At 45.1% G+C, this 115343-nt stretch carries 103 protein-coding genes, 1 tRNA gene and 4 pseudogenes (2 of these 108 running past the window's edge); 57 read left to right on the top strand and 51 right to left on the bottom strand.

Features of this window, described 5'->3' with window-relative positions; translation table 11 throughout:
* From M5J74_RS10805 to M5J74_RS10795, 3 genes are all read right to left on the bottom strand, one after another.
* Window positions 1–408, bottom strand: the 5' portion of a protein-coding gene (locus M5J74_RS10805; protein ID WP_192154507.1) for an HdeD family acid-resistance protein. The gene continues 162 nt to the left of window position 1, outside the view; only the first 408 of its 570 coding nucleotides appear in the window; the start codon lies at window positions 406–408; the stop codon falls past the left edge of the window.
* Window positions 409–567: 159 nt separating this feature from the next.
* The gene (locus M5J74_RS10800; RefSeq protein WP_181246275.1) at window positions 568–1752 is read right to left on the bottom strand and encodes a tetratricopeptide repeat protein; all 1185 of its coding nucleotides are present in this window, start codon (window positions 1750–1752) and stop codon (window positions 568–570) included.
* A 264-nt stretch (window positions 1753–2016) separates the two neighbouring features.
* Window positions 2017–2691, bottom strand: a complete 675-nt coding sequence (locus tag M5J74_RS10795) for a fasciclin domain-containing protein (RefSeq protein ID WP_106166005.1) — start codon at window positions 2689–2691, stop codon at window positions 2017–2019.
* A 710-nt stretch (window positions 2692–3401) separates the two neighbouring features.
* Here M5J74_RS10795 and M5J74_RS10790 point away from each other — a divergent pair.
* The 6 genes and pseudogenes from M5J74_RS10790 (at window position 3402) to M5J74_RS10760 (ending at window position 9361) form a co-directional block, all read left to right on the top strand.
* Entirely contained in the window at window positions 3402–3683 is a 282-nt protein-coding gene (locus M5J74_RS10790) for a GlsB/YeaQ/YmgE family stress response membrane protein (protein ID WP_015154110.1), read from the top strand.
* 239 nt (window positions 3684–3922) lie between these two features.
* Entirely contained in the window at window positions 3923–4714 is a 792-nt protein-coding gene (locus tag M5J74_RS10785) for a glutathione S-transferase family protein (protein WP_106166006.1), read from the top strand.
* Window positions 4715–4832: 118 nt separating this feature from the next.
* A pseudogene (locus tag M5J74_RS10775) lies at window positions 4833–6568 on the top strand (helicase HerA domain-containing protein).
* 531 nt (window positions 6569–7099) lie between these two features.
* Window positions 7100–8092, top strand: a complete 993-nt coding sequence (locus tag M5J74_RS10770; RefSeq protein WP_015154107.1) for an RNA polymerase sigma factor, RpoD/SigA family — start codon at window positions 7100–7102, stop codon at window positions 8090–8092.
* Window positions 8093–8602: 510 nt separating this feature from the next.
* Window positions 8603–9181, top strand: a complete 579-nt coding sequence (locus M5J74_RS10765; protein ID WP_106166007.1) for a hypothetical protein — start codon at window positions 8603–8605, stop codon at window positions 9179–9181.
* A 36-nt stretch (window positions 9182–9217) separates the two neighbouring features.
* Window positions 9218–9361, top strand: a complete 144-nt coding sequence (locus M5J74_RS10760) for a hypothetical protein (RefSeq protein ID WP_250016592.1) — start codon at window positions 9218–9220, stop codon at window positions 9359–9361.
* 12 nt (window positions 9362–9373) lie between these two features.
* Here M5J74_RS10760 and M5J74_RS10755 read toward each other — a convergent pair whose 3' ends face one another.
* From M5J74_RS10755 to M5J74_RS10735, 5 genes are all read right to left on the bottom strand, one after another.
* Entirely contained in the window at window positions 9374–9865 is a 492-nt protein-coding gene (locus tag M5J74_RS10755) for a DUF192 domain-containing protein (protein WP_015154105.1), read from the bottom strand.
* 92 nt (window positions 9866–9957) lie between these two features.
* Window positions 9958–10641 carry a response regulator transcription factor NblR gene (nblR, locus tag M5J74_RS10750; protein WP_015154104.1) on the bottom strand — a complete coding sequence of 228 codons (684 nt, stop codon included), beginning with the start codon at window positions 10639–10641 and terminating at the stop codon, window positions 9958–9960.
* A gap of 73 nt (window positions 10642–10714) precedes the next feature.
* A complete protein-coding gene (locus M5J74_RS10745; RefSeq protein WP_015154103.1) occupies window positions 10715–11632 on the bottom strand; it encodes an NAD(+) kinase in 918 nt (305 codons plus the stop codon).
* Window positions 11633–11817: 185 nt separating this feature from the next.
* Window positions 11818–12798, bottom strand: coding sequence for an SDR family oxidoreductase (locus tag M5J74_RS10740; RefSeq protein WP_015154102.1), 981 nt, complete (start codon window positions 12796–12798; stop codon window positions 11818–11820).
* A 185-nt stretch (window positions 12799–12983) separates the two neighbouring features.
* Window positions 12984–13094 carry a PetM family cytochrome b6-f complex subunit 7 gene (locus M5J74_RS10735; RefSeq protein WP_015154101.1) on the bottom strand — a complete coding sequence of 37 codons (111 nt, stop codon included), beginning with the start codon at window positions 13092–13094 and terminating at the stop codon, window positions 12984–12986.
* A 217-nt stretch (window positions 13095–13311) separates the two neighbouring features.
* Between M5J74_RS10735 and pdxA the strand changes: the two genes are divergently transcribed.
* Window positions 13312–14535: a 4-hydroxythreonine-4-phosphate dehydrogenase PdxA gene (gene pdxA, locus M5J74_RS10730; RefSeq protein ID WP_250016590.1), complete on the top strand. Its 1224-nt coding sequence runs from the start codon at window positions 13312–13314 to the stop codon at window positions 14533–14535.
* 93 nt (window positions 14536–14628) lie between these two features.
* The gene (locus M5J74_RS10725) at window positions 14629–15141 is read left to right on the top strand and encodes a hypothetical protein (RefSeq protein ID WP_015154099.1); all 513 of its coding nucleotides are present in this window, start codon (window positions 14629–14631) and stop codon (window positions 15139–15141) included.
* Window positions 15142–15176: 35 nt separating this feature from the next.
* On the opposite strand, the gene M5J74_RS10720 is transcribed toward M5J74_RS10725, so the two are convergent.
* Together M5J74_RS10720 and M5J74_RS10715 are read right to left on the bottom strand one after the other, a co-directional pair.
* Window positions 15177–16376, bottom strand: a complete 1200-nt coding sequence (locus M5J74_RS10720) for a homocysteine biosynthesis protein (RefSeq protein ID WP_015154098.1) — start codon at window positions 16374–16376, stop codon at window positions 15177–15179.
* Window positions 16377–16668: 292 nt separating this feature from the next.
* Window positions 16669–16923: a hypothetical protein gene (locus M5J74_RS10715; RefSeq protein ID WP_015154097.1), complete on the bottom strand. Its 255-nt coding sequence runs from the start codon at window positions 16921–16923 to the stop codon at window positions 16669–16671.
* A gap of 241 nt (window positions 16924–17164) precedes the next feature.
* Here M5J74_RS10715 and thrC point away from each other — a divergent pair, with 241 nt between their 5' ends.
* Together thrC and M5J74_RS10705 are read left to right on the top strand one after the other, a co-directional pair.
* Window positions 17165–18259: a threonine synthase gene (gene thrC / locus M5J74_RS10710; protein WP_106166012.1), complete on the top strand. Its 1095-nt coding sequence runs from the start codon at window positions 17165–17167 to the stop codon at window positions 18257–18259.
* Between the two features lie 159 nt (window positions 18260–18418).
* Window positions 18419–19327: a YihY/virulence factor BrkB family protein gene (locus M5J74_RS10705; protein ID WP_250016588.1), complete on the top strand. Its 909-nt coding sequence runs from the start codon at window positions 18419–18421 to the stop codon at window positions 19325–19327.
* A gap of 97 nt (window positions 19328–19424) precedes the next feature.
* Here M5J74_RS10705 and M5J74_RS10700 read toward each other — a convergent pair whose 3' ends face one another.
* Both M5J74_RS10700 and M5J74_RS10695 read right to left on the bottom strand, forming a co-directional pair.
* Window positions 19425–19940: a PPC domain-containing protein gene (locus M5J74_RS10700; RefSeq protein WP_015154094.1), complete on the bottom strand. Its 516-nt coding sequence runs from the start codon at window positions 19938–19940 to the stop codon at window positions 19425–19427.
* A 143-nt stretch (window positions 19941–20083) separates the two neighbouring features.
* Entirely contained in the window at window positions 20084–20392 is a 309-nt protein-coding gene (locus M5J74_RS10695) for a DUF3067 family protein (RefSeq protein ID WP_015154093.1), read from the bottom strand.
* Window positions 20393–20767: 375 nt separating this feature from the next.
* Between M5J74_RS10695 and petC the strand changes: the two are divergent.
* From petC to M5J74_RS10675, 4 genes and pseudogenes are all read left to right on the top strand, one after another.
* Window positions 20768–21306, top strand: a pseudogene (petC, locus tag M5J74_RS10690) (cytochrome b6-f complex iron-sulfur subunit).
* 145 nt (window positions 21307–21451) lie between these two features.
* Window positions 21452–22453, top strand: coding sequence for a cytochrome f (gene petA / locus M5J74_RS10685; RefSeq protein WP_015154091.1), 1002 nt, complete (start codon window positions 21452–21454; stop codon window positions 22451–22453).
* A gap of 421 nt (window positions 22454–22874) precedes the next feature.
* The gene (locus tag M5J74_RS10680; protein ID WP_039714266.1) at window positions 22875–23126 is read left to right on the top strand and encodes a hypothetical protein; all 252 of its coding nucleotides are present in this window, start codon (window positions 22875–22877) and stop codon (window positions 23124–23126) included.
* 8 nt (window positions 23127–23134) lie between these two features.
* Window positions 23135–24316: a murein transglycosylase A gene (locus M5J74_RS10675; RefSeq protein WP_015154089.1), complete on the top strand. Its 1182-nt coding sequence runs from the start codon at window positions 23135–23137 to the stop codon at window positions 24314–24316.
* 52 nt (window positions 24317–24368) lie between these two features.
* Here M5J74_RS10675 and M5J74_RS10670 read toward each other — a convergent pair whose 3' ends face one another.
* Window positions 24369–28739, bottom strand: coding sequence for a caspase family protein (locus M5J74_RS10670; protein WP_250016585.1), 4371 nt, complete (start codon window positions 28737–28739; stop codon window positions 24369–24371).
* Window positions 28740–29273: 534 nt separating this feature from the next.
* Between M5J74_RS10670 and M5J74_RS10665 the strand changes: the two genes are divergently transcribed.
* The 12 genes and pseudogenes from M5J74_RS10665 to M5J74_RS10620 all read left to right on the top strand — a co-directional run bounded on the left by M5J74_RS10665 (window position 29274) and on the right by M5J74_RS10620 (window position 43737).
* A complete protein-coding gene (locus M5J74_RS10665) occupies window positions 29274–29723 on the top strand; it encodes a hypothetical protein (RefSeq protein ID WP_106216042.1) in 450 nt (149 codons plus the stop codon).
* A 37-nt stretch (window positions 29724–29760) separates the two neighbouring features.
* The gene (locus tag M5J74_RS10660) at window positions 29761–31047 is read left to right on the top strand and encodes a hypothetical protein (protein WP_250016584.1); all 1287 of its coding nucleotides are present in this window, start codon (window positions 29761–29763) and stop codon (window positions 31045–31047) included.
* A gap of 93 nt (window positions 31048–31140) precedes the next feature.
* On the top strand, window positions 31141–31470 hold the full coding sequence (locus tag M5J74_RS10655; RefSeq protein WP_041462424.1) for a hypothetical protein: 330 nt from the start codon (window positions 31141–31143) through the stop codon (window positions 31468–31470).
* 130 nt (window positions 31471–31600) lie between these two features.
* Complete coding sequence (locus M5J74_RS10650) at window positions 31601–32689, top strand: response regulator (protein WP_015154085.1); 1089 nt, start codon at window positions 31601–31603, stop codon at window positions 32687–32689.
* A 35-nt stretch (window positions 32690–32724) separates the two neighbouring features.
* Window positions 32725–33495 (top strand): hypothetical protein, encoded by a 771-nt coding sequence (locus M5J74_RS10645; protein ID WP_250016582.1) that lies wholly within the window; start codon window positions 32725–32727, stop codon window positions 33493–33495.
* Window positions 33496–33538: 43 nt separating this feature from the next.
* Window positions 33539–35710: an ATP-binding protein gene (locus M5J74_RS10640; protein ID WP_250016580.1), complete on the top strand. Its 2172-nt coding sequence runs from the start codon at window positions 33539–33541 to the stop codon at window positions 35708–35710.
* A gap of 13 nt (window positions 35711–35723) precedes the next feature.
* Window positions 35724–35861: pseudogene (locus tag M5J74_RS33395) on the top strand (element excision factor XisH family protein); the annotation flags it as partial.
* The gene (locus M5J74_RS32630; RefSeq protein WP_256498755.1) at window positions 35812–35934 is read left to right on the top strand and encodes a hypothetical protein; all 123 of its coding nucleotides are present in this window, start codon (window positions 35812–35814) and stop codon (window positions 35932–35934) included. The pseudogene M5J74_RS33395 and the gene M5J74_RS32630, both read left to right, overlap by 50 nt.
* The gene (locus M5J74_RS10635; RefSeq protein WP_250016578.1) at window positions 35922–36098 is read left to right on the top strand and encodes a hypothetical protein; all 177 of its coding nucleotides are present in this window, start codon (window positions 35922–35924) and stop codon (window positions 36096–36098) included. Before M5J74_RS32630 ends, M5J74_RS10635 begins: the two co-directional genes overlap by 13 nt.
* A complete protein-coding gene (locus M5J74_RS10630) occupies window positions 36079–36258 on the top strand; it encodes an element excision factor XisI family protein (protein WP_250016575.1) in 180 nt (59 codons plus the stop codon). The genes M5J74_RS10635 and M5J74_RS10630 overlap by 20 nt, the downstream gene beginning before the upstream one ends.
* 376 nt (window positions 36259–36634) lie before the next feature.
* On the top strand, window positions 36635–42433 hold the full coding sequence (locus M5J74_RS10625; protein WP_250016573.1) for an ATP-binding protein: 5799 nt from the start codon (window positions 36635–36637) through the stop codon (window positions 42431–42433).
* Window positions 42434–42483: 50 nt separating this feature from the next.
* Window positions 42484–43737, top strand: coding sequence for a protein-glutamate O-methyltransferase CheR (locus M5J74_RS10620; RefSeq protein ID WP_015154080.1), 1254 nt, complete (start codon window positions 42484–42486; stop codon window positions 43735–43737).
* 383 nt (window positions 43738–44120) lie between these two features.
* Here M5J74_RS10620 and M5J74_RS10615 read toward each other — a convergent pair whose 3' ends face one another.
* Both M5J74_RS10615 and M5J74_RS10610 read right to left on the bottom strand, forming a co-directional pair.
* Window positions 44121–44612 (bottom strand): hypothetical protein, encoded by a 492-nt coding sequence (locus M5J74_RS10615; protein ID WP_051033204.1) that lies wholly within the window; start codon window positions 44610–44612, stop codon window positions 44121–44123.
* A 217-nt stretch (window positions 44613–44829) separates the two neighbouring features.
* Window positions 44830–44900: transfer RNA gene (locus M5J74_RS10610), tRNA-Gly, on the bottom strand.
* A 212-nt stretch (window positions 44901–45112) separates the two neighbouring features.
* Here M5J74_RS10610 and M5J74_RS10605 point away from each other — a divergent pair.
* Both M5J74_RS10605 and M5J74_RS10600 read left to right on the top strand, forming a co-directional pair.
* Complete coding sequence (locus tag M5J74_RS10605; protein WP_015154079.1) at window positions 45113–45799, top strand: GNAT family N-acetyltransferase; 687 nt, start codon at window positions 45113–45115, stop codon at window positions 45797–45799.
* Between the two features lie 467 nt (window positions 45800–46266).
* Complete coding sequence (locus tag M5J74_RS10600) at window positions 46267–46830, top strand: hypothetical protein (RefSeq protein ID WP_250016570.1); 564 nt, start codon at window positions 46267–46269, stop codon at window positions 46828–46830.
* Window positions 46831–46925: 95 nt separating this feature from the next.
* On the opposite strand, the gene M5J74_RS10595 is transcribed toward M5J74_RS10600, so the two are convergent.
* The 5 genes from M5J74_RS10595 to gorA form a co-directional block, all read right to left on the bottom strand.
* On the bottom strand, window positions 46926–48071 hold the full coding sequence (locus tag M5J74_RS10595) for a histidinol-phosphate transaminase (RefSeq protein WP_250016569.1): 1146 nt from the start codon (window positions 48069–48071) through the stop codon (window positions 46926–46928).
* Complete coding sequence (locus M5J74_RS10590) at window positions 48071–48718, bottom strand: YqiA/YcfP family alpha/beta fold hydrolase (protein WP_250016567.1); 648 nt, start codon at window positions 48716–48718, stop codon at window positions 48071–48073. The genes M5J74_RS10595 and M5J74_RS10590 overlap by 1 nt, the downstream gene beginning before the upstream one ends.
* Window positions 48719–48862: 144 nt before the next feature.
* Window positions 48863–49711, bottom strand: a complete 849-nt coding sequence (locus M5J74_RS10585; protein ID WP_015154075.1) for a DUF4388 domain-containing protein — start codon at window positions 49709–49711, stop codon at window positions 48863–48865.
* Between the two features lie 303 nt (window positions 49712–50014).
* Window positions 50015–51394, bottom strand: coding sequence for a glutathione-disulfide reductase (gene gor, locus M5J74_RS10580; protein WP_015154074.1), 1380 nt, complete (start codon window positions 51392–51394; stop codon window positions 50015–50017).
* A 158-nt stretch (window positions 51395–51552) separates the two neighbouring features.
* Window positions 51553–52902 (bottom strand): glutathione-disulfide reductase, encoded by a 1350-nt coding sequence (gene gorA / locus M5J74_RS10575; protein ID WP_015154073.1) that lies wholly within the window; start codon window positions 52900–52902, stop codon window positions 51553–51555.
* A 414-nt stretch (window positions 52903–53316) separates the two neighbouring features.
* On the opposite strand from gorA, the gene M5J74_RS10570 reads away from it, so the two are divergent.
* Together M5J74_RS10570 and M5J74_RS10565 are read left to right on the top strand one after the other, a co-directional pair.
* Window positions 53317–55119, top strand: coding sequence for an ABC transporter ATP-binding protein (locus M5J74_RS10570; protein WP_015154072.1), 1803 nt, complete (start codon window positions 53317–53319; stop codon window positions 55117–55119).
* 92 nt (window positions 55120–55211) lie between these two features.
* Window positions 55212–55592, top strand: coding sequence for a DUF2237 family protein (locus M5J74_RS10565; protein ID WP_041462987.1), 381 nt, complete (start codon window positions 55212–55214; stop codon window positions 55590–55592).
* Between the two features lie 16 nt (window positions 55593–55608).
* On the opposite strand, the gene M5J74_RS10560 is transcribed toward M5J74_RS10565, so the two are convergent.
* From M5J74_RS10560 to M5J74_RS10545, 4 genes are all read right to left on the bottom strand, one after another.
* On the bottom strand, window positions 55609–56349 hold the full coding sequence (locus M5J74_RS10560) for a DUF4079 domain-containing protein (protein WP_015154070.1): 741 nt from the start codon (window positions 56347–56349) through the stop codon (window positions 55609–55611).
* Between the two features lie 206 nt (window positions 56350–56555).
* The gene (locus M5J74_RS10555) at window positions 56556–57608 is read right to left on the bottom strand and encodes a DMT family transporter (RefSeq protein ID WP_250016564.1); all 1053 of its coding nucleotides are present in this window, start codon (window positions 57606–57608) and stop codon (window positions 56556–56558) included.
* Between the two features lie 40 nt (window positions 57609–57648).
* Entirely contained in the window at window positions 57649–58032 is a 384-nt protein-coding gene (locus M5J74_RS10550; protein WP_015154068.1) for a hypothetical protein, read from the bottom strand.
* A gap of 154 nt (window positions 58033–58186) precedes the next feature.
* The gene (locus M5J74_RS10545) at window positions 58187–58936 is read right to left on the bottom strand and encodes a hypothetical protein (RefSeq protein ID WP_250016562.1); all 750 of its coding nucleotides are present in this window, start codon (window positions 58934–58936) and stop codon (window positions 58187–58189) included.
* A gap of 289 nt (window positions 58937–59225) precedes the next feature.
* Between M5J74_RS10545 and M5J74_RS10540 the strand changes: the two genes are divergently transcribed.
* Window positions 59226–61499, top strand: a complete 2274-nt coding sequence (locus tag M5J74_RS10540) for a glycosyltransferase family 2 protein (protein WP_250016561.1) — start codon at window positions 59226–59228, stop codon at window positions 61497–61499.
* A gap of 79 nt (window positions 61500–61578) precedes the next feature.
* On the opposite strand, the gene M5J74_RS10535 is transcribed toward M5J74_RS10540, so the two are convergent.
* Together M5J74_RS10535 and sufR are read right to left on the bottom strand one after the other, a co-directional pair.
* Window positions 61579–61836: a hypothetical protein gene (locus M5J74_RS10535; protein WP_015154065.1), complete on the bottom strand. Its 258-nt coding sequence runs from the start codon at window positions 61834–61836 to the stop codon at window positions 61579–61581.
* A 140-nt stretch (window positions 61837–61976) separates the two neighbouring features.
* Window positions 61977–62663 carry an iron-sulfur cluster biosynthesis transcriptional regulator SufR gene (gene sufR, locus M5J74_RS10530; RefSeq protein ID WP_015154064.1) on the bottom strand — a complete coding sequence of 229 codons (687 nt, stop codon included), beginning with the start codon at window positions 62661–62663 and terminating at the stop codon, window positions 61977–61979.
* A gap of 207 nt (window positions 62664–62870) precedes the next feature.
* Between sufR and sufB the strand changes: the two genes are divergently transcribed.
* The 6 genes from sufB to M5J74_RS10500 all read left to right on the top strand — a co-directional run bounded on the left by sufB (window position 62871) and on the right by M5J74_RS10500 (window position 69087).
* Complete coding sequence (sufB, locus tag M5J74_RS10525; protein WP_015154063.1) at window positions 62871–64310, top strand: Fe-S cluster assembly protein SufB; 1440 nt, start codon at window positions 62871–62873, stop codon at window positions 64308–64310.
* A 79-nt stretch (window positions 64311–64389) separates the two neighbouring features.
* On the top strand, window positions 64390–65178 hold the full coding sequence (gene sufC / locus M5J74_RS10520) for a Fe-S cluster assembly ATPase SufC (protein ID WP_015154062.1): 789 nt from the start codon (window positions 64390–64392) through the stop codon (window positions 65176–65178).
* On the top strand, window positions 65178–66581 hold the full coding sequence (sufD, locus tag M5J74_RS10515) for a Fe-S cluster assembly protein SufD (RefSeq protein WP_250016560.1): 1404 nt from the start codon (window positions 65178–65180) through the stop codon (window positions 66579–66581). The genes sufC and sufD overlap by 1 nt, the downstream gene beginning before the upstream one ends.
* A 105-nt stretch (window positions 66582–66686) precedes the next feature.
* Entirely contained in the window at window positions 66687–67949 is a 1263-nt protein-coding gene (locus tag M5J74_RS10510) for a SufS family cysteine desulfurase (RefSeq protein ID WP_250016558.1), read from the top strand.
* A gap of 49 nt (window positions 67950–67998) precedes the next feature.
* Window positions 67999–68646 (top strand): Uma2 family endonuclease, encoded by a 648-nt coding sequence (locus tag M5J74_RS10505; protein WP_250017126.1) that lies wholly within the window; start codon window positions 67999–68001, stop codon window positions 68644–68646.
* A gap of 177 nt (window positions 68647–68823) precedes the next feature.
* Window positions 68824–69087: a hypothetical protein gene (locus M5J74_RS10500; RefSeq protein ID WP_015154058.1), complete on the top strand. Its 264-nt coding sequence runs from the start codon at window positions 68824–68826 to the stop codon at window positions 69085–69087.
* A gap of 143 nt (window positions 69088–69230) precedes the next feature.
* Here M5J74_RS10500 and M5J74_RS10495 read toward each other — a convergent pair whose 3' ends face one another.
* Window positions 69231–70700 (bottom strand): response regulator, encoded by a 1470-nt coding sequence (locus M5J74_RS10495; RefSeq protein ID WP_015154057.1) that lies wholly within the window; start codon window positions 70698–70700, stop codon window positions 69231–69233.
* 599 nt (window positions 70701–71299) lie between these two features.
* Between M5J74_RS10495 and M5J74_RS10490 the strand changes: the two genes are divergently transcribed.
* The 3 genes from M5J74_RS10490 (at window position 71300) to M5J74_RS10480 (ending at window position 75152) form a co-directional block, all read left to right on the top strand.
* Entirely contained in the window at window positions 71300–71974 is a 675-nt protein-coding gene (locus M5J74_RS10490; RefSeq protein WP_015154056.1) for a VWA domain-containing protein, read from the top strand.
* A gap of 231 nt (window positions 71975–72205) precedes the next feature.
* Window positions 72206–73027: a PP2C family serine/threonine-protein phosphatase gene (locus M5J74_RS10485; RefSeq protein ID WP_015154055.1), complete on the top strand. Its 822-nt coding sequence runs from the start codon at window positions 72206–72208 to the stop codon at window positions 73025–73027.
* 7 nt (window positions 73028–73034) lie between these two features.
* Window positions 73035–75152, top strand: coding sequence for a tetratricopeptide repeat protein (locus M5J74_RS10480; protein WP_015154054.1), 2118 nt, complete (start codon window positions 73035–73037; stop codon window positions 75150–75152).
* 158 nt (window positions 75153–75310) lie between these two features.
* On the opposite strand, the gene M5J74_RS10475 is transcribed toward M5J74_RS10480, so the two are convergent.
* On the bottom strand, window positions 75311–77122 hold the full coding sequence (locus M5J74_RS10475; RefSeq protein WP_250016556.1) for a TolC family protein: 1812 nt from the start codon (window positions 77120–77122) through the stop codon (window positions 75311–75313).
* Between the two features lie 752 nt (window positions 77123–77874).
* Here M5J74_RS10475 and M5J74_RS10470 point away from each other — a divergent pair.
* From M5J74_RS10470 to M5J74_RS10460, 3 genes are read left to right on the top strand one after another with little or no spacing between them, the layout of a single operon-like run.
* Entirely contained in the window at window positions 77875–78117 is a 243-nt protein-coding gene (locus M5J74_RS10470; RefSeq protein WP_015154052.1) for a hypothetical protein, read from the top strand.
* Window positions 78118–78255: a hypothetical protein gene (locus tag M5J74_RS10465; protein WP_250016553.1), complete on the top strand. Its 138-nt coding sequence runs from the start codon at window positions 78118–78120 to the stop codon at window positions 78253–78255.
* Window positions 78255–78470: a hypothetical protein gene (locus M5J74_RS10460; RefSeq protein ID WP_250016551.1), complete on the top strand. Its 216-nt coding sequence runs from the start codon at window positions 78255–78257 to the stop codon at window positions 78468–78470. Before M5J74_RS10465 ends, M5J74_RS10460 begins: the two co-directional genes overlap by 1 nt.
* A 107-nt stretch (window positions 78471–78577) precedes the next feature.
* On the opposite strand, the gene M5J74_RS10455 is transcribed toward M5J74_RS10460, so the two are convergent.
* From M5J74_RS10455 to M5J74_RS10430, 6 genes are all read right to left on the bottom strand, one after another.
* Window positions 78578–78946 carry a hypothetical protein gene (locus M5J74_RS10455; protein ID WP_015154051.1) on the bottom strand — a complete coding sequence of 123 codons (369 nt, stop codon included), beginning with the start codon at window positions 78944–78946 and terminating at the stop codon, window positions 78578–78580.
* A gap of 152 nt (window positions 78947–79098) precedes the next feature.
* Window positions 79099–79392: a hypothetical protein gene (locus M5J74_RS10450; protein ID WP_015154050.1), complete on the bottom strand. Its 294-nt coding sequence runs from the start codon at window positions 79390–79392 to the stop codon at window positions 79099–79101.
* Window positions 79393–79451: 59 nt separating this feature from the next.
* Window positions 79452–80495 carry an ABC transporter permease gene (locus M5J74_RS10445; protein WP_015154049.1) on the bottom strand — a complete coding sequence of 348 codons (1044 nt, stop codon included), beginning with the start codon at window positions 80493–80495 and terminating at the stop codon, window positions 79452–79454.
* A gap of 186 nt (window positions 80496–80681) precedes the next feature.
* On the bottom strand, window positions 80682–81359 hold the full coding sequence (locus M5J74_RS10440; protein ID WP_250016549.1) for a retron system putative HNH endonuclease: 678 nt from the start codon (window positions 81357–81359) through the stop codon (window positions 80682–80684).
* Window positions 81356–82885, bottom strand: a complete 1530-nt coding sequence (locus tag M5J74_RS10435) for an AAA family ATPase (RefSeq protein WP_250016547.1) — start codon at window positions 82883–82885, stop codon at window positions 81356–81358. Before M5J74_RS10435 ends, M5J74_RS10440 begins: the two co-directional genes overlap by 4 nt.
* Before the next feature lie 10 nt (window positions 82886–82895).
* The gene (locus M5J74_RS10430; protein ID WP_250016545.1) at window positions 82896–83816 is read right to left on the bottom strand and encodes a metallophosphoesterase; all 921 of its coding nucleotides are present in this window, start codon (window positions 83814–83816) and stop codon (window positions 82896–82898) included.
* 194 nt (window positions 83817–84010) lie between these two features.
* Between M5J74_RS10430 and M5J74_RS10425 the strand changes: the two genes are divergently transcribed.
* On the top strand, window positions 84011–85033 hold the full coding sequence (locus tag M5J74_RS10425; protein WP_015154045.1) for a hypothetical protein: 1023 nt from the start codon (window positions 84011–84013) through the stop codon (window positions 85031–85033).
* 497 nt (window positions 85034–85530) lie between these two features.
* Window positions 85531–86169, top strand: coding sequence for an NYN domain-containing protein (locus M5J74_RS10420; RefSeq protein ID WP_015154044.1), 639 nt, complete (start codon window positions 85531–85533; stop codon window positions 86167–86169).
* Window positions 86170–86187: 18 nt separating this feature from the next.
* Here M5J74_RS10420 and M5J74_RS10415 read toward each other — a convergent pair whose 3' ends face one another.
* The 12 genes from M5J74_RS10415 to M5J74_RS10360 form a co-directional block, all read right to left on the bottom strand.
* A complete protein-coding gene (locus tag M5J74_RS10415; protein ID WP_181245401.1) occupies window positions 86188–86349 on the bottom strand; it encodes a hypothetical protein in 162 nt (53 codons plus the stop codon).
* Between the two features lie 128 nt (window positions 86350–86477).
* Window positions 86478–86825 carry a hypothetical protein gene (locus M5J74_RS10410; RefSeq protein WP_015154042.1) on the bottom strand — a complete coding sequence of 116 codons (348 nt, stop codon included), beginning with the start codon at window positions 86823–86825 and terminating at the stop codon, window positions 86478–86480.
* A 590-nt stretch (window positions 86826–87415) separates the two neighbouring features.
* Complete coding sequence (locus M5J74_RS10405; RefSeq protein ID WP_250016544.1) at window positions 87416–87601, bottom strand: hypothetical protein; 186 nt, start codon at window positions 87599–87601, stop codon at window positions 87416–87418.
* 38 nt (window positions 87602–87639) lie between these two features.
* On the bottom strand, window positions 87640–87894 hold the full coding sequence (locus M5J74_RS10400) for a hypothetical protein (protein WP_250016542.1): 255 nt from the start codon (window positions 87892–87894) through the stop codon (window positions 87640–87642).
* Between the two features lie 347 nt (window positions 87895–88241).
* The gene (locus tag M5J74_RS10395) at window positions 88242–88619 is read right to left on the bottom strand and encodes a response regulator (protein WP_015154039.1); all 378 of its coding nucleotides are present in this window, start codon (window positions 88617–88619) and stop codon (window positions 88242–88244) included.
* 123 nt (window positions 88620–88742) lie between these two features.
* The gene (locus tag M5J74_RS10390) at window positions 88743–91079 is read right to left on the bottom strand and encodes a response regulator (RefSeq protein WP_250016541.1); all 2337 of its coding nucleotides are present in this window, start codon (window positions 91077–91079) and stop codon (window positions 88743–88745) included.
* A 272-nt stretch (window positions 91080–91351) separates the two neighbouring features.
* Entirely contained in the window at window positions 91352–92662 is a 1311-nt protein-coding gene (locus M5J74_RS10385; protein WP_250016540.1) for a D-alanyl-D-alanine carboxypeptidase, read from the bottom strand.
* Between the two features lie 395 nt (window positions 92663–93057).
* Window positions 93058–94386: a dihydrolipoamide acetyltransferase family protein gene (locus tag M5J74_RS10380; protein ID WP_015154036.1), complete on the bottom strand. Its 1329-nt coding sequence runs from the start codon at window positions 94384–94386 to the stop codon at window positions 93058–93060.
* Window positions 94387–94584: 198 nt separating this feature from the next.
* Window positions 94585–95037 (bottom strand): YlqD family protein, encoded by a 453-nt coding sequence (locus tag M5J74_RS10375; RefSeq protein ID WP_015154035.1) that lies wholly within the window; start codon window positions 95035–95037, stop codon window positions 94585–94587.
* A gap of 45 nt (window positions 95038–95082) precedes the next feature.
* The gene (locus tag M5J74_RS10370; protein WP_250016538.1) at window positions 95083–97107 is read right to left on the bottom strand and encodes a long-chain fatty acid--CoA ligase; all 2025 of its coding nucleotides are present in this window, start codon (window positions 97105–97107) and stop codon (window positions 95083–95085) included.
* A 185-nt stretch (window positions 97108–97292) separates the two neighbouring features.
* Entirely contained in the window at window positions 97293–97871 is a 579-nt protein-coding gene (gene lepB, locus M5J74_RS10365; protein WP_015154033.1) for a signal peptidase I, read from the bottom strand.
* Between the two features lie 24 nt (window positions 97872–97895).
* Window positions 97896–98339 (bottom strand): hypothetical protein, encoded by a 444-nt coding sequence (locus tag M5J74_RS10360; protein ID WP_250016537.1) that lies wholly within the window; start codon window positions 98337–98339, stop codon window positions 97896–97898.
* Between M5J74_RS10360 and M5J74_RS10355 the strand changes: the two genes are divergently transcribed.
* Window positions 98250–99641, top strand: coding sequence for a malic enzyme-like NAD(P)-binding protein (locus tag M5J74_RS10355; RefSeq protein WP_106218988.1), 1392 nt, complete (start codon window positions 98250–98252; stop codon window positions 99639–99641). The two genes, M5J74_RS10360 and M5J74_RS10355, sit on opposite strands and share 90 nt — an antisense overlap.
* A gap of 161 nt (window positions 99642–99802) precedes the next feature.
* On the opposite strand, the gene M5J74_RS10350 is transcribed toward M5J74_RS10355, so the two are convergent.
* On the bottom strand, window positions 99803–101314 hold the full coding sequence (locus M5J74_RS10350) for an IS66 family transposase (protein WP_250013550.1): 1512 nt from the start codon (window positions 101312–101314) through the stop codon (window positions 99803–99805).
* 154 nt (window positions 101315–101468) lie between these two features.
* Here M5J74_RS10350 and M5J74_RS10345 point away from each other — a divergent pair, with 154 nt between their 5' ends.
* Window positions 101469–102488: a hypothetical protein gene (locus M5J74_RS10345; RefSeq protein WP_250016534.1), complete on the top strand. Its 1020-nt coding sequence runs from the start codon at window positions 101469–101471 to the stop codon at window positions 102486–102488.
* Window positions 102489–102536: 48 nt separating this feature from the next.
* Here the strand turns inward: M5J74_RS10345 and M5J74_RS10340 are convergent, their stop codons facing one another.
* Both M5J74_RS10340 and M5J74_RS10335 read right to left on the bottom strand, forming a co-directional pair.
* Complete coding sequence (locus tag M5J74_RS10340; protein WP_015154030.1) at window positions 102537–104543, bottom strand: DUF1565 domain-containing protein; 2007 nt, start codon at window positions 104541–104543, stop codon at window positions 102537–102539.
* 116 nt (window positions 104544–104659) lie between these two features.
* Window positions 104660–104800, bottom strand: coding sequence for a hypothetical protein (locus M5J74_RS10335; protein WP_250017203.1), 141 nt, complete (start codon window positions 104798–104800; stop codon window positions 104660–104662).
* A 177-nt stretch (window positions 104801–104977) separates the two neighbouring features.
* Here M5J74_RS10335 and M5J74_RS10330 point away from each other — a divergent pair, with 177 nt between their 5' ends.
* The 8 genes and pseudogenes from M5J74_RS10330 (at window position 104978) to M5J74_RS10290 (ending at window position 112016) form a co-directional block, all read left to right on the top strand.
* Window positions 104978–106009: a thiamine phosphate synthase gene (locus tag M5J74_RS10330; protein ID WP_015154029.1), complete on the top strand. Its 1032-nt coding sequence runs from the start codon at window positions 104978–104980 to the stop codon at window positions 106007–106009.
* A 35-nt stretch (window positions 106010–106044) separates the two neighbouring features.
* A complete protein-coding gene (gene thiS / locus M5J74_RS10325; RefSeq protein WP_015154028.1) occupies window positions 106045–106278 on the top strand; it encodes a sulfur carrier protein ThiS in 234 nt (77 codons plus the stop codon).
* A gap of 204 nt (window positions 106279–106482) precedes the next feature.
* Window positions 106483–107292, top strand: a complete 810-nt coding sequence (locus tag M5J74_RS10320; RefSeq protein ID WP_250016532.1) for an ABC transporter permease — start codon at window positions 106483–106485, stop codon at window positions 107290–107292.
* A 104-nt stretch (window positions 107293–107396) separates the two neighbouring features.
* On the top strand, window positions 107397–108185 hold the full coding sequence (locus tag M5J74_RS10315) for an ABC transporter permease (protein ID WP_250016531.1): 789 nt from the start codon (window positions 107397–107399) through the stop codon (window positions 108183–108185).
* 95 nt (window positions 108186–108280) lie between these two features.
* Window positions 108281–109759, top strand: coding sequence for a gamma-aminobutyraldehyde dehydrogenase (locus M5J74_RS10310; RefSeq protein ID WP_250016528.1), 1479 nt, complete (start codon window positions 108281–108283; stop codon window positions 109757–109759).
* Between the two features lie 108 nt (window positions 109760–109867).
* Window positions 109868–111192, top strand: a pseudogene (locus tag M5J74_RS33390) (ABC transporter ATP-binding protein).
* A 193-nt stretch (window positions 111193–111385) separates the two neighbouring features.
* Entirely contained in the window at window positions 111386–111526 is a 141-nt protein-coding gene (locus M5J74_RS10295; RefSeq protein ID WP_015154023.1) for a chlorophyll a/b-binding protein, read from the top strand.
* 310 nt (window positions 111527–111836) lie between these two features.
* Window positions 111837–112016, top strand: coding sequence for a chlorophyll a/b-binding protein (locus M5J74_RS10290; protein WP_015154022.1), 180 nt, complete (start codon window positions 111837–111839; stop codon window positions 112014–112016).
* Between the two features lie 185 nt (window positions 112017–112201).
* Here the strand turns inward: M5J74_RS10290 and rpoD are convergent, their stop codons facing one another.
* Window positions 112202–113380: an RNA polymerase sigma factor RpoD gene (gene rpoD, locus M5J74_RS10285; RefSeq protein ID WP_015154021.1), complete on the bottom strand. Its 1179-nt coding sequence runs from the start codon at window positions 113378–113380 to the stop codon at window positions 112202–112204.
* On the opposite strand from rpoD, the gene M5J74_RS10280 reads away from it, so the two are divergent.
* Complete coding sequence (locus tag M5J74_RS10280; protein WP_158266008.1) at window positions 113379–113531, top strand: hypothetical protein; 153 nt, start codon at window positions 113379–113381, stop codon at window positions 113529–113531. The genes rpoD and M5J74_RS10280 overlap by 2 nt on opposite strands.
* A 701-nt stretch (window positions 113532–114232) precedes the next feature.
* Here M5J74_RS10280 and M5J74_RS10275 read toward each other — a convergent pair.
* Window positions 114233–114958 (bottom strand): polysaccharide deacetylase family protein, encoded by a 726-nt coding sequence (locus M5J74_RS10275; protein WP_015154020.1) that lies wholly within the window; start codon window positions 114956–114958, stop codon window positions 114233–114235.
* 104 nt (window positions 114959–115062) lie between these two features.
* On the opposite strand from M5J74_RS10275, the gene M5J74_RS10270 reads away from it, so the two are divergent.
* A protein-coding gene (locus M5J74_RS10270; RefSeq protein WP_106168633.1) for a hypothetical protein crosses the window boundary here: on the top strand, window positions 115063–115343 show its 5' portion. Its footprint extends 232 nt past the window's final position; only the first 281 of its 513 coding nucleotides appear in the window; the start codon lies at window positions 115063–115065; its stop codon lies off the right edge, out of view.

The following is a 115343-nucleotide window of genomic DNA, read 5'->3' as shown; positions in this document are numbered from 1 at the left end:
TAAGGTGATAATACCGTCACCGAGTACCCAAGTCCAATTCTGTTGCGGACGCAAACGAAAAGCCAGAATTGTTTCAAAAACACCTTCCGCAAGCAGGAAACTACCTAGCAGCAAAGTCAGCGTTAATACACCTGTTAAGGGATAAACAAACAGCATGATGCCTGTAGCAATGTACAGAATGCTCAATACGAGTTTCCAAGCAAAACCCCCATCATTGCGAGTCTGAAACGCATAAAATAGCTTAGCAGCTCCAGAGCTAATTAAAATCAGTGCTACCCAAGTCTCAAAAAATATGGTCGAGACAGCAGGTAAAGCGATCGCAATAACTCCGAATATAGTGAGTAGTATGCCGACGAGCAGAGAGCGATCGATACCTTTGTTACTGTTAGAAGAAATATCTGTTGTCATTTCAATTTTCCCGTACTGGAAACAATACCATCACGCTAGATAATTTCTCTAGTACTTGGGTAGGATCTTAGGGTAGAGTTATCAGGTATCAGTTGTCAGGGAGCAGTTAATCTCGACTTACAACTTACGACTTCTTCTCTTACCATTACTCACTGTTGACTAAAATCCCATTTCCTGTAATTTTTGGGACAATTGCCTTGCTACAGTAGGATTGCTCGATTCGTAAAGTGCGATCGCTTGTTGAAATGCTGCTAAACTTTCTCTTACCTGCCCTAGTTTCAGTAATGCGACTCCTAAATTCTGATAAGCTTGGGCATATTCAGGATTGAGTTGAATGGCGCGTTCGTAAGCTGCTATCGCTTCTACAAATTGTCCCATCGCCTTTAAAGTAATACCTAAATTGTAGTAACCTAAAGCAAAATTAGGGTCGATTTGTAGGACTTTCAAATAGTTAGACTTGGCTTGAGGTAAGTTTCCTATTTTTTGCCATAAGTTCCCTAAATTGTTATAAGCACCAATTTTTAAAAAGGAGGATACATTTAACTGAGCTGCTGTTTGATACGATGCAATTGCCAGCGATATTTGGCGCTCGTAACTATAAGCAAGTCCTAAATGATAGTGGAGTTCGTACAAAATTTCCTCATTGTTTGCCGCAGATTTCAGTCCTCGTTCTAATAATTCAATTCCTGGCACAACTTTTCCTGTTTGTACGTATAAAGCTCCCAACTTACTACAAACATAAGGATCGTCAGGATGACTAGCCAAAAAGCCTGACATAATCTTCTCAGCTTGGACGAACTTATCTTTTTGTGCAATTTGCTGTTGTTGATATCCATAGTGTAAGATAGCAACCCGATCTAAGTTAGCAATTTGCCAGTGGGTTTCGCGACGAAGAATTTCCGTAACGCTATCATCAATCATGGCGTGATAGGGACGAGCAAAATAGATATCTTGATGGCGGCGAAACAAACGAGAGACTAAAGAGTAAGGTGATTGTACTGCACCAACTTCTTGCCTTAGTAAATTAATTACCAAGAAGCGATCGCCGTCCATTGCCTGTTGTAAGTTCGGGATAATTTCTGGTACTAAAATCTCATCTGCGTCTAGCACTAAAACCCAGTCACCAGTCACGTACTTAAGTGCCTCATTTCGAGCTGCACTAAAATCGTTACACCAGTTAAAGTGATATATTTTTGCCCCAAATTGCCGAGCTACTTCTACCGTGCGATCGCTAGATCCAGTATCTAAAACAACTATTTCTTCTACAACATCTTTAACACTATTGAGACACTGAGGTAGTGCTATTTCTTCATTTTTAACAATAATACAAAGGCTAGTTGTCATTTGTCACTTGTCATTTGTTATTTGTCATTTTTATCGATCGCGTCCATCTACGGTCGTAATTTTCTGAACGAGAGATTGCTTAAAAATTAAGTGCGATCGCCATAAATAATAAATGGTAATAAAAATCCGTTCAATTTCAAATTGAACGGAATTACAAGATTATCCTATCAGTTGTTGCTCGTTTGACTCAAAAGCAAAAAGCAACCAAAAGCCATCAGTTTAATGCTTTCCCATTTTGACCTTTAACTTTTGACTTTTGACTTCTTACAAGTCAGGAGGTAGCATCACTTTATCAATCGCGTGGATGACACCATTACTCGCTTTAATATCGGGTTGCACTACACTAGCATCGTTCACAGACACACCCTTGCTGGGATCGGCTTGTACGTTTACAGCACCCCCTTCTACTGTCTTGACTTCCCCAGATTTTAAGTCGCTAGATGTGACATTACCTGGTACTACGTGGTAGGTCAAGATTTTGACCAGAATATCTTTATTTTCAGGTTTCAACAGCTCTTGCAAGGCATCTTGAGGTAATTGAGCAAAAGCTGCATCTGTCGGCGCAAACACAGTGAATGGTCCCTGTCCAGAAAGAGTTTCTGTCAAACCTGCTGCTTTGAGAGCAGCTGTCAAGGTTTTAAAGGAGTCATTAGCGGCGGCTAGAGCCACTACGTTCTCCGTTGAAGGCTCAGTTGCTCCTGGTGCAGGAGTCACAGGACTAGGCGCTGTTTCTGGTGGCTGAGTTTCTGATGGGGGTGTAGTCGGTGTTGTGGGTGGCGTACCAGTACGACGGTTGTAAGGGGGTTCGTTGAAAATACTAGGTCTAGGATTAGTTGCTCCTCCACTCGACTGTTGCGCTTCCACAGGAAGTCCGATGAGGATACTAGCTCCTACAACTCCTATCAGGCTTGCTAGTAGCTTGAGCGTCTTATTGCACATTAAGCTATTGTGACTAATAGTGTGACTTGGAATTTTTCTCACTGTTGCGTTCCTCTATTGCTCCAAGAATTGTTAGACTATCGTTTCTTTGTCGTGTTCCGAGAATCTTAAGTTTTATAACATTCTCCGATCTTTTTGACAAACCGCACAAACATCCACTCTGCGAAAGGCTTTGGGTCAGCGGGGATTTTTAAGAATGGCTCGTTATAGAGACTTTGCTATTAACAGGCATTTTGAGTCAGCTCGCTAGTGTACCTCTAATAAAAAGTGGAAAAAAGATATTCGAGCTTGCATTGCGTTCGTTCAATTGCGTTCGTGCATGAGTGTCACTTCTATCAAGCTAGATTGACTTGATTTATTGCATTTAAAAAATATCGATCCCATCTGCTTGCTACTCGCGATCGCTACCCCTTTCTAAAAAATCGCTGGAATAATTGGGACTATATCAAAAGATATACTATTATCCCAAAGGAATAATTTCAAAATATTAAAATCTAATGTGTTTCGTTTCATTTTTAATCGCTCCACTTGACAGATTGCATTTAGATTTCTTAAAAGTGAATATATCAGCAGACTCAAAAGTTTATATAGTTTAATTGTTGCGTTCATATTTCTTTAGGTTATTACCTGAGGTAGAGGGAATTACAAGTTTGAAAGTGATAGATTGCACTTGAATAAATGATGGATGAGTAGAAACAGGAGTTAATGATATGTGGAACATCATTGCTTGGATTGTTTTAGGACTAATAGCTGGAGCGATCGCTAAAGCCATCTACCCCGGTCATCAAGGTGGTGGTATCCTAGCAACAATTATTCTCGGAATTTTAGGCGCATTAGTAGGGGGCTGGCTAGGGTCTGTCATCTTCCCGGGTAGCGCAGGTGCAGCGGCGGCTGGAGTAGGCGCACTAACCATACCCAGCATTATTTTTGCCGTTCTTGGTGCAATCATCTTACTGTTCATCTGGGGCTTGGTAACTCGTCGAACTGCGTAAAAACTCGATAAGAAGTTGTGAGTTTTGAAATACCTAAACTTTCCTTCCCCAAAATCTCTGCTGGGGAAGGATTATTTTGTTATTAAGTAGTGAGTGGCTGGTGGCTGGTGACTGGGGACTAGATTCTTAGTTTTGGTCTAGCCACAAGTCACGAGTCACCGATAACTGGTAGCAGGGGACTAGATTCTTAGTTTTGGTCTAGCCACGAGTCACTGATAACTGTTTCAAGGAGCAGGCAAATGATAGAACTGTATCAATTCGAGCTATCGCAGTACTCAGAAAAGGTGCGTTTAATTCTAGATTACAAAGGATTAGAGTACCGTAAAATAGAAGTCACACCAGGTATAGGACAGGTAGAACTATTCCGCATGTCGGGACAGCGACAAGTCCCAGTACTGAAAGATGGCAGTACATTTGTAGCAGATTCTACCGAAATTGCTAAGTATCTCGATCGCCAATATCCAGATAGACCTTTATTTCCCAGCGATCCAGTTCAGCGAGCATTATGCTTGATGATGGAGGAATGGGCAGACTCATCCATTGGGATCAAAAGTCGTCAAGCGCTATTTGGTGCAATTAGCCAAGACCAAGGTTTTCGTAAATCTCTCCTTCCAGAAACGACTCCCGATATTGTCAAAAGTTTAGTTGAGTTCATCCCCAGCGAAGTGCTGAAAGTTTTAGGAATTGGCGTGGGTTCTGGTCCTGATAGCGTTAAATCTGCCACGACGGACTTAAAACAAGACCTAGAAGCACTATGTTTGTTGTTAGTAGAACGTCCCTACTTGCTGGGTGACGAACCTTGCTTAGCCGATTTAGCTGTTGCAGGCTTGTCCATGCTGATTAAATTCCCTGATGGACCTTACCTCGACTTGCCGCCAGCCGTAAAAGGAAAAGGTATCCCAGGATTAGCTGACAGCATTGTATACGAACCATTTTTCATTTGGCGCGATCGCCTCTACGCTCAATACCGCAAATCTACCTTCAGCTACAGTACTGCACCCTCAGCACCCACTTCGATTAGTATTGATTAGCTTTGTTGATAGTTTTTTGCTAGGCAAAAAACTATCAATCAATCTTTTTGTAGCCACGATCGAAAATTCGACATAAGATAAGCCAAGGGAAATTGCAAATTTTGCCGTCATTAATACTATGAATTCGGCGCAACCACCCTTGGGTTCTGTTATCCAAGGTTCTCTCAGTCAAGGCTTAGAAGTAAGACTCCATCCAGATGTCTCGGTGGAAGATATGCGGGTGGGTAAATTTCTAGTTGTTGAAGGGGCGCGATCGCGTTTTTTCTGTATGCTGACAGATGTATCCCTTGGTACTTCTAGCAACAGAATTGTTGCCAACCCCCCCATCCAGACGATGATTTTTTACGGGAAGTGTTAGCTGGTAGCGGCACGTATGGGACGATCGAACTTGCTCCCATGCTGATGTTTACTCCCGAAGAATTTGTAGAGACAACCAACGGTGTATCTTTACAAGGCAAAAAAAACGACTCGAACGGGCAAAATGGATTGGCATCCTATCAGCCGCAAAGTAGCAGCAATATCGAACTGATGCCAGTTAAAACAATTCCTCGCCACTTCAGCCAGGTGTATGATGCTAGCGAACGAGATTTCCGCGCTGTCTTTGGCTGGGAAGATGACCCCCACCGCCGCAATTTTGCCATCGGTCAACCGTTGGATATGGATGTTCCCATTTGCATCGATTTAGACCGCTTTGTAGAGCGCAGCAACGGTGTATTCGGTAAGTCTGGGACGGGGAAATCATTTCTCACCCGTTTGCTGTTGTGCGGCATCATTCGCAAGCAAGCAGCAGTCAACTTGATCTTCGATATGCACTCGGAATATGGCTGGGAAGCAGTGCGCGAAGGCAAGCAATTTAGCACCGTTAAAGGCTTAAGACAGCTATTCCCCGGACAAGTCCAAATCTATACCCTCGACCCCGCATCCACTAGGCGGCGAGGCGTGCGGGATGCGCAGGAACTTTACCTCAGCTATGACCAAATTGAAGTTGAAGATTTGATGCTGGTGCGAGATGAATTAAATCTGTCTGAAGCCAGTTTAGAAAATGCAATTATTTTACGTAACGAGTTTGGTAATGCTTGGATTAGCCAACTCTTAAGCATGACAAACGAGGAAATTCAATTTTTCTGCGAAGAAAAGCGGGGTAACAAATCGTCAATTATGGCGTTACAGCGTAAGCTGAACCGCCTAGAAGACATGAAATATATGCGCCCCGTCTGCCCGCAAAATTATATTAAACAAATATTGGAGTCTCTAACAGCTGGTAAGCACGTTGTGATCGAGTTTGGTGCGCAATCGAATATGCTGTCTTATATGCTGGCAACAAATTTGATCTCGCGCCGGATTCACCAGCATTACGTCCACCAAGCCGAGAAATTTTTGCAGACCAAAAATCCTTGCGATCGCCCCCGGCAATTAGTGATTACAATCGAAGAGGCACACCGCTTTCTCGATTCTGCCACCGTCCGCCAAACTATTTTTGGGATCATCGCCAGAGAGATGCGTAAGTACTTCGTGACGCTGTTAGTGGTTGACCAGCGCCCCTCTGGAATTGATAATGAGGTGATGTCTCAGATCGGTACGCGGATCACAGCTTTACTCAACGACGAAAAAGACATCGATGCCATCTTCACGGGGGTTTCTGGAGGGCAAAGCTTGCGATCGGTTTTGGCTAAACTTGATTCTAAGCAACAAGCTCTCATTATCGGTCATGCCGTACCCATGCCAGTCGTGGTTCGCACCCGTCCCTATGACGAGAAATTTTATACGGAAATCGGCGATGTTGCTTGGGAAGAAAAGCCTGATGACGAAGTTTTCGCCGCCGCCGAACTAGCGAAAGCCGATCTAGGTTTTTAATTTGTAAAGACGTTACCTGCAACGTCTCTACGAAAAAAAATGTATTCGGAATCTACACCAAAACTTCATCTGTTGCAGTTCGGATATCCGGAACCTGCGGCAGGGGGAGTGATGTCATCATATATAACATACCCAATAAAAATGCTTTTGGTCGAAGTGGATAAGCGAAACACTGCGCGAGATTGCCGGAATGGTTCTAGTGTAAGCCCCAAATAAGGCTTTACGTAACCTGGAATCTATTCTAAGATGAGAGTAAGAGTAAACTCATACTGACTTTAAGTTATTGGCAGAGATAGGCAAACGGAGCCAAGCCCAGATAGAGACTAAGGGTTTGCTAACCACTTATCAATTCTGAACCGATCGATCTCGGCGGTAGGAGAAACTTTCTAAAATCAATCCACGTCTCTACATCTTCCGTCAGATGTTAATCCCAATTTACTCGGATAACCTCCAAGTAGGGATAACTGATTACTTCTTGCAGCCGTCCAGCCATTAAGCATTCGTTTTGTTTACGGAGTAGACAACGCACAAATGCCCACCGAAAACACCACCACAACCACCACCGAAAATAACAATACCAGATTCACGGCTGATATGGTACGTACCTATCTGCGCGAGATCGGGCGCGTGCCATTGCTGACTAGGGAACAAGAAATTGTCTACGGCAAACAGGTACAGCAAATGATGGCGCTGCTGGATGCTAAGGAAGCTTTAGTCAAGAAGCTACGCCGCGAACCAACTATGGAAGAATGGACGGCTAAAGTCAACACGTCAGAAGCCGAACTCAACGACCTCATCCGTAAGGGACAGCGGGCTAAGCAAAAGATGATTGAAGCTAACCTGCGGTTAGTTGTCGCGATCGCCAAAAAGTACCAGAAGCGTAACATGGAATTCTTGGACTTGATCCAAGAAGGAACAATGGGTCTGGAACGCGGAGTCGAAAAATTCGATCCCATTCGCGGTTATAAGTTCTCCACTTACGCCTACTGGTGGATTCGTCAAGCGATTACTCGTGCCATTGCCCAACAAGCACGGACGATTCGTTTGCCCATCCATATCACCGAAAAACTTAACAAGATTAAGAAAGTGCAGCGCGAACTAGCACAAACCTTAGGACGCAGCCCGAATGCGGTTGAGATTGCCGAAGCGCTAGAGTTAGAACCAGCCCAGATTCGGGAGTATCTTAACCTTGCCCGTCAACCAGTTTCATTAGATGTCCGCGTCGGCGACAACCAAGATACAGAGTTGCAAGACTTACTGGAAGATGACGGCATATCGCCGGAAAACTACATGACTCAGGAATCTTTGCGTCAAGACTTGGATACCCTACTGTCAGAGTTAACTCCACAGCAGCGAGAAGTCTTGAATCTACGCTTTGGCTTGCAGGATGGCAATGAACTTTCTTTAGCTAAAGTTGGAGAAAGACTCAATCTCTCCCGCGAAAGAGTTAGACAACTCGAACATCAAGCTTTAGCGCACCTACGTCGTCGTCGTGCCAACGTGCAAGAATACATCGCCAGCTAAATTTAGTAGAGGCGCAGTGTATCGCGCCTCTGTAGATTTTTAGCCTGCTGACTTTTGACTTCTGTACGGGTGGGTTTTGAGCAAAAATTGACGGCTTTGGTGGTCGATTGATTGACTAAACCCGCCCCTATCTCTGTTTCCACATGCTAGTGCTTTTGTTTGTAATTTAGATTACAATCTATTTAGGTGGCGCTAGTATAGTTAACAGTATTCATCCCATGTAAAGGTTGTACGTGCTTGTAAAATCTTTACTCTACAAACAAATATTCGCTCTATAGCAAGAACGCCTCCCGGATTCAGGAGGCATTTTTGTCTGTATGAAGAAAGTAGAAACGTAAGTCAAACTCATACTGGTAAAGGTTTTGAATTGAATTCCCTTGTTTGCTAGTTATACCTAGCAGGAAAGAAATTTCAGACCTTTGAAAGAACCAGTGACGGTTAGTAATTATCTATATTTTCTTTAATAGCTGCTGCCAATATTATATATAGAAGCCCCTCAAAGGAGGCACAGTGAAAAATTCTATTTGTTATATTTGCGATCGCTTCAATCATAAACTCGGGCAGCTAAAATTTGTGCTATCTGCTTTAGTAACATTTATAGCGCTCGATCCTACAGCAGCTACCAGTAGCGATCGCCAGCTCGATTCTCTCGCTTCAAGAGTGACATCCACTCCGGTTAAAATTGCCAAAAGAGATAGCGTTCTCAATTCCAAAGGAAAGCTACCAACAGCAGACGGAATATATTTATACGGTCAATCACCCCAAACAAATCAGCTCGGACAAGAGTATATGATCTTTGAAATGCAACAGGGTAAAGTGACTGGAGCATTGTATTTACCACAATCAGAGTTTAGCTGTTTTGAAGGTTCTCTAAAATCAGATCGACTATCTGTAACAGTTGCCGCAGATGCTAATTCTGAAGCTGATGCGGCACAAGTAGCTGCGGTAGGTAATTCACAAATAGAAGATGATTACAGTCAAATATCATCTCCCTATGCAGTGGGGTTGCAAAACTATTATCAATTGCAAAATATTACTGACAACGATCGCCGCATTCTTACTGCTTGCCAACACAATAATCGACAATGATTCGCTACTGAATTGAATTTATATTTAAGCTCGAATGTGTTAAAACAACTAGATTTTGCCATGCGATCGCATAACACAAAAATAGCTGCAAAACTGCTTTTGCGCATAGTTAGTGGAATTCTTATTTTAGTTCTAGCTTGTCTGTGGTTGCTCTTAACAGCAAAGCCAGCGTTGGCATAGTTTGAGTTATGCTCAATTAAGATACTGAATTTCGACGCGATCGCCGACTTTCAAGCCAATTTGAGCCGTCATTCCACTACGGAGTTCGAGAACTTTGTCGATTTCGGTATCAGTGCCGTAGGTTGGACAAGTCGTCGTTTTACACGGAGGAACATCAGCCGCGATCTCTATGACTCGTCCTTCCCGTAAAAAAATCATATCGAGGGGAATTAGCGTATTCTTCATCCAAAATCGAGTTGGTTGCGGCGACTCAAAGACAAACAACATACCTCGGTTGTCTGCCAAACTAGTACGATACATTAGTCCGATCTGCTGCTGTTGTGGCGTTTTAGCAACTTCTAACTCAAACTTTCGCCCCGCGATCGTCGCATATGCTGAGATTGGTAAGTTTTGTCCTCTCACCTCTTTTGCTGGCGCTTGAACTACGTGAGTGGTTTCTGTGGCGATTATCGGCGTACATCCTAGCAACAGAAAACTTACTACTATTCCCAGCCATTGATTCATAGATCGGTCATTGGTTATCAGTTATCAGTTATCAGTGTAGAGACGTTACATGTAACGTCTCTACATAATTATCAGTCACTTACGACTTCTCACTAAGCTTCTCGCAACACGTATCCAACACCGCGCACGGTTTGAATTAATCGCTTTTGTCCTTCATCTTCGAGCTTGAGACGCAAGTAGCGAATGTAAACTTCAATCACGTTAGATTCGCCCATAAAATCATAACCCCAAACATTTTCCAGAATTTGCTCGCGCGTTAAGATTTCTCTAGGATGTTCGATCAGATACTTAAGCAGTTCAAATTCTTTCATTGTTAAATCAATAGCACGTCCGTGGCGCAAAGCTCGACGAGTTGCCAGATCTAAAACTAAGTCTCCAAATCTTAACTGTTCTGTACCAGCAGGATCGGGATGCAAATAGAGCCGAACCAGGCGTAAAAAATCTTCCGTGCGGTAGGGTTTGAGAAAGTAATCATCTGCTCCTGCTTCCAGACAAGCAACGCGATCGTCAACTGTATCGCGCGCCATCAAGACTAATATTGGTACGTGCGTACCCATCCGTCTCAAACTAGTACAGACCGTCAATCCCGATTCTACCCCCAACATTCGATCGATCGCGATTAAATCTGGTTGGCGATCGCGACTGCGATCGATTCCCGTTGCAGCGTCGTGAACTACAATCGGTTCGTAGCCAGATTCTCGCAGATCTAAATTTAACTGCGCCGCCAAGCTTTCATCTGGCACGATCGCTAATACACAAGGGCGATGTTCGTTCATAGTTTGTCATTGGTTAATAGTTAATGGTTAATTGCCGTTGGCAATTAACCATTAACTATTAACAATTAACCATTTAAGGTAATTCTACCGAAGTTGGTTTTGCAATGTGAGGTAAACCCCAGCCCAATTTCTCTCGTAAAATGCGGAAAAACTCTGGCGGTTGCAGGCGAACGAACTTAGCCGAGTAGGGCGATCGTTCCAAGTATACTTTGTCTTCTGGAAAGACATAGCAGCCGCCATTACCATCTACCACCATAACTAACCGCGTCGCGCCAGCGGGATAGACTGTCACAGGTTCGCTATCGGGAAACACTAATGCTCGCGAAGCCAGAGAATGAGGACAAATGGGTACGAGTTGCAGTACTGGTACTCCTGGGGTGACAACGGGACCTCCGGCACTCAGCGAATAAGCGGTCGAACCAGTTGGCGTAGAGACGATGACTCCGTCAGCTGCGATATCGACTGGCGCATGACGACCTACAGCGATTTCAAAATGGCACATACACGTCAATGGTTCTCGGTGTAGCACCATTTCGTTTAAGCATAGAGCTTCCCATAGTACGCCTTCGCCACGCAAAACTTTTACGACTAGCATGGCTCGTTCTTCAACTTCGTACTCGCCTGCTAAAACTTTTTCCAATGCTTGGGGCAATTGATTCAAGTAAGCTTCGGTTAAAAAGCCCATGTGACCCGTATTGAGAGATAGCATGGGAATGCCACTCGGAGCGACCAAGCGCGCTGCCGCAAGCACCGTACCATCTCCACCCAGCACGAACGCCAACTTCATCTCAGAATCAAAACCAGGTGGTGTCAGTCCTTCAATAGGGGTGTGACAGACAGGACTTTCGGGATTAGAATACCCTAACATTCCTCCCACGCCAGTTGTCATACAAACATCCCAGCCAGCAGCGGTGAGTTTGTCACTCAACTCAATAGCAACCCGCTGTGCTATGGGTTTAACGTCGTTATAAATAATGCCTGCTTTCGGCACGTTTGTAGTCAAGGTTGCAGCACTTTAGCTAGATCGTTGCACATTTTTTCGTTACTTGTCATACCCTTCGGGAAGGGCTATTCTTCGAGAAGCCACCCTTCGGGTGTCTACGCCCTACGTCATTTGTCATTCGTCAATTGCTGAACACTCATGAGCTATGACAGATGAGTGATGACCAAATGGTACTAGTTACTCTTTTTAACGGGGATTTTGGCTGTTTTTTTCTTAGTTTTGTTTTTTTCGTATTCCAATTCCTTGAGTTTTTTCAGCATCCGTCCGAAGTATTCTTGCAAGTAGCTTTCTAAAGTCGTCGTCTCCTGAGGGTCTAACCCAAAGGTCTGATAGACTTCATCCATAGGAGCTGTTAGAGGTACGCCAGTTGCGAGTACTTCAGCAAATGCTAAACGATCTGCAACATTCCATCCCCATTGGAAGAACCGCGTGACGTGCCGCATCGTGCGCAAAAAGTTGACTGGCAAACGAGACACTTTTGCTGGTTTTCCAGTCAATCGCTCGCACAAACTCGTTATCTCTTCTGCACTCCAGGCGCGGGAACCAACTACAGGAAAAGTTTGTTTTTCCGTTGCTGGTACGGAGAGAGCGCGAACGGCAAATTTGGCAATGTCTTGGGTGTCCATGTAGGCAACGGGAGAAGATTCACCCGTCACCCAAATTGCTTGTCCCTCTAAAATCGGAATTGCGTACTGACCGATCAAGCCTTGCATGAAGCCACAAAGCCGCAGGATAGTATAATTCATCCCCGCTTCACTCAAAAATAGCTCCGTACAGCGCTTGATTTCCATCAGAGGCACTTGGGGATATTTCTCTGCTTCTAAAATAGAGAAGAAAATGTAGCGATCGACACCAGCAGCTTTTGCTGCCTGAATCAGCGCTACCTTACCATCCCAGTCTACCTGCTTGATACTCAAGCTATCTGTTGCTCTTGCTGTAGCAGCGTCAATCACCACATCCATCCCTTCCAGAGCAGCTGGTAGAGTGTCCGGTTGACTGAGGCTGCCAGAGACAAGTTCAGCGCCCCATTCTTTTAAAAAGGTAGCTTTTTTTTGACTGCGGACGAGACAGCGCACCTTATACCCCTCATCGAGAGCACGACGAGCTACCTGTCTTCCCAAGGTGCCAGTAGCACCGACAATCAAGATATTCATGAGGGATTAGTAACGATTCTTAAGCTTTATTAAAAGAATGGTAACAAAAATCGGTTTATTAAGAAAGGTTACGAAAATTAGTGAGTCGTGAAAAGAAGTGGCGAGAGGCGAGAGTTGGTAAGTTGTCACTTGTCTACTTGTCTTTCTTGTCCCCCGACTCCCGACTCCCGACTCCCAACTCCCGACTACAGAGCTTCTTCTTCATCTCCTTGGATCTTGAGTAGGAGATAACCTAGAGCTATACCGACGAAGATTAAGCTGAAGGATAAGATAGCAGCAGTAAACATTTCGCTCATGGCGACAATTCTCCTAACGTGTTGCTTGCTCAAGTTTACAGTGAGCCTAGTGTAAAGTATTTTAAAACAATTCGCGCTTGGCTTGGACACTCACCAGTTATCAGCTCTCAGTGGCTAGTGACTAGTGACTAGTAACTAGATGAAGAATTTAGATGCTAGCCTACTAGCTGCTAACCACTAGCCACTACCCACTCACAAATGACAATGCACCGCTAGTATGGATATCTCAACGACAACCTACAAAACAAGCGATCGCCCCCGTATTGCAATTGCTATGGGAGATCCGGCGGGAATTGGTGCGGAGGTAATTTTGAAAGCCTTGGCAGACCGACAATTATGGGCAGCTTGTCAAATTACGGTAGTTGGTAACAAGCAAGTCTTGCTGGATACATACGATCGATTGCGTCAAAGCCCCTATTGCCCGCTAGATAGTTATATCCACCCAGATGAGTTGAACATTCTTGAGGTGGAAGCTGTGAGGAAAATGGTAGGCGCAGTCAAGCAGGGTACGGGTAATGCGGCTAGCGGAGCAATGAGTTTTGCTTATTTAGAGACTGCGATCGCCCGAACTCTGGTAGGAGATTTTCACGGGATCGTGACAGCACCGATTGCCAAATCAGCATGGAAAGCCGCAGGATACGATTATCCAGGGCAAACAGAATTACTTGCCGAAAAAGCTGGAGTCGAACGATTTGGGATGCTATTCGTCGCGCGATCGCCTCATACTGGCTGGATGCTACGCGCTCTTCTGGCAACCACCCACATTCCCTTGCACCAAGTTCCAGAAGCACTCACACCACAATTATTGACTCGCAAGCTAGATCTGCTAGTGGAATGCTTACAACGGGATTTTGGCGTAGAACAACCAAGAATTGCGATCGCGGGTTTAAACCCCCACAGTGGCGAGCAGGGACAACTGGGACGAGAAGAAGTTGACTGGCTAAATTCTTGGCTGGAAGCAGAACGTCAAAATCGCCCCAATCTTCAATTAGAAGGCTTGCTACCACCCGATACTATGTGGGTTAAGCCAGGGATGGCGTGGTATGGGAAGGGACTAGGGAGCAGGGAGCAGGGAGCAGGGGAGACTAGGAGACTAGGAGCAGAGGAGACTAGGGGCAAAGGGGCAGAGGAGCAACTACCAATTACCAATTACCAATTACCAATTACCAATTACCATCCTGCTGATGCGTATTTGGCACTTTATCACGACCAAGGACTCATTCCAGTTAAGCTAATGGCGTTCGATCGCGCTGTTAATACTTCCATCGGTCTTCCCTTCATCCGCACTTCTCCCGATCACGGCACGGCTTTTGATATTGCTGGTAAAGGTATTGCTGATGCAACTAGCATGAAAGCCGCAATTCAACTCGCTACGGAATTAGTCCACACCAGAAACAGCGCCACACCGACTACTAACTACCAATTACCAATTACCAATTAGTTAAGATACATCCTAAGATAGATGCCACGGTTTTGTAATCTACCAACAGTCTGATAGTATTTATCGCGATCGCAGTAGATTATCAAAGAAATCATGAGCAATCAACTTCGTAACCTACTAATCGGCGCTGGAGTCGCTGCTGTTGGCGCAATTGGCACTAAAGTAGCGGTTGACTATTTCAAGAATCGCGGTCAAGAAGAAGTCGTAGATGCCAACCAAGGCGATGCTGAGGCAACCTCGGCTGAGGAAGTGGCTTACGCAACTGTAGAACCCAGTTCCGTTCAAGCATTTCTCGATAAAAGTTTTGGTACTCCTGGTCGTTACACGCCTAATCGCCCGCCAAAAGTATTTGATTATCAGGGTAAGCAATACATGGTGATTTGGGCTTACGATAACAAACAGCAAAAAAATCAAATGCTGGCTTTTATCTACACGGGTCAAGGTCGTGACATGATTGCCAGTGTGGGATACACTGCTCAGAAAACTGACTACAATCTCGAATTAGCGAACACGCCTTTTGTGATTGAAGTCAATGGCAAACAAATTAAATCGGGACAGTCGGAAACCAGCGGTACAAATGATGTCGATTTTGTACTAGCGGCATAGCACTTTGACATTTGGCGATTTGCTAAATACCCCTACTAAAACTCCGTCCACCGATCTTGAGGGAGGAAGGAACGTTCTTGAGGAATCGGTGCAACTGGTTCGGTGAGGGTAAATGTTCCAGCCTCAATCCATTGTTTCAGCTCCCTGGCAACTTGCCGCGATAAGGCTATGCTTGCCAAGGGAGCAACTCTGACAGACTTACCATCGATCGCCATCCGTCCAGATTTGAGTTGAGCGTAGCTAACTAGCCCAAAAGTCGGACGCACGCGGCGGGGGATGGAAAAGTCTACAATCGGTGCAACCAGATCTCTATCTTGCACGGCACAGTTAGCGACGACTGCTTCAGTTAAAACTGGTAAGGGTACGCCCACACCCAACATCAAAGAAGGACCGTAGCTTTTGAAATAACAACCGCGCACCCACTGAGGATTCATTTGCTTGGCATCGCCGATCAGAGCTAAAGTGGCGGCGGGACCGATGGGGGTTTGATTCGGTAAGCGTTTTTGGAGGGGAAAATGCTGCGTCCCTTCCCATGCGATGTAACCAACACCGCCACCTAAAAATATGCGCGTACCGATGCCAATCAGTTGCAAGTCTGGGTCGTTGAATAAAGGGGAAATAGCGCCAGGGTTGGAATAAACCGCATTGCCTAAGCGAGGTTGCAAAGGACCGAGATAGGTAAACAAGGGGCGATCGCCACCATTGACGCCAACAATAAAATTTTGATAGAGATTGCGGGGATTAAATAAATAAAACTGATTGATCGTCTCGCGGCTAATTGTTGTTTCAAAGTTAGCTCTGGGGTAGCAATCCGTTACCTGTCCTACAGCACGCAACTGGACTGTTTTACCAGCAATTAAGTCAGCAATAACGTGTCCGCCACCTTTAACTATCTGCGTTTTAGGTTCGCTGACACTCAGGCGAGATTCTTCCCCGTCTGCGGCTTCAGCTGCCTGCGTTGCGCCTAAATATAAATCCACCGCCCCGAAACCAGAGTAAGCGGGTACGCCATCTAACCAGCAGCGTCGAATTTTAATTGGTGGATCGGTATGCCCCAGGTTAATTATCGCTCCCGAAGACTCCATTGGCTCAAATGTGCCAGTGGTGACGACATCAACTTCTTTGGCTGTTTGGGTAATGCCTACCTCTACCACCCGTGCTTTTAATTCTTCTACCGTTAAGACAACAGCATGTTTGCGGCTAATTTTATCGTTAATTTCAGCAAGCGATCGCATTTGACAGTGACCAGTGACCAGTGACCAGTAACCAGTTATCTAACAATTAACAACTAACAACTCTTAAATCTTTGATTTATCAAGACTACGCTAGAAAAAACGATCGCGCTACCTAGCAACGATATGAGCGTAGGTACTTCGTTCAACCACATCCACCTTTTCTATGAATCTAACGCAAATTACCCTAACAGCATACTGAACAAGCACGTATATGACGAAGGAACGAGAAATATTGATTCCTCGCCCGTTTGCCAAATGGCAAATACGCAATCTTGAAACTACAGGTTTGAAACTACAGGCGTTCTGTAACTGCTAACTCTTCTGACAATTCCGAGTTCTGCTGCTTCATACTTTGTAAATGTTCCAACAGCGACTCGATTTCTGCTTTGAGCTGGAAAAACTCGACCAGCCGCTCTTGCTGGTAAGGTGGTTTTTTTATCTCTCTTGCTGGAGTGCTGTGAGTCGATGCATCCGAGCTTTCGATCGCAGCCTGATAAGAGCCAATTGTTACTTGAGCGCGGGTTACACTTGATGAACTGGTTGACATCTGAAACTCAGTAGTTATATTTGCCTACTCACACCGATTCCAATATTCTATATCGATCTGGGGGCGACCACAAAATTAAACTGTGGCGGTTTTAGAACTGGCAATTGGAAGTTGATGATGTGAAGCAGCTACCATCAGGTTAGACTAGAGATAAGAAGCTTTACCTCTGCCTCGTGCAGGATAGCTTTTTGGTTATAAAAACTACCCTTTTTGCATTCCAAATCTGTTGCATTCCGAACCCGTGACTCTAAGCCTGTCTGCTAATACATCATCAAATTGCCAAAATTGGTCTGGACTGATAGAAACATATCGGCACTATTTGCCTGTTACCGACCAAACTCCAGTTGTAACTTTATTAGAGGGGAACACACCCCTAATTCCCGCCCCTGCGATCGCGGCTCAAATTGGCAGACAGGTGCGCGTACTCGTTAAGTATGATGGATTGAACCCCACGGGTAGCTTCAAAGACCGAGGCATGACGATGGCAATCTCCAAGGCAAAAGAAGCCGGAGCCAAAGCTGTCATTTGTGCCAGTACGGGCAATACCTCAGCATCAGCAGCAGCTTACGCGCGACGCGGCGGAATGCGAGCTTTCGTCTTAATTCCCGATGGCTACGTCGCTCTAGGAAAACTAGCACAAGCTTTGCTGTATGGAGCAGAAATACTAGCAATCAAAGGCAACTTCGATCGCGCCCTAGAAATTGTGCGCCAGATGGCAGAGACTTATCCAGTGAATTTGGTGAATTCGGTCAATCCCTATCGTTTAGAAGGGCAGAAAACCGCAGCATTTGAGATTGTTGACAATTTAGGCAACGCCCCCGACTGGTTGTGCATTCCCGTAGGCAATGCAGGAAACATCACTGCATATTGGATGGGATTTTGTCAATATCATAGTCTAGGGAAGTGCGATCGCTTACCTAAAATGATGGGATTTCAAGCAATTGGCGCTGCTCCTTTAGTCACGGGACAAGCCGTAACTCACCCTGAGACAATTGCTACAGCTATCCGCATTGGCAACCCCGCCAGCTGGCAAAAAGCGATCGCGGTACAAACAGCTAGTGCGGGAGAATTCAATGCTGTCAGCGATGCCGAAATTTTGGACGCATACCGTTTTCTCGCTGCCGAAGAAGGCATTTTCTGCGAACCTGCCAGCGCTGCTTCTGTGGCTGGATTATTCAAGGTGAAAGATCGAGTTCCTAGTGGTGCAACCGTTGTTTGCGTTTTAACCGGAAACGGCTTGAAAGACCCAGACACAGCCATCAACCACAGCCAAAATACGTTTAAGCAAGGCATTGAGCCGACATTGGACTCGGTAGCAAAAGTCATGGGATTTTAACAGTTATCAGTGACTAGTGGCTGGTGGCTAGTGGCTAGAATTGAGTCGAGGCACTAGCCACCAATCACGAGCAACTCGCAAATCTATCTTCCGTCGCTAGACGAATCTATCAGTTTTGGCAGATGGTGGAATGAATCGTAGCTGCCACGACTACATTAAATGCTATCAACTCGTTTTTTCCGCTTCTTCCGCTATCTCAACTGGAAGACTTTGACAAAAACAGTGGCTCGCGTTGGGCAACGTCGTCTGTTTGGACTTTCATCAGAAATTGCTTATAATGCGATGCTGTCTTTATTTCCAGCGATTCTTGCTGTCATTACCGCGATCGGTTTATTTGAAGAATCTCTGCAATCTACCTTTAAGGAATTAGCAAGTCAATTGAGTCAAGTCGCACCAGATGAGGCGATGGTACTAATTCGAGATTTCTCCAAACAAATTACTCAAACGAGAAATACAGGTTTGTTTTCGATTAGTTTTATCGTAGCAATTTGGGCTGCTTCTGGGGCTTTAAGCGCAGCAATGACAGCACTCGATCGCATTCATGAAATTCCTCTAGAACAAATGCGTCCTTTTTGGAAAGCAAAACTCATCTCTTTAGGATTGACAATTGGGACAATTTTACTATTAGTTGTCGCTTCCTTTTTAGTATTTATTAGCGACTGGCTGTTAGATTTTTTTGTATTGAAAAGTCAAAATCGGTTATGGTTCTTATTAGTTATTTGGCAACTTTTAAGCTGGCCCATTGCCCTGGCGATCGTAGCGGCTGCTTTTGGTTTTGTCTACCGTTATGGACCGAGCATTTGGAACCCTGGAATGCCACTAATGCCAGGAGCTGTATTAGCTGCTGTTTCTTGGGCGTTGGTTTCTGCTGGTTTCCGACTTTACGTAGCTAATTTTGGTAATTACAATCAAGCTTACGGCGCAATTGGAGCAGTCATTGTTTTAATGCTCTGGCTCTACATGAGCGGGCTAGTATTATTAGTAGGAGATCAACTCAACGTAACGGTAGGAGAACAAATGCGACCGCGTTCCCAGGTTGCTAAACGATCGGCTTCAGTTCAGAATTAGATCGGAATTACATTTTAACAGTACTACCAATTTCTTATAACTGACTACTTTGTAGAGACATTACACGTAACGTCTCTACACTGATAACTGATAACTGTTACTTCAGAAATTGACGTAACTTTGGTATAAGTGGATTGCTCCGATCGGACGATACCGGTTGCAGCCGCGTCACTTTGAGACGAAAGTTACCGACCCCAGTTTCCCCAAACGCTCGCACGCGAACGATATATCTTCCCGTTTTAGCAATTCGCGTAAACAATAGAGCATTGTTACTGCCATCAGGACCATCATCATTTTCTGCTACTGTAGAACCGTCTTCGGCAAGTAGCGTCAAGATTGCGTCAAAACTCTCAGAGGCAAGATCGATCGCCACACTTTCACCCTCTTTAAATTCCATCACGTAATCGCGGGCAAATCCTCCCTGACCCGTGGGAATATCTTTTTCTGATAAAGTATCGTCGATCTGGTTACTGGTAGGCAAGGCAATAGGATTATAAAGCTTGCACTGGCTGCATTGGGCAGCAACAACGGCGCTCATTCCCATGGCGATCGCCACACAGGTAGCAGGGATGAGTACTTGGCTTACTCTAACTACAACAGCCTTTAGGATCATGCAGCGCCAGATTCCAGCAGAACAGCTAAACCCGACTATTATAGTTGCCCTCTAGAATCTTGTGAAGAGTCAGTTATCAGTGACTAGTGGCTAGTGGCTGGTGGCTAGTCATTGTGACTTGTGACTTGTCCCCACACTATTAGTTACAACAGCCACTCTGAAGCCCGTTCGCCCAAATCGAGCGGAATGCTGACAGCTTTACCCAATCGAGGACGATCGCGAGTTTGAGTAATATATGTCCGTACCTGTCCCACCCCGCCAAACTCGTTTAAGTAACTCGCGATCGAATCTAAATGGGCTTTGTACTCTGCCTCCGACAACGGAAACGAGGCTTGTTCGAGATATTTCCACATCACCTGTAGAAAAATCTTGCCCTGAGTGCGCCGCAATTGCACGTCATAAGAGCGCCCCCACTTGTTCAGCAACAGCTGGCGTAAATCTTCTCCAGTCATAAGTCTTAAAATGTATTGCCTATATTGCTGTCGCCTTCACATTTCGTTACAGGGTAAAGCTACGCTACTCAGGTATGATACCAATATAAAGAAATGTAATGTTTGCTCTCATCAAGGCTGGCAACATCCTTGGCAGAGGAATTCTATCATGTTTGTGGATGACAGGGCAGTCTTCGGAACAGTTACTAGTTTTATAGCGATCGATCGCCAAAAGTTTCAGAGGGGAATTTAGAATTTGCCTCAAACGTACTACGCTTAGGATTGTGGAAAAATCTGACTCCCACTGAGAAAAACCTAAAAACTGATAACTGGTCGCTGGTCGCTGGTCACTGTGAAGAGGGTTGTAAACAAAGGTAAAAGCGCAAAAGAAAAGTTATGGCTCAGATTTCTGAATCAATGGATGTCCCAGGAATGGGGCGACGGCAATTCATGAACTTATTGACTTTTGGGACAATCACAGGTACAGCGCTAGGAGCATTGTACCCAGTAGTCAAATACTTTATTCCGCCTGCTGCTGGTGGTGCAGGTGGAGGTGTAACGGCAAAAGACGAACTCGGTAATGACGTGAGCGTGAGTCAGTTTACTGCCAACCGTAATCCAGGCGATCGCTCGTTGGTTCAAGGACTGAAGGGCGACCCCACCTACTTGATTGTAGAAAGCAAAGGCGCGGTCGGCGAATATGGCTTAAATGCCGTGTGTACCCACTTGGGCTGTGTCGTGCCTTGGAACGCAGCAGAAAACAAGTTTAAGTGTCCTTGTCACGGCTCCCAATACGATAATACGGGTAAAGTCGTGCGCGGTCCCGCCCCCTATCGCTGGCACTGGTTCACACCGCAGTCCAAGATGACAAAGTCGTGTTAACGCCTTGGACGGAAACCGATTTTCGCACTGGGGAAGATCCTTGGTGGGCTTAGAGCTGCCGCAATTTGTAGCGTATGAGTCTTGATGATTAGGGAGTCGGGAGTCGGGAGTCGGGAGTCGGGAAATTTTGACTTTTGACTTTTGACTTTTGACTTTTCCCTTTACCCCTTACTCCTAGTTTTAATTAGTTGTCTGCCGATGAAAAGAGTTTCGATCCGAGCAAGATGGTCTTGCAGTGCTAGAGCGATCGCCAAGATGGTGCTGGTGGCGATCGCTACAGTAGCCTTTTTCTTCTCTAGCGATTTTGCCCTGCCACAAGCGGCTGCTGCCTATCCTTTCTGGGCGCAGCAATCTTATCCTGAAAGCCCTAGAGAAGCAACCGGACGTATTGTCTGTGCTAACTGCCACCTAGCGGCAAAACCAACAGAAGTAGAAATACCGCAATCGGTATTGCCCGATAGCGTGTTTGAGGCAGTCGTAAAAATTCCCTACGACACTAACGTTCAACAAGTTGTTGCCGATGGCTCTAAAGGTGGGCTTCAGGTTGGTGCGGTTTTGATGTTACCAGAAGGCTTCAAAATTGCTCCTCCCGAACGCATCTCTGAGGAAATGAAGGAGAAAGTTGGCGATCTTTATTTCCAACCCTACAGCGAAGACCAGGAAAATGTGGTCATCGTCGGACCCCTTCCTGGCGAACAATATCAAGAAATTGTCTTCCCAGTCCTTTCGCCCGACCCAGCTAAAGACAAGAGCGTTCATTTTGGTAAATACCCCGTTCACGTCGGTGGTAACAGAGGACGCGGTCAAGTCTACCCCACTGGTGAAAAGAGCAATAACGCTGCTTATACTGCTTCTGCTGCTGGCACAATTTCCAAAATTGCCAAAGTGGAAGATGAATTTGGTAATGCTAAATACGAAGTTAGCATCCAGACTGAATCTGGAGAGACAAAAGTTGACACCGTTCCGGCTGGACCTGCTTTTATCGTCTCTGAAGGACAAACAGTTGCAGCTGGTGATGCTTTGACCGATAACCCCAATGTAGGTGGCTTCGGTCAAGATGACGGAGAAATCGTGCTACAAAGTTCTACCAGAGTACAGTGGTTGTTGGCATTCTTGGCAGCAATTATGTTGTGTCAAGTTCTACTAGTACTGAAGAAAAAGCAGGTAGAAAAAGTCCAAGCAGCTGAAATGAATTTCTAAGTGAAGGTATCATCCGGCAGAGCCGGAATTACTTTTGTGTAGGACAGGCATTTTGCTTGTTTTCTATAACTGAAACTGATAAGACAGGCATCATGTCTGTCTTTTTTTTGTGACCACAGATATACAGATTGCGATCGCAACATTAGGTAAGCTCGAAAACTGTAATTTTTTGCAAAATAGCTCACAAAAAAGAGAACACTTAGATTTAGTAGCACCAGAAATTAAACTTTAATACCGTCAGAACAAAATCAGTGAATTAAATTAATCGAACGATTAAAGTTTTTAAATCACTTTAATAAAAGTTAAATATTTGTCACATAAATATTTTCACTACACTCAAAACTTATAATGCTCTACTATTCTCATTTTGGTGAAAAGTAGTTGACAATTGACTGAACGAGTTTGAGAATTTTGAGACATTATGCCTAGAAATCCAAGCGAATATGCGGTACACATTTTAATGGAAGGCGGACACCGAGAAGAAATTCGGTTTACCGACGTGCAAGATTTCCAGAAGTGGTTTGGTAACGAGCTGTCACCGAAAGCCTCTTCTAATGACTTTATCAGCGTCCCGATTAAAAACATTCAGGGTGAGTACATGGTAGTGCGTCCATCGCGCATCTTGGCAATTCGAGTAGAACCGATGTTTAGTTCTAGTGTAGAAAGATTTTAGTCAGAGGCATGAGAAAGAAGATAGCTTCGATCGCCCTTGGTGTGGGAGTCGTCATTTTTACCGCTAGTTCGTTCCCTGTCGCCCGCGCCGTACCGCGCTTGTTGAGCGTGACACAGCAACAAAATCTTGCTTGTTGTCAGCCCGAACTCTTGGGATTAGACGAGCAAATTTGGGGTGAAAAGGGGCAAGCAGGAGACTGGCGATCGCTACTACGATCGATCGACCATAGTTTGAAGTATATTCAATCGCCAGCAGCGGCGAGGGCATATCGCAAATATCCAGTTAAAGGGATTACCCGCGATCGCGTTTGGCGCAGTTTAGTGCGCTTTCGGCAATTAGTCGTGAAATCTCGTACTCCCGCCGAACTACAAGCCGCAGTCAGGCGCGAATTTGATTTCTATCAATCCTCTGGGCGCAATGGCAGAGGAGAAGTCTTATTTACGGCATACTACGAACCGATATATTTAGCTAGTCGCGTCCCTACCGCAGAATTTCGCTACCCCCTTTATCGTTTACCTCCTAACTTTGACAAATTGCAACATTTAACTCGGTGGCAATTAGAAGGTAAAGATGGCTTGTCGGGATCGAAAAATCGGCTGCGAGGGCTAGAAATTGTCTGGCTGCGCGATCGCTTAGAAGCACTGTTAGTCCAAATTCAAGGATCTGCCCGTTTGCTGCTTCCAGATGGCAAGATGATGACTCTCGGTTACGCTGGCAAAACAGCCCATCCCTACGTCAGTCTTGGTAAGGAACTTGCAAAAGACGGCAAATTGCCTTTAAGCGGTTTAACCTTACCCGTAATGATCGATTATTTCCGCAGGCATCCAGAGGAATTGAATAACTACATTCCCCGCGTGCGAGGTTTCGTCTTCTTTCGCGAAACTCACGGCGCACCTGCAACTGGTAGTCTTGGAGTGCCAGTGACAGCAGAACGTTCGATCGCAACGGATAAATCTCTGATGCCCCCTGGTGCATTAGCATTGATGCAAACCGCACTGCCCTTTGCTAGCAATTTCGGTCAGCTAGAGTATCGAAACGTCAGCCGCTACGTATTAGATCAAGACACTGGTAGCGCCATCAAGGGAGCAGGTAGGGTAGATTATTTCATGGGTACGGGGCAACTTGCAGGCGATCGCGCTGGCGTGACGGGTAGTCGGGGACACCTCTACTATTTGTTGTTGAAACAGTAAGAGAGAAGAGGTAGGGCGATCGTAATTTTATCGATCTTCAAGCGATCGCTCGCTAAGCCGGATCTCGCCTTGCCTGAAATTCGTCTTTCTGGCGATCGTTCCAGTCACCCCATTTGAGACAAGTATCGCCAGCAACTTTATCTTTAACAAGCAGAGTATGTTCGTGCAGTTGGTTACATGCTATTTTAAGTAACTGTTCGACCTTAAGCTCTCGATCCCACAACCGCAAAGTGTTGTCCTGACTACCACTGACAATGTACCTACCATTGGAACTGAAGGCGACTGAGAATATTGTATTCTCATGTCCTTGAAGAATGCTCGTGAGTTGCCCTTGCAAATCCCATAAGCGTAAGGTGTTGTCCCGACTACCACTGACAATCGACTTGCCATCGGGACTAAAAGCAACTGAGAAAACAGAATCCGTATGTCCGACAAACGGTTTACCAATCGGTTGCCCTTGCAAATTCCACAAGCGTAGGGTGTTGTCATCACTGCCACTGACAATCAACTTGCCATCGGGACTAAAGCCGACTGACCAGACAGAATTTGTATGTCCGATAAACGGTTTGCCGATCGGTTGTCCTTGCAAATTCCACAAGCGCACGCTGTTGTCATCACTACCACTAGCAATAAACTTGCCGTCAGGACTAAAGGCGACTGACAAAACATAATTTGTATGTCCGACAAACGGTTTGCCGATTGCTTTTCCTTGTAAATTCCACAAGCGTAGGGTGTTGTCACCACTACCACTGACAATTAACTTGCCATCGGGACTAAAGCCGACTGAGTTGACATAATTTGTATGTCCGACAAACGGTTTGCCGATCGGTTGTCCTTGCAAATTCCACAAACGTAGGGTGTTGTCATTACTACCACTGACAATTAACTTGCCATCAGGACTAAAGGCAACTGACCAGACAGAATTTGTGTGTCCGACAAACGGTTTGCCGATCGGTTGTCCTTGCAAATTCCACAAGCGCACGCTGTTGTCACCACTACCACTAGCAATAGATTTACCATCGGGACTAAAGCCGACTGACCAGACAGAATTGGTATATGCGACAAAAGATTTGCCGATCGGTTGTCCTTGCAGATCCCATAAACGCACGCTGTTGTCGTCGCTGCCACTGACAATCGACTTGCCGTCGGGACTAAAGGCAACTGAGTAGACACGCTGTGTATGCCCGACAAGTGGTTTGCCAATTGGTTGTCCTTGTAAATTCCATAAGCGCACGCTGTTGTCATCGCTACCGCTGACAATCGACTTACCGTCGGGACTAAAGGTAACTGACAAAACATAATTTGTATGTCCGATAAACGGTTTGCCAATTGCTTTTCCTTGCAAATTCCACAAGCGCAGGGTATTGTCACCACTGCCACTAACAATAGATTTACCATCGGGACTAAAGCCGACTGACTGGACAAAACTTCTATGTCCGACAAAAGGTTTGCCGATCGCTTGTCCTTGCAAATTCCATAAGCGCAGGGTGTTGTCACCACTGCCACTAACAATAGATTTACCATCGGGACTAAAGCCGACTGAGTAGACAAAACCCTTATGCCCTTCAAACGGTTTGCCGATCGCTTGTCCTTGCAGATCCCATAAGCGCACGCTGCTATCACCACTACCACTGACAATCGACTTGCCGTCGGGACTAAAAGCAACTGAGTAGACAAAACCCGTATGTCCTTCAAACGGTTTGCCGATCGGTTGTCCTTGCAGATCCCATAAGCGCACGCTGCTGTCCCTACTACCACTGACAATCGACTTGCCATCGGGACTAAAAGCGACCGACTGGACAGAATCTGTATGTCCGACAAAAGGTTTGCCGATCGCTTTTCCTTTACGATCCCATAATTGTAAATTCCCGTCTGAGCTACCTGTAACAATTGTCGCGCCATCGGGACTAATAGCAGTAGCCCAACCCGAACTTAACCGATTTCGTTCTCTGATGTCGGTTTGGACAACTTGCAACAAACTAGATTCAACGGCAGCTGTTACTCTGTTCAGCTCTGATAAACTTTGACCAGTAGCTTGAATGGCGAGAACTAATCGCTCTACAGGCTTTGTCGTTAGTAAATTATCTATTGTGGTAACTTTTTCACCTAATTCGGCATTGGTTGCCTGCCTCTTAGCATTCTGCCAAAAAACCATATTACTTCCTGCGGCAACTACAGCTAATACAGATACAACTCCCAAACCAACTGCCCTACTCCGAAGCTTTTTATTGGTCTTAGCTTGTTCTTCTGCACGTTGTTCTGCTTGTTGACGTGCCTCTTTTTGGAATTGTGCTAGTTGTCGTGCTGTTTCTAATTCTCGTCGTCTGCTTTCTTTCTCTTGCTGACGCAGGCGATCGCGCAGTTTTTGACTCTCTTCAATATACTCTTCTGCTAGTCCATCCAACATCCCTAATGAACTATATTTTTCTAAATACTCTTCTGCCCACCCTAATCTCGTTTCTTGAAGTAAGTATTCTGGTTTACGTTCATTTTCCTGCCATTCCTGTGCAGAGGCTTCAATTCTGCGTTCGATCGCGATCGCGTTTTGATATTCTCTTTTCCACTCATTTAACTGCGTCCAGTGGCGGAGCAAAGCTTCATGGACAACATCTAAAATCACATCATGGGATTCTTCATCATCCGTTTTTGTAATTAACCGTGCATCTTTATCGGCTAACTTCTCGCTAACTTGTTGCAGCAGTTCGAGGGAATGATGGGAATTAGCCATCTCTTGTAAACGCGCGCGCCGCCTTGTATCCGTGGTTTCTCCCATCTGAGTCAATTCTAGAAAAATTCGCCGCGCCACAGTTTTTTCTTCAGCTAAGAGACTGTTGTAGATTTCATCTGCACGTTTTTGTAACGTTCCCTCAATCCCACCTAAACCCTCATAAGTTTTTAGATAAAGAAACTTTTCTCCTTGCTGTCTCGACTCGCGCCATAATTCTGTCAGGGTATATTGCAGCAGAGGCAGACTTCCAGGATAATCCTCAACATCGTCAATCAGTTTGCGTTTTAACTCTCCTTCTATGCCTACTCCTACCAAATCGGCAGGTTTAGTAATAGCTGCTTCAATTTCCTGAGAGTTCAAATGTTCGACAATGAAATGTTTATCAATCTTTTCAGCTACTTGGGGATATTCTCGCAGTCTTGCCCGAAAATCCGATCGCATCCCAATTAAAATACAAATTGTATCTACACTATCAATTAATTCTCTCAAATATTTAAAGAATTCTTTCTGTTTGCTTTCATCGCACATGGTAAAGCATTCTTCAAATTGATCGATAATCAAGACGGTAGGTGTGTTTAGTACTTTTAACTTCTCCACCGTCAGATAAAAAATATTTACCGTTGCATTTTGAGACAAGGAAAGGTCGGGAAACGAGCGCGAAAAAGCAGCCAATAAACTTTTAAGCGGAGTTTCTTTAGGGGTAAAGGGAGTAATATATATCCAGCGATCGCTCCCTGGAATTTCCTGTCCTAGCTTCAATCCATAGAGTAATCCAGCCCGGAGTAAAGATGATTTTCCACTACCAGAAGCTCCTAATACAGTGATTAAGCGCTGTTTATTTCCTAGCTTTTGAATTAACTGCTTTGTCAATGCTTCCCGTCCGTAAAAGACCTCTGCATCTTCTTTATTCTCGCTAAAATACGACAGGGAACGATAAGGACATTTATCCTGAAAGCTTTTTTTAGGTAATCCAGTCGTTAGCAGAATTGCTCGTTGAGAATTAGCAATTAAGGGACGCTGACTTGTTTGCGCCATGCGCTTTTCGATAGAATCTGCTAATTTGTGGCTATTTACAATCCCATCTGGATCGTTTTCGGGATTCAATCCTTCAAGTAATGCTTGTGTCAACAATCCCTGTTCGTGAGGAATTTCTACTCCAGTTTCATAGGAACGAGTGGCAGTAATTAAACAGTAATCTTTGTCTGTGGGAATATATCCGATCAATTCACCGCTATAGCAGCAATCTAGCCAAACAATGACTCGCTTAACTTGACTTTTTTGCAATTGTTTTCCCAACCAACTTAGGGATATACCATAGATGTTTCTTTCAGGTAATGCATCACTGGTAGCTAAAAAAACTTCTTTCTTCCCATTAACAGTTTGCTCCCATCCATGTCCTGAAAAGAAAAATAACGCTGTTTCTGGAATTGGATTTGGGTGAGGAGGATTGAAAAGATTGGCGATCGCGTCTCGCAACTCTTTCATGTTTACCATCCCTTGAGGATCGATTTTACTCTCTCCCTTCTGATTTGAGATTCCTGGTAAACGCTGAACGCGAAAGGTACTATAACCGTATTGTTCTAATTGTTGAGCAATTTTTTCTGCATCTTCTGCTGTTGCTGTTAGAGGCGATAGAGTAGTGTAATTTGGATAGTCTTTAATCCCAATGACTTGAGCTGCCCATTCTAATGCCATTTTCCTACCCTAATAACGCTGAGGATTTTTAGATTGAACTGCAGGCAATCCACAGATTAGAGTTATTCTTCAGCATCTGCTTTCATTTTTACGGAAAAGCTATCTATAAATACTACGATTTTAGATTAAAAATTATTAAAGTTTGTCGCAAGCGTGAATCGTATAATTTTTTACTTTAATTTATTTCAGAAAAGTGGTATCATAAGTTTCTTATTTCTTGCATTTTTTATCTTCATTCTAGTTACGTTAAATCGAGAACTTAACATTGAGTATATTATTAACTGTAGCTCAGCGTGTAAATACTGAGCTTAGTAGAAATAGTTAGTAACAAGTAGAAATTTTAATTCCACTTACCAATCGTGGAGTAGGCATCTTGCTAGCTTAAAAACAACTTTCATAGTTAAAAAATATACAATACCAAAGCTACGAAATGCTTTAATCAATTTTCTTAATATTTCTTAACAAGCTGGCTTCAGTAATTGCGTAGCTTTCATACGTTTATACTAAGCAGTAGTGATTTTGAGGTCGAAACTTATGAATATAAAAGTTGACAACACTATGATGGCTTTTCTCCTAGCGTTCCAAGACTTAAAAACTTCCCTAAACGAACTAGAAAAACAGCAACTCAAGGAAGTTGCTAAGCAATTAAACACTCAACCGAAAGCTTGGGAAAACTATACTAAAAACCTTTTGTTAGAAATAATTACTACTAATCCTAGCTTAAATCGTTTGTATCAAGATTATAAAACTCGTTTGGAGAATGTAGAAGAAATTCCACAAGACTTACTTCCTACCGAAGCTGAAACTAACAAGCTAATTGTTCGCGATTCTGTTATGACTAAAGGCTATAAACCCAAATCCGAAGCTAGCGGCTACGAAAACCAACTCAATAATGTTGTCATCGTTGTTGGCAGTTCTGAAACCCCAGAGGAAACAGTTAAAAAAGCAACTTTTTTGGAGAAAGTAAAGGAATTTTTACTTTGAGCTATCCAATTAAACGATTTTAGATTCTGACTAGCTTATGAGCAACTTAATCTATCCCACTCTCGATCTATTTCTATATGCCTTAAAAAGTCCTCTTAACGCAACTCAGCAAGAAATCAACAAGAATCAAGAAAACTTTTTGTCTCAACTACCAGATGGTATTCAAATCGAGGAAGATGATAGTGAAACTGAGTATTCAAACCTTACTAAACCCGTTCGAGTTGATTTCAAGACAAACGATGATTTAGAAGGATATTACTATCCTGTTAGATTGAACGATACTTATGGCTTGCAAATTGATTGTTCTGTTAAAAATCAAACCGATCCTCAACCAGCTAAATGTTTTAAGAATCTCAAAACTGAAATTGAAAGCAAACTAAATCGAGAACTAGCAATAATTGGACAAACCTGGATACTTTCTGGTTGTCTACCAAAAGATTTATTTCAAAATCCTGAAGATATTGCCCAAGATTGTTATTATGCTTTGTTTGAAAACAGCGATCGCCTACAAAAAGGTAAAGGCACTTTTCTAGGTGGCAATATCTTTGAATTTTGGCGATCGCGGAATCTGACTCGAAATGAAAGTAGCGATCGCCATATTATAATTGCTATTTATCCTAATCAAGAAAGCGCCGAAAAAGCTGCAAACTTTTATACAGATTGGATGGGGTTATTTTGTTATCGCAATAAAATCATCTGGGCTTATTGGCAAAGTCGTCTAGTCAAAGAATCTTTGATTCATCATTATAAAAAGATTGAAGAGAATCGAAAAATCATTGATAGAGATAACTATTGGCACAACAAGCAAAATTTTACCACTTCTCGACAGATTATAAACAATATTAACGATATTCTTCAACAGTATACTGTTGACTTACTAAAACTCTCTTTTCAAAAACAAGTCATTGAGATTAATTTATCCGACTATCAAACTCGCTTGACTTTTATTAAAGAAAAGGCAGGCAAAGACAATCAATTAGATTTATTTGAAGATTTTATCGATCTAGCTAATCGAAAATACTTACTGCAAATTACTAAAGATATCGAAAACATGCAACTCGGCTTGCAACTTTTAAAAGATACAATTAACGCTATCCGCAGTCATATAGAAGTCGAAAAAGCCGCACGCGATCGCAACTTTCAAGAGATTGTCGCTGTTGTAGGTGCTGGTGTAGCCACAGTATCTCTACTAAAAGAGCCTGTAAAAGATTGCAAGGATATTTTTAGTAAAACTGACATCTGCAATTACCCTTTCAGTTTCAGTCTTGCAATTGGTGTCCTCGTTGGTTTTGGATTTTGGTTGCTGAGAAAACGATTGCTATAGTAGAAAACTCTGGAGTATGTGGGGTATTGCCTTGAGTAGGCTTCTATAGCTGATAAAACTTGAAAACCCCTAAAAATATTGAGTTTCAGGGGGTTGACTCAAAAAGCGGGCAGCGAGAATCGAACTCACATCAATAGCTTGGAAGGCTATGGAAAAGGTTTAATTTACAAGGGTTTCAGTCATCTCAGGGCAAAGATGGAAAGTCAAGAATGGAAGCAGCAATGGCAAGCAACAGTGCTATCTGCCCTGGAGCAGCAGGTTAGAATTGGCAAGATAATACTCTTTTGCTACGCTTCCTTTCAAGTTCAGATCGCCAAACCTGTAAAGCCAGAGGCGTTAGTGGGGGCGATCGCTAATCCGATTGGCTGGCATTGGAAACAGGTATCGCACTGTCTAAAGAGTGCTTGTATCATAGTAAATTGAGCAAGCAATTCTCAGAAGTAAAAATTTTTATCTGCTGAAGTTCTTTTTTACTGCTGTCTTGGGGTGAGAATCTTGAGAAACTGTATAAGTCATGAAAGTCAGCGGGTAAGAGGAAGCTAAGATACAATCCATGAGCGACGAGAACTTTAGAGGATATATTCAACTAATTCATCAGCAGATAGCAGTTCTGCACAATTATATGATGCAGTCATCTCCCCCGCTACAAAAAAAGGTGACTGAAGCTCTAGAGGAGATTGCTGCTGCCCTAGAAAATCTCCAACTGGATATCGAGGAGATGCAGACGAGTTTGGAAGCATCAGCCGTCGTTGAGGAGGAGCTTTTCGGGCAAAATCAACAAGCGATGCAAGAGCGTCAGTATTATTACGATTTGTTTCAATTCAGCCCAGATGCTTATTTGGTGACCGATAGCAATGGAGTCATCCTAAAAGCTAATCGGGCGATCGCTACACTACTACATGTGCCACAAAACTATCTGGTTGGTAAACCACTCGCTGTTTATATTGCACAAAGCGATCGCATGAGCTTTCGCGCTCTTCTCAACCAGCTTCCTTTTATCAGTGACGTGCAAAATTGGGAGATAAACCTATGCCCAAGAGGCGGTAACTCGTTTGCAGCGCTTTTGAAAGTGGCGCAATGCCTCGATGATGCTGGTGCGATCGAGGCATTGCGAATTGGCGTGCATGACATTAGCGAGTACAAGCAGGTTGTTACTCAACCCGCCTTTGCACTTAACCGCGAAGATATCCCAGCCCAAGTAACTACTCCCCTCACCGTACTGCCACACGCCCTTGACGACTTACAGGTTCTTGTGGTGGACGACGAAGCCGATGCCCGCGAATTTGTTACCGCTGTTTTGGAGTCACATGGCATTCGCGTGACGGCAGTAGCAACCGCCGCCGCAGCGTTAGAGGCAATGGAGCAATTCCATCCCGATGTTTTAGTTAGCGACATTCGGATGCCCTATGAGGATGGGTATAGCTTGATTAGCAAAGTGCGGCAACTGGAAGCCAAGAAAGGATGGCATATTCCGGCGGCTGCGCTTACCGCCTATCTAGAAGAGGATCGCTCAAAAGCACTGGCAGCTGGATTTGAGTCGCATCTGCACAAGCTAGCTCAACCTACAGAGTTGATTGAAATGGTGACTCGATTGGCTGGACGCGCTTCCACAAGCACAAGTGCGATTCGTTCAACTGGCTGAAAAATCAACATTTTTATTCAGGAGAAGGCACGACAATGACCCCCCAAGCCCAATCTAATTCTTTGTCTGAGACGATTTTTGCGGGTGGGGGCGAGATGGGTGCATTGATACGATCGCACGACTGGTCAACCACGCCATTAGGTTCTGTCGAGAACTGGTCGCAGAGCCTGCGTACCTCCGTCAGCACCATGCTCGCGTCTCGCTTTGCCCACACCATTCTCTGGGGAGAGGACGACATCCAGCTTTACAACGATGCCATGATTGCTATTTATGGGGCATATCACCCCAAGGCGCTGGGACAACCCGTGCGCGAGACGTGGTCAGAAGTTTGGGATGACCAGCTTAAACCCCTGTGTGAGAGCGTCAGGAATACGGGTGTAGCCGTTTTTGCGGAAGATCAGCTCAATCCTCTTTTGCGCTTTGGCTACCTGGAAGAAACCTATTTTACTAACTGCTATAGCCCCATTCGGGATGAGACGGACAAGATCGGTGGAGTCCTTGCAACCACGACTGAGACGACCCAGCAAGTGATTGGTCAACGTCGCTTGACAATGCTGCGAGAGCTAGCCACGGCGGTCAGTGGGGCAAAAACGCGATCGTCCGCCTACCTCACTGCTGCCGATGCGCTCGATCCTTACGATATTCCCTTTGCCCTGCTCTATCAGGTCAATGGTAACTTGGCAGAACGGGTGGCTTTAAGCGGGCTGACCGCAGACAGTGCCGCTGCGCCAAGAGAGATCGATTTGACTGAGCGATCGGCTTCCTGGTCGCTGGGGACGTTCTCCAGAGCCGTGAATCGCTGCTGATTACTGATGTCGTCGATCGCTTCGGATCGCTCCCGGTCGAACCGTGGGGGAAAGTCCCCATTCTGCTTTCATTCTCCCGATTCTGTCGAGCAACAAAGAACAGGTGGAATGTCTGCTGGTGGCAGGAATTAGCCCCCGGCTTGAGTTCAATGCCAAATATCGCTCATTCCTCGAACTGGTGGCTCAGCAGGTGGAAAGTTCGATCGCCACGGCTCACAGCTATGAGCAGGAACGCCAGCGAGCAGAGGCATTAGCAGAACTCGATCGCGCCAAAACTGAGTTCTTCAGCAATGTTAGCCATGAATTTCGCACACCCCTCACCTTGATGTTGGGTCCTGCCGAAGATGCGTTAACCGATCGAGACGATCCGCTGTCGCCCAATCAACGACAGCGCATTGAAGTGATGCAGCGCAATGGGTTGCGGTTGCTAAAGCTGGTCAACACGCTCCTGGATTTCTCACGGATTGAAAGCGATCGCACATCTGCTGTTTACGAACCGACCGATTTGGCAACCTTTACCGCAGAATTAGCCAGTGTATTTCGCGCTTGCATCGAGAAGGCAAACTTGCGCTTGGTGGTCGATTGTCCTCCCCTGCCCGATCCAGTGTATGTCGATCGTGAGATGTGGGAAAAGATTGTTCTCAATTTGATCTCAAACGCTTTCAAATTCACGTTTATAGGTGCGATTACCGTTCGCCTGCATCAAGTCGGCGATTGGGTTGAGCTAGCGATACAAGACACGGGCATTGGTGTTCCAGCCGCAGAAATTCCCCGTCTGTTTGAACGATTCCATCGGGTCAAAGGAGCGCAGGGACGCACGTTTGAAGGATCGGGGATTGGTTTATCGCTCTGTGAGGAATTGGTAAAACTGCATGGTGGAACAGTTAAGGTTAGCAGTGTTGAGGGGGAAGGCAGTTGCTTTAGCGTATTTATTCCAACCGGATGCGCCCATCTGCCTGCCCAACAGATTGGCTCGACTCGCACCATGACCTCAACCGCTCTTGGGACATCTCCCTACGTGGAAGAAGCGTTGCAATGGCTACCTGAAGAGAGCAGGGGGAGCAGGGGGAGCAGATGGAGTGAAGAGCCATTGAACGGTAACTCTCTTTCCCCCTCAGCCTCCTCAGCTCCCTCAGCCTCCCCAGCCTGCGTTCTGCTGGTAGATGACAACGCCGATATGCGTGACTATTTGAAGCGGTTGTTAAGTCAACGCGCTCAGGTGGAAACAGCAGCAAATGGCGCGATCGCCCTTAACTTAATCCAACAACAACTCCCCGATCTAGTGCTGAGTGATGTGATGATGCCAGAGATGGACGGGTTCCAACTACTTGAGGCACTGCGGGCTGACCCTGCAACCAAAAGTATTCCGATTATTCTACTATCGGCACGGGCGGGAGAAGAAGCAACGATCGAAGGACTGGAAGCAGGGGCAGATGATTACCTGATCAAACCCTTCTCCGCCCGCGAACTGGTGGCGCGAGTAGAGACGCAACTACAAATGTCACGCCTGCGGCAGGAGCAATCCGCCAACCGCCTCAAGAATGAGTTTCTCATGACCGTAACTCACGAACTGCAAGCCCCACTTGCCGCGATTCTCGGTTGGGCGCGCTTATTACAAACAAAACCTTTTGACCAAACCAAGATGGCTCGTGCATTGGCAACGATCGAGCGCAACGCCACAATTGAAGCAAAACTGGTGAAAGATTTGTTAGATATTTCTAGCATTCTCTCAGGAAAGTTTCAATTACAGCTTCAAAGAGTCAATCTCGTCACCCTGACTAAAGAAGTTGTGACAACGCTACGTGAAACAACCCAAGCAAAGCAAATTCAACTGGTCGAGACGATACCTGACGGTGTAGAAATCTCTGTTTTGGGCAATCCCGATCGCCTGCGACAAATCATCATCAATTTGCTATCCAATGCGATCAAATTCACAGCTAAAGGAGGACGAGTAAACATCCGGCTGGAACGCCTTGGTTCTGTTGCTCAAATTACCGTTACCGATACTGGGATTGGCATTGCACAATCGTTTCTCCCCCAAGTTTTCGATCGCTTTAGTCAAGCTGAAGTACCCAGCTCTCATTCTCCTGGAGGGGTGGGAATTGGCTTGGCGATCGCCCGCCACTTGGTTGAATTGCACCACGGTACGATCGAAGCAGCAAGCGAGGGAGAAGGACGAGGCGCAACCTTTACCGTCAAGCTACCATTAGTTTGACAGTTTAGGTAATATGGCTAAAGACATTTTTCACGATCCCGTCAAGCTCGCACTGTAAAAAGATGGCTGGATAATTACCCACGACCCCTATCGCCTGCGCTATGGCGTTGCCGATATTTACATCTACCTTGCGGCAGAGGAAGCGATCGCTAATAAACCGCTATGACGTTCGGTTGATTATTTATAATTCAGATCGGGAGGCGATCGAGCAATGGAGCGAGTAAATCAATATCGCCAAATTGTGTGCGATCTCTTGCAAGATTTTGCCGCTGACGATCCGGAAGCTCAGTTGATTTTTGACGAGCAGCGCGATCTATCTTGTCATGCACAATGGTTGGCGCAACGACTACCGCATCTATGGTTGTGCCATGCAACTAGACCTGATTGAGGGCAAAGTCTGGATTCAGCACAATAGCACTGAAATTGTCATCGATCGAGAACTAGTTGGGCGTGGCATTGCACCCCAGGATATTGTTTTAGGATTTCGAGCGCCTAAAGTGAGAGAACGCCTTGCTGCTTTACAAAAAAATATTGGCAGCAAGCCTTGAGATAAGGAGTGATGTTAAATCAAGAGTATGTGAATTAACTGAATGAGTTAGCAAACAGGCAAATTGAGAAAGCAATTTACCTTTTTGCTTGCGGAAAACACAGAAATGAATGCGCGATTTACCTAAATGAGAAAGCAATTAGACAAATTGAGAAAGCAAGGAGTCTTTTTGCTAAATGCTATGACAGTTACGTTTAAAGGAAAGGTAGTAGAAGTTGGTTTGTACTACTTTTGATTTTCAAGCGTCCAACTGTACGGAGATATAATTGAAGTAGCAAGCGATGGAGAAGGGCGCGGCGCAAGTTTTACCGTCAAGCTGCCGTTAGTAATTTCTACCGAATTGAAACATAGCACCCAACACTGTAGCAGTAAGGATAATGCAGCGATCGCGATCGGAGACAGTGACGCTAGATGATATTTTAATTACCGAGGAGATATCGCGGCGATCGCCCCGTCCCCCTAATTGGCAGGCAGAAGCTCAGGCAATGCTACCGCTGGCACGACAGATGGTGCGCGATTCGGAAAGCCTGCTGCAAACTTTGGTAGAAATCGCCCTGGAGCTATGTCAGGCGGGGACAGCAGGCGTGAGCTTGCTAGAAACGAGTGACGGGGAAGAAGTCTTTCGCTGGAGTGAATTAGCTGGAAGATTCACACACGATGGCTTGATTCCCCGCGACTTTAGCCCTTGTGGGGTTTGTGTCGATCGCGGCACACCGCAGCTTTTTTCTCATCCTGAACGGTATTTCACGTATCTTCAAGACGCGAACACCCCGATCGTTGAAGCCTTACTCTTGCCCTTGATTGCTGATGACCGTGCGATCGGCGCGATTTGGATTATGTCGCACGACGAGCAACGGCATTTTGACGCAGAAGATGTGCGGGTGATGACGAGTTTGGCAGACTTTACCGCCGCAGCCCTACTCTTGAAACAGCAACAAACGAGGGAATTACTAGCTGTCAACGCGGCTTTGGAGGTAAAAGTTGAGGAACACAGACAGGCAGAAGATCGCGCACGGGCTTTAATCTCGAATCTTCCCGGTGGGGCTGCGTTTGTCGTCGATCGCGATCTCCGCTACCTGCTTGCCGAAGGAGAAGCTTTATCCGCAGCCGGATTTAAACCCGAAGATTTCATCGGACAAACAATTTTCGAGGTGCTGCCGCCCGAATTAACGACGAATTATGAGATATTGTACCGTAAAGCTCTTGCTGGCGAGTCGTTTGAGTACGAACACAACGCTCACGAGCGATCGTATATATCGCGCGGAACACCCCTTCGTTCTGTAAACGGTGAAGTCTATGCGGTGCTGGCTGTTTCCTATGACATTAGCGATCGCAAAATTGCCGAAGCAGCGATCGCGGCAGACTTTAAAGATACACAACTGTTGCGTGACCTGAGCGCACGACTCACCACTGAAGGCGACATTCAGGTGATTTACAACGAGATTGTGGCAACGGCGATCGCCCTCACCCGCGCAGATGCCGGATCGATCCAAATTCTGGAGGTCGCGACGCAAGACCTGCTGCTGCTGGCAACTCAAGGCTTTGAGCGCGACCTGACCGATCGTTTCTATCGCGTTGATGCCAGTTCCAATACATCCTGTGGTAGAGCATTGGTAACGGGCGATCGCACCTTTGTTGATTTCGATGTGCCAGAGAGCGAAGACCCACATGGCTCGATGCGACTGCACGTTGAGGCTGGGTATCTCTCGGCACAGTCCACCCCGCTGATTGCCCGTTCGGGCAAAGCGATCGGCATGGTTTCGACTCACTGGTGCAAACACCATCGACCGAGCGATCGCGAACTACGGTTTCTCGATTTACTCGTCCGCCAAGCCGCTGACTTGCTCGAGCAGCGACAAGCCCAAGCCGCCCTGCGCGAGAGCGAAGCGCATTTCCGCGCGTTCGTCAACGCCAGCTCGGACATTGTGTATAGAATGAGCGCAGATTGGAGCGTGATGCACAACCTCGATGGCAAGCAGTTCATCGCCAGCACCACCGATCCGAAGCGCACTTGGCTTGATGAATATATTCCCGAAGATGAACAGCCGCAGGTGTGGGCTACCATTGAATCAGCCATCCAAACCAAAAGCAATTTTGAATTAGAACACCGCGTTTTTCGAGAAGACGGCACGATCGGCTGGACGTTCTCGCGTGCCATTCCGTTGCTGAATCAGCAGGGTGAAATTATTGAATGGTTCGGAGCAGCCAGTGATATCAGCGATCGCAAGCTAAGAGAAGCAGCCTTGCGCGAATCGGAAGAAAAATACCGCACGCTTTTTGATTCGATGGATGAGGGCTACATTCTCGTTGATGTGATTTTTGACGAGAATGACCAGCCAATAGACATCCTCTATTTAGAAGCAAATCCGGCGGCGGTGAAAATGATGGGAACCGAACTCGTCGGACGACGAACCCTGGAGATTAACTCCAACTTTGAATCGCATTGGTTTGAAACCTTTGGCAGAGTTGCGCGAACCGGCATTGGCGAACGCCACGAGTTTTACACCGCACCGCTTGATGTTTGGTATAACTTCTACGTTTTCAAAGTGGGTGAGCCAAACGAGACGCGAGTTGCTGCTGTTTATCAGGACGTAAGCGATCGCAAACGCCGTGAAGCGAATCTCGCTCTTCTCGCCCAAATCGCCGAAGATTCTTCTCGCCTTGCTTCCGAAGAAGCCATTATGAAAAGCACCGGTGAGCGGCTAGCAACGCATCTGCGGCTCGACGGCTTCAATTTCTCCTACGTTGACGAACGGCACGAATCGGTAACGATAAAATATAGCTGGAACGCGGCGGACGTGCCGCAACTCCTGGGAACGTTTCGCTTCGCCGAATATATGACCGAAGAGTCCACCCGCACGATGCGCGCCGGAGAAACTTGGGTCGTCTGCGACACGCAACACGATGAGCGCACTGACGCGCAAGCCACCGCCGCCATCGATGTCGCTGCGGTTATCGTCGTCCCTTATCACTGGCGGGGCGAATGGCAAGGCTGTCTGACGGTGACCTGCCGCGAGGTGCGCGAGTGGACGGTAGATGAAATCGCTTTAATCGTTGAAGTCTCGAACCGCACGTTCCCCCGCCTCGAACGCGCCCGTGCTGAAGAAGATTTGCGCGAATCGGAAGTGAAATATCGATCGCTGTTCACGTCGATCGACGAAGGCTACGCGCTGTGCGAAGTGATGTATGACGAGAACGAGAAACCCGTTGACTTGCGTTATCTGGAAGTCAATCCGGCGTTCGAGCAATTGAGCGGATTGGAAAACGCGGTGGGCAAAACGGCAGTGGAACTCAATCCCATCCTTGAATCCTTCTGGTTGGAAGCGATCGACAGAGTTATCCAGACAGGCGTTGCCACCCGCGTTGAAGATTACGCTGAAGGCTTAAACCGCTGGATAGATATTTACTTTTCGCGGGTTGGGGGTGAGGGCAGTCGCCAAATTGCCGTTGTGTTTAACGACATCACCGATCGCAAGCGAACAGAAGCACAATTGCGCCGCGCTGCTGAAATGGATGCGTTCCGGGTCAAGTTGTCGGATGCGCTGCGATCGCTCTCCGACTCTGTAGAGATACAGATGACAGCTAGTCGTGTCCTGCGCGAGCATCTCGGCGCGATTCGGATCTGCTACTTCGAGGCATTTGATCAAACAGAAGAAGTGTCTGCTACTGCTGAGGACTTAATCGCGGACGCTCCGCCCTTTGTCGGACACACTTATCGCTTCACGGACTTCGAGCCAGCAGCGATCGTGGAGGCTCGAACCGGACGCACGACTTGGCGAGACGATGTGACGACAGACGAAAGCCTGTCACTCGAACAGCAATCCGCATATGCGATGACTCAAACCCGTGCGTGGGTTCTCGCCCCGCTTGTCAAGAAAGGACGCTTCGTAGCGTGCCTAGTCGCGTATTTCAACGAACCCCATCCTTGGACTCCAGACGAGATCGCATTGTTAGAAGAAACCGCTGAGCGCACTTGGGCAGCAGTGGAACGCGCCCGCGCTGAAGCAGCGATGCGCGAATTGGAACTGCAACGGATTCGTGAGTCTGCTGTTCGCGAAGAAGAACGCCAACAAGCGGAGACCCTAGCAGAACTCGATCGCGCCAAAACAACTTTCTTCAGCAACGTCAGCCACGAATTCCGCACGCCGTTAACGCTGCTGCTGGCTCCGCTGCAAGATGCGTTGAGCGATCGCACCCACCCCCTTGCTTCCGCTCACCGCGAACGGCTGGAACTGGCGCATCGAAACGCGAATAGACTCCTAAAATTGGTTAATACCCTGCTCGACTTCTCGCGCATCGAAGTTGGACGCATGGAAGCAGTCTACGAACCGACCGATTTGGCAATGTTCACGACGGAGCTAGCCAGCGTATTCCGTTCTGCGATCGAGCGAGCAGGGCTGCGGCTAATTGTCGATTGCCCACCGTTGCCAGAACCCGTGTATGTCGATCGCGAGATGTGGGAAAAAATTGTCCTTAACCTGCTCTCCAACGCCTTAAAGTTTACCCTAGAAGGCGAAATTGCTGTTAGACTGCATCGAGCTGATGGCGAATGCGCGCAGCGCAACGGCAGAGCCGAACGCGTCCGGTTACAAATACAAGATACAGGTACAGGAATTGCGCCGGAAGAACTGCCCCATCTGTTCGAGCGATTCTACCAGGTACGAGGAGCGCAAGCACGGACACATGAAGGGTCTGGGATTGGTCTAGCCCTAGTGCATGAACTGATTCGACTGCATGTTGGCAGCGTAGACGTAAGCAGCGTCGTGGGACAGGGAACCTGCTTCACCGTCACAATTCCTTTAGGCACAGCTCACCTATCTAGCGATCGCCTACGACTCGACGTAGGCGATTCTCCTTCGGAGACGCTTCGCGAACGTAACACAACACAACGCACTCAGGCATCAACCGCGATCGGTGCTGCCTCCTATGTTGAAGAGGCAGAGCGTTGGCTACCAGCAGATTCAGCTCCCCCCCAGCCACCCGATCTTCGGGGAGAAAATATAGTGAAAGTCCCCCTTGCCAAGGGGAATTTAGGGGAATCTCTGGGGTTACAGACAGATGCTACATTCCCTTCTGCTCGCATTCTCCTGGTCGATGACAATGCCGATATGCGCGATTACCTGACAAGAATACTAAGCGAATACGTCCAAGTCGAAGCAGTTGCGGATGGAGCAACGGCGCTGGCGGCGGTTCAAGAACGAGCGCCAAATCTGGTGCTGAGCGATGTGATGATGCCAGGACTAGACGGCTTTGCATTGCTAAAAGCATTGCGTGCCGACCCACCAACCAGAGAGATTCCCATCATTCTGCTTTCTGCCCGTGCCGGAGAAGAATCGATCGTAGAAGGGTTGGAAGCGGGAGCGGACGATTATCTGATCAAGCCCTTCTCTGCTGCTGAATTAGTGTCTCGCGTGAATGCCCATCTCCAGATGGCGCAACTACGGGGAGAAGCACTCCGCCAGGAAAGAACCACCAGCCGTAGAAAAGATGAGTTGTTGTCAACCGTTTCCCACGAACTGAATACTCCCTTGGTTGCCATTCTCGGTTGGACGCGGTTGTTGCGCGGCTCACCACCCAGTCAATCTATGTTAATGAAATCGCTAGAGACGATCGAGCGTAATGCCACGCTGCAAGCCAAACTGATTCAGGACTTGCTGGATATTTCCCGCATTACAGCAGGTAAAGTGCGTTTGAGTCTTCAGCCTGTCGAACTGCAATCGGTAATTGAAAACGCGATCGCAGCAGTCAAGACTGCTGCGATCGCCAAAGACATTCATTTACAGTGGCAACCAACCGACCGCAATCCGAGTGTTACTGTTTTGGGCGATCGCGATCGCCTGCAACAAACGATCTGTAATCTCCTGACTAATGCCATTAAATTCACTCCAGAATCAGGCAGCATCACTGTTCAATTGGTAGTGAAGGAGAGTTGGGAATCAAAAGTAGCCGAGATCGGGATTACAGACACGGGTATTGGCATTGCTACTGATTTTCTTCCCCATGTGTTCGATCGCTTCCGTCAAGCCGAAGGAGCAGATTCAGCTAAGGGATTGGGACTGGGGTTAGCGATCGCTCGTCACCTAGTCGAACTCCACAATGGCACGATCCATGCCGAAAGTTCTGGAGCGGGGCTTGGCGCAACCTTTACCGTCAAGCTACCGATTTTACAAGAGTGATAAATTCTTTGTTATAAGCTGAAGTTGGAGGATAAATCTCAAACCTTTCGATGAATCTGCTCCCAGCCGAGCCAGAATTTGAAGCCTTATTAGACTACCTCAAGCACAATCGCGGCTGTGACTTGACGGGCTATAAACGCTCTAGTTTGGTGCGGCGATTTCGGCAGCGAATGCAGAGCATCAACATTGGTAGCTATCAAGACTACTTACAGTATTTGCAAAGCCACGACTCTGAGTGGAGGGCGCTGTTAGATACCGTTCTGATTAATGTCACTAGTTTCTTTCGCGATCGCGACGCTTGGGACTACTTAGCAAGCAACATCATCCCCAAAATCATCGCCAGCGTTCAGCCTGATGAACCAATTCGAGTTTGGAGTGCGGGTTGTGCTGCTGGACAGGAAGTGTATAGCCTACTGATGTTGTTTGCCGAAGCTTTAGGGATCGAAGCTTGTTTGCAGCGAGTCCAATTTTATGCCACAGACGTGGATGAAGCTGCGATTGGACAAGCGCGTCTTGCCACTTATGACTCCAAACAAGTTACATCAATTCCTCCCCAACTGCTGGAGAAATACTTTGAGCCAACTCTTGATGGTTATGTGTTTCACCGACAAATGCGCCGCCAGATCGTCTTCGGTCATCACCACCTGGCTAAAAATGCGCCGATGTCCAAAATCGATCTCTTATCGTGTCGTAATGTACTAATCTATTTCACCCCAGAGACACAAGCATCGATCTTTGTTCGCTTCCACTTTGCGCTGAAAAACACTGGTTTTCTCTTCCTGGGTAATTCAGAAACATTAGTCAACCACAGACAAATTTTTACGTCTATCAGTTTAAAGCATCACGTTTATGCAAAAGGGCTAAATCTGGAACTGAATGACCACCTATTAATTAACCCCAAATCTAGTAAAGAGCAAGTCATTGATACAACGACCAGCCAAATTCAATTTTGGCAAACTGCTTACGAAACAAGTCATGAGGCTCAACTAGCAGTAGACAATCGTGGTTGTCTAGTCGCTTCCAACAACCAGGCAAATATCCTATTCGGATTAACCTTAAACGATTGGCATCGTCCCTTTGAAGAACTCGAACCTGGAAAGTTGCTGGGTTCTCAGACTTCGCTTCAAACATTTTATCGGAATCGTCGTCGAGTCACTTTGAAAAACATCGAGTGGAACACTTCAAAAGGTACAAGTTACTTTGATATTTACATCGTTCCCGTTTTCAGTCAAAAACAGCATTTGCTCGGAGTCAATTTGACATTTATCAATACTGGCTCGTTAACAACTAGCTCAAGAGGTTGAAAAATAAAAAAAGGAAATACCCCATAAAACAGTGAAGTGGCTCTCAATGGTTAGACAATTTGAGGGGATAGTTAAGCTCTAACCCAATGGTAAGCACTCGCTCCATCAAACAAGTTCAAGAGATTTCAAACTTTTCCAATAAACAGTATTAGGAGTTTGATAATCTAATGCTTGATAAAATCTTCGATCGTTATACCAATAAAATCATTTTTTGACCTCAAATTTTAAATGTTTTCCATCACGAAAATCCAACAAGTAAATTAATTCATACTTGAGCAAGCGCCATAAACGTTCAATAAATATATGCTCATGACATCTTCCTCTGCCATCCATACTAATTTTGACATCAACTGCTTTCAAGCATTGGGTAAAGTCAATTTACTTCAATTGACTACCTTGGTCGCCTCGATGATTGCCTGCTCGAAACTGATAGACCTAAAATCATTGCTAACGTGTTTCCATTGAAGTGCGATCGCTTCACTGGGACGGCAACCAGTCAGAAACAAAAACTCAAGATATGTTTTGTCATGACTGTGCTTAAAAGCTGAATGCTTTTTACAGAAAGTGTTATTGGCGATCGCATCAATGATGGTATCCCGTTCTATCACTGCGAACGGGTAAATGTCTTCGTCTTCCGTACTCTGCTGAGATTTTGGTGGTTTAATTTCACTTGCCATCCCAATAAATGGATTTTCAGAAATCAAACCCGACTGCATCGCCCATTTACAGCAGGCATTGAGTCTAACGAGAAACCGCTTACATGACTCAATCGGAAATGTTTTGAGCGCATAATCTCTAATCTCACTAGCTTTGCTGAGATCGCGAGTAGGTAGTTTGTATAGATACGTTGTAAATTGTCCGTAAGCAAAGAGCATTGTATTTTCCGAGCATTGTGGGCTTTTATACTCCACGAACGATTTGATTTGCTCTCATCTGCACTAGCAAGCGTGTTGCTGGCGTATCAACGCCAATAATTTACCCCAACTTTACCCCAATTTTTAACACGAACTTAGAACTTTTGTACTATTTTCTCGCATAGCATGAAACTGCAAAACCCCTGAAGCTCAACGATTTCAGGGGTTTTAATCAAAAAGCGGGCAGCGAGAATCGAACTCGCATCAATAGCTTGGAAGGCTATGGTTTTACCACTAAACTATGCCCGCACGCCGTTGACGATACAAGATGTCGCTACTGGACAACTCAATTAGAATAACATAGATTTTATTGAGTTTGCACGCAGTTACTCAGCAATCGGGAAGTAGGGAGTGGTGAAGTGGCTAGCGCTCGTGACTTTTTGTGCTGACCTCTGATTTCCGAGCGGTCTTCCATAAGCTATTCTGGTCTTAGCTGTAGCGATCGTTTAGGATATTTGGCAGTGGGCAGCTTATATGTTTCAAAATCTTCCTCTTTGACTCCATCTAATTTTCAAGTGCCGACATCGCAACCAGGCGATCGCAACTTCCACTGGCAAGTTCGTCCTGCCAGACTGGAAGATGTGTCAAGTGTGGCAGAAGTTCTAGCAGACAGTTTTCACTCTCGCGAAGGATTTTTTGGTTGGACTTACCCGTTGTTGAGAGTGGGTATTTATGAAGACATTCGCCATCGCATTCATGCTACTGCCCCGCATCACGTCTGTCTAGTCGCAGTGGAAAAAACTGCACAAAACGAAAATACAGGTATGTATTCCCATGACAGTACGTTGGGTATAGCTGGAACAGTAGAACTGGCATTACGTACAATCCCGCTTGGAACCACTTGCAGCTTTACTTCCTATCGCCAAGGCTATCAATATCCCTATCTTTCAAATCTAGCGGTTCATACAACTCGTCGCCGCCAAGGAATAGCCGGGAAATTACTGCTTAGCTGCGAACAAGTTGCTAAATCTTGGGGTTTTGACGATCTATTTCTCCATGTCTTAGAAAATAATCATCAAGCACGACAACTCTATCTAAAATTGGGATATCAGTTAGAACAAATTGATACAAGTTGGAGTCATTGGCTATTTAAACAACCTCGGCAGATGCTATTACACAAGCACCTCAAATCCAGCAATAGTAATTGAATGCGATTTTGGTACTGACAGCTAGATCGAAAACTTGACACTGGAATGACGATCTCTGACCTTGAGCGGTGCAAAGCTGTCTATCCCTTTCAGGTCGCTCTATCGATCCCACCGCTAGCAAAAAGGATACAAATTGTAACTGCTGCCAAATAATTAAGTAAAAGTTAAAATATTCAACCAATACGGTATTAATTATTGCTTAAATAGATATTAGCCTCTTCTCAGCCTATAAGATTTATGAATTTAATCTTTATTAAGGCTTTAAACTTACCTCATAGTTACTTTATATCAGCCTTTGCTAGATCAAATAGAATATGAAGCAAAATGGGTAACCAAAGACAAAAATCGCGTTTTTGTTTGCTCTGTCGTCATGTTTTAGATTGAAGGGAAGGCAAAGCAGTTGGATTTGACTCCTAGCTACTCTTTATACTTACAAACCCACAGAAAACTTATCTTGAGTAGGAAAAATGGATAGTAGAATCCAATCGTATTACCAACCTGCTCTACTACTAGCCCAAACCCCTTGTAGCAGTATCGGCATTACCGATTCCTGTGGTTCTAGCAGCATGACACATATTAACGAAAGTCAGAATGCTTCAGAAATTCTACAGCTGCTGCACAACGGGCAAGTACTGATGGTCAACAGTCGCCGCAGAAATGGCTTGATCGTGATCAAGCGCTTTCATGCAGAATTTGCCGGACCTGGAGCCGCAGTGGGGGGTTTTTACGATCGCGATTGTCAAGCAGCAATACCAGTCGGGAATCTTTCTTTAGTTACGCCTGAATCCCATGAAGACTGTCAGAAAGCTTACTTAATCCGACGGCAGTGGATTCGGTTGATGAAGCAAATTACCGAGAAGACAGTTCCCCAGCAACGAGTGCAAAAAATTCTCGAACAATTTGAACAGTATTTTGACACGGAAACTGTAAATCGTGTTTCAGACGAGGCTTTTGCCCTGCTAGTTGGCATTCTGCCCCAAACTGTTGCTATGGTACGCCGACCGAGTATCATTGAGCGCCGCCGAATTTAGGATGCGGAGTTGAGGGGTTAAGACAAGACAAGGGAGACAAGGGAGACAAGGGAGACAAGGGAGACAAGCGGGACAAGGAAGCAATTCTGGTTCCATCAGCCACTCAGAACTGATAAAAGTCTCTCTAAAGTACGAGCATTTTCCTCTGGTGTGCCGATAGTAATTCGCAAGCCGTTGCTAATCTGTCTGACTAACGTACCGCTAGCTTGTAACTGTTGATGTAACTTGTTAAGGGAATCGCTTTCTAGGGCGATCGCATCCTGCTGTAACTGAATAAAAATAAAATTAGCCATACTTGGATAGACTTTGAACTGAGGGCAAGCGGTTAAAGCCTGCATTAACTTGCTTCTTTCAGATAAAATTTGGGGAATTGCGGTCAATAAGGTGTGACGATACTGAAGAGCAATCGCGGCTGCTGCTTGAGAATATGTAGGTAAATTATAAGGGAGACGAATTTTTTCCAAAGTCATAATTAATTCTGGATGCCCGATCGCATAGCCTACCCGATGTGCTGCCAAGCGAAAAGCTTTGGAAAATGTCCGCAGTACAATCCAATTCGAGCGGTGCAATAATTCGCTGGCAACAGTTGTTTGACTAAACTCGAAATAAGCTTCGTCAATGACGACTAAAATCTCCTGTGGCAAACTACGCAACCACTCCAATTCCGCTGTAGTTAAAGCATTAGCTGTAGGTGAATTGGGATGGACGACAAACACAACGCGGATGGGAGGATTTTGCTCGTTCGCGATCGCCAATTTTGCCGCAGTTAGATCGATCTCGAAGTTGTCGGGGTTTCGCGCCACAGCGATCGCAGGAATACCCAAAGTTTGAGCTAAAATTCCATACATCGAAAACGTAGGATTGGCAACTAAAATCGCTCCTTCTCCCTGCAAGCAAGTTGCAATCAACAAAGAACGAATCAGTTCGTCCGAACCATTACCGACAGAAATATTGGCGCTGGTAAAACCAGCATCAGCTAGTACCGCTGACTCATTGACATATTGGGCGATCGCGCTTTTGAGCTGAGCGTGTTCTCCATCAGGATAGCGGTTGCTCTCTAGTGCGTGCTGATACATCCAGGCAAGCTTTTCTTTCAACTCCTGGGGTAGATCGAACGGACTTTCATTTGTATCTAAGCGATCGAGCGCAATTGACGACTCAACAGCTTTTCCAGATGGACTATTGGGATGGGGTTTGTAAGCTGTGAACCGAGCCAGGTCTGAGCGGATGAATGGCAGCATTACTTGCCTGATAACTGACAGAAAGCTTTAATTATATCCCAAATCTCAGGCAGGACATTAGCTAAAGCGTGGTCGCTATCTAGCTCAATTAATTGTACCCAAGGGCGGTGACGCGCAAAATCACGGCTGGATTGCACTGGAATCACTTCATCGTGAATTCCGTGAAGAATAAGAGTGGGGAGAGGGCGGGATAGTTCTGTTTCTCGATACTGGGCGGCATCGAGGACGAAATTATAATCTAGGGGTAGCAAGCAGTTTTCGCCGTAGTGATAGGTCTGTAGATACCTATCTGTCTGCCATTGCTGAAGCTGTGCCGTGCCTAATCGCGGCAGCCAGTGGGTGAGAAATTCAAATGCAGGTGCGAGTAATACTAACCGTTGAATTTGTTGGTAATTCTGCCCCAACCAAGCTGCGGTTAGCCCACCTAAACTAGAACCAACAACTGTGACAGATGTAGGAAGTGGTGGTAACAGAGTACCAACTTGATGTAACTGCCGCGTGATTGTTAAATGTGAAAAATCGCCCTGATTGAGATCGGGAACGCATAAAGATAGACCGATTTGGGCAAAGCGATCGCATAGATAGACAGCCTTAGCTGACTGAGGGCTAGAGGCAAAACCATGTAAATAAATGAATTTGCTGCTCAAGTGTCAATTTGTTGTTCAAGCGGTTGACAGTTGACAGTTAATATGCTGTTCGCAGATAACTAACAAAACATGAATCTTCTTACCCATAAATTTAACGCTTTAACGTTAATAAATTCATCTTGACAAATGCATGTTGAACCAGCATCAGACAATTTTAGTATTGAGTAAGTTGACTAAATTCTTGACTAGCGAAGGATTAGCTACCGCAGCACCATTCGCTCCTACACCGCTCTCAGTCACTATTTCTTCAGTTGTCTCCCCAGACATGAGAGAGGTAGAGACAGAGCCTAATAACCCAACGACCTTCATCCGAAAAGCGATTTGTTGGATGGATTCTAATGGTTGTTGCAACTGCTTGGCGATCGCTTCAATTGAAGTTTTACCATTAACGAGTTCCCATACTTGCCTTTCTTGGGCATCGAGTTGGAATCGTGGCTTAGCAACAACATTCTTATTTAAAATGTCAGATGGGGTTGGCAGTTTTGCCGTAAATGGCTTCCAGTCTCGCAATACCCGCAAACCTAATAAAGTTGCCTCTGCTACTGGTAAGCTCAAACCCGTCATTTCGATTTTCGGTAAAGTCGCTTGCGAATTAAAGCTAAAATGACCCCGCGATAATTTAAATAAAGCGCAGACAGGCTGAATGACTTGAGCGTGAAACAAAACCTGTAATTGTTCGGCATTCAACTGTCCATTGGTTTTCAACTCAACTCCCAGAGGATGTTCTATGCCATTTGGCTCAGACAAGATATTGAGTAATTCTGGTGCAATCCAGCCCCGCTTATCGATCATTGAGAGCAAGTGCTGGTTATCGAGTTGCTCGACTATTGCAACAATACCACCTGCTTGAAACCAGAGATAGCAGCTTTTTCCTAGTTGAGAGTCGTCACTTGGTTCAGGCTGAAGCGAGAGCAAGCCCGTTTGGTGAAATTGCTCGATGAAATGAAAAATATTCAGTAAGGAAAATTCTAATAATTGTCCGGTAATTTCCATAATTGGCTGTTCTCGATTTGATTCCCACCCTTGCCAAGTCTTGTGATGTTATTTACATCTTCACTGCTATGAATGCTGCTAGATAAAAAGAGCTAAAACTTTTATCTAAAAATAGTACAAGCCATTTATAACAACTGTAGTTGTCGAAAATATCCGTGAAATTATTGATATTTGCGATCGCGCTTGGCAGGCTTACGCAGATTGTCCACAATAATATGGCAAAAAAAACAAGCTAGCCGTAATGTGACTAGCTACGAATAAAAGTAGAAATGAATTCGACGGAAACAGGGAGTAGTCTTACCATCAACGCATAGTGACGAATTCTTCAGCGGTAGAAGGATGAATGCCAACAGTAGCATCGAAATCTTTTTTGGTTGCGCCCATAGTTACGGCGATCGCCACTCCTTGAATAATTTCCGCCGAGTATTCTCCTACCATATGCGCTCCCAAGACTCGTTCGGTCTGAGCATCGACAACTAATTTCATCAGCGTCTTATCAGCAGCACCAGTCAAGCTGTGAAATAGGGGACGAAAACGGGCGCGATAGATTTTGACTCCATCTTCACTCAGTTGGGCGATCGCGTCATCTTCTGTCATGCCGACAGTGGCGGCTTCGGGAGTAGAAAATACGGCTGAAGCGACGATTTCATGGTTAAAAGCGCGGCGTAGATTACCAAATTCTGTATCCGCGAAAGCACGACCTTCACCAATGGCGACAGGAGTGAGGTTAATCCGGTCGGTACAATCACCGACAGCAAAGATGTGTGGTTGGGAAGTTTGACTAAATTCGTTCACCGCGATCGCCTTAGTGGTACTGTAGCCTGGACCTTCTAGGGAACTGGGAACTAAATCTATACCTGCATTTTCTAAGCCAAGTCCTTCAACATAAGGAGTACGACCAGTTGCAGCTAAAACCACATCGGCAACAACTGGTTCTCGATCTTGGTCAGAGAGTGTTAGCTTTAATCCTTTGGGGACGCGATCGATCGCCTTGACAACATTATCAGTGATGACTTGAATTCCGTGATGAATCATGCCTTGCTGAATTTCATTACGGATGTCGCGATCGAATCCTCGTAAAATCAAATCTTTGCGAATAATTTGGGTAACTTCGCAACCCAGACCGCGCATAATACAGGCAAATTCCACCCCAATGTAACCAGCTCCAATAATCGCTATGTGTTTGGGTTTTTCGGGCAGGTGAAACATTTCATTCGAGGTAATGACATGTTCCATACCCGGAATGTCTGGTTTAATCGGACGACCGCCAACGGCAATTAAGATTTTTTCAGCCGTGACTTTGCGCCCATCTACTTCGATCGTGTGGGGATCTATCAAAGCGGCGCGACTGGGAATTAACTCGACTCCAGCTTTTGCTAAAAAGTTGATATGCAACTGAGAAAGACGGTTCACTTCGTTATCAATAACAGTGATGAAGTGTTGCCAATCTAAACTCGTCTCGCCAACGTGCCAACCATAACCCGCAGCATCGTGAAACAAAGCCGGAAAGCGAGAACCGTAAACCATGAGTTTTTTCGGAATACAGCCTCGGACGACACAAGTACCACCAACGAGACTTTCTTCTGCGATCGCTACTTTTGCACCGTAGCTAGCTGCCCGTTTAGAAGCTGCTAGCCCTCCAGATCCAGCGCCAATAACAAATAAATCGTAGTCGAATGTCATGAGTCAATATGTTCCTATGGTAGTTGGTAGTTGGTAGTTGGCAGTTGGTAGAAAAATTATCTATCACCTATCAACTGATTTGGTCGCGATCTTCAAGTTTGTGGTGAGATATGTTGGAATAGGAGGGGATTTAACAGGCGTACTGTACGGGTTTAAATTTAATCTAACAAGAAGAATTCCTCTCCGGTGGTTGGATGGATGCCAAGGTTTGCGTCAATATCTTGTTTAGCAATGCCTTTTTGGATCGCAACTGCCAGACTTTGAATAATCTCAGCAGCATTTTCGCCTACCATATGAGCGCCTAACACGCGATCGCTGCGCCGATCTACTACTAATTTCATCATCGCTTGCTCGGAGCGATCTGTCATGCTGTAAAACAGGGGTTCAAATTGGGTGCGGTAGCATTGCACGGCATCGCCGAATTTTTCCCGTGCTTGCGCTTCTGTCAATCCTACAGCAGCAGCTTCAGGACGGGCAACGACAGCGGTAGGAACGAGAGTGTAATCAATTTGTGGCGATTGCTGGTCAAAAATTGTTCGCGCTACTGCCCGACCTTCTGTTCGGGCAACTGGAGTCAATTGCTTGCGATTGGTACAATCACCTACAGCAAAGATATGCGCTTGGTTCGTGCGACTATAAGCATCAACCGCGATCGCGCCTTTTTCATCCAATTCTACCCCAGCATTTTCTAAACCTAGATTTTCAGTGTTGGGGCTTCTGCCTGTGGCAAAGAGTACGGTGTCGGCTGTGACGATCTGAGGATCGTTGCCTTCTAAAACAACCTGCAATCCTGTAGCATCTTGTTTGATTTCTTTTGCCGTTGTGTTGCCGAGAAATTGAATTCCTCTTTGACTCAATCCCTGCTGTACGGCAGTACGAACATCGTCATCAAATCCCGATAAAATTGTTTGATCGCGATCCATTAATGTCACTTCAACGCCGAAGGCATTCATCATGCTAGAGAACTCCACGCCAATATATCCGCCACCAACAATTGCTAAACGTTGTGGTAGTTGAGGAAGTTCAAACATTTGACGGGATGTAATTGCATATTCGATCCCTGGAATTTTTGATGGTTTAATGGATTTGCCACCCACGGCAACGATAATTTTGTCAGCCGTGACTTTGCGTCCGTCGATTTTTACGGTGTGTGGATCGATAAAAGTTGCTTGACCTCGAATGACATCAATTCCTGCCTGTTGAAACTTGTTTAAAAAAGACTGGCGGCGCTGTTCGAGCTGTTGATGGACGGAGGCGATAAAATACGACCAGTCAAACTGACGATCGCATTTACTCCAGCCGTAACTTGCAGCTGCGCGATCGTGTAAGGCAAAATCAGCAGCGTAGACGATAAACTTTTTAGGGATACAACCACGATTGACACAAGTACCACCAACTGCCTCTCGTTCGGCAATTCCAACGCGGACATCGTAAGTTTTAGCTTGTCTTGCAGCGGCTACTCCCCCAGGACCAGCGCCAATGATAAACAAGTCATAATCGAAAGCCATAGTGAATTTGAGGAAAAATTTAAGCACAAAGCTCTAAACTTATCGGATTCTCTGTTTTATTTCCTCTCTCTGCGGTCTGCTTTTTCTTCCGCTACCCGCATGACAGATTTGCCACAACCGTAGTTACAAGCGGTAGAAACAGCAATTGCTCAACTATCAAGCGATCGCATCTCTCATATCTTATCCCACGAACCCCTGTGGAGTCTAAGTAGCGATCGCCTAAAATCTCGGTATAACAGTAAAGTGACTTTTCGGCATATTTAAGCATTTTTACGTAAACTCACTATTTTGATATATTTGTTTTTACATAAACCAAACAAAATTTAAAGATTGAGTAAAATTACAAATTGTTGAGTAGCCTTTTTAACTTACTTAAACTACGATTGTGGCTGACTATAGCTAACTTATCTCTACATGATCGGCTACTTATCTAAGTTTTTTTATATCCTTGCAGGCAAGAGAAGACAACTATTTTTCCTAATATTCTTCTTTCTCTTGACTTCTCTGATGGAAGCAATAGGAATTGGACTAGTTGGACCATTTATTGCCTTGGCAAGTAATCCGCAGGCAATCTATCAAAATTCCTGGCTGCATTGGTTTTATACTCAGTCTGGATTTCAAAACGACAAACAATTTTTATATTTACTGAGTGCAGCAACTATCGGAATTTTATACTTCAAGTCTGTCCTAAGCTTTTACGGTCAGAAATATGTGTTCAAATTTTCCTTCAAGCAGCAAGGTGAACTCTCAGCCAAGTTACTCCACTCCTATTTAGCAGCACCCTACACTTTTCATTTGAATCGCAATTCAGCCTTATTAATTCAGAATGTTATCAACGAAACCGATAAATTCTGCACTCATTTTATGCTGCCTTTCCTTACATCTTTAGCCAATATCACTGTGATATTGGCTTTGATTTTTTTGCTATCAAAAACAAACTTAATAGCAACACTAAGCGTAGCAGCAATTCTTTTACCAGCCTTTGGGTTAATTTACTTTTTTAGATATAAAATTTCGCAATGGGGACAAGAAGCTTCGGAATCTAATACAGAAATGATTCGGATTATCAATCATGGACTAGGAGGACTAAAAGAGACACGCATTATTGGCTGTGAATCTTATTTTGAGAATCAAATGAAAGCCCAGATTGATAAATTTGCTTTTGCACTTAGCTCCTTTCAAGCATTCTCAATTTTACCGCGCATCTTACTAGAAGCTATTCTAGTAACTTTTTTAGTTGGATTTACAATTATATTTTTACTGTCCAATCAGAATGCAGAAAACTTAACTTCTGTTTTGGGTGTGTTTGCAATGGCTTCAATTCGCCTGCTGCCATCAGTAAGTAATACAATCTATGCTTTTGGCATCATGAGAAATAGTACTTATTCAGTTGATAAAGTTTATTACGATTTAAAAGAAATAGAAAATCTAGAAGTCGAGCGGGGTCAAAAAATACTAGACGAGCGAAGCTTACGTAAGTTATTTGATTCAAAAAGCTATAGCAAATGCTGTCTGCCATTCGAGCAAGAAATTATTTTAGACAAAATTACTTATCGCTATCCTAGCGCCACAGAAACCAATCTCAAAGAAATTTCTTTACACATCAAGAAAGGTCAGTCTATTGGGATAATTGGTAAATCTGGAGCAGGTAAGACAACATTAATTGATGTCATCTTGGGACTTTTAGCACCGGAAACAGGAAATATTAGAGTTGATGGTAAAACAATTTACAACGATCTGCGCTCCTGGCAAAATTTAATTGGCTACATTCCGCAATCTATTTTTCTGATAGACGACACAATTGAGAAAAATATTACTTTTGGTGTTCCAGACGATCTGATTGACAAGCCAAGATTAGAGAAAGCCATTCAGTCGGCTCAGTTAGAGGAATTGATCGAGCAACTTCCCGATGGAATCAATACAGTTGTTGGCGAACGGGGAGTACGCCTCTCGGGAGGACAACGCCAGCGAATCGGAATTGCTCGCGTCCTCTATCACGAACGGGAGATTTTGGTGCTAGATGAAGCGACTGCTGCACTGGATAACGAAACTGAAAGTCTTGTCAGCGAGGCTATTCGCTCTCTCAGCGGGACTAAAACCATGATTATCATAGCTCACCGTCTTTCTACTCTCGAACATTGCGATCGCGTCTACTCGATTGAAAAAGGTCGAGTCGTTAAATCGGGTAGTTATCAAGAAGTTGTTGCGTGCGTGTAGATTCTGAAAAGAGCTAGCGATCGAGCATTTGTCTTAAAATAGGAGATCTTTATAAAGCAAATTAAAGAGAGACTTTTGGAGAGATGACGATCGTGGCACAGGCTAGAAATGTTCTCGGTAGCGAACTGAAAACTTGTTGCAGCGCTCCTATGACTGGGTATTACCGCGACGGTAAATGTAATACTGGTGCAGGCGATTATGGAGCGCATGTCGTTTGCGCAGAACTAACGGCAGATTTCTTGAATTTTACCAAGTCGCGGGGAAACGATCTCAGCACACCCGTACCTGAGTTTAACTTTCCTGGCTTAAAACCAGGCGATCGCTGGTGCTTGTGCGCTTCTCGTTGGAAAGAAGCTCTAGATGCTGGTGTCGCACCGCCCATAATTTTACAGTCAACTCACGCATCGGCACTAGAATACGTTTCTCTGAGCGAACTCAGGCAACACGCTCTCGATCGCGATACAACTGAATAAAACGTCAATCTATTCTCTACTCTTTTGCAGTGCGCCACTCACCAGTCATAGAAGTTGGGGTAGGACAAGTCTTTTGATTAAAATCACACTTGTAGATGAATGGTTCCTGCCAGTGTAAAGGAATTTCTAGTAAGTCCCGCACCCCAGTCATTCCCTGTCCGACAAAGAGTAATAGGGCGATCGAATTTAAAATAGCATGGACGATCCGCCAGCGATGGGAGCGATCCTGATAGATATCTTGCATAATCGCTAAGGAAAAAATCATCAGCATTGCTGCCGTCAATCCGATATAGAAATGAGATACAAACCATTCGTTATCACGACGGAAGACACCTTCTTGGAAACCCAGAATCACTAAACCCATTCCTGTCAAAGTGGCAAACACTCCCCGCCAAAGTTTTTGTTTGGCTTGATAAAGCAACACCAAAGAGGCGATGGTTGCACCAAACATCAAGGTGATAAAGATAACTTGAAAAGGGTTTTTACTCCAGACTTGGTTAGTTGCAATGTGGTAAAAAATGGGACGGGCAAGCCCTACAAGTGCTAATCCTACTACGCCTCCAGCCAACCACTTGCCAAATTTATTATGTTCCACGCCAACTGTCGGGGGAATTTTACTTTTCTCACCCCCTTTAGCTTGCAATCGGCGCTGGCGTGTCTGCCATGCGAAGTTAGCCACGATCCCAATCAAAGGGAAGATGAAAGTAACGGCGATCGCGGGATGCAAAAGTCTCCAAGCATCGAGTAAGTCTACCATACAAAACCTCTGCAACAATAATGGGTTTAATCTGCTAGTCCACTAAATTACGTAAATTTCAATTTATCTGGATGCTGGTGGCAACAGGCAATGAGTTAAATTTACAACAACCTTCTCTAAATCAGAAGTACGCAGATGGTTGCTAGTTACCACCCCCTCAGTTGTGCGATCGCTTCAAGAATTCGACGTTCTCAGCCAGCATTGACTTATATCCCTTTAAATCCCATATTACTTTCGATTTCTTGCTGTTTTTGAATCGAAGCGTTCCGTGTAGCAGCACGAATTGATGCTTTTTGCCGGATGCCGATTTGACTTAGAAAAACTCCCATAACTATGACACTGCCACCCATATACTGCGCCAGTGTTGGAACTTCTCCTAAAATGAAATAAGCTGCGAGAATCCCTGCAATGGGAGTAAAAGAGCTGACTAAAGAAGCTTCAGATATAGAGGTAGCTCTTAAACCAGCAATCCAGAAAGTCTGACCGAGTACGACAATAATAGAACCATAAACTAACATCCATTCCCACAAGAAAGGAGAAAATACATCCATAAAATGTCCTCTGCCGTAGAGTAGTAAAGCAGCGAAAAAGAAAATAACTGTTCCCCAAGCGGTGCGAAAAATGCTGTAAATTCCTAAAGAAACCCGAGAGAGGGTTAGCTTACCAAGAATTGTGGCTGTTGCTAAAGCTACGGCAGCAGCAATAGTGAAAATTTCACCCATGCCTAGCATTAAGCTTATATTATTTACTCCTTGTAGAATTGGAAACAAAAAAATAATCGAAATTACTCCCGTAAAGGCAATAGATGCACCCAAAATTTCCCAAAAATTAACTCTTTCAGACAATAGCCAGATAGACAATAGCAAAGTTAAGGGTGGCTCTAATCTTCCCAAAAACACTACAGTATTGACATTAGTAACAGCTAGTGCCTGAAAAATTAAACTCGGCGCGATCGCTCCTGCTAAAGTTGATACGACTATCAATCCCAACCACTCTCGTCGAGAAAGTCGCTTTAACATAGCTGGTTGGATTTGCCGTCGATAAATAATTAGCAGTACCAACAAAGCGCAGAGATTGCCAACAAATAAAACATTGCACAGAGAAATGGGATTGCGATCGTTCTGAAAATGTCTCGCACCAATTTCGGTCAGCTTGCGCGTGACTGAGTTAGCTGCACCAAAAATAGAAATAGCTAGCCATAGATAAATCTGTGGCTTAACTTTAAAAAGTAATAATCGGCATATCCCAATCTGTAACAAAGCTTTTCCTCATGCGATCGCGACTAGAATGACTTGACTATTACTTCACTTCACTCGGCTCAAACTTCGTCACTCTGCCTTTTCTCAATGCCACGACCACATCGTAGGTAGCACAGTAAGCAAATGTATAATCGTTAGCTTTGTTATACAGCAGTACGACCATACCCGCACCACCAGGCTGCACCGCTACTGGCAGCAGATCGCCAAAGAAATAGCGCCGCAGTTCGTCACCACCACCTAGCTGACCTTTGTGCGCGGTTATCAATTCAATTTTCTTTTGGATCGGTATATCAGTTGGACCTTTCATTTGCATCTCTTGGGCAGACGCTTGACCTGACTGAGGATCGATCGCTCTCAGTGGTACATCTGTAACCGTCACTAACCCGACTAAAGCAAAGCCCGCTAAAACAGACGTAAGTTTCACTTGATTCACTCCTAAGAATTTGAGAATAAACAAAAATTCGATAATTTCAGCATCTATCGCTTACCTAAGTTACGACTGATGAATTTATGAGTTTTTCCTGAGAAAAACGTAAGAATTAGCTCTTAATTCGGCTTTGAGTTCGTGCGTCGAGAAATTACAATAGGCGAAATACGATCGGGCAGTTGTTGATGATGCCTGTCGAGCCAAACTCGAAACCATTAGGACCAGTGAGGAAACCAGATTCAACTAGACCTAAGATGTGAAATTCTTCGCGTAGCTGGGTGCGATCGCCATTATTTACTGCATCCTGCGTCCACTCGTAAAGGTTGATATCCCAAAGTGGGCTATAGTTATTCGCGATCGTCGGGATACCACCCAAAACATTGTTGGGGCGATAGCCATCAGTTAAAGCTGCATACAGCCTTTGGCGTTGTGGATTTTTACAACCATTTTGCGACAGTCCATTTATGGCAATAAAAATCCGCTCGACAGCACTACTAAAACTATCGTCGCCACCTACTTTTATCTTCTGTAATGCTGGAGCAGAAGTTACACCTTCGATCGCAGCCACCGTTGGATCGCTGGAATCCATTGAAACGTACCAAACTGGACGACCGAAACTGAAACCGTTGACCAAGTTGAAGGTGACAGTCATTTTCTCAGTATCGATCGCCACGACCTCGTCGTGTACTAGCTTGTAGTCGGGGTTGCCAGTAGGAAAATTAATTTTGTAGCAATTCTCGATTGCGTGCGTGACATTTGTAGGGGCGCTTTCTCTGTGCGCCCCAGAGAGAGCGTGTATTTTACCCAATTGAAAACTGCTATCAGCCGATCCTCGATCGCGATCGAGTTTGAGATGATTTTTGATACAGCGTAATTTGCTACTGTTGTTGCGATAGGGCATCTAGGGGCGATTGGACAATATAACTACCCATGAGGGAACTTCAGCTATTGCTCTACGGTCATAGAACTATCTGAATATCTGTTTTAGTCTTCTTCTATGGCAATACATCGCGTTATTGCTAGCAGATTTCTATTGGGACAGTTAGGAGCAAACAAAATTTCAACTACTAGCTAAAAGTTGACATAATAAACGATAATAAAAATTATAATTATTTTACAATTGTGTTACCTAACATGGATTGCTAACAACAATCCAGTGTATTTGTTAGGAAAATTATTGGGTAGTAGGAATGACAGTTTCTCAGATTAAAAGTCAGGGGATAGAGCAGAGAGAACTCAGGCGCGTGAGGCGATCGCGTCTCGCTACGCTAGTTATGCTGAGTATCGTGGCATTTTCTAGCCTGATAGTTGGGGGATGGTTTGCCGGAGAAGGCAGAATTACTTCAATTTTTTTACAAATACAAAATTTTCAAAACAATCCTCCTTTCTGGTTAGAAGTACCAACGTTGTCAGGAGGATATTTACTAGCTCCCACAATTGTTTTACTACTAATTGTGATGCTAGTCATGCGAATTTCTCCCCAGCCGAAACGATGGTCGCGGCAAATTGTAGTAGCAATATTACTGCTTTTGACTATTCGTTATATTATTTGGCGATCGCTAACTACGCTCAATCTTGCTACTCCCCTTAATGGTGTGTTTAGTCTGGGATTATTGTTCTTAGAGTTTCTGGTGTTAACTAGCAGTACAATTCAATTATTTTTAATGTTGAATGTCAAAGACCGCAGCCGCGAAGCCGACCGCTTTGCTGTAGCCGTGCTTGACGGTAGTTTTACCCCAAATGTTGATATTTTAATTCCTACTTATAACGAGCCTACTTTTATCCTCAAACGGACTATTATCGGTTGCCAAGCACTGGAATATTCACATAAAAAAATTTACTTACTTGATGATACGCACCGAGCAGAAGTTAAAAATTTAGCTATAGAATTGGGTTGTAAATACTTAACTCGTCCCGATAACAAGCACGCTAAAGCAGGTAATTTAAACCACGCGATTGCCAAAACGCAAGGTGAGTTAGTCGTTATTTTTGATGCAGATTTTGTCCCAACCAGAAATTTTCTAAATCGAACTGTTGGCTTTTTTCAAAACGAAAAAATTGCTTTAGTTCAAACACCTCAAAGTTTTTATAACGCCGATCCAATCGCCCGTAATTTAGGGCTGGAAGATGCAGTTACTCCTGAAGAAGAAGTTTTTTATCGTCAAATTCAGCCCATTAGAGATGGAGCTGATAGCGTTATTTGTGCTGGTACTTCTTTTGTCGTCAGACGCAAAGCACTACAAGCTGCTGGCGGTTTTGTCACAGATTCTTTGAGTGAAGATTACTTTACTGGAATTCGTTTATCGGCGCAGGGTTATCGATTAATTTATTTAGATGAAAAACTAAGTGCAGGTTTAGCAGCCGAAAACATCGCCGCTCATGCTACACAGCGGATCAGATGGGCGCAAGGGACGTTACAAGCATTTTTTATCGACGCAAACCCTTTAACTATCGAAGGATTGCGACCTTTACAAAGAATTGCACATTTAGAAGGATTATTGCATTGGTTCACTAGTATTTCCCGGGTTGGATTTTTAGTTATGCCACTTGCCTATTCATTTTTAGGAGTGATTCCACTCAGGGCAACGGCAACTGAATTATTATTTTTCTTTTTGCCTTACTATTTAGTTCAAATCTCAGTCTTTGCTTGGTTAAATCACCGCTCTCGCTCGGCTTTACTATCAGATATATACTCTTTGGTTTTATGTTTTCCCTTGGCTTTGACAGTAATTCAAGTCATGTTAAGACCGTTCGCCAAAGGATTTAAAGTTACTCCAAAAGGACAACAACGCGATCGCTTTTCATTTAATTGGAAACTAGCTTCACCTTTAATTATTTTGTTTGCGATCACAGCTATTAGTCTGTGGCGCAACTTAGGAATGTCTATGGCGAAAGCAGAATGGGCAACAACAGTACCATTAGAAATTGCTCAACAGATTCGAGGTATTGGTTTGGGTTGGCTGTGGAGTGGCTACAACTTAATTATGTTGGGTATTGCAATTTTAATTCTGCTCGACGCTCCCAAACCAGATGTTTACGATTGGTTTGCTCTCCGGCGAACAGTAAGGTGCAATATTCAAGGGGAAAATTATTGGGGAGTCACGACGATGATTTCTGAAGTTGGAGCGGAAATTGCTCTGACACAAAAAGCAGTTATTTCAGCCGAGGAAATGCAGCCACTCACGTTAGAAATTATGGAAGAAGGAGTAGAGTTAACTGGTCAAGTGATTCGGACTGGATTTCAAAATGAATTTCCTACAGTCAGGGTTATGTTTCAGCAACTCAGTCTCAGTCAACATCGCTGCTTAGTGGAAATGTTATTTTGTCGCCCCGGACAATGGAAGCGCCACAACACGCCAGGGGAATTCAAATCGATTTTACTGATTTTGAAAATTCTATTCCGACCGCGAATCATATTCGATCGCAATATAGATGTCAATGCGACCGCAGTGTCTCAAGGGTAAAAGAGTTATTGGTCATTCGTCATTCGTCATTTGTCGCGCACCACTCTCCACTGATAACTGATAACCGATAACTGAATAGCTACCATTTCAGAAAAGCCGCCTCAAGTCCTTGTTCGCGTCTAATCTTGCCATCTTTCTCAAACCAGGCTACCACTTGCTCTGCGGTTAAATCTTCCATCTTTACGCCGTAGTCTTCGGCTATATGTTTCAACAGCCGTAGCGATGAAACTGTCAGTCTGGTTAAAAACTTTTCTGGAGAAGAAAGCAAGGCTGCATCTACCTTGGCTGACTCTTCCGCCGAGAGAAATTGCATTGAAGGTTGCATGTTATTTGTCATTGGTCATTGGTCATTTGTACGGACGGGTTCACTCAAAAAATCAACTTCGACTACAATTTTTGGTATTTCCCGACAATTTTTGTACGAGCGGGTTTACCAAACAACTCTGGCTCCGACAAGGATTTCGGGTGAACCCGCCCCTACAGCTTTCCCCTTTCTCCCGTGCTTCGTACTAAATACCCACATCGGTGTTCGCCGTCAATAATCCAGTGGGTACGCTCAACTTGACAATCAGGTAAAACTGTGGCAAACATTTCCAATTCGTGTCCGCAGACTACAGGGAAGGATTCAGCAACGTTGGCAATGGCGCAATTATGTTCGGTAATGATAAATCCTCTAGCTGAATTCTCTTCGTTGACAAAATACCATTCTGCCATGTAACCTTCAGCTTTCCTCAATTCTACCAAGTTGGCGACTCGCTCTTGCAGCGAACCCTCGCCGACGCGATCGCGGTATTCTAGAGCTTTACGCTCCCATTGCATTCGTAAAATCGTCCCCATTTGTTCTCGCCCCACTGTTTGGGCGAGGGTATCGAGCAGGGAAACGGCAAATTGTCCGTGACTGTCTCCCCCTCCATCATTAATAGTACGACGCAGGCGATCGCGCCCGCGATCGCTTAGTTTATATACGTGCTGCGGTCGCCCCATGCCCAGATGAACTGCTTGATATACAATGAGTTCCTCTGCTTCTAAATCCTTTAAATGGCGACGAATCGCTTGTGGACTGACATCAAGCTCTGTGGCTAGCTCCTGCGCCGTGGCTTGCCCCTGCTTCATTAAATATTGCAGAATGTCCTGCTTGGTCGAGGGCTGCTGCGTTGTCACCATTGTCATTCCAAAGTTTTCAGCTGAAAATTTTACTTTGACAACATACCTGTTGTTAATGTAGCGTAAAATGGAGACAGGTTAAACAACAAGCGTGTTGTTTTAGTTACGATTTTTACAATGAGGAAGGTGGGAAGGGGTTAGACCACCCGTCTTTCATCCTTAAAGAGCTACTTCGAGCATTTCAGCCCAACCGAGAGAACACTACCAATGAGTGCAACTGTCAAAACCATCGTCAACCAGCCTTACAAATACGGCTTTATTACCGACATCGAGGCAGATATTATTCCTCGCGGTCTGAGTGAAGACGTTATCCGCCTGATCTCTGCTAAGAAAGAAGAACCAGAGTTCATGTTGGAATTTCGTCTGAGAGCTTACCGTCAATGGCTGAAGATGACAGAACCTACTTGGCACAGTGTCCAGTATCCTCCCATCAACTATCAAGATATTATCTACTATTCCGCGCCGAAAAAGAAGCCCAAGCAACTGAATAGCTTGGAAGAAGTCGATCCCGCATTGCTGGAAACTTTTGAAAAGCTTGGTATTCCCATATCAGAACAGAAGCGTCTATCTAATGTCGCAGTAGATGCCATTTTTGACAGCGTTTCTGTAGCTACCACCTTCAAGGAAAAGTTAGCTAAAGAAGGTGTAATTTTCTGCTCGATTTCCGAAGCTTTACGGGAATATCCAGAGTTAGTACAGAAATATCTGGGTAGTGTCGTGCCAACGGCAGATAACTACTTCGCGGCACTCAATTCCGCTGTATTCAGTGACGGTTCCTTCGTTTATATCCCCAAAAACACCAAATGCCCGATGGAACTGTCTACATACTTCCGTATTAATAGCGGCGATACAGGACAGTTCGAGCGGACTTTGATTGTAGCCGAGGAAGGGAGCTACGTTTCCTACCTAGAAGGCTGTACCGCACCGATGTACGACACTAATCAGCTACACGCGGCGGTGGTGGAACTTGTCGCTTTGGACAATGCTGAAATTAAATACTCTACCGTGCAAAACTGGTACGCTGGCGACGAGAAGGGTAAAGGCGGAATTTACAACTTCGTCACCAAGCGCGGTTTGTGCCAAGGAGTTAATTCTAAGATTTCTTGGACGCAGGTAGAAACGGGTTCGGCAATTACTTGGAAGTATCCTAGTTGCGTGTTAGTCGGCGATAACTCTGTCGGTGAGTTTTATTCTGTGGCGCTGACGAATAATATGCAGCAAGCCGATACAGGAACGAAGATGATCCATGTTGGTAAGAATACTCGCAGCACGATTATTTCCAAGGGAATTTCTGCCGGGAACTCTAGCAACAGCTACCGTGGTTTGGTGAAAGTTAACCCGAAAGCACAAGGAGCGCGGAATTATTCTCAATGCGATTCAATGTTAATTGGAGATAATGCGCGGGCGAATACATTCCCCTACATTCAGGTACAAAATAACACTGCCAAGATCGAGCATGAAGCTTCGACTTCTAAGATTGGCGAAGACCAATTATTCTACTTCGCGCAGCGGGGTATTTCTTCAGAAGATGCAATCTCGATGATGATTAGCGGTTTCTGTAAGGATGTGTTTAACCAGCTACCAATGGAATTTGCTGTAGAAGCCGATCGCCTGCTGAGTCTGAAACTGGAAGGTAGTGTGGGTTAATAAAATAGGGTGGGCAATGCTCACCCTCAATCAAGCAATTCGCAAGTGAATAGAGAGAGTGCAGAGGACGTAGAGAGTAATGATTATTGAAAATAGTGAAATTTTGCTGTCGGTGAAAGACCTGACAGCTGAAGTTGATGGGAATCCAATTTTAAAGGGAGTGAATTTAGAGGTTCGCGCTGGAGAAATCCATGCGATTATGGGACCGAATGGCTCTGGTAAAAGCACTTTTTCTAAAGCCTTAGCAGGACACCCAGCTTATGAGGTGACGGGTGGCGAAGCAATTTTTCAAGGTAAAGATTTGCTGGAGATGGAAGCGGAAGAACGAGCTAGAGCTGGAGTTTTTCTGGCATTTCAGTATCCCTTAGAAATTCCTGGCGTAAGTAATTTGGATTTCTTGCGAGTTGCCTATAATTCTCGCCGAAAAGAGCAAGGTTTAGAAGAATTGGATGCATTCGATTTTGACGATTTGATCCAAGAAAAATTGGATGTTGTCAAGATGGATGCGGCTTTCTTAAACCGCAGCGTGAATGAAGGGTTTTCTGGCGGCGAGAAGAAGCGGAACGAAATTTTGCAAATGGCACTGTTGGAACCAAAAATTGCAATTTTGGATGAAACAGATTCAGGATTAGATATTGACGCGCTGAAGATTGTTGCTAATGGCGTGAATCAATTAGCCAGCCCTGAAAATGCCACAATTCTAATTACTCACTATCAGAGATTGCTCAACTACATCGTCCCAGATTACGTCCATGTTATGGCTGGGGGACGGATTATTAAGAGTGGTGGTAAGGAGTTAGCACTGGAATTAGAGTCTCGGGGTTACGATTGGGTGTTGGAGCAAGCTGCGACTGAGGTAGGAGTGTAATGAATATTCAAGTTTCTCCGACAGTGACGAATGGCAGTCATGGTAGCGTGTCGGGTGGGGATAACTACCTGATAGAGTTGCTGCAACAGTGTCAAAAGGGTGTAGAAACATTACATGTAACGTCTCTACGGGAAATTCGCGATCGCGCTTCTTCCATTATCCGTCAATCTACTCTCCCTACTACCAAAATTGAAGAGTGGCGGTTTACCGATTTATCTGCTTTAAAACAGTTTAACTTTCAAGTGGCGGCTCCCACCGGATTACCAGCAGCACTGGTGACACCACTCACCTTCTCAGAAGCAGCAAATAGTCGTTTGGTATTTATCAACGGGGTGTATACGCCAGAACATTCTGCAATCGGTGATTTACCGAAAGGTGTAGTAGTTAGCAATTTATCAGGATTACCAGCAGAATACCGCGATCGCGTTTACAACTACCTGGCAAAATCTGAGGCAGGACAAGACATATTTACCGCCCTGAATACGGCTGCAATTACGGATGTTGCTGTCGTCTGGATTCCTAAAAATGTTGTCGTAGAAGCTCCAATTCACCTGCTATTTATCGCTAACTCTTTTAGAACACCAACAATTAATCAACCGCGCTGCTTGGTAGTCGCGGAAACTGGTAGTAGCGTCACGCTGGTGGAAGACTACTTAAATCAATTTAATATTGAAGATCCTGAAGAAGGCGAAGCCGAAGTTGGAGAGACGGTATACTTTACCAACGCTGTTACGGAAATCTGGCTGGGAGAAAATGCCCAAGTTAGTCATACTAGAGTTGAACGGGAAAGCGTAGAAGCATTCCATATTGGTAAAACTGCGATTACTCAAGCACGGGATAGCCGTTACACCTGCAATGCAATTACTTTAGGGGCAAAACTGTCGCGCCACAATTTAGACATCTACCAGACAGGAGAACAGACAGAAACAATTCTCAACGGCTTAACTATAATAGCAGGGCAACAAACAGCCGATACCCATAGCGCGATCGCACTAAATTATCCTTATGGTATGAGCCGTCAACTCCATAAATGCATTGTCGCCGATAAAGCCCACACTGTATTTAATGGGAGAGTTTTTGTTGCTAAAGCTGCTCAACTTACGGATGCAGGACAACTGAACCGCAACTTACTCCTCTCTGCCAAAGCTAGAGTAGACACCAAGCCTCAACTGGAAATTATCGCTGATAACGTCAAGTGCAGTCACGGTGCTACTGTCAGCCAGTTGGAAGACGATGAGATTTTCTACCTGCAAAGTCGCGGAATTAACGCTGCTGACGCTCAAAATTTGTTAGTTAACGCCTTTGCTGCTGAGATTATTAACCAACTACCAATTCCCTCTTTACAACAAACTCTGCTCAAAGCTGTTACCCGCGAAGCTACAACATTAAATCTGGCTGATTGACCGAAAGTGAGGACGGGTTTACCAATATATTTGGTTACAAGTAGAGAACTCTGGTGAACCCGCCCCTACAACATTTGCGTTCTGTTCCTTCTCTCGACTTGAACCATGACTTTTACCCAAGCAAGAACCCTCGCCGATATCGTCCGCGCTGACTTCCCAATCCTGCAGCAAGAAGTCAATGGCAAACCCTTGGTGTACCTCGACAACGCCGCCACCTCCCAAAAACCTTTACTCGTCCTCAACACCCTACGGGATTATTACGAGCAATATAACTCCAACGTTCATCGCGGCGTGCATACCCTAGCGGCTAAAGCAACCGAAGCTTACGAAGGGGCGCGGGATAAAGTAGCTGCGTTTGTCAATGCGGCGCAGCGAGAAGAAATTGTGTTTACCCGTAATGCTACCGAAGCAATTAACTTAGTCGCTTACAGTTGGGGTAATAGCAACATCCAACGGGGAGATGAAATCATCCTTTCCGTGATGGAACACCACAGCAACTTAGTACCTTGGCAACTCCTAGCCCAAAGAACGGGTGCAGTGTTGAAGTTTGTCGAACTAACTCCAGAGGAAGAATTTGATTTAGAACAATATAAGTCTTTAATTTCCGACAAAACCAAGCTTGTCGCCGTGGTTCACGTCTCTAATACTTTGGGGTGCATTAACCCAATACAAGAGATAATTGCGATCGCCCATCAACACGGTGCGAAAGTTTTGATCGATGCTTGCCAAAGCGTACCACATATGCCTGTTAACGTACAGCAAATGGACTGCGATTGGTTAGTAGCTTCCGGTCATAAAATGTGCGCTCCTACCGGAATTGGATTTTTGTATGGAAAACTAGCATTGTTGCGATCGATGCCACCGTTTTTAGGTGGTGGTGAAATGATCGCCGACGTGTATTTAGACCGTTCTACCTACGCCGATTTACCGCACAAATTTGAAGCAGGAACCCCAGCAATCGGAGAAGCGATCGCCCTCGGTGCAGCTGTAGACTATTTAGGGGCGATCGGCATGGATAAAATTTATGCTTACGAATCGGAATTGACGCAATATCTGTTCGAGCAACTGAGTCAAATTTCTGAAGTCCGCACCTATGGTCCATTACCTAAAGTAGCAGGTGTGGGTAGAGCTGCATTAGCTTCATTTACGGCTGGTGATGTTCACCCTCACGATTTATCTACTCTACTAGATCAAGCTGGGGTTGCTATTCGCGCCGGACACCACTGCACGCAGCCTTTACATCGTTACATCCACGCTCAGTCTACTGCACGGGCAAGTTTATCTTTTTACAATACCCGTGAAGAGATTGACATATTTATTGTTGCTTTGAAAGAAGCGGTAGAATTTTTTGGTAGTATCTTCGGTTAAGGTAAAAGGGTGGGCTTAGCTCACCCAATTGACTCTAAAGCCAGTGGATATGATTACTTCTTTAACTCCAGCAGAGTCTAGAGTAGTGCTACATAACATTAGCTGGGAAACCTTTGAAACTTTACTCAAAGAAACAGGTGAAAACAGAGGTTCTCGCTTTGCTTATGACTGTGGCACGATGGAAATTATGATTCCACTTTTTGAACATGAAAGCTACAAAAGCAATTTATGTAATTTTATAATTGCCCTAGCTGAAGAACTCAACATTGAAGCTAGAAGCGCTGGTTCAACAACTCTAAAACGCCAAGTCGCTAATTGCGGTATAGAACCAGATAATTGTTATTATATTCAGAGCGAGTCAGCAATTAGAGGCAAGCTCAAGTTAAATTTAGAAACCGATCCACCGCCTGACTTAGCAATTGAAATTGATATTACTAGTAGTTCTGTAAATAAACTTGGTATTTATTCTGCTTTAGGTGTTCCTGAACTTTGGAAATACGACGGAAAAGAATTAAAATTTTATCAACTAGAAGTAGAGGAATATAGAGAGCGTGATGTGAGTCTTGCTTTTCCTCTTATATCTGTTGAACATATGAGTAATTTTATGCAACAGATTCCCATGCAGGGAGAAGTAGCTTTACTCAAATCTTTTCGAGCTTGGGTAAGGGATAAAGTTGTTTATTTGACTAATGAATAGCAAGTTTACTGAAGTATAGATTTCATGCGATCGCTTTATCTTCTATCCTAACTCAACTCCTCAATTAGGTTATGGATAGCATTCCATACCAGACAACCGTGCATAACTCGTCTCAATTGTGGCTAATAAACTTTAGCGCTCCAGCAAGCGCACAAAATAGCTGCGAGGAATGCATTTATGAGAGAGCATACAAACGATTGGCAACTAGATAACTCAAAGGAAACGGGTAAGCGATCGCTCGTACAGAAATATTTACAAAATCCTTTTTCTGTTACTTGGTCAAAATTAGCTGCTTTGTTTTCTACAGAAGTTTCAACCAGCGAATCTGTTGAAGAAACAGAGCCAGACGATTCACCCTGCGATCGCAGCTTGTATCCTCGGTTTACAGATCGGGTCGATCCTTCACTTTACTACACGGTTTTTTTTCCTCACCAACGCTAGGGAGCAGTTATCAGTTATCAGTTGTCAGTTATCAGTGAAGAAAGGGTGTGGGGTGTAGCGAGTTGTACGTGGTGCGTGACTAATTTCTCCCTTGTCCCCCTTGTCCCCCTCAGCTTCCTCAGCTCTCTTTCCTCTGTTCCTTTCTAAGTCAAATGCCTAAATACCATTTTAAGAATATCTGGCTGGCTAAAAGGCTTAGTTAAGTAACCTGAAGCACCGACAACTCTAGCTTTGACTCGGTTAATAATTCCTGTATTTGCCGTCACCATAATAATCGGCGTGTCTTTAAATAGAGAATGATTGCGGAGCAAACGACACAATTCATAGCCGTCAATTCCTGCCATATTTACATCTAATAAGATGAGATTTGGCTTGACTTTAATAATCTGCATTAAAGCTTTAACAGGATTATCAATTGTAAAAACTGAAAATAAGTCGTCTTCTAAAAACTTTTTCAGTTCCTGTAACATTGCTGGGCTATCGTCCACACAAACAATTTTATACTTATTTCTCGTAGCTGGAGCATCGGGAATAACAGTCGGTGGGGATGTGGGAGTCTCTATATGCGTGGGAGGAACTGGGGGTGTCGTCCGCGTAATCGGGAAGTTAACTGGTGGTTGAGAGCTATGCTTGACTGGCTCTGAGTTTGGCTGCGGAGACTGTGTGGGGAGAGATTCTTGCTTTGTCGTAGGGAACTGCGTCTCTTTGACTGGTTCGCGCTCGAAAGCTTTTGGAGTTGCAGCCAGCCGGCGATCGCTAATGTGGCGATCGCGGATATCATCTAACGGTAAGGGGACTTTTTCCGGTATGACAATTGGTGTTGTTGATGGCGATGCAGTCTGTTCAAAGGTTCTTGGTAATTGGTCAAATGGTGCATAGGGGTCTTGCAACAAAATTGTTCCTGCTGCAATATACTGGTGTAGGTTTTGCGCCAATTCAAGTTCGTCTTGATTTAATAGAATTGCCAGATGACGAAAACTGAAACCTTTGAGAATCGTACTAAACTTTTGCTGAATTTCCTGCGGAATTTGCTGTTCTAATTTGTGACGGTTAGAAAAATAAAGCCGCTGGTAGGGTGAGAAAATTTCTGGTGCTAGAGCTTGCCACTTTTGCAGGCGCTTTTGACATAGATCGACAATCGGTTGTAGTTCGAGCCGACAAAAAACTTGCTCTAAGTTTGAGTTGCTGCTAAAGTCGTACTGCCCCGATTTAACTAATAAAAACGACTCGATCGTTTCTCCAACCAATTCTGCAACTAATTCTGCTGCTTGTTCGGCATTTAAATATTGATGGTTAACTAACCAACCAATTGCTTGATATTCGGGATTAGTATCTGACCGCTGTTCTGCTTCAGTTTCAAAAATCAAACTTAATTGCGCTCTAGTTTCACTTGTCAGCGTCGGGACTTTATAACTGAGGCGATGCAAATGACAGTCGAGGCGATCGAACGCAGCAATTGAATGGGAAGCATAAGTAATCTTTCCCTCTTCAAGATAGACCGACCATGTAACAGCACCGCTAGTCACCTTTAACAAGGCACTATCATAACAACTAGACAAGTGCGCCAATAAACTCAGCGGACTTAACTTCTGAAAGGTTCCACAGCTAGCCATTTAGCACTTAAACCTTTTTCCAAGCGAGCGAATACTTTAACTGACAATGCCTATTTAGCAAAGCCTTAATTTCGAGCAATTTGAGTGTTTTTGTCTGAATCAATTGAGGTAAGAGGATTGAGATAACCTAGTTAAGTTTATTAAAATATTGTAAGCTGTATCTGCTCTTACACCGCTAGAACCCCTGCAAATCATAAAAAATTGACGAAAGGCTAACAGTTTCTATTGACTATAGCGCAATCTATAAAAATTAACCATCCAGTTTACAGTTTTTAGCTATTGGCGTATGACAAAGGATTTGGACATATAGAAAAACAATCTGTGGGAAAGTTAAGTAATTTGTCGCCTTGGTCTTGTATGCGTAGTTAACTGCAATGATTGTCTGAATTTGCTCCTGATTTTTCCCTAGTGAAATGAATGTGAGTAAAATACCGGACTGACGCAGCTGAAACTACAGAGATAAAAGAACTAGTAAAGTCAAAGCTGAACTATCATAGATAAATTGTTGTCAATGCCAGCAGCCCATCTACTCAGTCCACTAGTGAGTAAAAGCTACCACATATGTCAAGTAGCTAAGTCTCCCACCTAAATTGTTAAGTATGTCTGACCAATTAAGACTTGATGAAGCGGTAGAGTTTGCTGAAAATCCAGAACCTCGCTGTCCTTGCGTATTACTTCTAGATACTTCAGGTTCGATGCAAGGAGCAGCAATAGATGCTTTAAATGAAGGGCTGCGGGCATTGCAAACAGATTTATTACAAAACTCTCTCGCTTCCCGACGTGTTGAGGTGGCGCTCGTGGTTTTTGATAGTGATGTCAGAGTTATACAGGATTTTGTCACTCCCGACCAACTCGATCTACCAGAGCTGACAGCGCAAGGCTTAACCTGTATGGGAACTGGAATTCATCGCGCCCTAGACATGATCCAGTCTCGCAAAGCTACATACCGCGCTCACGGGGTAGCTTATTATCGTCCCTGGATATTTTTAATTACAGATGGAGAACCCCAAGGAGAATCAGAGCAGTTAATCGAGCAGGCAAGGCAGCGAATTGAGACAGATGAAGTTAACAAGCATGTAGCTTTTTTCTCTGTAGGTGTAGAAAATGCTAATCTGGAGCGGCTCAAGTACATATCTGTCCGCACTCCACTCAGACTTCAAGGGCTGAGGTTTACGGAAATGTTTCTCTGGTTGTCTGCTAGCATCACAGCCGTTTCTCACTCTCGTCTCGACGAACAAGTAGCATTACCACCTGTGGGGTGGGGAGCAACTTAAACAGTGACCAGTTATCAGTTATCAGTTATCAGTGACCGACCAATTACCCATTACCCATTACCCATTACCAACAACTCCTGAGTACATAATGAAAGTGTAAAGAGATGAATGAGTAAATTGACGGAACCCTACACATTACCGTATACAAAAGGAGGATTTGTCGAGCGATGCGATCGCTCTGATTGTCCGTTCACCTAAGATAGGCTAGGAATCAGTAAGGAATCACGATGAATGCGTAACGATGCCCACGATGAGCTATATACAACAGGACAGTTAGATGCTCCTGCTGGAATCCGGCAATGGCGAGTCGCATCCGCCTCAGTTCGAGGTACGAGCCACGAAAAGGTCGGACAGCTTTGCCAAGATGCTCATCATTGGGAAAAGTTGCCCACGGGGGTTTTGGTAGCAGCAGTAGCTGACGGGGCAGGAAGTGCAGCTTTAGGCAAAGTCGGGGCAATTGTCGCCGCGCAAACGGCGGTAGAGACGATTTGTGCTGAAGGCTCTAGACTGCATTTGGTTGACGACGAGCAGGGATGGCAGCGAATTCTGACTCAAGCTCTGGCAGCAGCAAAGACAGCAGTAGAAGCAGAAGCAGCCGTCTGTGGCAAGCAGGCGCGGGAGTTAGCGACGACGTTGATTTTAGCAGTTGCTACCCCAGAATTAGTTGCAGCGGTGCAGGTAGGTGATGGCTTGGCAGTAGCGAGCGATCGCGACGGTCAGATTTTTGCTCTGACTGCCGCTCAAAAAGGAGAATATATCAATGAAACAACTTTTCTAGTTTCCCCCCAAGCCTTGGAGACAGTCCAAGTCAACGTTTGGCGGGGAACGACGACACATATTGCCGTGTTTTCAGATGGGTTGCAGATGCTAGCTGTGAACATGGGCGATGGTTCACCCTACAAACCATTTTTTTCTCCCCTGTTTCAATTTATGGCAGGTGTGGAGGATGAGAGTGAAGCTAAAGAACAACTGGCGGCGTTTTTGCGATCGCCAAGAATTACGGAACGGACGGATGACGACTTGACTTTACTATTGGCGACGCTTGTGAGTTAATTTTGCCATGCGGTTGCAACGAAGCTCCAACAACCAAATTATCACGTTGGACCCCAACTCTAGTCTCGGACATGGGGGAGAAGCCCGTGTCTTTACTGTACCGCAGAACGAGGCACTAGTAGCAAAGGTTTATCACAAGCCTAGAGAGATTCAGGCATCTAAGCTCACAGCAATGCTTGCTAACCCGCCAGATAACCCTATGGCAGGACAAGGACATATTTCGATCGCTTGGCCTGAAGAGTTGCTGAGGTCAACTGATGGCAGCAATCGGGTCGTCGGCTTTCTGATGCCGCGAGTCAAAGGGATGCACTCCCTACTCGATTTTTACAATCCCAAAACGCGACGGCAAAAATGCCCGTTCTTCAACTACCTCTATCTCCATCGAACTGCCCGTAATATTGCCGCTGCCATGGGAGCGCTGCACGCACGCGGGTATTGCGTTGGAGATGTGAACGAATCTAACATCTTAGTCAGCGATACGGCTCTCGTCACCCTCGTAGATACGGATTCGTTTCAAGTCCGCGACCTACAAACAGCAGCTATTTATCGCTGCGGTGTCGGCAAGCCAGAATTTACGCCGCCAGAACTGCAAGGAAAGAATTTCGGACAGATCGATCGCGCCCCAGAACACGACTTATTTGGGCTAGCAGTCCTGATCTTCCAACTGCTAATGGAAGGGACTCATCCTTTTTCAGGAATTTATCAAGGTAGTGGCGACCCCCCACCCTATGCAGCACGGATAGCGGCAGGACATTTCACCTATGGCAGCAAGCCAGTACCGTACAAGCCTACGCCGATTGCACCAAACTGGGAGATTTTACACCCTAGTTTGAGGCAGTTATTTGTCAAGTGTTTTGATGCAGGTCATTCTCAACCCAATCTCCGTCCCAACGCCCAAACCTGGCAAGCTGCCCTCAAAGAAGCAGAAAACGCTTTGACAACCTGTAGCGCCAACAATCAGCATCGCTACAGCGATCACCTGCAAAGCTGTCCTTGGTGCGAGCGGGCAGTAAAATTAGGCGGGCGCGACCCGTTTCCGTCCTTGGAGGCAGTCAGACAGAAAAAACACCTCCAACCTTTGCCACCTAAGCGTACTCCTCCCGTATATCGACAGTATCGAGCGCTCGATCGCTCCGCCGCTTATTATTCATCTGCCACGCTCAGCAAACACGCACCACTATTTTTAACACTGCCAAGAAGTAGAAGGCTGAGCCGCAGAAAGTTCAACCTGATGATGATGGGTACGTTTAGTCTAGGAGCTGTGAGCTTGATCCTGTTGATGCAGGTGTTAAGTGACGTGCAACTGCCCTTTGACAGCCGTTTTAGCGTTACCTCCATCCCCGAACCACCAAGTGACGGTAAAGTGGCAGCAAAAAGCGGCAATAATTTTGTTGCCTACTACAAGCAGGGCGATGCTTATTACAAAGTAGGAGACTATGAAGGGGCAATTGATAATTACGATCGCGCCATCAAGCTCAATCCCAAGGATGCTCAAGTCTATTTAAACCGGGGTAACGCCCTCTACGAAGTTGCCCAGCATAGCGGCGACCCCGACCGTACCTATCGCCGAGCGATTGAAGACTTCAATCGTACTCTGGGACTCAAACCCAACCAAGCCGAAGCCTATCTCAGTCGTGGCATGGTACGTTATGAAATTGCTCAGTATAGTAAAAATCCCGAAAAAGAATATCAGCAAGCAATTCAAGATTTCGATCGCTCTTTGCGGCTCAATCCCCGTGCTGCCAAAGCACTGGTCAAACGCGGCATCGTTCACTACAAACTGGCGCAGTATAAAGGGGACTTGAGTACGGGCTACAAAGCCGCAATTGGAGATTTTAACCGAGCGCTCAGTATCGACTCCCAAGAAGCAGAAGCCTATCTCAAGCGGGGAATTGTCCGCTACGAGCTAGCTCAATATAGCGGACAGAGCGATCGCGAAGCAGTAGAAGATTTACAAACAGCCGCTAAACTGTTTCTCAAACAAGGCAATATCGAAGAATATCAACTCGCTTTAGGTAACATCTGCGTTGCTCTTGACAAGAATTGCGATTCCTTCCTGAGAAACCCAGAAAAGTTTATTCTTTCTACCCCGCAATCTCTCCCTGGAGAGGGAAAGCCTAAATGAGGAGTGAGGAGCGAGGAGTGAGGGAAAGAGAGTGGTGCGTGGTGTGGGAAGTGTGGGAGGACACTCAAAGAATTTTCGAGAGCGCTCTCCCCCATCTTCCCCCTCTCCCTTGTCTTCCTTGTCCCCTCACTCCTCACTCCTCACTTCTTGCTCCTAGTTCAGCGTTGCTGACCAGAGCTAATCGATCGCTGAATCTGGGCTAAGGCGCGGTTGTAGTTTAGAATCGCATTGACTCGATCGCCTTCCGCTTGAGTTAAGTCATCCTCAGCATCAATCACTTCTGTTTGCGTCCCTACACCTGCTTGAAATCTGAGGCGTGCCAATCGCAGCGCTTCCCGCGATTGTTCTAAAGCAACAGAAGTCGTTTGAATGTTTTCTAAGTTAGACTGCAACTGAGAGAAAGCTTGTTCTACTTCAAAGCGAATTTGGTTACGCTGTCCGGCAAAATTGGTTTCAGCGATCGCGATATCTGCCTCTTCCTGCCTAGCTCTCGCTCTTGCTGCTCCACCATCAAATAAACTTAAGTTTAATCTTCCTCCTAAAGAGTAGCCATCTTGAAAGTTTGTGTCATCGTCAAATGTATCGTTCAGGCTATATTGGGCAGCAAGACTAATTCGCGGTCCTAATTCAGCTAAGGCAGCACGCCGCTGTTGTTCGCTAATATTACGCTGTGCCAACTGCTGTTCTAGTTCGGCACGATTTCTAAAAGCTAGCACGATACTGTTTTCTAAGGAGAAGTTCCACTGTCCGGCAACTGCTACCGGATCGGCAGCCGTAACTACGATGGAGTCGTTTAAATTGATTCGCGTTGCAATTTGACGGCGGGCAATTCGTTGCTGGCTTAAGGCATCGGTTAATCTTTGGGTAGCCTGCGCTAACTGCACCTGAGCTTGGAGGACGGCAAAGCGAGTTCCTACCCCAGCTTGTTCTAAGGCTTGGGCATCGCGTAAACTTGCCTGGGCATTATTTACAGAAGATCGTTGAATCCTTACGTTCTCATCAGCCCGTTGCAATTCGTAATAATCGTTGGCAACGTTGAGGCGCAGTTCTTCTTGCGTCCGTTCTAAATCTAACCGATTAAAACGCAACTGTTCTTCAGCAGCGCGAATGTTAGCTGGACGTAAGCCAGAAGTGAATAAATCGTAGCTGAGCGAGAGATTGCCGTTCACGCCAGTCTCGTTAGTATCTATTTGACCGCCAAAAAATTGCTCTGGCTCCTCGCTGAACAGATTTTGACCCTGATTGGTTACGCCAGTCTCCAGATCCAAGCGTGGATATTCTGCTGCTAAAGCCTGTCGTAGCTGTGCTTGACTCCGTTCTACATTCAGCCTTGCTTCTCGCAACTGCGTGCTGTTACGCTGTGCTAAGTCCAAAGCCTGTTGAAAAGTAATTGGTTGAGCGCCTACAACCTGTACATCTTCTGGTTTTGTGGGAAATCGCAACGGATTGGCATCGGGATTGAGATAACTAGGTATTTGAGCCTTGCGATCATTTACCTGAGCATTAGCAGGCGGTTGGGCTGGGTTAGGTTTAGTTGTTGGTTGTTGGCTGACAGTTGTTGGTAATTGGTAATTGGTAATTGGTAATTGGTGGTTGACGGTAAACGCTGGCGCTACACTCCGTGAAGACGGTTGATGGTTGTTTTTCTCCCTCAGCTCCCTCAACTCCCTCAGCCTCCTCAGCTCTCTTCCCCCGACTCCCGACTCTCGACTCCCAATTTCCTGTTTTGACAAGAGAACCGAGGCTTGGGAGTGACGAAACGAGCTTTTTGCTTGCAGGTAACCTTGTTTGGTAGCTTTAATGGACTGAGTTTTACTAGGTTCAGATTTCATAGCGATCGCGCTATTGACAGATGGAGTTTCGCTCGCGATCGCTGGTGCTGGTTCAATCTTAATTAGCTCAGTTGCTAAGAGTGCTACAGCTAGACTCGAACAGAAGTTACGCACTAGAAATAAATGCTGTTGTTTCACCGCACTTCCTCACACGAAAATTTCAGATACCGAAAGCGACAATGACTCAATCGGTCGCTCCGTAAAAATCATAAATAAAAAATCAGAGCGTAAATATTAAGCTACTATTTGGGGCGCGATCGCCTGTACTCAGATCCGCGAACGAGGGTCGCAGTCGGATCGATACTGGCAAGCCCAGTATCGAGCAAACCAGAGCATTCTACTATATAGTTCGGCATACACCAAAAGGCTTAGCACGCATCAACAGATATTGTGACATGAAACCACAAATTCAGTTGACAGTTATTAGGGAGCAGAGAGTAGGGAGTAGGGGAGCAGTGACCAGTGACCAGTGACCAGTGACCAGTGACCAATTACCAACAAATAATTTCAAAGAAATACTTAAGAAATTTTCTTTCTCTTTACAATAAGTATTTTGGATTACATAATTAATGAACCCGATCGTGTCAAAAATTCCTCATCTAGAGATCGCGCTGAATTTAGCGATCCGCAAGCCGATAGTTAGCCTTTAATGGAGGAATGATGGGAATTGTAGATTTTTCTCCCTACACGCCAAAACCACGTCTCATCGAGCCTTCTAATCAGAATTAACTTATATGCACACCGTAATGGTACGGGTTCGTTGCTGTTTGTCTCGCAACTGAAATCGGTACTTTCACTGTGGAGGAGCCTGTTGAAGCAGCCCAAAGCGAACTCGATCGCGTCACGTTGCCACTCAAACTGCTAAAGTTGATGCCGAGCGCGCCTAGGGGTTGTTAGAGGCTGGGAGCGTTTCTTCAGCTACAGCCGAAAAAGATTTTCTCCGCTACGAACAAGCGCAAGCTGAGGGAAAAAAAGCGCAGGCGCTTATAGCTCAAGCACAACAGCGATTTAGAGCTGCTCAAGCCGGATTGCAAATTGACGGTTGCCGCACTTTGAGCTATTCCGAGATTCGCCAAAGGGAAATTAATACCGAAATTGCCGACTTACATTCATTCGTCTCGCTCACGAAATGAATGGCAACTGGTATCCTTGGAGTGCAGCTCAAGGCACAAATCGACGACCGATTATGTCCGCATGTGGCAACATATCAAAAGTCTATTCTCCAACAAAGGTATGGAACGCACGCATTTGCAATGGGTCTGGTGCGTTAATGCTACAGATGTGGGGAACTATAAGGCCGAGTCGTTATAAAAAGACAGATTGGGCTGTTTTTGGTGGCGATCGCGGCGACAGTACATTTGTCAATAATGGCAAAACTTACAAAACTTATTCTGTCTGCAAGTTAGCTATTCGCGATCGCAGTTGGATCTCTGCTAATACAAAAAATCCCCGCCTGATTACAGATGCAGAGTTTGCTGGTTTGTAGTAAGAGAAGGCAGACAAAAGACAGCAATAAGGGATGACCACCGCCAGAATCATCCCCACACGTCAAGCAATATTAATGTTCCGAATCTTTAAGCTACATCAAAAGCTTTAGTTTTTACCAGTAACTGATTCCAAAGCATTTTTCAGTTTGTCTTCTACTGAGGTTGCTTTAGCATTTTCTGGACGACTCATCTTGTTTAAGTCAGCAGCTCCTTGAACTTCATTGAGTCCTTCTTGAGCTTTGGTTTGCGTTTCTTTGCGCGAGTAAGGATCTTTGAGTACTGCTTCTTGGGCTTCTTTCTCAATGCCTCTTAGCTGAGCTTCACCTTGCTGGGGAGCAGTGGGGCTACCACCGGGATTGACAGGAGCGCTGAAAGCGGGAAGCGCTTGAGAGAATACTAGCAACGCGCTGACACAGATAGCAAATAAAATGCGAACTGGGCGCAACGCAGATAAATTGAATCGAACAGAGCGCATACTGGTTTCTCCTGCGATCGACAATTGTAATAACAAACTTGTAATTTATGGCTACGTTTCGCTGAAATTCAGCAAAATTCGGAACCAACCTTCTTTATTTAGCGCTAATCTTTGATTTAGTTACATCTACATCAGGATAGATATATTTAATACTAATCACAGATGAGAAATTCAATCTTTGGTAATAATGGATCGCGTACGATCCCGACACCAATAAAATTCCAACGCTTCAATAACGCTCCTAGTTGAGTACCAGGAATCGACTCAATTGCAAATTGGTCGGCTACACTAGCAGCATGAGTATTCAGATAAGTCAATGCCTCAAAATGCTCGCTAAATAGTAACAAATAGCCTGTGTTTTTCTCAGCTACATCGCGATTTACCCGGGCAACTAAATAGCTGCCATCAGACTTAGAACGCGCAATGTAGTAGATTTGGGACAACATGAATGAGAAGTCGTAAGTCGTAAGTAACTGGTCACTGGTTACTGGTCACTGATAACTGATTAGGGGTTCTCCAACTTAATCCGGGGGTCGGCGACTTTGAGTAGTAGGTCAGCAATTAAGTTACCAACAATTAACATTACGGCTCCCATGACCAAGCTTGCCATGACGAGATACAAATCTTGAGCTAAGACTGCTTGCAAAATTAAGCGCCCTAATCCAGGCCAGTTGAAGAAGAATTCGGCAATAAACGCACCGCTTAACAACCCAGCCAGTTCAAATCCTAAGATGGTGATTAAGGGATTGATGGCGTTACGCAGAGCGTGGACGTAGATCACGCGGTTTTCTGGTAGTCCTTTAGCGCGGGCAGTTTGAATATAATCTTGACGGAGTACGTCGAGAAGTTCGCCACGGGCGATCCGTTGCAAGCCTGCAAAGCTGGTAATACTTAAAGCTATGGTGGGTAAAATCATGTGCCAGCCAACATCAAGGATTTTACCTAGAGGCGTGAGATCGGCGTGGTTGATACTCGTCATGTCTCCTACGGGAAATAGGGGAGAGACGTTTTGAGCGAAGATCAGGAGTAACAAGGCAGTGATGAAGCTAGGAAATCCTTGTCCGGTGTAGCTGATAACTTGTAAAACGCGATCGCTCCACTGATTTTGCTTTACGGCGGCGACAATTCCTAAAGGAATGGCGATCGCCCAGGTGACAATTAAAGATGAAATTGCCAGTAGTAAGGTGGCTCCAACCCGCTCCCACAGCAAGGAAGACACGGAACGCTGATAGACGAAACTCGTACCGAAATCACCCTGAGTCACAATCCGCCACAACCAACGGAAATACTGTTCGATCCAAGGACGGTCTAATCCAAACTGTTGTCGCAGTTGCTCGATCCGTTCTGGGGAAATTTTGGGGTTTTGCCGCAGGGTATCTAGATAGTCCCCTGGAGCAAGTTGAATAATAAAGAATGACAACGCAGATGCTAGTAATAATGTCAAGAGAGCTTGTGCTAGCCGCTTGATAATATAAATAAATGTTTCGCTTGAAGCTATCCCGGTCAGCCACTGCCGACCAGATGTTAATGAAAGTTTACTAGAAGCCATAATGTGAGCGATCGCGCTTTAGCTTTCTAGGATAATAGCCTTTTGGCTAAAATGTTTGCTGAGATGATCGCCATTTTTTTCTTTTGAAGACGAATAGGTAAATGTAGGTGCGATCGCTACAGGACAAAGATACTAGGTGAGAAATTCCAGAAACATACCAACAAGGTGCAGGTAGATACACTCAAGTTAAGTAACAAAGTACTGCTTGAGAATATAAATAATAGCAGCACAAAAAGGCGTATATTGTCCGTTAGAATCGAGTTGCTCATAACCTTCAACTAATTTTTGAATTTCTGTATCTGTGAGTCCGTCAAGCAGTGGTAAACTTCTCTGAAGTTGCCTGCGTCTTGTTGCCTCTAGCTTAGAATTATTTAGTCCTAATCTCTCAATAGTTTCTTGTCCAGCCGCCTGCATGAGCAAGTCATCTGTGGGAAGAATTTCCCCAAAAGCTGTGTATCTGAAGAATTCAGCACAGTTTTCTTGTAATGGGGAGACAGTCAAATTTGGATTATACCATTCACTTTTTTGATGTCCGCAGTGTTCCGATCTCAGAGGTAATTGGGATAATTGTTTGGTCGATCTTTCTTCACCTTCCCCTGGACAGGAAGCAAGAAGATTAGAGTATTCTAATGTGAATCCTGGGAATAATTTGCGCGGTTTAAAATGTTCAATATGGCTGCTGGTGATATTTATCCGCATTCCACAATAGCAACATATGTATCCTTGCTCTCGTAGTAAAGTTTCATGTACATCTTTTTTCTGTGGTTTGCTAAAATTATCCCAATTTGGCTGCCACTCATTATTCGCTAGTAATTTCCAGGCGGAGAAACTGGCTGGTTCCGCACCCTTTCTGATATATTTCACCTACCCAAAATTTCCCTTCGCCGAATCAGTACATCTGCGCTAGCAAAATCTGGCTCGTCAGCACCAATTTCTGCTACTAAATCTTTTTGTAACTCTCTCGCACCGTCAAGATTTCCTTCATCAATAAGTCTGAATAAATCACGCAGACGATTTTTGATTTCTAGAGGACGTTCTGGCACACCCATTAAATCTTCTAAGATACGATTGCTATCTCTTCCATAAGAACTTTCTGGACGTTTAGCAACAACACCTGTATCTGTTGCTTCTAAAATATAAATTCCTTCTGGTTTTACATGGCTGACCACTTGTGGTGAATGAGTAGTCACAATAAATTGACAGTTAGGAAATGTTCTCGTCAAAGCTGGAATAATTTCCCGTTGCCATTTAGGATGTAAATGTAATTCAATTTCATCAATTAAAACTATGCCACTACCTTCTAGCGGATTTTCTAAGGATGGATTGGCGATCGCCAAGCGTCTAGCTAAATCTCCCACCATTGCTAACAAACATTTTTCCCCATCAGATAGTTGATTTACAATTAGTTCTTGACCTTGTTTATTTACCGTCATTCGTAAAGGCGAGCGCTGTACTCTTAAATTAGAAAATTTAGGCATTAGAGACGAGATAGCTTGCCTTACTCCTTGCAATTGGCTATCTCGATAATTAAATTCATCTCTTCGTAATTCATTTTCTAAGTCTTCTCTGTTTCTAAACCATTCAAAAAAGCTTTTAAAATCTATTTTACCTCCCGTTAGTGCTTGTTCGTACGCCTCTATTTGATTAAATGAATATCTTTTTGAAATTTCCAGTGGTAATTCAACAACAGCACGATTTATAGGATAATAGACAAATAAAGGAATATTAAAAGTATGATTTTTTTGCAAAGAATTATGAATATAGTCTCCCAACTTTTGTATCTCTCGAAAACTAGTTTCGATAGCTTTCACTGGATGGATAATACTCTCTAAAACTCTTTGTTTAATTTCTTTCCATTCGTCATCTAACAGCGATTCATTATTTGATAGAAATTCACGAAGTTGTACTTCCGTCACATCACTATCAGCTAATGCCCTACGAACCATCTCTTGTAAAAGCTTTTGTGCAATTTCTTTCCAGTCGTTGTCTGTCAGCCTTTCTTGCAAATTTTTTTTTGTAATATTTTCTGCAACAAAGTGTACTAGTTGTAAGTAATCGCTGTTATTTATGATATTTTCTTGATTTGCTTTTCGCCTCTTGATTTCAAACCACTTTGCTTCCTGGAAAATCTCAGATGAAATTGTAATTTCGTTTTCTGTGATTTCTCTTCCGTTAGTTATGTCTTGTTCATTCGGGTGCAAAACAGAATCAAAAGAACTACCTTTAATCCGCCAGACAACTTGGGAAAAAAGAATAGCAAGACAATCAAGAATACTTGATTTACCTACTCCATTAATCCCAATAAGAACCGTGGGTTCGGTTTCATCAAAATCTAGCGTCAGATCGTCAATCCCACGGAACGATCGCATTTTCAGTTGCTTAACTCTCATAGTTCTCTCACTAAGCCGATCGCAATTTAATACTACCTTTATCAAAAACTCGATTATCTGTACCGATCGCACTTACTTCTATTCTGTCGGCATACACTTCATAAGTGGCAAAACTCAACTTGCTTGCAGAAAGTGCCGTCCACTCAGAACGATTTACAGGACGAGTCCCCGCACCGCTACCAGTAATCATATATGTCGTACCATTAATGGGGCGCGATCGCTCGTAATTATGATCGTGTCCGTTAATGTAGAGTTGCACGCCGTACTTCTGAAAGAGTGGTGTAAATTGTTTAATAAAAGTTTGATTATTGCCGTAGTGACCCGAAGAATAAACCGGATGATGTCCGAATACGATCTTCCAAGGCGCATCGCTGCGACTGAGTTCTTTTTCTAACCAAGCTAGTTGAGTATCCCAATCGGCGTTGCTGTTGGTATCGAGAGCAAAAAACTGTACCGGATCGCGGCGGAAAGTATAGAATCGTCCCTGCATATTAAAGCCAGGATAGCGCACTTGAGGATCGCCATTAGCGGTGCGAATATCGTGATTGCCAAGACAAGCATAAAATTTAACCCCTTGTTTGAGTAGGGGTTCATAGGGACGCTCGAATACAGCTTGAATTTTTTCGATCTCGCCGTTGTTGTAAATATTATCTCCTGCCAAAATTGCCAAATTAAACTTGTTTTGACGATGATAGGCAGTCATTGCCTCAGCTACAGCATATTGTCCGCGATCGCCCGTTCCCGTATCTGCTACCGAGATAAATCGCCACAAAGGTTTTGTAGATGGCTTAGGCTTTAGATCGTCAGCACCAGAAGCAATTGCCGATCTCTCCTGTGTCGGAGATTCACGTCCGTGGATTTTGTTCCACAGCGCCACACCAAAAAAGCTCAATGTACTCAGGAATAGAAATTTACGGCGTTTGAAACTCATAAGATGGTAATTGGTAATTGGTGAGTGACTGGTAGCTGGTGGCTAGTGGCTAGAGTCTTTATCCAGTCACTAGTCACCAGCCACTAGCCACTAGACACTGATAACTGATAACTGTTAACTGATAAGCTAGGTGCAGCACCCGCTAAGAATTTAACTTATCTTCGATTGTTTCGCTGCCTGGGAGGAAGAAATTTATGTCACAGGAACCGTCTAATTCCCAAAAGTCACCTTCCCCTGAACGTAAGCCAAAAGCAAATTCCTTTCAAGCAGCGGTAAAAACACAAACAATTAAACTGCTGCGTGGCACAATCGGAGTTATAGAAGGAGCGATCGCTCAACTAGAAGCTGAACCCACAACCACGACTGAAGCAAGTTGGTGGGAACCTTTACAAGATGGCTGGGGTTCTGTTTTGGGAAAAATTCGCTCTGTGCTACCAGCAAATCTTTCAGGTAAGCTGTCTAACTCTGCTTTGACCGGAATTATGGCAGGAGTTGTAGTAGTTTTGGTGCTGACAACCTCAAATCTATTTTCAGGTAACCCTACAGAGGTTGCAGTTGCTCCTACTCCCAGATCGGAACTACCAGCAGTTACAGCAATTCCTTCCCCTACAGCACCAGAACTACCAGCAGTTACAGCAATTCCTTCCCCTACAGCACCAGAACTACCAGCAGTTACTACAACTCCTGCTTCTGAACGGGAAATACCAATCGCGACAACGCCTCCTTCCACACCGGAACCGCCAAAGGTTACGACTCCTTCCCTTACAGATGAACCATCTTCCGCAGTGGAAGTTGAACCAAAAATAGCTATTCCTAGTGAGTTAACTGCAACCGATGTACCGCAGCCAGTAAAGACTGTCACACCTCCTGAGTCAATGCCTACCCTAGTTGCACAACTGACACCAGAGGAGATTTTAGTCGCCTCAATTCAAAAGCAAGTTGAAGAAATTAGCGATCGCGTTGCGGATGGATTAATACAGTCTATTCAACCCAATTTTGGGGGTAGCAATTTGGTACTCACGCTTGGCGATGACTGGTACGATCTCCCGTCTTCCGAGCAAGACAAATTAGCAGCTCAAATGCTAGAAAGATCCAGAGAACTCGATTTCAGTCGCTTGGAGGCGATCGATCCCAAAGGAAATATAATCGCTCGTAGTCCAGTTGTGGGCAAAGATATGATAATTTTCCGACGACAAGATTTAAGTAGCAATCTCTAAAAGGCGATCTGCTCCCTTTGAAGACAAACTCAGCCTTTATTCTTAAGAAAAATTAAGCCATTTTAATTTATGAATAAAGAAATAAAGAAATTGTTTTATTTATATGAATATTCAACTTTTTATCCTTAACTGTTAATTTTGGATCGCTTGTAGCGATCGATTATGTATCGTATGTAGCAATTCGTTTTGAATTAGATATACCTAACTAACTAAGAGTAGTAAATGACAATGGATTGAGCCTGCTAATTGTTAAAGTTTCAGATTAGATTAAAAGTCTGTGAATTTTACCAGACAGTTACCTCTTACATTTGTGTTTATATATTGTGTTTATATATTATGACCGTGCTAACCAAGTCAGATTAGCTTGTTACAATTTAATCCAAATTAGCAATACCTGTACTAGTAAGCTGGTTCGATACAGGTCGTTTTAGTATAAGTAAGTTATTACATTTTGCTATCGTTCTAGTCAAACTCAATCTCCAAATTCTGAGGTATCAATGACTTTTTATCAAGAGATAACACAAGATGAAGTTCTCGATCGCAGCAAAATCTTGACCAGACAGATGAAGAAAGAGATCAACCCCTACGAGGAGGCTAACACACACTCTAACGGTGAGCTATTAGATACCTTCAGTCGGGGTCGAGTCGCTATTTTTATCGATGGCTCTAGCCTCTTCTATGCTGCTTTACAACTAGGAATTGAAATAGACTATACTAAACTGCTGTGCCTGTTAACAGCAGAAGCCCCTCTCTTACGTGCTTTCTTCTACACGGGTGTCGATCCGATCAACGATAAACAACAAGGTTTCTTACTTTGGATGCGTCGTAATGGTTATCGCGTCGTTAGTAAAGACTTAATTCAATTTCCTGACGGTTCTAAAAAAGCAAAGTTAGATGTAGAAATAGCCGTTGATATGATGACCCTAGCTGGCTGTTATAATACAGCCGTTTTAGTTAGTGGAAATGGAGATCTTGCCTATGCAGTTGATGCAGTTTCTTATCAAGGTGTACGGGTAGAGGTCGTCAGTCTTCGGTCTATGACTAGTGATAGTCTGATCAATGTTGCCGATCTCTACATCGATTTAGCTGGAATTAAAGAGCAGATTCAAAAAATATTTCCTTCTGAGTCAAGTTAAACTCTGTTGAGATAAAGATTAGACTTTGAGTGTCACTAATTCTCGATTTCGTCTTGCGAGAACCTCTGTAATTAAGGTTGGCATTTCTTGATAGCAAGCCGGACAAAACCAATAAATGCCTTTAGCACTAATGTGGCGTAGTAATGTTTGAGAACAACAAGGACAAGTTGGTGTAGACATAGCTAATGATTGGGGTGAAAGTGTGGAAACTGACGTACAACAGAAGCAAGATTGAGTTTATTTATGCAGATCTATCGGAGGCACATCGTCACAATTCTAAATTTTGAATTTAGAATTCAGAACTGACTCTAACCAAACCAGTGGGAAGGTGCTAATCCAGATTCTGTTTCTGAGGGAATATGATGAACGATCCATTCCCAATATTGCTGTAATATCTCTTGAATTCCTTGCTTTGCTAAGTTTTCGATCTGCAATTTTCGGTAAGAACTACAATCTCCGAAAGTAGTGCAATTTTCTCCTTCTTCCAAAACTGTATAGGAGTTAGCAACTCTGCTTAAAATATAAGCGATCAATTTTTGGCGTAAGTCTGGAATTGCAAAAGCTTTTTGATAGGGGTAATGAGGATAATCCTCTAACGCAGTTTCAATGTGTTCGACAACCATTGGTAATGTTAAGTTCACAACTGCTTTAGTCATTTTTTATACCTCAATCTATCAATCTCTAAAATCTGCATAAATCGTCGTAGTTTTAATCTAAGTGATAAATATGAGGAACTTGTGAGAAAATAAAAATTTTTTAAAACTTCTAGTTAAGTTTGTTAACAAAAATATGAACTGATGTAAACTAGTTTTCCTATTGTGGCAGCACAATTCACTCTGGCTAAGCGATGGCAAATAATCATAAATATTTTGCTTCAACCGTTCTTCTTGTAATCAAGCCTGTTAGTTAGTTGCATCTCGACCATTGGTCAAGAGATGCTCTATCCAAAGATAGATTGACACAATATAATGAAAACCGCATGGATGTCTGTTAGTTTGCATACAACAACCTAAATTTGTTAGGCGATCGCATCAGTTATCGTAGGGATGGGTTTAGCAAAAAATTGGCAGTTGACAGCAATAATCTTCACGCGAAACCCGCTCCTACAGCAGTCAGAAACCGTAGGGGCGGGTTTAGTAAAGTCTCTATGGTTAGTGACAACAATCTTCCTACAAAACTCGTCTGTACAGGAATTATTTTTATCGTCTTAACCCCTAATTTCTAACCTTTAATGTCTCTGCATTTACTATGCTTTAGAACGGTGTTTTTTATCGTTGATATCACCTTCAAAAGGCTGAACTCCTGTATTTGGATACTGGTCGTCGTTCGGAGCAAAAATTCGCTTAACCGCAGCTCCTAAATAAGTTACCAGTTGTGCTAAAGCATTCCATACAAACTGTATGACTTGCCGTGATGTTCTAGTGAGCGACATATTTTTTCCTCCTAATTCAACTAAAATTCACTAGCAAGCTATTGCGTTTGAACAGATGGGTCTGTTTGGGTGGGTAGACCTACCTCAGCAGCAGAACGGCTTAACATAGACTGCTGGAGATGTTCTTCTTGTTGCCTTTGTTCGGTCATGCGCTCTCTGGCTGTTTGTTGGATTTCCGACTCTCCAGAGTCAGCTAACTCTGCTTCTGTACGCTGCAACATAGACTGCTGCAAATTTTCTTCCTGCTGGCGCTGCTGCGTCATTGCCTCTCTTGCTTCTTCTCGCGTACTCATGGGCAAGTCTCCAAAATTAGTTGTTGGTTGTTAGTTGTTGGTTGTTAGTTGTTGGGTCTTGCTGAAATATCTATGAAATTGTGAAAAATTGCGAATGAGTTTGTTAAATCTGTTCTTACAGGATTGGTGCTGAGCAAGCAGAATTCGGTTTCTCATATCTGAGGGTAACCGATCTGCTTCTATTGTTAGAATAAGCTGACAATTTGAGGAACTTGTGAGGAAACAGCGATCGGTTATCGTAGGGGCGGGTTTTGAGCCAAAATTTATCGCTTTGGTGGTCAATCTAGCTTGCTAAACCCGCCCGTACAGTTGTCAGTTATCGACGAGTAGTAGCGAATTGTAATGATTTAATTCCAGCCCAAAGTAGTAGCGACTTGAGAGGCTAGCTGAAGAGGATCGAAGGGTTTGGCGATCGCATCTTTCATACCTAACAGAGCGTAGCGGCGGCGATCGGCTGGTTGTACCTTGGCAGTCAAGAAAATCACGGGAATATGTTTTGTTGCTTTGTTTGCCTGCAACTCTTTATAAGTTGTTAATCCATCCATCTCAGGCATCATCACATCAAGGAGGATAGCATCGGGTTGTTCGGCTGCGGCTTTGGTCAAACACTCGCTACCAGAACTAGCCGTGCTAACTTGCCAACCCGCTACCATCTCCAAACAAATTTGGGCAACCTCTTGGATATATGGTTCGTTGTCAACTACTAATATGCGTTTGGCTGTCATTGGTCATTAGTCATTGGTCATTGGTCATTGATAAAAAAGTGTTATGTGGTGTGCGATCGCTGGTAACTGATAACTGATACTTTGTAGAGACGTTACATGTAACGTCTCTACACTAATAACCGATCACTGCTCACCAATTGCTATTTCCTCAGCTGCAACCACGCGCCCGCGTCCATTGTTTTTAGCACGATAGAGGGCTTTATCTGCTGCACGATACAAAGTTTCTAGATCTGCACCGTGTTGCGGGTAATGGGCAATTCCAGCGCTAAAGGTGATGGGTATGTTGCATTGAGGGTGTGTAGACTGCTGTTGCTGCCATCCGATCGAGATATCTGTCAATCGCTGTACTCCGTCTTGGCTGGTCATACCGTACAAACCGCAGATGAATTCTTCACCACCCCAACGAGCTACTATATCTTCTCGACGCAACGAATGCAGTAACCACTGTCCCAGCTGACGTAACACCGCATCGCCCACTGCATGACCGCAGGTATCGTTGACTAGCTTAAAGCGATCGATATCTAAAACTGCCAAACAGAGGGGTTGATGATGCCGCTTTGCTAGATTTAGCAAGCGTTCTAAGTCTTGAGTAGATTTATGGCGATTAGCAACTCCCGTCAGCGGGTCAATTTCTGCTAAGTTGCGCAAAAGTTCGATCCGGTCGAGCCGATTCATGATTCGGTTTACGAGTTCCGGTCCAACAATCGGCTTGCTGACAAAATCATCCGCCCCAACTGCAAACACTTGATTTACCGTATTGGCATCGCTGTAGGCAGTCAGAAATAAAATTGGCAATCCGCACCAGTGCGAATCTTGGCGCACGATCTGACACAGCTCTAAGCCGCTGAGATGGGGCATATTGATATCTAAAATGAGCAAATCTGGAGCTGAGGCTTCTAGTGTTTCCCAAAAACGACGCGGATCTTCGATACAAATCGTCCTCAAACCCCACGGTTCTAGCAGGCTGCGTAGGGTAGCAAGGATCTGAGGATCGTCATCCACTACCATCACCTTAGCTGCTGTCGCTTCCTTTGGTAGTAATTGGGTGACTGCCTGTAAAACTTGGGCTGGCGGTACGGGCTTGGGTAAAAAGGCATGTCCGCCACAACGGGCAACTTCAAGTCGCGTCATCAAATTATCTCGATCGCTATGGACGAGAACGGGCAAGGAGGGATAGCGATGTTTGAGTTCGACTAAGAGTGCTAAGCTGTCTGCTGTATTGCCATCAAGATCGAGTAATACGACTTGGGGTGGCGATAAAGCGATCGCTTTCCTAGCTGATTCTAGGTGAGTGGCTATTTCTGCTTGAATGCCCCACACTCCCGCTTCTTCGATCAATGGCTCTGCCAAATGGCGATCGCTATTGAAGATTAACAATTGCGGCAACTCTTGTTTAACTGCGACGGGTGTTGTCAGTTCGGGAGGAGTTAGTTCTATCGAGCGGCGTAAAGCCGCTACGAGTTCTCGCAAATGCTTTGTTTCTGTTTGACTCATCGGCTTTTTGGCTCGCAAACTACGTTCGATTTTCCGTGCTAGTTGCGAACCTGTGGCAAAACCAAAAGTACCTAAAGAACCTGCTAAAGTGTGAGCAGCTTGTTCTGCATGGTGACGTTGCTCTACTGTCAGTTGAGCTGGCAAGATTTGAGTTGTAGCTTGTTCTAATAGCGTTACCTGCTCGTTTACCCTACCCTGAAATCGCTCCCATACTCCTGCTAAAGCCGTAAGAGTTTGTTGTCGCGTCTGCTCGCTTGGCTCTTCAGATGATGGTATTGTGAGTTTATTGACCGATGGCGACTTAAGACGATAGCCGATCCCGTAGACGGTTTCGATCGCATCTGCGGGTGCGCCAACTGCTTTTAATTTCTGCCGCAGTCCTTTAATTTGCGTCCTTACGGCTTCTTCCCCTGGGGTTTTATCAAACGACCAAACACGATCCAAGATGGCGCTGCAACTGAAAACCCGGCGATTGTTCCGTAAAAACAGTTCTAGCAAGGCGTACTCTTTGGGAGTCAATTGTAGCGATCGCCCGCTATAAGTCACTTCACAGCTACTCGGGTCGAGTCGTAGCTCTCCCCACTCTAATACTGGCGAAACACTCGTATTTCCACGCCGCAATAAAGCTCGCACGCGGGCAAATAATTCTTCTTGGTCAAAGGGTTTGACCAGATAATCATCTGCACCAGCATCTAAGCCGATTGCCTTATCGTGACTGCTATCTCGTCCGGTCAGCAACAAAATTGGCATTTTGTAACCCTGCGATCGCACGCGACGGCACAGTTCAATTCCGTCCAACTTTGGCAACATGACATCTAACAGGATCAGGTCATATTCGTAAGCTTGAACTAGTTCCCACCCTGATTCGCCATCGGCTGCTATTTCTACAGCATAATTTTGCTCGGATAGCACCAAATCTAGGGCATTAGCGATAAACTCGTCATCCTCTACAACTAAAATGCGCATTGTTAGGGAGTAGGGAGTAGGGAGTAGGGAGTAGGGAGTAGGGAGTAGGAAAGAACTGACTGTTTGTTTTTCACCTCTTGCCTCTTAGCTTTACTCATGCCGATCCTAAAGCAGAATTACAGAAAATTAAGGTTTGTTTGCAAATTTAAAACAAGATCGAGCTGAATTGGTTACAAAAGTTGATTGTTGAATTGGTCATTTGTCATTTGTCATTGGTCGTTGATAACTGATAAGTACAGACGTTACATGTAACGTCTCTACACTGATAACTGTCATCCCTTGTACAAAATCTCGTTTCGACTCGCTGCACCCAGGGGAGTAGGGGTAACGCCGATCGCGTGGGGAGCGATCGCGGTAGGAATGACGGGGGAGGCGTGCCATTCATGGAGAAGATTTTGTAGGAATTTGTCTTGTCCTGCGCGCAGACTTTCAAGCTGCCATCCTCTATTGATAATGACAAACCAAACCAAACCGCGATCGCGGGTGGGTAAAACTCCTGCTAAGGCGCTGACTTCGTTCAAGGTTCCGGTTTTGACGACAGCACCCGCAGGGACGTGGCGTAGTTCTAGCGTACCTCGGCGATCGCGTCCCGATACGGGGAATAAGTCAGCAACGCTCAGTTTATAGGGAAGTAATTCTCGTTGTACTGCCATAAACATCGCACAAGCTGCCCTGGGAGAAATTTGATTTTCCATCCCTAGTCCAGAAGTATTACCCAACAAAATTTCTGAGTCTGGCACTCCCGTGGTTGTTGCCGCTATTTGGCGCACGCTTGGCGCTCCACCTAACATTTGCCCTAACATCTGTGCCATTTCGTTATTACTGTAAACATTCATTTCCTTCAGAATTTGTGCCAAAGATAAAGAATGATGACGTAGTAATAAGATTTGCTTGGGATTGGCGATCGCAGCAACTTGTACGGTTCCGGCGATCGAGACACGCGGTTTTGGCGTACCTGGAGGTAAGGTAGAGTATTGCATTTTAGCAGCAGCTTTCCAGATAGAGGCATCCAGTCCTTGTTTGAGCAGTTCTCCAGCCTTGAGGGGATCGGATTGATAGTTCATGGCAAAATTACCAGTCACTACCAAATTGCCCGTAACGCGAGAAATTCCCAATCGATTCAGACTATTACCCAGGGCGATCGCTTCCTCCCAAACAAACAGCGGATCTCCTCCGCCTGTAACGATTAAATCTCCTTCTAGAACTCCTTTTTTAATCGGTCCTGTGGCACTAATCAACGTTTGGAAGCGGTGGTTTGCTCCCCAAGTTTTTAACGCAGCTAGGGATGTAGCTATTTTCGTCAACGAGGCAGCCGGTAAGGGAACTCGACCGTTATTTTCGCTCAGTAGTAACGGTCCCGACTGTATCCAAATTCCCTGCTCGGGGCTGGTTATTCCTTTGGTTTTCAACCCTTGTAAATACTGCTGCAAGGTTGTCGCCGCCACGCTATCTGGTACTGAGTTAAGCACTAGTGCCGGAGCAGTTTGTAGCGCCAATAATTCCCATGCTGCTGATGCTTCAGGGTGTATCCCTGCCACACCTAGCCAAAAACCAACCAACCCCGAGCTAATCAGATCTAACATATGAGTGGTGCGTGGTGCGTGGAGAGAAAATTCGGAATTCGGAATTAATTGCGACTTGTGACTTGATTTTGTTCCCTACTTCTTGGTTCACTTTCACTATTTTGAATAATGAATGCCCGATTGTCTCTACTTTGGAGTGGTTGGCGATCGGTAGATAATGTTAAGAATTTGGGCGAATAGAATTCGCTGCTACACAGACAAAACCCGCCTGCGCGGGTTAAAACTGCCATTTTATAGAGGTTTTCAATTGGGTACAACACATAATAAGTAGGGGCGCACAGCTGTGCGCCCCTACTACTGTCACGCACGCAATCGAGAATTGCGATCGCATCAGTCTGCGCAGGCAGACTTAGTTTGTGTAGTCGCGACTTACAGTCGCAAGAGTGCGAGATAGACTACATTGTCAAAGACTGAGCGTTCGTTTCAATTAACTTTGCCAAATCTTGCAAGAACGCTGCTGCATGAGCGCCGTAAATAATCCGGTGGTCGCTGGTCATATTGACCTGCATTTGCTGGCGCACGCCCAACATTCCATCAGCTGTAGCTACAACCTGGGGACGCGACGCACCGATCGCTAAAATTGCTCCTTGTCCTGGGGGTAAAATAGCATCGAAACGGTCTACGCCAAACATCCCTAAATTTGACAGCGTAAACGTGCCGCTGTTATATTCCTCTGGTTGTAACTGCTTGGCTCTGGCACGGTCTACTAAAGACTTCCAATTGCGAGAAAGTGAATAGATATCTAATTTGTCGGCGTTTTGCAGCACTGGCGTAATTAAGCCACCGTCATCCATTGCTACAGCCACAGCAATATTAATGTTAGGGTGATAGACAATTCCCTGTTCTGAGTAACTAGCATTCACTAATGGATGCTTTTGTAGTGTCACCGCTACAGCTTTAGCTAGTAAAGCTGTCATTGTTACGCCCTTGGACTTAATTTGCTTGTACAGCTTATCTAGTGCATCGGTAGTGATGGTATAACCCACCCGAAAATCAGGTGCTTGCAGGCTAGCAACCATATTCCGTACCACAGCGTTTTGTAATGTGGTGAGGGGCTGCACGGAGCCAGCAACGGTACTTACAGGGGTAGGGGTAGCAACTGGTTGAGGTGCTGGGGCTGCACTAGGAGTCGTTACTTGAGGTTTTGCTGGAACCGATGGGGCTGTAGTCTTGCCAGCAAAAGCTTCCACATCCTCCGCTACAATCCGACCGTGAGGACCGCTACCTTTAAGAGTATTTAGATCGACTTTTAAATCCTTCGCTAACTTGCGAGCGCGGGGTGAAGCGATAACCCGCCCATCACTACGACTTGCACCATTTTGAGACTCAGCTTGAGAGTCAGTTGCAACTGCACTGACTGGAGTTGGAGTAGGGGCTGTATTTTTTACATCTGCTGTCTGCCCTGGGGAAGTTGTAGCAGCAGGTGCTGAAGTTGTTTGATTTCCCGACTGCGCTTGTTGTTGCGCGATCGCAATTTCTGCTTCTGTCTCGGCAATTAAGGCGATTGTAGCTCCTACAGGGGCAGCTTCTCCAGCGGGGACGAGGATGGTGGCAAAATATCCTTCGTAAAAGGATTCCACATCCATGTCTGCCTTATCGGACTCAACTACTAGGACTGTTTCGCCTTTTTCTACCTTGTCACCAGGCGATTTGACCCAAGAGACAATTTTGCCTTCGGTCATTGTAGAACTGAGAGCGGGCATGAAAACTTCGTGTAGAGTCATGGAGTGGTTTCCCAACAGAGCGCGATCGATTAGTTTTTAGAAATAAACTAGAAGGTTATTTTACCTTTAGTGAGATGGTAATTGGTAGTTGGTAATTGGTAATTGGTAGTTGGTGGTTGGTAGTTAATTTTCATCAACTATTAACCATTCACCATTCACGATCCACATTTTCCATTACCCATTACCCATTACCCATGCTTAAATTTCACCGCGAATTTCTTCTACAATTCCGTCGCGCAACAGAATTTCAACTTGAAGTTTGGCGATCAAGTTGTCCCCTGGCTGGACGCTGAAGATCCCTTCTAATTGAAATTGGCTGACTTCTTGATTCATTTCGAGCAGTTGCACCTGCTGAAGGTTCTGCAAACTCTGGTTTTTTTGCTCCAACAGTTCGCTTTTCTTCTCGTTGACTTGCAGTTGAATGCTTTCGATCTGCTGGCGAGTTTCTGGACCTGGAGGCTGTATGCTTTGTTTTTGGATCTCGGCGATCGCCCGTTGTCCTTGTTTTTCTAATTGTTGCAATTGCTGGTCAACGGCGTTAATTTGTGCTTGTAGCTGCTGCTGGACTTCATCTTTCCAGCGGGGAGTCACAACTGCTTTGACGTTGATCGGGCGCTTTAACAACATCTGTTGAGGGTTTGCGGCATCCATAGTTGATGATTGGTATTTGTTACATAGTTTGCGGTAATCCTAAGATTACCTAAACATCCCGTCAATCATATCGTGATAGCGCTCCATGACAACGGGTCGGCGAATTTTTAAGGTTTGGGTTAACATTCCATTCTCAATTGAAAATGGCTCTAAAATCAGCCGATATGTACTGATGCGATCGTCGGGACGATACCCTGGACGGTCTTGAACTTCCCGCGTTAACTCTTGGCGGAATAAGTTTTGGATGGCTGGGTGGTTGAGATCGATTGTCGGTAGGGGTGGGTTTCCAAACCCGCCCGTACGGGAGTCGGGAGTTCCCCCTTGTTCTCCTTGTCCCCCTTGTCTTACCTCTGGTAAAGCCAATTGCAAATTCTGAGAGACTGCCCACTGCTGCAATGCTTCTAAGTTAGGGACGATTAAGGCTCCGAGCGATCGCTGGTCTTGTCCGACTAGCATAATTTGGTCGATGTAAGGACTGCGCAGACACGCATCTTCGATTGGCTGCGGTTCGATATTTTCACCGTTAGACAAGACAATCGTATCTTTTGCCCTACCTGTCAGCACGATGTCGTTTTTCGGTGTAACTAGACCTAAATCGCCAGTATCGAACCAACCTTCAGGATCGATCGCTTTGGCTGTCGCCTCTGGGTTTTTGTAGTAACCCTGCATCACCTGGGGTCCTCGGATCAAGACCAAGCCGCGCTGCATCGGTGGTAAGGTTTGGCGAGTTTCAGGATCGACGATTTTGGCTTCCGTGCCTGCCATTGGCAACCCAGAGGAACCGCGTAGATTGCGCCAAGGACGACGAACGTGGGTCACGGGAGAGGTTTCGGTTAAACCATATCCTACTAAAATTTCGACACCAACAATTTCAAAAAAGTTTTCGAGGTGCATGGCAAGGGAACCACCACCGCTAATCACCTGCCTAATTCGTCCTCCCGTTGCTTCTCGTACCTGTTTGTAGACCAGACGATCTGCAAGATTGTGAATCGGTGCTAAAACTGCGGTTTGAATCCCAGCTTGCAGGCGTTGCAATGGAGAAGGATAGAGGTTATCTAATGCTAATCCTCGAACAATTCGCCGTGCTTTTATGTAACGTTGGCTGATATTCAACAGGGAATAGATCAGACGTTGTTTTTTAACGGGTTGGTCGCGGAACTGTTTTTGCACCCCTTCGTAAATCGATTCCCACAACCGAGGAACGCCTACCATGAGGCGAGGTTTGAATGCTTTTAAGTCTGCTTTGACGTGACGAATATTCGTGTATATCTGGGTACAACCTTGAGAAAGGAGGAAATATTCGACACTCCGCTCGTAACAGTGCCAGACAGGTAAGATACTGAGAATGCGATCGCCAATTTCTGGTTGTACGACTGCGCCAAATGACGTAACTTGATGCAGTAAATTTCCGTGAGACAGCATGACACCCTTGGGTTTACCCGTCGTCCCAGAAGTGTACATCAGGGTGGCAAGGGTATCCCGATTCTGTGCTACTGGTTGGAGTGGTTGGTTTTCTCCCACCGCCATCAGTTGAGAGAAATTCATAATTTTGAGCGAGTCGCTTTCATCTAGAATTTCATCTGACAGCAACACCACCAACTGAATTGGTAGTCCGTCCAAGCCTTCGCGCACTTTACTTAAAGTCTTGCGGTCTTCTATTACCAGGGTTGTACTACCGCTATGTTCCAAGATGTATAGTAATTCTTGTTTTTCCGCTTGGGAGCTACGCACGACATCCACTCCCCCAGCGGTTAATATTCCTTGATCTGCAATCATCCAACGCGGACTGTTATCAGCTATGAGTCCCACCCGATCGCCTGCTGCTACCCCCAGCGCTTGCAATCCTGCGGCAAAGATTTGAATGTGCTGGTACAACTGATTGTAGGTGAAAGTTGTCTCTGGTTTGAGGTGGGGATCGTGCAGCGCCACGGTATCGCCGAATTTTTTGACAGCGATCGCCCAAATTTCTGGCAATGACTGCACGCTGGAATAATCAACTGTGCGTTTTAAATTGGAGCGTTCTCGCTCGGTTAAGTTGAAATAATAGTTGGAGGGGCGGTTGTGCGACATAACTCGTGCGACAAACTCAATCGCTGGTAAAGTTCGTTTGCAGTCCTGTATACATACAACTTACCTTGCGATAGATGCATTTGAGCTATTAAGTTAGGACACAAGCATTGCTGTCTACTAATTCAGTTGTCGGTAGGGGCGCACAGCTGTGCGCCCCTGCCAACTCCCGCCTCATCACCCACTAATCAAGAGCGATTGCGACTAAAAAGACCAATGCGATCGAAGGGATAGAAACGGACGATCGCCTTACCGATAATGCGATCGCGCTTTACGAAGCCCCATTCGTGTCCGTCACAGCTATTGTTACGATTATCTCCCAGTACCAAGTAAAAATTCGGTGGGATAACTCGAACCGATTGCTCGTAATCTGGTTTGCTAGCAATATAGTTTTCTGCTAGAGGGCGATCGTTGATATACACTTGTCCCGCTTTTACTGCGACTCGTTCCCCAGGAAGTCCCACAATTCGCTTAATAAACGAGTCTTGCGAGTTAGATGGCAATCCACACGCAGAGATTGCAGCGGGAGGTGGTTGAAATACTACAATGTCGCCTCTTTGGGGTGCTTGAAAGCGGTAGCTGAGTTTGTCTACCATCAAGCGATCGTCAACTTCTAGGGTCGGTTCCATTGAACCAGAAGGAATAAAAAAAGACTGGGCGACACCAGCACGAATTCCAAATGCTAAAAACAAGCTCAGACCTACAGTTTTCAGTCCCTCTATCCACAAATTCTCTGGCTTTGGCTGTTGGAGATTCCGTTTAGGCATTGGCAAACGCAGGCTAAATGCAAGTTATAAGTACAATAACTGGTTAGCTATGACTGAAGTTATATTTCTTGGTTCCCGATTGCAGTTATCAGCGTAGTTGGTAGTTGGTAATGGGTAATGGGTAATGGGTAATGGGTAATGGGTAATTGTATTTGTCCCCCTTGTCCCCCTTGTCCCCCTTGTCCCCCTTGTCCCCCTTGTCCCCCTTGTCCCCCTTCGCCCCCTAATCCCCACTCCCTTCGGTCGTGGGGTCCCCGAGTTCCCCCTTGTCCCCCTTGTCCCCCTTGTCCCCCTGTCTCCCTTGTCCCCCTTGTCCCCCTTGTCCCCCTTGTCCCCCTTGTCCTCCTTATCCCCCTTGTCCCCCTTGTCCCCCTCTCTATGATTGACTCGACTCCAAATCCTAGTTTTAGTTTGACGCTGCGCTTGCAGATTCCCAATCGCGTTGGGATGTTGGCTAGCGTGACTCAAGCGATCGCCTCTTGTGGTGGAACTCTCGGTCAAATCGATCTGGTGGAACGCACGCGATCGCAGGCAATTCGCGATCTGAGTGTAGATGCTTCTAGCACGGCACAGGCTGAGGCGATCGTGCAGGCAGTACGGGCATTACCAGAAATTGAAGTGATTAATGTCTACGATCGCACTTTTAATTTGCATCGGGGTGGCAAAATCTCCGTCAATAGCAGAATCCCGCTTAAAAGTCAAGATGATTTGGCAATGGCATACACGCCAGGAGTGGGGCGAGTTTGCTTGGCGATCGCCCGCGATCCAGAACAGGTGTACAGTCTGACAATTAAACAGAATACCGTGGCGATCGTCACTGATGGGAGTGCAGTTTTAGAATTGGGAAATCTGGGGGCGGCGGGGGCATTACCTGTCATGGAAGGCAAAGCCACGATCTTTAAAGAATTTGCTGGGATTAATGCTTTTCCAATTTGTTTAGCGACTCAGGATACACAAGCAATTATCGCTACTGTGAAAAAAATTGTCCCCGTATTTGGTGGCATAGACTTGGAAGATATTGCTGCCCCGCATTGCTTTGAGATCGAACGACGGCTGCGGCAAGAATTAGATATTCCCGTGTTTCACGGCAACCAGCAGGGGACAGCGATCGCGACGCTGGCGGCGCTGACTAATGCTTTGAAGTTAGTTAATAAGTCAATAACGGAAGTGAGGATCGTTATTAACGGTGCGGGGGCGGCGGGAGTTGCGATCGCGCGGCTGTTGAAAAAAGCTGGTGCTGCCCATATTTTAATGTGCGACTCTAAAGGTATTCTCTCCACGCAGCGTCAAGATTTACCTGCCCAAAAGCAAGAATTTGCCGTCAGTCAAATGGGAACTTTGGCAGGTGCTTTAGTCGGTACTGACATATTTATTGGTGTTAGCGCCCCAGGTATATTAACGCGAGATATGGTGCGATCGATGGCAAAAAATCCAATTGTGATGGCGATGGCAAATCCAATCCCTGAAATACAGCCAGAACTAGTAAATAATGATGTTGCAGTCATAGCAACGGGGCGCAGCGACTACTCAAATCAGATCGATAGTATTCTGGCATTTCCTGGGGTATTTCGCGGCGCTTTAGACTGTCGTGCCACGACAATAACTACCATGATGTGTTTAGAAGCAGCACAGGCGATCGCTTCTTTAGTAGCACCCACAGAACTCAACCGCGAACATATTATTCCCTCTATATTTGACGCTAGAGTTGTTCCTACTGTAGCTGCGGCTGTGCAACGCGCCGCCCGTCAGGAGGGAATTGCACGTTGTTAATATTTATATTTCGCTTTATGAGAGTGGGAATTATATATATGTCAACACAAGAGATTTTCTATGACTGGTGGCATTTATTTAATTCAGGATGACGAGCGATTAGTAGAAATGACGGAACAAGCCTATAACTCAGAAGCTTTACTACAAAAATTGGTAATTGTTCACGGGGTAGCAGCATCAACAGGTAGCAGGGATGGGGTAGATCGACCCTGCCGAGCAGCACGACACGCCTCGACCAGATAATCTAAAACCGGACGGTTTTGAGCGCGCAAAGTGGTCACAACTGTCAGTATTCTGGAAACAAACAAACTACCCGCCTCACTTTGAGAACCAAAGCTATTTTTGCGCCACAAAACTGCCGGACGCAGTGCCCGTTCTGCCGCATTATTGGTCGGTTCAACACCCTCCGCTGTGACAAACGTCCACAGTGCCGATTCGACTTTCAACAGTTGCTGGCAGGTGCGTACTGTCTTTGCCAACGGGGTTTTTTCATCTTTGGCAATTGCATAGCTTGCCCCTTCAACCAGTAAGGTATGCACGCGTTGCCGAATGGGAGTGACAACCGAGACAAATTCACGGCGACTGAGTGTGCCATCTCGGACTCGATACCAAAGTTCAAACAACAACCGCTGCTGTTCTAATAAGGCATTGCCCAACTCCCCAGAAACTCCAGTTCGTTCAGCAATGCGAGTAAAATCTCGTTTGAGATGTGCCCAGCACAGTTGCCGTCTTTGTAGTTCCAATTTGGTGTAAGCACTAAAGCGGTCACTGCCAATAATGCCTGTGAAGGTGTCTCCCAACAACTGTTGACACACTGCTCCACAGCGACTCAGACAAACCGCAAAATAGCTCACCAATGGTGTCACCATCACCCACAACCAGCCTTTACTACCCTTGGGATTCTTGCCGTCCGTGTTGCCTTGGTCAAAGCTGGTTTCATCTATGTTCACCTGCGCCCACGCCTGCACATACGCGTGTGCCTGCGAGACTGCTGCTGCCACTGATGCGCTACTTTCTTGCCGCAGTTGATTGATACTCCCCACGGATAGCTCAATCCCGAACAACTCCCGCAAGAGTTCCTGCACCATCCGATGCGATTGTCGATACTGCCCACTTAACACGCCCACATGGGCAACAACTCGCTCCCCATACCGACTCCCATTCAGGATCGCCTCATCCCACGCTCGCGTTGCCGTACCACAGCACTCACACGTTAAGGCATGAAATCGATGCTCATGCACAATTGGCATCACCGGAGGAATCTCCACGAGCTGTACCCGATAGGGCTCGGGGTCACTGCCTTGCAATGCCGCACCGCATTCAATGCACCGTTCTGGGTAATAGTCCTCAAGCAGTTGACATTGCTCTACTGGATACAGCTTAGGGTCGTGTCCCTCATGCCCAAATTGTGCCCCTCGCTTCCCTTTGGGCTTTTTCTCTTTTGCCTTGAATCCTTTGCTCACATCCTGCGATGGCGGCTTCGATGAGTTCTGGCTATTCTGCTTCACCTGCTCTCGCAACAGTGCGTTTTCTGCTTTCAGTTCTTCGTATTGTCGCTCTAGTTGCTCGATGCCTCCCAACAATCTCCGCACTAGCCGCTTGACACTTTCCGGCGTCTGCGCCCAGTCCGCTTCGCTGATTTCATCCAGTCGGTTGGGAACGTTTTGACTCATCTTGTCACCTTAGCAGCAACCTGCTGGTTTCTCAATTACAATTTGTCAACCCCTTGAACGGTTACAAAAATTGTTAGTGGATTATCCCAGCCTTCTAGCTGGGGATCGAATAGACAGCACCACACCGCGACGCTGGTTATTAATAAAACCAGAAATGGAAGTTCCTTCAGAAGAAGATGGATATGGACGCTGGTTTGTCGATCATTTATTTCTCGACCAAGACGGAATTCCTACAATTGTGGAAGTCAAGCGTAGCTGTGATACCCGAATTCGGCGAGAGGTTGTCGGTCAAATGTTAGATTATGCATCTCATGCTGTAGTTTATTGGTCAATTGAAAAAATTATTACTCAGTTTGAAGCAAATTGTCAGATTAGAGGTTTAGAACCTAACACATTGTTATCGCATTTCCTTGTACCCGATCGTCCAACATTATTCGATCTTATTGAAGATGATATTCAAATCTCTAATTTTTGGCAAAGCGTTAAAGATAATTTGCAGACAGGTAAAATTCGTTTAGTATTTGTAGCTGATAAAATTCCATCTGAACTTCAGCAAATTATAGAATTTTTAAATAGGCAGATGAACCCAGCAGAGGTTATAGGAGTTGAAATTAAGAAATTTGAAGGGCAAAATTTAAAAGTTCTCATTCCTAGAGTTATCGGTCAGACAACAGCAGCAAGGGATAAAAAACTGTATCGTGCTTTGCGAGAAGACATACAATGGAATGCATCTTTATTTTTTGAAAAGTTAGAAGCTAAACAAAATACTGACGAAGTCTGGGTTGCAAGAAAACTATATGATTGGATCGAGAATCATCAACATTTACAAATTCGCTGGAGCCAAGGCAAACTTGGAGGTTTTTATCTGACTCAACAGTCTAATGTAAAAGAAGTCAAGCTAATGGCAGTATGGGCTATAACATCAATCAATAATCCAACCGCAACAGTTCAGATTTGTTTTCCAGAATTAAACCAAATAATATCCAAACAAGATAACACCAAGTGTCTAGAATTAATCCAGCGTTTGAATGAGATCCCTGGTATCGCTATTCCCATCAATGCTGTTAATAATAAATATCCTAGCTTCCCAATTTCCCAACTAAAGGATGAGAAAGCTTTGCATTTATTTTTAGAAATTATTAATTGGATAACAAAGGAGATTGAAGCTATGTAATAGTTTTTGTTAGAGATAGGTACATGGTTAAAATCTGACCGTGAAGGACTAATTCATCTGTTCAACTTTAGCTTTTAACCCGTTGCTAGTGAGTAACTGCGCGACTTCATCAGCCTTAGAGCGATCGCTAAATGCGCCCGCTTGCATAATTGTTTTACCCTTAGCAATAACCCGAAACGAACCAGGAACGAGCGATCGCACTTTTTCTTGTGTAGGTGCGTTTTCTGCTTCTACCAAGACTCGATAGCGCAAACTTCCCACTTGAGAAGAGTTACGCGATGATACCGCAGCAATTCGGGCAGGGCGATCGCTACCAGAAGGTATGTCACCATCGGGAACGGGTAACAATTCGTTAGGATTGACGGCAGCTGGTTTTAAAGTTGGTAAGCCTTGAGTTATCGTATCGCCTTTTGCTGGTGGCTGCGATCGGCTGACAGGAATTTCCACTTCAGTTTGAGGGTTGGCAGCAAGCGGTTGCTTCTCATTTGTAGCAGGGGCTTTCGTTGCTTCGGGCTTGGGTTTAGTTGCAGGAGCTTTTGCTACTTCGGGCTTAGGTTTTGTCGTTGATGTCGCAACTTTTGGAGATTGGTTTTGTGATGCAGGTTTGCTAGGCTTAGATGCTGAAGGCTTCTTGGGCTTTTGAGCAGGTTTCTTTTGAACTGGCGCTGATTCCGACTCTGGAGGCGGTACGGGAATTTCTACGACTTCTAATGCTGGTTGAGAAACTGGAGGAGAATTCGGAATTCGACGCGGCTTTAATGACGAGGAAACCTCGTCATCCGCCTGCTTGACTTCGGAATTCGGCATCAAAGATTCTCGTGCGGGCGAGTTTGATGGAATTGTAGGTTTGCGCACAGGATCTTCTGGTAAACCCGCCCCTACGACTCCTGTACGGGCGGGTTTTGAACCAAGATTTATCGCTTCATCGGTGGCACTTTCGCTAAACCCGCCTCTACGATTCTCGACTCCCGCATTTGAGGCAACATTACTCGTTCCTACAAAATCGATATTACCAATTGAACGATCTGCGGTAACTTGATTGCCTACCGCAGAGATTGTAACTCGCTTGGCTGCGCTGCTATTGATGTCATAACGACCATTTTGGCGAAATTGATTGTTACCTGGTTCGGTTGGCGTGCCTAAATTGGGTTGACTGTTGGCGATCGCCACGACACCATCTTCTTTATTACCCTCGATAATGTTATTGCGAAGGACTGGTTTTGTGAAAGCTTGAGACACGACACCAGCCCGATTATTTAGAATTTGATTCTCTACAATTAACGGTGCAGCTCGTTGAGCAACATTAATGCCATAACCGGTTTGCTCAAAGACATTAGCGCGGATCTCTGGTTTGGAAATTCCGTAAACTGTAATTCCATTCGCGCCATTTTGAGTAAAGCGGTTGTTACGGATGATTGGCGCACTATCACCCGTGATGGAAATTCCATCGTGGCTGCTACCAGTAAAAGTATTATCCGCGATCGCCGGACTGCATGACTCAATCCATAATCCATAACCGCGTGGGTTGGGATTCGTGACTGTTATTCCTGTCAATCCGGCTTCATCCGCCCCTAAAATTGCTACATCTTGACGGGCAAAGGTAGGACTCATGTACATTCCCCCACCTTTGATAACAATATTGCTACCCTGGCTGCTAGAGTCGCCTTGAAGAGTAACTCCTGGTTTCAGTCTGAGCGGAAATGTCTCACCAGATTCTCTGCTATAAGTTCCTGCCGCTAGTTTAATGATGACATTGGATTCAGCTTGTTGAAGGGCTTGAGCAATCGTTTTAAAAGGACTGCTTTCACTGCCATTGCCATTCTCACCAGCTGTAGGATTGACAAATATAACTTTCTTCGCAGTTTGAGATTCGCTAGTTGGGGTTTGCGTCAGTTGCAGTGGTGGGATAGCAACACCTACATGACTGAAACACAGCCAGAAAAATATAGTTAGACTAATTCTAGTGGCACTTGAGAATAAACCGTGAATGCAAGTTTTTTGCGCCATCGTCTGGAAGGATAAATAGGGATGGCGATCGCTACGGAAACTTTTCATACTCACGGCACTCCTTCTCACACAGACACAGAATTTTACTGCCAAATTTTAAATGGCAATAAAGTTTAGCTTTTTTCTACTTTGACTTGTTCTGCCTCCTTATATAGCTAAAGAGTCTAAAAGTCAAGAGGTAATTGGTAATTGGTAGTTGGTAATTGGTAATTGGTAATTGGTAATTGCTCCCTTGTCCCCCTTGTCCCCCTTGTCCCCCTTGTCCCCCTTGTCCCCCTTGTCCCCCTTCGCCCCCTAATCCCCACTCCCTTCGGTCGTGGGGTCCCCGAGTTCCCCCTTGTCCCCCTTGTCCCCCTTGTCCCCCTTCTCCCCCGACTCCCAATTCCCGACTCCCGACTGTCGTAAACTGAGCAGGGACTGTTACGATTAGAACATCAAATGGTCTGTTCTCAGTCAAGTAGCTACGAAACGGGAGAGGACAAGTGCAGCCAGCTGTCTGCCGAATTTTGGATGCAAATTTAGACCGCGCCCGTGAAGGCTTGCGGATTGTAGAAGAATGGTGTCGATTTGGATTGAATAGCAGCCAATTCAGCGATGAATGCAAGCAGTTACGCCAAGAGCTAGCCAGCTGGCATACCCTAGATTTACGTTTGGCACGAGATACTCCTGGCGATCCTGGGACAGAACTGACTCATCCCCAAGAGGAGCAACGATCTGGCTTGGGAACTTTGCTGCAAGCCAATTTCTGCCGAGTAGAAGAAGCTTTGCGAGTAGTAGAAGAATATAGCAAGCTCTACAATCCGAAAATGGGAGCTGCCTTTAAACAGATGCGTTATCGAGTTTATATCCTAGAAAGTCACTTACTAGGTTATCAACGACACCAACGACTAGCGCAATCGTACTTATATTTAGTGACTTCTCCGACAGAGGGGCTGTTTCATGTAGTAGAAGCAGCACTGCAAGGAGGGCTGAGCCTCGTACAGTACCGCGATAAGGATACCGCAGATCTCGATCGCCTGGAGACTGCTCGACAATTACGTCAACTCTGTCACCAATACGGGGCAATTTTTTTAGTCAACGATCGCATCGATCTTGCTTTGGCAGTAGATGCCGATGGAGTGCATCTAGGACAACAGGATATGCCCATTGCGATCGCCCGTCAACTCCTTGGACCCCAGAAAATTATCGGACGCTCTACCACAAATCCAGAAGAAATGCAACGGGCAATTCAGGAAGGAGCCGATTATATTGGTGTAGGTCCGGTCTACGAAACGCCGACAAAAGCAGGTAAAGCACCAGTAGGATTAGAATATATTCGCCATGTGGCTAAAAATGTTTCCATTCCCTGGTTTGCGATCGGTGGCATAGACGTTAACAATGTGAATGAAGTGCTAAACGCAGGTGCGCAGAGAGTTGCAGTCGTAAGAGCGATCGTGCGAGCCGAGCAACCCACTCTAGTAACGCAGTATTTTTTAGCACAGCTCGCCCGCGTACAACCACGTACAACTCCATAAATAAAGACTCCATAAATAGGAGTTAATCGAGATTTATGACCGAACAAATTAGCTTACAAGTGAATGGAGAAACTCGTAATTGTGCTAATACTGCTCGACTTCCAGAGGCGCTAGAACAACTCGGTTTTAACCCGCGCTTGGTCGCAGTAGAATACAACGGCGAAATTTTGCACCGTCAATTTTGGGAGAATACGCAACTGCAAGCAGGCGATCGCCTAGAAGTCGTTACAATTGTTGGTGGCGGAGCAACAGTGACCAGTGACCAGTGACCAGTGACCAGCGATCGATCGTAATGTTAACCTCTGTCTCCTATCTTCTGTTTTCTGACTCCTCAGTTTTGACTTTTGACTTTTAACTTTTGACTTTCTCAAGTTTTGACTTTTGACTTTTAACTTTTGACTTTCTCAATGGACTCAACCATAACAGTCCAATCAAAACCTGCTATTAAACCAGCAAATTTTTGGGTCAATTTTTTGCCTCCTTGCTTATGGATGTTGGGGTTTTATTTCATTCCCCTAGCCATACTCCTCAGTTATGCTTTCATGCAGCACCAATATGTGGAGGTTATTCCTCGATTCACCTGGGAAAATTTTGCCCAAATCGTAACTAATTCTGGCTACCGCAATACAGTTATTCGTACTCTATACATTGCGATCGCTGTCACTATAATTGATACTTTATTAGCTTTTCCAGTTGCCTACTTTCTGACTAAGTATGCAGGAAAATATAAACAATTACTAACAATCTTAATTCTCTTGCCGCTGTGGTCTAGTTATCTCGTGCGCGTCTTTGCGTGGCGAATTATTTTAGGCTACAACGGCGTACTCAATAGCTTACTAATATCTCTAGGTATACTGTCCCAGCCTTCTTCTCTATTTCTCTACAACCAATTCTCAATGGTTGTCACTCTCTGCTACGTATGGCTACCATTTACGATCTTACCTTTGGTAACTGCCTTTGAAAGATTGCCGAATAACTTACTGGAAGCATCGGCAGATTTAGGAGGACATCCTTTATACACTTTTCGTAAAGTTACTTTTCCTCTAGTCTTACCAGGATTTTTGGCGGGTTCGCTATCAGTATTCAGTTTGACAATGGGAGATTATATTACCCCTTCCTTAGTGGGTGGGGCAGGAGATATTTTGATTGGTAATATTGTCGCCAATCAATTTGGTGTTGCTGATAACTGGCCTCTTGGTTCTGCTTTAGCAATGGTAGTATTGTTGCTAATATTTGGACTGATAGCCATTATCTCCCGCAAAGGTGCTTTAGAAAACTTATGAAATTATTAGGAGACAAAAGGGAATTCGGAATTCGGAATTGAACCCTCTCGACTCCCGACTCCCGTACGGGCGCAAAAAAACTTCGTACTCAATAGAGATTCTGTGTGAACCTGCCCCTACGACTCCCTAAATTGATTTTCGGCACAGTTACGCTGATAATCTATTTATTCATGTATTTGCCCATCCTGACGATCGCTATCTTTAGCTTCAGTCAGGGGAGAGTGCTATCTCTACCAATTCACGGTTGGACGCTAGATTGGTATGCCAAGGCTTTGCAGGACGAACAACTGCAAGTAGGATTATTTAATAGTTTAAAAGTGGCGATCGCATCTTGTACTATTGCTGCAACTTTAGGAACTTTGGCAGCTTTAGCCATCCAGCGATATCAATTCTTTGGCAAAAACTTCTTTCGCGCCGCAGTCATCTTACCGATTGTTCTGCCTGGAATTGTCACGGGGGTAGCCATGCTCAGCTTCTTTTCAACAATAGATCTACCCTTGGGATTAATGACTGTCATCATCGGTCATGCCACGTTTGGCTTTCCAGTTGTATTTAACACTGTCGCCGCCCGAATTGCTCGCCTACCCCGCAGTTTGGAAGAAGCCGCCGCCGATTTAGGTTCCCCCCCTTGGGAAGCGTTTTGGAAAGTGGTATTTCCTGGGTTACGTTCGGCTCTGATTTCAGCTACCTTACTTGCCTTTACCCTAAGTTTTGATGAGATCGTCGTGACAATCTTCCTCACGGGGCAGGATAATACACTACCAATGGAAATATGGGCGCGACTGCGTTTTGGTATGACCCCAGAAATTAACGCTACAGTAACACTAATTCTTTTATTTTCAGTCGGTTTGGTACTGTTGAGCCAGTGGTTAGGGGTGAGGAGTGAGGAGTGAGGAGTCGGAAGTGGCTAGCGGCTGGTGGCTAGTGACTAGACAAAGATTCGAGCCACTAGTCACTAGTCACCAATAACTGAATAACTGAGGGGATTATGGAACAACATAAGATGATTATCGGCGGGGAAGCAGTGGCAGCGGTGAGTGCTAACTGGGAAACGGTCATCGATCCTGCCACGGAAGAAGCGATCGCGGAAGTCCCGCAAGCAGACTATGCTGATGTGAATAAAGCTGTAGAGGCTGCAAAACAAGCTTTTCCTTCATGGTCTAGTCTCTCTCCAAGCGAACGGAGTGCATTGCTGTATAAACTTGCCAATGCTTTAGAAGCAAAAGCAGAAATAATAGCACAAACTGAAAGCCTCAATGTCGGTAAACCAATAAAACTAGCAGCCAACGGCGATATTCCCTTTGCGATCGATAATATTCGCTACTTTGCCGCACAAGCCAGAGTCGTAGAGGGAATTGCATCTGGAGAGTTCGTTCCTGGCTACACTTCTGCTATCCGTCGCGAACCAATTGGCGTAGTTGCCTCTATTGCCCCCTGGAATTATCCAATCATGATGGCAGCATGGAAAATTGCCCCAGCAGTTGCAGCGGGTAATACCGTTGTGATTAAACCCGCACCCCAAACTCCTCTAACAACTATAATGCTGGCTCAAACAGCTTTAGAAGTCGGCTTTCCACCAGGCGTTATTAATGTCGTGACAGGTAAAGGTCCAGGGGTAGGGGAACCTCTGGTCAATCATGCCGACGTGCGAATGGTATCGTTTACTGGTTCTACCCGCACGGGTAAGCGGATTATGGAACTAGCAGCCCAAAAAGTGACGCGAGTGCATTTAGAATTAGGCGGAAAAGCTCCCTTTGTCGTGTTTGCTGATGCAGATATCGAAGCAGCAGCTAGAGGTGCAGTCGTTGGCGCTTACATCAATACAGGACAAGATTGTACGGCAGCCACGCGAATTTTAGTAGAACGCTCCCGCTATCAAGATTTCTTATCGGCTTTTACCGAACTGTCGCAACAGATCCGCTTGGGAACGCCACAAGCAGAAACAACAGATATGGGTCCATTAATCTCATCTGACCAACGCCAACGGGTGCATGGATTTGTAGAAAGAGCCAAGGCAGATGGAATTACCGCGCACTTACCAGGCGGAATACCCGAAGGCAAGGGTTTTTTCTACCAACCAACAATATTTTGTCAGGCTGCCACTCAAAGTGAAATTATGCAAGAAGAGGTATTCGGTCCCGTCCTGGTAGTCAACTCGTTTGATTCTGAGGCAGAGGCGATCGCAGTTGCAAATGACGTGAAATACGGTTTGGCTGCCTCTGTGTGGACGAAAGACTCTGCTAAAGCATGGCGCGTTGCGAGTGCGCTACAATTTGGCACGGTATGGATTAACGACCATTTGCCCCTGGCTTCCGAAATGCCCCACGGTGGCTTTAAAGAGTCCGGCTTCGGCAAAGATCTCTCACGATATGCTTTTGATGAATATACAATTGCCAAACACGTTATGTTCGACCTCAGCGGCGCAGTCAAAAAACCCTGGCACTTTACAGTATTTGGCGATGCTTAATCAGTTATCAGTTATCAGTGACTAGTGGCTGGTGGCTAGTGGAATCAGAATTTTGCTTGTCCTCCACCACTTCCGACTCCCGACTCCCGACTCTCGACTTCCTCATCAATGGCAGCAGTCACACTAGAAAACGTTTACAAAAGCTTTCCCGCTCGTCCTGGCGATCGCGCTGTAGTCCCAATGACAGCAGATCTACTCGCTCCGGTTGAGGTTACACCTGCAATGGAAGTTCCATCTAAGTCGCAGGTGGAGAAAGTACCAAAGCAAGCAGAAAATGTCGATGTCTTGCGCTCGATTAACCTCACTATTGAGGATGGCGAGTTTATGGTGCTGGTTGGACCTTCAGGCTGCGGGAAAAGTACGCTGTTGCGCTCGATCGCAGGGTTAGAAGAATTAAGTTCAGGCAACATTTGGGTTGGCGATCGTTTGGTCAACCAACTCCCGCCTAAAGCACGAGACATCGCGATGGTGTTTCAAAATTACGCTCTCTATCCCCATATGTCGGTGTATGACAATATTGCTTTTGGACTGCGACGTACCAAAACTGGGGGAGCCGAGGGAGCAGGGGAGACAAGAGTTCCGCTTCAGATCCAAAATTTCTTGGTGGGGATGACCAGTCGATTGCCGAAAGGACTGCGTTACATGACAGCAAGAGAACGGGCGATCGACCAGCGAGTTAGAAGTGTTGCGGCATTGTTACAAATCGAATCGTTTTTGCAGCGCTTGCCAAAACAGCTATCGGGGGGCAAAAGCAAAGGGTAGCTCTCGGTAGAGCGATCGCCCGCAACCCCCAAGTCTTTTTGATGGACGAACCCCTGTCCAATCTAGATGCAAAATTACGAGCAGAAACCCGCGCTCAAATTGTCAAACTGCAACGCCAGTTGGGAACGACAACAATCTACGTCACCCACGATCAAACAGAAGCAATGACAATGGGCGATCGCATTGCTGTGATGCACCAAGGACAAATCGAGCAAGTCGCTCGTCCGCTAGAGCTTTACAATCACCCCGCGACTAAGTTTGTGGCTGAATTCATCGGTTCGCCACCCATGAACTTTCTCTCAGTTCAGTTTCAAGCTTCGGCGATCGTTCATCCCCTATTTCGTCTCAATCTCCCTGAAGTTTGGGCATCTGCTTTACAGAAGTACGATGGACGAGATTTAATTTTGGGCATTCGACCAGAACACCTAAATTTGAGTAGCGCCGCACCTCATAATCTTCCGGTACAAGTCGAGCTAGTGGAAGCTTTGGGTAACGAAACCTACCTCTTTGTCACCACTACGGCTGCGGCTAATGCTACTCCTACTCCGTTACAAGTACGTATTCCACCAGAGCAGACGGTGAACATTGGCGAACAATTATGGCTATCGCTTCACCCAGAAAAAATTCACTTTTTCGATCCAGCAACTAATTTAGCAGTTAATTGGGAGTAGTGAGTGGCTAGTGGCTGGTGGAACCAGTGGCTTGACTTTTTGCTAGTCACTAGCCACTAGCCACTAATCACTGATAACTGACAACTACCTATCTCCTCCTTAAGATAGAGCGCAGCAGAATCTTGATTTTTTACATTAATTTACATATTCTGTTGTAATTCTTAATGAGTCAGGGCTAACTGGAGATAGAAGTATGCAAGATACTACAAAACTTGCCACTACAGTGATGGAAGATCGCAATGCGTGGCGCTGGGGTTTCACCCCTCAAGCAGAACTCTGGAATGGTCGCTTGGCAATGGTAGGCTTTTTCATCGCCTTATTTCTTTACCGATAGTGTGAGGCTAGGCAACCACTCGTTTTTGGTTAGCGAATGTTCTAGCTTTTGTAGAGTGGGCATCTTGCCTGTGTGGAGTGGGCATCTTGCCCGCTCATATACTGTAATTTGAATGTGCGCTAGCTAATTTGAATGTACGCTAGCTGATTTTTTTGATTTTGGTTCGATCTTCTTTGCTTCAGTCCGACTTTTTGCCAGTAAATTTCATTTAAGCTGTTGCATCTCCATCAACTAATTGTTATATTAGTTTACATAACTAAATAAAGAGTTACAGTTTTCTGACTGAAGTACCAATTTAGGAGCATCAATCATGCAAGACACAACTAAAGTTACCACACCAATCATTGACGATCGCAACGCATGGCGTTGGGGCTTCACACCACAAGCTGAAATTTGGAACGGTCGTTTGGCAATGATCGGTTTTCTAGCAGCTGTTGCGATCGAACTGTTCTCAGGTCAAGGTTTCCTTCACTTCTGGGGAATCCTGTAAATCGGTGATATCGACTTTAGAGCAACAAAAAGACTTGGAAACAGGCATTCCCAAGTCTTTTTTTGTGTGAAGATAATCCACAACTATCTTCACACCAATCATGCATTTTTCTCTTCAAAACCAGAAGTTAGTCTAGATACATCTAAAAATCTTTAATTCCGACTTCTGACTTCTGACTTCCGACTTCATCTAATATATTCTTTCAGCACGCTATTACGGTTGGGATGGCGAAGTTTACGTAAAGCTTTTGCTTCGATTTGACGGATTCTTTCGCGAGTCACGTTGAAGATCTGACCTATCTCTTCTAGCGTTTTCATTCGACCGTCATCTAAGCCATAGCGCAAACGCAACACGTCTCTTTCCCGTGGGCTGAGACTATCCAAAACTTTTTCTAAGTCTTCGCGCAATAAATTCTTAGAAACCTGATCTTCTGGCGTTTCTCCATCCGACTCAATAAAATCGCCCAGTCGGGAATCTTCTTCCTTACCGATGGGCGTTTCTAATGAAATTGGTAGCTGGGCTGATTTAGCAATAAACCGCAGCTTTTCGATTGTCATTTCCATGCGGGTAGCAATTTCCTCTTCGGTTGGCTTGCGACCCATTTCTTGCGATAGCAATTTAGTGGTTTTCTTAATGCGAGAAATAGTTTCGTAGAGGTGGACTGGTAGGCGAATAGTACGAGATTGATCGGCAATAGCGCGAGTAATTGCTTGGCGAATCCACCATGTAGCGTAGGTAGAAAACTTATAGCCTTTTTCGTGGTCGAACTTCTCAGCCGCCCGAATCAAACCTAAAGAACCTTCCTGAATCAAGTCTTGGAACGACAGCCCGCGATTCATATATTTTTTAGCGATCGAAACCACTAGGCGCAGGTTTGACTGCACCATCTTGTCCTTAGCCCGTCGTCCGACATGCAAGCGATAGCGAAATGCGGGCAAATTCTGCTTAACTGCTTCCGCCCATTCACTGTCTTGCGGTTCGCGATCTAAGCGATCGGATAGCTTTTCTCGAATTCTCTCTAGCTCTAGTAAATCGGCAATTTTTCGCGCTAATTCAATCTCTTCGTCTGCTCGTAGGAGACGAATTCTACCGATTTCTTGTAAGTAAAGGCGAATCGAGTCTTCGGTATATTGTTTTTTCTTGGTTTGCGCCCGCCGACGGGTTTTTCCACCTTTCCCAGGCTTAGCGTCATCCTCGTCAGGCTGAACTTCTAAAAATCCGTCACTATCATCTACTTCTAAGCTTTGTAACTCTTCTGCTTCTTCTAATGAAAAGTCAAAATCGCGCTCGAAATCAGACTGGCGAGCCATTTGGGGTTCAGACTGTTGAATATTTTCGAGTAGTACGTTGTTAGCCTGGTTCATGCCGCGTTCCTCATGCTCCTTGATTCAACAAACATTTAGTCACTTAAAAATTGCTCTCATTGCATCAGCTAGCGACTGGCTGCAAAGAGATTCTCTGTCGGGAAGATTCATGGGCAGATCCGAACGATATGGTGGTAGGATTCTTGCCTGAAAACATACTTTGAGATTAACCGATTGGTCTAAAATAAGCTCTGCTCAATTTAATAGACATAGCCTTGGATAGATGCACCAATAGCTATTTATCTCTTAGGTAATGAAGACCGTTCCGATTGTAGCCTGTTTCACAAAATTTGGGCAGATTTAGTGTTCTAATTTTGAAGTCAGAAGGTCAAGACAAGTTCAATTGTTTCCCAATTTGTATTTACACCTACGAATTACATCTTAAATTTGTCTTCCGCAATCTGGAGAAAAATCGCGTAGATCTACCCAGGTTGCAGAGTGCAAATTGATGGTGAAGTGTAATGCTTAGTAGTGTAAGACAACAGGAGCAGAGCGTTTTTTACCATTGCGTGTTTTGCGAGGAAAAATAGTCTAGACCACCTATTCAGCCTTGTTTAGTCGTTCATGTGTCCCCTAAGCGCGATTGACAATAGTAGTACCAGTAACTCTGCACTGGTGCGGAGATAGGTTTTGGCATTTTCCAAAACATCAAACTTACCACTTAGTGCAAATGTTCTAATTTTGATTGAGATGCAACTGATTCGATCGTCAATCATAATCACAAGTTAACTGAGGTTGTACGGATATTTCAACCTACGTGTTCTTGACAAACTAATAAACTTTTCTCTGTCATTGTAATTAATACTGAAGGCAGATGACAGCTCCCCTCACGAGAAATTCACTAAATTTGTGTCAAAAAGAGCGATCGCCACTAGTCAAAGAAGAGAAAAAACCTTGATTCGTAAGGGATAGAGATTGTTGCCACAAGGTATCGATCGTGACAAATTCGTAACCCAAGCTTAACAATTGAGGAATTAAGAGAGCAGCAACATCGGCAACATCTGTACCACCACAAGCACCGTCGTGCAGTACGATCAGCGAACCGTTTTGTACCTGCTGCATGACCCGTTGAACGACAACAGCTACCCCAGGACAAACCCAATCTTCAGGAACCACACTCCACATTACGGGTCTGTAGTCCCATTGATGTAACAAATTTAAGGTTTGAGGTGTAAATAAACCATTTGGCGGACGGACATCACGCACGCGAGCAGTAGGCAAGTCACAAGCAGTCGCGATCGCCTCTTGGGTAGCTACCAAGCTGTGTTGCAATTCGGTAGGTGTCAGCATGGGAAAAGAGCGATGGTCGTAGCCGTGATTACCGATCCAATGTCCTCGTTGATAAATTGCTTTGGCAAGCTCGGGAGAGCGTCGAACGCAAGCACCCAGCCAAAAGAAACTAGCAGGGATGGCATAGCGGTCTAAAACTTCTAGTAACTTAGGCGTATGGGAAGGATGGGGACCGTCATCGAAAGTCAAAGCGATCGAGCGGGCGCGATCGTGTCCAGACCACAAGCAACTAGGAAACGACGGCTTGAGAATTCGATACATTAGGGGTAAGAAGGGAGCTAGCTGCATTAATGAGGGAGTAGAGAGTAGGGAGTAGGGAAAGTTAAAAGTCAAAAGTTAAAAGTTAAAATTTCCCGACTCGCTGATAACTGATAACTGATAACTGACAACTGATGAGCAATTCTTGGTATGGACTGATGGTAGTGGGGGGTGCGATCGCGATCGCCCTAAGTGGTTGTTCTAATCTAACAATTGACCAATACGAAGCCACTGCAAAAACAATTTACACTTGGCAAGTCAAATACGCCATCGACCTTAATAACAAATCACCTCGATTTGAAACTTTTGCTTCCACGTCCTTAATCAATCGTAATGGAATTAAACCAATGGGTGCGGTGACTGGTCCCGACGATCGAGGATTGTGGTGGGCGGCTCTACCACCACGCCCTACAGT

The sequence above is a fragment of the Chroococcidiopsis sp. CCNUC1 genome (assembly GCF_023546805.1).
In the GTDB taxonomy this organism is placed as follows: domain Bacteria; phylum Cyanobacteriota; class Cyanobacteriia; order Cyanobacteriales; family Chroococcidiopsidaceae; genus Chroococcidiopsis; species Chroococcidiopsis thermalis.
Note: the sequence above shows the minus strand (reverse complement) of the source record. Positions and strands in the feature narration are given on the sequence as shown.

What these genes read in the sequence shown, in the direction of transcription:
- M5J74_RS10800 (WP_181246275.1), bottom strand. Translation starts at nt 1,752, where the DNA reads ATGACAACTAGCCTTTGTATTATTGTTAAAAATGAAGAAATAGCACTA.
- M5J74_RS10795 (WP_106166005.1), bottom strand. Translation starts at nt 2,691, where the DNA reads ATGTGCAATAAGACGCTCAAGCTACTAGCAAGCCTGATAGGAGTTGTA.
- M5J74_RS10790 (WP_015154110.1), top strand. Translation starts at nt 3,402, where the DNA reads ATGTGGAACATCATTGCTTGGATTGTTTTAGGACTAATAGCTGGAGCG.
- M5J74_RS10785 (WP_106166006.1), top strand. Translation starts at nt 3,923, where the DNA reads ATGATAGAACTGTATCAATTCGAGCTATCGCAGTACTCAGAAAAGGTG.
- M5J74_RS10770 (WP_015154107.1), top strand. Translation starts at nt 7,100, where the DNA reads ATGCCCACCGAAAACACCACCACAACCACCACCGAAAATAACAATACC.
- M5J74_RS10755 (WP_015154105.1), bottom strand. Translation starts at nt 9,865, where the DNA reads ATGAATCAATGGCTGGGAATAGTAGTAAGTTTTCTGTTGCTAGGATGT.
- nblR (WP_015154104.1), bottom strand. Translation starts at nt 10,641, where the DNA reads ATGAACGAACATCGCCCTTGTGTATTAGCGATCGTGCCAGATGAAAGC.
- M5J74_RS10740 (WP_015154102.1), bottom strand. Translation starts at nt 12,798, where the DNA reads ATGAATATCTTGATTGTCGGTGCTACTGGCACCTTGGGAAGACAGGTA.
- M5J74_RS10735 (WP_015154101.1), bottom strand. Translation starts at nt 13,094, where the DNA reads ATGAGCGAAATGTTTACTGCTGCTATCTTATCCTTCAGCTTAATCTTC.
- pdxA (WP_250016590.1), top strand. Translation starts at nt 13,312, where the DNA reads ATGGATATCTCAACGACAACCTACAAAACAAGCGATCGCCCCCGTATT.
- M5J74_RS10725 (WP_015154099.1), top strand. Translation starts at nt 14,629, where the DNA reads ATGAGCAATCAACTTCGTAACCTACTAATCGGCGCTGGAGTCGCTGCT.
- M5J74_RS10720 (WP_015154098.1), bottom strand. Translation starts at nt 16,376, where the DNA reads ATGCGATCGCTTGCTGAAATTAACGATAAAATTAGCCGCAAACATGCT.
- M5J74_RS10715 (WP_015154097.1), bottom strand. Translation starts at nt 16,923, where the DNA reads ATGTCAACCAGTTCATCAAGTGTAACCCGCGCTCAAGTAACAATTGGC.
- M5J74_RS10705 (WP_250016588.1), top strand. Translation starts at nt 18,419, where the DNA reads ATGCTATCAACTCGTTTTTTCCGCTTCTTCCGCTATCTCAACTGGAAG.
- M5J74_RS10700 (WP_015154094.1), bottom strand. Translation starts at nt 19,940, where the DNA reads ATGATCCTAAAGGCTGTTGTAGTTAGAGTAAGCCAAGTACTCATCCCT.
- M5J74_RS10695 (WP_015154093.1), bottom strand. Translation starts at nt 20,392, where the DNA reads ATGACTGGAGAAGATTTACGCCAGCTGTTGCTGAACAAGTGGGGGCGC.
- petA (WP_015154091.1), top strand. Translation starts at nt 21,452, where the DNA reads ATGAAAAGAGTTTCGATCCGAGCAAGATGGTCTTGCAGTGCTAGAGCG.
- M5J74_RS10680 (WP_039714266.1), top strand. Translation starts at nt 22,875, where the DNA reads ATGCCTAGAAATCCAAGCGAATATGCGGTACACATTTTAATGGAAGGC.
- M5J74_RS10675 (WP_015154089.1), top strand. Translation starts at nt 23,135, where the DNA reads ATGAGAAAGAAGATAGCTTCGATCGCCCTTGGTGTGGGAGTCGTCATT.
- M5J74_RS10670 (WP_250016585.1), bottom strand. Translation starts at nt 28,739, where the DNA reads ATGGCATTAGAATGGGCAGCTCAAGTCATTGGGATTAAAGACTATCCA.
- M5J74_RS10665 (WP_106216042.1), top strand. Translation starts at nt 29,274, where the DNA reads ATGAATATAAAAGTTGACAACACTATGATGGCTTTTCTCCTAGCGTTC.
- M5J74_RS10660 (WP_250016584.1), top strand. Translation starts at nt 29,761, where the DNA reads ATGAGCAACTTAATCTATCCCACTCTCGATCTATTTCTATATGCCTTA.
- M5J74_RS10650 (WP_015154085.1), top strand. Translation starts at nt 31,601, where the DNA reads ATGAGCGACGAGAACTTTAGAGGATATATTCAACTAATTCATCAGCAG.
- M5J74_RS10645 (WP_250016582.1), top strand. Translation starts at nt 32,725, where the DNA reads ATGACCCCCCAAGCCCAATCTAATTCTTTGTCTGAGACGATTTTTGCG.
- M5J74_RS32630 (WP_256498755.1), top strand. Translation starts at nt 35,812, where the DNA reads ATGGCGTTGCCGATATTTACATCTACCTTGCGGCAGAGGAAGCGATCG.
- M5J74_RS10635 (WP_250016578.1), top strand. Translation starts at nt 35,922, where the DNA reads ATGGAGCGAGTAAATCAATATCGCCAAATTGTGTGCGATCTCTTGCAA.
- M5J74_RS10630 (WP_250016575.1), top strand. Translation starts at nt 36,079, where the DNA reads ATGCAACTAGACCTGATTGAGGGCAAAGTCTGGATTCAGCACAATAGC.
- M5J74_RS10625 (WP_250016573.1), top strand. Translation starts at nt 36,635, where the DNA reads ATGCAGCGATCGCGATCGGAGACAGTGACGCTAGATGATATTTTAATT.
- M5J74_RS10620 (WP_015154080.1), top strand. Translation starts at nt 42,484, where the DNA reads ATGAATCTGCTCCCAGCCGAGCCAGAATTTGAAGCCTTATTAGACTAC.
- M5J74_RS10615 (WP_051033204.1), bottom strand. Translation starts at nt 44,612, where the DNA reads ATGCTCTTTGCTTACGGACAATTTACAACGTATCTATACAAACTACCT.
- M5J74_RS10600 (WP_250016570.1), top strand. Translation starts at nt 46,267, where the DNA reads ATGGATAGTAGAATCCAATCGTATTACCAACCTGCTCTACTACTAGCC.
- M5J74_RS10595 (WP_250016569.1), bottom strand. Translation starts at nt 48,071, where the DNA reads ATGCTGCCATTCATCCGCTCAGACCTGGCTCGGTTCACAGCTTACAAA.
- M5J74_RS10585 (WP_015154075.1), bottom strand. Translation starts at nt 49,711, where the DNA reads ATGGAAATTACCGGACAATTATTAGAATTTTCCTTACTGAATATTTTT.
- gor (WP_015154074.1), bottom strand. Translation starts at nt 51,394, where the DNA reads ATGACATTCGACTACGATTTATTTGTTATTGGCGCTGGATCTGGAGGG.
- gorA (WP_015154073.1), bottom strand. Translation starts at nt 52,902, where the DNA reads ATGGCTTTCGATTATGACTTGTTTATCATTGGCGCTGGTCCTGGGGGA.
- M5J74_RS10570 (WP_015154072.1), top strand. Translation starts at nt 53,317, where the DNA reads ATGATCGGCTACTTATCTAAGTTTTTTTATATCCTTGCAGGCAAGAGA.
- M5J74_RS10560 (WP_015154070.1), bottom strand. Translation starts at nt 56,349, where the DNA reads ATGGTAGACTTACTCGATGCTTGGAGACTTTTGCATCCCGCGATCGCC.
- M5J74_RS10545 (WP_250016562.1), bottom strand. Translation starts at nt 58,936, where the DNA reads ATGCCCTATCGCAACAACAGTAGCAAATTACGCTGTATCAAAAATCAT.
- M5J74_RS10540 (WP_250016561.1), top strand. Translation starts at nt 59,226, where the DNA reads ATGACAGTTTCTCAGATTAAAAGTCAGGGGATAGAGCAGAGAGAACTC.
- M5J74_RS10535 (WP_015154065.1), bottom strand. Translation starts at nt 61,836, where the DNA reads ATGACAAATAACATGCAACCTTCAATGCAATTTCTCTCGGCGGAAGAG.
- sufR (WP_015154064.1), bottom strand. Translation starts at nt 62,663, where the DNA reads ATGGTGACAACGCAGCAGCCCTCGACCAAGCAGGACATTCTGCAATAT.
- sufB (WP_015154063.1), top strand. Translation starts at nt 62,871, where the DNA reads ATGAGTGCAACTGTCAAAACCATCGTCAACCAGCCTTACAAATACGGC.
- sufC (WP_015154062.1), top strand. Translation starts at nt 64,390, where the DNA reads ATGATTATTGAAAATAGTGAAATTTTGCTGTCGGTGAAAGACCTGACA.
- sufD (WP_250016560.1), top strand. Translation starts at nt 65,178, where the DNA reads ATGAATATTCAAGTTTCTCCGACAGTGACGAATGGCAGTCATGGTAGC.
- M5J74_RS10510 (WP_250016558.1), top strand. Translation starts at nt 66,687, where the DNA reads ATGACTTTTACCCAAGCAAGAACCCTCGCCGATATCGTCCGCGCTGAC.
- M5J74_RS10505 (WP_250017126.1), top strand. Translation starts at nt 67,999, where the DNA reads ATGATTACTTCTTTAACTCCAGCAGAGTCTAGAGTAGTGCTACATAAC.
- M5J74_RS10500 (WP_015154058.1), top strand. Translation starts at nt 68,824, where the DNA reads ATGAGAGAGCATACAAACGATTGGCAACTAGATAACTCAAAGGAAACG.
- M5J74_RS10495 (WP_015154057.1), bottom strand. Translation starts at nt 70,700, where the DNA reads ATGGCTAGCTGTGGAACCTTTCAGAAGTTAAGTCCGCTGAGTTTATTG.
- M5J74_RS10490 (WP_015154056.1), top strand. Translation starts at nt 71,300, where the DNA reads ATGTCTGACCAATTAAGACTTGATGAAGCGGTAGAGTTTGCTGAAAAT.
- M5J74_RS10485 (WP_015154055.1), top strand. Translation starts at nt 72,206, where the DNA reads ATGCGTAACGATGCCCACGATGAGCTATATACAACAGGACAGTTAGAT.
- M5J74_RS10480 (WP_015154054.1), top strand. Translation starts at nt 73,035, where the DNA reads ATGCGGTTGCAACGAAGCTCCAACAACCAAATTATCACGTTGGACCCC.
- M5J74_RS10465 (WP_250016553.1), top strand. Translation starts at nt 78,118, where the DNA reads ATGGCAACTGGTATCCTTGGAGTGCAGCTCAAGGCACAAATCGACGAC.
- M5J74_RS10460 (WP_250016551.1), top strand. Translation starts at nt 78,255, where the DNA reads ATGCTACAGATGTGGGGAACTATAAGGCCGAGTCGTTATAAAAAGACA.
- M5J74_RS10455 (WP_015154051.1), bottom strand. Translation starts at nt 78,946, where the DNA reads ATGCGCTCTGTTCGATTCAATTTATCTGCGTTGCGCCCAGTTCGCATT.
- M5J74_RS10450 (WP_015154050.1), bottom strand. Translation starts at nt 79,392, where the DNA reads ATGTTGTCCCAAATCTACTACATTGCGCGTTCTAAGTCTGATGGCAGC.
- M5J74_RS10445 (WP_015154049.1), bottom strand. Translation starts at nt 80,495, where the DNA reads ATGGCTTCTAGTAAACTTTCATTAACATCTGGTCGGCAGTGGCTGACC.
- M5J74_RS10435 (WP_250016547.1), bottom strand. Translation starts at nt 82,885, where the DNA reads ATGAGAGTTAAGCAACTGAAAATGCGATCGTTCCGTGGGATTGACGAT.
- M5J74_RS10430 (WP_250016545.1), bottom strand. Translation starts at nt 83,816, where the DNA reads ATGAGTTTCAAACGCCGTAAATTTCTATTCCTGAGTACATTGAGCTTT.
- M5J74_RS10425 (WP_015154045.1), top strand. Translation starts at nt 84,011, where the DNA reads ATGTCACAGGAACCGTCTAATTCCCAAAAGTCACCTTCCCCTGAACGT.
- M5J74_RS10420 (WP_015154044.1), top strand. Translation starts at nt 85,531, where the DNA reads ATGACTTTTTATCAAGAGATAACACAAGATGAAGTTCTCGATCGCAGC.
- M5J74_RS10415 (WP_181245401.1), bottom strand. Translation starts at nt 86,349, where the DNA reads ATGTCTACACCAACTTGTCCTTGTTGTTCTCAAACATTACTACGCCAC.
- M5J74_RS10410 (WP_015154042.1), bottom strand. Translation starts at nt 86,825, where the DNA reads ATGACTAAAGCAGTTGTGAACTTAACATTACCAATGGTTGTCGAACAC.
- M5J74_RS10405 (WP_250016544.1), bottom strand. Translation starts at nt 87,601, where the DNA reads ATGTCGCTCACTAGAACATCACGGCAAGTCATACAGTTTGTATGGAAT.
- M5J74_RS10400 (WP_250016542.1), bottom strand. Translation starts at nt 87,894, where the DNA reads ATGAGTACGCGAGAAGAAGCAAGAGAGGCAATGACGCAGCAGCGCCAG.
- M5J74_RS10395 (WP_015154039.1), bottom strand. Translation starts at nt 88,619, where the DNA reads ATGACAGCCAAACGCATATTAGTAGTTGACAACGAACCATATATCCAA.
- M5J74_RS10390 (WP_250016541.1), bottom strand. Translation starts at nt 91,079, where the DNA reads ATGCGCATTTTAGTTGTAGAGGATGACGAGTTTATCGCTAATGCCCTA.
- M5J74_RS10385 (WP_250016540.1), bottom strand. Translation starts at nt 92,662, where the DNA reads ATGTTAGATCTGATTAGCTCGGGGTTGGTTGGTTTTTGGCTAGGTGTG.
- M5J74_RS10380 (WP_015154036.1), bottom strand. Translation starts at nt 94,386, where the DNA reads ATGACTCTACACGAAGTTTTCATGCCCGCTCTCAGTTCTACAATGACC.
- M5J74_RS10375 (WP_015154035.1), bottom strand. Translation starts at nt 95,037, where the DNA reads ATGGATGCCGCAAACCCTCAACAGATGTTGTTAAAGCGCCCGATCAAC.
- M5J74_RS10370 (WP_250016538.1), bottom strand. Translation starts at nt 97,107, where the DNA reads ATGTCGCACAACCGCCCCTCCAACTATTATTTCAACTTAACCGAGCGA.
- lepB (WP_015154033.1), bottom strand. Translation starts at nt 97,871, where the DNA reads ATGCCTAAACGGAATCTCCAACAGCCAAAGCCAGAGAATTTGTGGATA.
- M5J74_RS10355 (WP_106218988.1), top strand. Translation starts at nt 98,250, where the DNA reads ATGATTGACTCGACTCCAAATCCTAGTTTTAGTTTGACGCTGCGCTTG.
- M5J74_RS10350 (WP_250013550.1), bottom strand. Translation starts at nt 101,314, where the DNA reads ATGAGTCAAAACGTTCCCAACCGACTGGATGAAATCAGCGAAGCGGAC.
- M5J74_RS10345 (WP_250016534.1), top strand. Translation starts at nt 101,469, where the DNA reads ATGGAAGTTCCTTCAGAAGAAGATGGATATGGACGCTGGTTTGTCGAT.
- M5J74_RS10340 (WP_015154030.1), bottom strand. Translation starts at nt 104,543, where the DNA reads ATGAAAAGTTTCCGTAGCGATCGCCATCCCTATTTATCCTTCCAGACG.
- thiS (WP_015154028.1), top strand. Translation starts at nt 106,045, where the DNA reads ATGACCGAACAAATTAGCTTACAAGTGAATGGAGAAACTCGTAATTGT.
- M5J74_RS10310 (WP_250016528.1), top strand. Translation starts at nt 108,281, where the DNA reads ATGGAACAACATAAGATGATTATCGGCGGGGAAGCAGTGGCAGCGGTG.
- M5J74_RS10295 (WP_015154023.1), top strand. Translation starts at nt 111,386, where the DNA reads ATGCAAGATACTACAAAACTTGCCACTACAGTGATGGAAGATCGCAAT.
- M5J74_RS10290 (WP_015154022.1), top strand. Translation starts at nt 111,837, where the DNA reads ATGCAAGACACAACTAAAGTTACCACACCAATCATTGACGATCGCAAC.
- M5J74_RS10280 (WP_158266008.1), top strand. Translation starts at nt 113,379, where the DNA reads ATGCCGCGTTCCTCATGCTCCTTGATTCAACAAACATTTAGTCACTTA.
- rpoD (WP_015154021.1), bottom strand. Translation starts at nt 113,380, where the DNA reads ATGAACCAGGCTAACAACGTACTACTCGAAAATATTCAACAGTCTGAA.
- M5J74_RS10275 (WP_015154020.1), bottom strand. Translation starts at nt 114,958, where the DNA reads ATGCAGCTAGCTCCCTTCTTACCCCTAATGTATCGAATTCTCAAGCCG.